General features: G+C 64.9%; 106 protein-coding genes, 1 pseudogene and 2 CRISPR repeat arrays (2 of these 109 running past the window's edge). Of the genes and pseudogenes, 60 read left to right on the top strand and 47 right to left on the bottom strand.

What is annotated here, in order from left to right:
- The 14 genes from rpoB to ACZ5BT_RS03910 form a co-directional block, all read left to right on the top strand.
- Positions 1–3,236, top strand: partial view of a DNA-directed RNA polymerase subunit beta gene (gene rpoB, locus ACZ5BT_RS03975; RefSeq protein WP_464885328.1) — the 3' portion only. The gene continues 127 nt to the left of window position 1, outside the view; only the last 3,236 of its 3,363 coding nucleotides appear in the window; its start codon lies off the left edge, out of view; its stop codon occupies positions 3,234–3,236.
- A 9-nt stretch (positions 3,237–3,245) separates the two neighbouring features.
- Entirely contained in the window at positions 3,246–7,811 is a 4,566-nt protein-coding gene (locus ACZ5BT_RS03970; RefSeq protein ID WP_464885327.1) for a DNA-directed RNA polymerase subunit beta', read from the top strand.
- A gap of 54 nt (positions 7,812–7,865) precedes the next feature.
- A complete protein-coding gene (locus ACZ5BT_RS03965; protein ID WP_464885326.1) occupies positions 7,866–8,456 on the top strand; it encodes a class II aldolase/adducin family protein in 591 nt (196 codons plus the stop codon).
- Positions 8,453–8,662 (top strand): hypothetical protein, encoded by a 210-nt coding sequence (locus ACZ5BT_RS03960; protein WP_464885325.1) that lies wholly within the window; start codon positions 8,453–8,455, stop codon positions 8,660–8,662. The genes ACZ5BT_RS03965 and ACZ5BT_RS03960 overlap by 4 nt, the downstream gene beginning before the upstream one ends.
- Complete coding sequence (locus ACZ5BT_RS03955) at positions 8,638–9,501, top strand: alpha/beta fold hydrolase (protein WP_464885324.1); 864 nt, start codon at positions 8,638–8,640, stop codon at positions 9,499–9,501. The genes ACZ5BT_RS03960 and ACZ5BT_RS03955 overlap by 25 nt, the downstream gene beginning before the upstream one ends.
- Positions 9,502–9,610: 109 nt before the next feature.
- Positions 9,611–10,312 (top strand): cytochrome c biogenesis CcdA family protein, encoded by a 702-nt coding sequence (locus ACZ5BT_RS03950; RefSeq protein WP_464885323.1) that lies wholly within the window; start codon positions 9,611–9,613, stop codon positions 10,310–10,312.
- A 13-nt stretch (positions 10,313–10,325) separates the two neighbouring features.
- Positions 10,326–10,931, top strand: coding sequence for an ABC transporter ATP-binding protein (locus ACZ5BT_RS03945; RefSeq protein ID WP_464885322.1), 606 nt, complete (start codon positions 10,326–10,328; stop codon positions 10,929–10,931).
- Positions 10,928–11,593 (top strand): heme exporter protein CcmB, encoded by a 666-nt coding sequence (locus ACZ5BT_RS03940; RefSeq protein WP_464885321.1) that lies wholly within the window; start codon positions 10,928–10,930, stop codon positions 11,591–11,593. Before ACZ5BT_RS03945 ends, ACZ5BT_RS03940 begins: the two co-directional genes overlap by 4 nt.
- Positions 11,594–11,630: 37 nt before the next feature.
- Positions 11,631–12,323: a cytochrome c biogenesis protein CcsA gene (gene ccsA / locus ACZ5BT_RS03935; RefSeq protein ID WP_464885320.1), complete on the top strand. Its 693-nt coding sequence runs from the start codon at positions 11,631–11,633 to the stop codon at positions 12,321–12,323.
- Positions 12,324–12,413: 90 nt separating this feature from the next.
- Positions 12,414–12,842: a cytochrome c maturation protein CcmE gene (gene ccmE / locus ACZ5BT_RS03930; protein WP_464885319.1), complete on the top strand. Its 429-nt coding sequence runs from the start codon at positions 12,414–12,416 to the stop codon at positions 12,840–12,842.
- Entirely contained in the window at positions 12,839–14,791 is a 1,953-nt protein-coding gene (locus ACZ5BT_RS03925; protein WP_464885318.1) for a heme lyase CcmF/NrfE family subunit, read from the top strand. Before ccmE ends, ACZ5BT_RS03925 begins: the two co-directional genes overlap by 4 nt.
- The gene (locus ACZ5BT_RS03920) at positions 14,788–15,315 is read left to right on the top strand and encodes a TlpA family protein disulfide reductase (RefSeq protein ID WP_464885317.1); all 528 of its coding nucleotides are present in this window, start codon (positions 14,788–14,790) and stop codon (positions 15,313–15,315) included. Before ACZ5BT_RS03925 ends, ACZ5BT_RS03920 begins: the two co-directional genes overlap by 4 nt.
- Positions 15,312–15,755: a cytochrome c-type biogenesis protein gene (locus ACZ5BT_RS03915; RefSeq protein ID WP_464885316.1), complete on the top strand. Its 444-nt coding sequence runs from the start codon at positions 15,312–15,314 to the stop codon at positions 15,753–15,755. The genes ACZ5BT_RS03920 and ACZ5BT_RS03915 overlap by 4 nt, the downstream gene beginning before the upstream one ends.
- Complete coding sequence (locus ACZ5BT_RS03910) at positions 15,752–16,747, top strand: c-type cytochrome (RefSeq protein WP_464885315.1); 996 nt, start codon at positions 15,752–15,754, stop codon at positions 16,745–16,747. The genes ACZ5BT_RS03915 and ACZ5BT_RS03910 overlap by 4 nt, the downstream gene beginning before the upstream one ends.
- A 54-nt stretch (positions 16,748–16,801) precedes the next feature.
- On the opposite strand, the gene ACZ5BT_RS03905 is transcribed toward ACZ5BT_RS03910, so the two are convergent.
- The 3 genes from ACZ5BT_RS03905 to ACZ5BT_RS03895 all read right to left on the bottom strand — a co-directional run bounded on the left by ACZ5BT_RS03905 (position 16,802) and on the right by ACZ5BT_RS03895 (position 19,555).
- The gene (locus ACZ5BT_RS03905; protein ID WP_464885314.1) at positions 16,802–17,854 is read right to left on the bottom strand and encodes a glucose-1-phosphate thymidylyltransferase; all 1,053 of its coding nucleotides are present in this window, start codon (positions 17,852–17,854) and stop codon (positions 16,802–16,804) included.
- A 117-nt stretch (positions 17,855–17,971) separates the two neighbouring features.
- Positions 17,972–19,102: an ABC transporter permease gene (locus ACZ5BT_RS03900; RefSeq protein WP_464885313.1), complete on the bottom strand. Its 1,131-nt coding sequence runs from the start codon at positions 19,100–19,102 to the stop codon at positions 17,972–17,974.
- Between the two features lie 12 nt (positions 19,103–19,114).
- Entirely contained in the window at positions 19,115–19,555 is a 441-nt protein-coding gene (locus ACZ5BT_RS03895) for a 3D domain-containing protein (protein WP_464885312.1), read from the bottom strand.
- A 78-nt stretch (positions 19,556–19,633) separates the two neighbouring features.
- On the opposite strand from ACZ5BT_RS03895, the gene ACZ5BT_RS03890 reads away from it, so the two are divergent.
- On the top strand, positions 19,634–20,275 hold the full coding sequence (locus ACZ5BT_RS03890; protein WP_464885311.1) for a hypothetical protein: 642 nt from the start codon (positions 19,634–19,636) through the stop codon (positions 20,273–20,275).
- Here the strand turns inward: ACZ5BT_RS03890 and ACZ5BT_RS03885 are convergent.
- The 5 genes from ACZ5BT_RS03885 to ald all read right to left on the bottom strand — a co-directional run bounded on the left by ACZ5BT_RS03885 (position 20,272) and on the right by ald (position 24,892).
- On the bottom strand, positions 20,272–21,087 hold the full coding sequence (locus ACZ5BT_RS03885; protein WP_464885310.1) for a hypothetical protein: 816 nt from the start codon (positions 21,085–21,087) through the stop codon (positions 20,272–20,274). The two genes, ACZ5BT_RS03890 and ACZ5BT_RS03885, sit on opposite strands and share 4 nt — an antisense overlap.
- Positions 21,088–21,160: 73 nt before the next feature.
- Positions 21,161–22,771: a DAK2 domain-containing protein gene (locus ACZ5BT_RS03880; protein ID WP_464885309.1), complete on the bottom strand. Its 1,611-nt coding sequence runs from the start codon at positions 22,769–22,771 to the stop codon at positions 21,161–21,163.
- Positions 22,768–23,115, bottom strand: coding sequence for an Asp23/Gls24 family envelope stress response protein (locus ACZ5BT_RS03875; RefSeq protein WP_464885308.1), 348 nt, complete (start codon positions 23,113–23,115; stop codon positions 22,768–22,770). The genes ACZ5BT_RS03880 and ACZ5BT_RS03875 overlap by 4 nt, the downstream gene beginning before the upstream one ends.
- A gap of 2 nt (positions 23,116–23,117) precedes the next feature.
- Complete coding sequence (locus ACZ5BT_RS03870) at positions 23,118–23,729, bottom strand: DUF3108 domain-containing protein (protein ID WP_464885307.1); 612 nt, start codon at positions 23,727–23,729, stop codon at positions 23,118–23,120.
- A gap of 56 nt (positions 23,730–23,785) precedes the next feature.
- Positions 23,786–24,892, bottom strand: coding sequence for an alanine dehydrogenase (gene ald, locus ACZ5BT_RS03865; RefSeq protein WP_464885306.1), 1,107 nt, complete (start codon positions 24,890–24,892; stop codon positions 23,786–23,788).
- Positions 24,893–24,997: 105 nt separating this feature from the next.
- Between ald and ACZ5BT_RS03860 the strand changes: the two genes are divergently transcribed.
- Positions 24,998–25,471 (top strand): Lrp/AsnC family transcriptional regulator, encoded by a 474-nt coding sequence (locus ACZ5BT_RS03860; protein ID WP_464885305.1) that lies wholly within the window; start codon positions 24,998–25,000, stop codon positions 25,469–25,471.
- Here ACZ5BT_RS03860 and truB read toward each other — a convergent pair.
- Positions 25,445–26,368, bottom strand: coding sequence for a tRNA pseudouridine(55) synthase TruB (truB, locus tag ACZ5BT_RS03855; RefSeq protein ID WP_464885304.1), 924 nt, complete (start codon positions 26,366–26,368; stop codon positions 25,445–25,447). The genes ACZ5BT_RS03860 and truB overlap by 27 nt on opposite strands.
- 35 nt (positions 26,369–26,403) lie before the next feature.
- Between truB and ACZ5BT_RS03850 the strand changes: the two genes are divergently transcribed.
- On the top strand, positions 26,404–27,117 hold the full coding sequence (locus ACZ5BT_RS03850; protein ID WP_464885303.1) for a pseudouridine synthase: 714 nt from the start codon (positions 26,404–26,406) through the stop codon (positions 27,115–27,117).
- The gene (locus ACZ5BT_RS03845; protein ID WP_464885302.1) at positions 27,114–28,040 is read left to right on the top strand and encodes a calcium/sodium antiporter; all 927 of its coding nucleotides are present in this window, start codon (positions 27,114–27,116) and stop codon (positions 28,038–28,040) included. The genes ACZ5BT_RS03850 and ACZ5BT_RS03845 overlap by 4 nt, the downstream gene beginning before the upstream one ends.
- Before the next feature lie 49 nt (positions 28,041–28,089).
- Here ACZ5BT_RS03845 and ACZ5BT_RS03840 read toward each other — a convergent pair whose 3' ends face one another.
- Both ACZ5BT_RS03840 and ACZ5BT_RS03835 read right to left on the bottom strand, forming a co-directional pair.
- Positions 28,090–28,938 carry an SDH family Clp fold serine proteinase gene (locus ACZ5BT_RS03840; RefSeq protein WP_464885301.1) on the bottom strand — a complete coding sequence of 283 codons (849 nt, stop codon included), beginning with the start codon at positions 28,936–28,938 and terminating at the stop codon, positions 28,090–28,092.
- Between the two features lie 39 nt (positions 28,939–28,977).
- Positions 28,978–29,475, bottom strand: coding sequence for a hypothetical protein (locus ACZ5BT_RS03835; RefSeq protein WP_464885300.1), 498 nt, complete (start codon positions 29,473–29,475; stop codon positions 28,978–28,980).
- 185 nt (positions 29,476–29,660) lie between these two features.
- On the opposite strand from ACZ5BT_RS03835, the gene ACZ5BT_RS03830 reads away from it, so the two are divergent.
- The 5 genes from ACZ5BT_RS03830 to ACZ5BT_RS03810 are packed head-to-tail and all read left to right on the top strand — an operon-like array spanning position 29,661 to position 37,621.
- The gene (locus ACZ5BT_RS03830) at positions 29,661–30,854 is read left to right on the top strand and encodes a sugar ABC transporter substrate-binding protein (RefSeq protein WP_464885299.1); all 1,194 of its coding nucleotides are present in this window, start codon (positions 29,661–29,663) and stop codon (positions 30,852–30,854) included.
- A gap of 42 nt (positions 30,855–30,896) precedes the next feature.
- Positions 30,897–32,258 (top strand): carbohydrate ABC transporter permease, encoded by a 1,362-nt coding sequence (locus tag ACZ5BT_RS03825; protein ID WP_464885298.1) that lies wholly within the window; start codon positions 30,897–30,899, stop codon positions 32,256–32,258.
- Positions 32,255–33,751: a sugar ABC transporter permease gene (locus ACZ5BT_RS03820; RefSeq protein WP_464885297.1), complete on the top strand. Its 1,497-nt coding sequence runs from the start codon at positions 32,255–32,257 to the stop codon at positions 33,749–33,751. The genes ACZ5BT_RS03825 and ACZ5BT_RS03820 overlap by 4 nt, the downstream gene beginning before the upstream one ends.
- 2 nt (positions 33,752–33,753) lie before the next feature.
- Positions 33,754–35,496: a glycoside hydrolase family 13 protein gene (locus ACZ5BT_RS03815; protein ID WP_464885763.1), complete on the top strand. Its 1,743-nt coding sequence runs from the start codon at positions 33,754–33,756 to the stop codon at positions 35,494–35,496.
- Positions 35,489–37,621, top strand: a complete 2,133-nt coding sequence (locus ACZ5BT_RS03810; RefSeq protein ID WP_464885296.1) for an alpha-amylase family glycosyl hydrolase — start codon at positions 35,489–35,491, stop codon at positions 37,619–37,621. Before ACZ5BT_RS03815 ends, ACZ5BT_RS03810 begins: the two co-directional genes overlap by 8 nt.
- A 58-nt stretch (positions 37,622–37,679) precedes the next feature.
- Here ACZ5BT_RS03810 and ACZ5BT_RS03805 read toward each other — a convergent pair whose 3' ends face one another.
- Both ACZ5BT_RS03805 and ACZ5BT_RS03800 read right to left on the bottom strand, forming a co-directional pair.
- The gene (locus ACZ5BT_RS03805) at positions 37,680–38,723 is read right to left on the bottom strand and encodes an alcohol dehydrogenase family protein (RefSeq protein WP_464885295.1); all 1,044 of its coding nucleotides are present in this window, start codon (positions 38,721–38,723) and stop codon (positions 37,680–37,682) included.
- Positions 38,720–39,148, bottom strand: a complete 429-nt coding sequence (locus ACZ5BT_RS03800) for an SCP2 sterol-binding domain-containing protein (protein WP_464885294.1) — start codon at positions 39,146–39,148, stop codon at positions 38,720–38,722. The genes ACZ5BT_RS03805 and ACZ5BT_RS03800 overlap by 4 nt, the downstream gene beginning before the upstream one ends.
- A gap of 284 nt (positions 39,149–39,432) precedes the next feature.
- Here ACZ5BT_RS03800 and ACZ5BT_RS03795 point away from each other — a divergent pair, with 284 nt between their 5' ends.
- The gene (locus ACZ5BT_RS03795; RefSeq protein WP_464885293.1) at positions 39,433–39,765 is read left to right on the top strand and encodes a transposase; all 333 of its coding nucleotides are present in this window, start codon (positions 39,433–39,435) and stop codon (positions 39,763–39,765) included.
- Positions 39,766–40,160: 395 nt separating this feature from the next.
- Here the strand turns inward: ACZ5BT_RS03795 and cas6 are convergent, their stop codons facing one another.
- The 8 genes from cas6 to cas1 form a co-directional block, all read right to left on the bottom strand.
- Complete coding sequence (gene cas6 / locus ACZ5BT_RS03790; RefSeq protein ID WP_464885292.1) at positions 40,161–40,949, bottom strand: CRISPR-associated endoribonuclease Cas6; 789 nt, start codon at positions 40,947–40,949, stop codon at positions 40,161–40,163.
- Positions 40,949–43,450 carry a CRISPR-associated helicase Cas3' gene (gene cas3, locus ACZ5BT_RS03785; RefSeq protein ID WP_464885291.1) on the bottom strand — a complete coding sequence of 834 codons (2,502 nt, stop codon included), beginning with the start codon at positions 43,448–43,450 and terminating at the stop codon, positions 40,949–40,951. Before cas3 (ACZ5BT_RS03785) ends, cas6 begins: the two co-directional genes overlap by 1 nt.
- A complete protein-coding gene (locus ACZ5BT_RS03780) occupies positions 43,443–44,216 on the bottom strand; it encodes a hypothetical protein (RefSeq protein WP_464885290.1) in 774 nt (257 codons plus the stop codon). Before ACZ5BT_RS03780 ends, cas3 (ACZ5BT_RS03785) begins: the two co-directional genes overlap by 8 nt.
- A gap of 3 nt (positions 44,217–44,219) precedes the next feature.
- Complete coding sequence (locus tag ACZ5BT_RS03775; RefSeq protein WP_464885289.1) at positions 44,220–45,113, bottom strand: hypothetical protein; 894 nt, start codon at positions 45,111–45,113, stop codon at positions 44,220–44,222.
- 3 nt (positions 45,114–45,116) lie between these two features.
- Positions 45,117–47,405 carry a hypothetical protein gene (locus ACZ5BT_RS03770; RefSeq protein WP_464885288.1) on the bottom strand — a complete coding sequence of 763 codons (2,289 nt, stop codon included), beginning with the start codon at positions 47,403–47,405 and terminating at the stop codon, positions 45,117–45,119.
- Complete coding sequence (locus ACZ5BT_RS03765; protein WP_464885287.1) at positions 47,398–48,375, bottom strand: helix-turn-helix transcriptional regulator; 978 nt, start codon at positions 48,373–48,375, stop codon at positions 47,398–47,400. Before ACZ5BT_RS03765 ends, ACZ5BT_RS03770 begins: the two co-directional genes overlap by 8 nt.
- Positions 48,376–49,525: 1,150 nt before the next feature.
- A CRISPR array of direct repeats spans positions 49,526–49,848; the repeat unit is 30 nt; unit sequence AAGCCCGTCAGCCCCGTAGGGGATTGAAAC.
- 205 nt (positions 49,849–50,053) lie between these two features.
- The gene (gene cas2, locus ACZ5BT_RS03760) at positions 50,054–50,338 is read right to left on the bottom strand and encodes a CRISPR-associated endonuclease Cas2 (protein ID WP_464885286.1); all 285 of its coding nucleotides are present in this window, start codon (positions 50,336–50,338) and stop codon (positions 50,054–50,056) included.
- 6 nt (positions 50,339–50,344) lie between these two features.
- A complete protein-coding gene (gene cas1, locus ACZ5BT_RS03755) occupies positions 50,345–51,067 on the bottom strand; it encodes a CRISPR-associated endonuclease Cas1 (protein WP_464885285.1) in 723 nt (240 codons plus the stop codon).
- Positions 51,068–51,147: 80 nt separating this feature from the next.
- Between cas1 and ACZ5BT_RS03750 the strand changes: the two genes are divergently transcribed.
- Positions 51,148–52,320, top strand: coding sequence for an IS256 family transposase (locus tag ACZ5BT_RS03750; protein WP_464883689.1), 1,173 nt, complete (start codon positions 51,148–51,150; stop codon positions 52,318–52,320).
- Here the strand turns inward: ACZ5BT_RS03750 and ACZ5BT_RS03745 are convergent.
- Entirely contained in the window at positions 52,274–52,585 is a 312-nt protein-coding gene (locus ACZ5BT_RS03745) for a CRISPR-associated endonuclease Cas1 (protein WP_464885284.1), read from the bottom strand. The two genes, ACZ5BT_RS03750 and ACZ5BT_RS03745, sit on opposite strands and share 47 nt — an antisense overlap.
- Positions 52,576–53,151 (bottom strand): CRISPR-associated protein Cas4, encoded by a 576-nt coding sequence (gene cas4 / locus ACZ5BT_RS03740; RefSeq protein ID WP_464885283.1) that lies wholly within the window; start codon positions 53,149–53,151, stop codon positions 52,576–52,578. The genes ACZ5BT_RS03745 and cas4 (ACZ5BT_RS03740) overlap by 10 nt, the downstream gene beginning before the upstream one ends.
- Positions 53,152–53,401: 250 nt before the next feature.
- Between cas4 (ACZ5BT_RS03740) and ACZ5BT_RS03735 the strand changes: the two genes are divergently transcribed.
- Positions 53,402–53,797, top strand: a complete 396-nt coding sequence (locus ACZ5BT_RS03735) for a type II toxin-antitoxin system VapC family toxin (protein WP_464885282.1) — start codon at positions 53,402–53,404, stop codon at positions 53,795–53,797.
- Between the two features lie 110 nt (positions 53,798–53,907).
- Here the strand turns inward: ACZ5BT_RS03735 and darG are convergent, their stop codons facing one another.
- The 4 genes from darG to ACZ5BT_RS03715 all read right to left on the bottom strand — a co-directional run bounded on the left by darG (position 53,908) and on the right by ACZ5BT_RS03715 (position 59,388).
- The gene (darG, locus tag ACZ5BT_RS03730; protein ID WP_464885281.1) at positions 53,908–54,990 is read right to left on the bottom strand and encodes a type II toxin-antitoxin system antitoxin DNA ADP-ribosyl glycohydrolase DarG; all 1,083 of its coding nucleotides are present in this window, start codon (positions 54,988–54,990) and stop codon (positions 53,908–53,910) included.
- A 14-nt stretch (positions 54,991–55,004) separates the two neighbouring features.
- Positions 55,005–55,628, bottom strand: a complete 624-nt coding sequence (gene darT / locus ACZ5BT_RS03725; RefSeq protein ID WP_464885280.1) for a type II toxin-antitoxin system toxin DNA ADP-ribosyl transferase DarT — start codon at positions 55,626–55,628, stop codon at positions 55,005–55,007.
- 325 nt (positions 55,629–55,953) lie between these two features.
- Entirely contained in the window at positions 55,954–58,218 is a 2,265-nt protein-coding gene (locus ACZ5BT_RS03720; protein WP_464885279.1) for a glycoside hydrolase family 31 protein, read from the bottom strand.
- A 9-nt stretch (positions 58,219–58,227) separates the two neighbouring features.
- On the bottom strand, positions 58,228–59,388 hold the full coding sequence (locus tag ACZ5BT_RS03715; RefSeq protein WP_464885278.1) for a class I SAM-dependent rRNA methyltransferase: 1,161 nt from the start codon (positions 59,386–59,388) through the stop codon (positions 58,228–58,230).
- Positions 59,389–59,497: 109 nt separating this feature from the next.
- On the opposite strand from ACZ5BT_RS03715, the gene ACZ5BT_RS03710 reads away from it, so the two are divergent.
- The 15 genes from ACZ5BT_RS03710 to ACZ5BT_RS03640 all read left to right on the top strand — a co-directional run bounded on the left by ACZ5BT_RS03710 (position 59,498) and on the right by ACZ5BT_RS03640 (position 73,779).
- On the top strand, positions 59,498–59,764 hold the full coding sequence (locus ACZ5BT_RS03710; protein ID WP_464885277.1) for a hypothetical protein: 267 nt from the start codon (positions 59,498–59,500) through the stop codon (positions 59,762–59,764).
- A gap of 137 nt (positions 59,765–59,901) precedes the next feature.
- The gene (locus ACZ5BT_RS03705; protein ID WP_464885276.1) at positions 59,902–60,261 is read left to right on the top strand and encodes an NADH-quinone oxidoreductase subunit A; all 360 of its coding nucleotides are present in this window, start codon (positions 59,902–59,904) and stop codon (positions 60,259–60,261) included.
- On the top strand, positions 60,252–60,794 hold the full coding sequence (gene nuoB, locus ACZ5BT_RS03700) for an NADH-quinone oxidoreductase subunit NuoB (protein ID WP_464885275.1): 543 nt from the start codon (positions 60,252–60,254) through the stop codon (positions 60,792–60,794). The genes ACZ5BT_RS03705 and nuoB overlap by 10 nt, the downstream gene beginning before the upstream one ends.
- Positions 60,795–61,379 (top strand): NADH-quinone oxidoreductase subunit C, encoded by a 585-nt coding sequence (locus ACZ5BT_RS03695; protein WP_464885274.1) that lies wholly within the window; start codon positions 60,795–60,797, stop codon positions 61,377–61,379. It begins immediately after the preceding gene.
- Positions 61,380–61,411: 32 nt separating this feature from the next.
- Positions 61,412–62,566 (top strand): NADH dehydrogenase (quinone) subunit D, encoded by a 1,155-nt coding sequence (nuoD, locus tag ACZ5BT_RS03690; RefSeq protein WP_464885762.1) that lies wholly within the window; start codon positions 61,412–61,414, stop codon positions 62,564–62,566.
- A gap of 5 nt (positions 62,567–62,571) precedes the next feature.
- On the top strand, positions 62,572–63,120 hold the full coding sequence (gene nuoE / locus ACZ5BT_RS03685) for an NADH-quinone oxidoreductase subunit NuoE (RefSeq protein WP_464885273.1): 549 nt from the start codon (positions 62,572–62,574) through the stop codon (positions 63,118–63,120).
- Positions 63,117–64,439, top strand: a complete 1,323-nt coding sequence (gene nuoF, locus ACZ5BT_RS03680; RefSeq protein WP_464885272.1) for an NADH-quinone oxidoreductase subunit NuoF — start codon at positions 63,117–63,119, stop codon at positions 64,437–64,439. Before nuoE ends, nuoF begins: the two co-directional genes overlap by 4 nt.
- Before the next feature lie 3 nt (positions 64,440–64,442).
- The gene (locus ACZ5BT_RS03675; protein WP_464885271.1) at positions 64,443–66,860 is read left to right on the top strand and encodes an NADH-quinone oxidoreductase subunit G; all 2,418 of its coding nucleotides are present in this window, start codon (positions 64,443–64,445) and stop codon (positions 66,858–66,860) included.
- Complete coding sequence (nuoH, locus tag ACZ5BT_RS03670) at positions 66,857–67,828, top strand: NADH-quinone oxidoreductase subunit NuoH (RefSeq protein WP_464885270.1); 972 nt, start codon at positions 66,857–66,859, stop codon at positions 67,826–67,828. Before ACZ5BT_RS03675 ends, nuoH begins: the two co-directional genes overlap by 4 nt.
- Entirely contained in the window at positions 67,825–68,355 is a 531-nt protein-coding gene (gene nuoI, locus ACZ5BT_RS03665) for an NADH-quinone oxidoreductase subunit NuoI (RefSeq protein WP_464885269.1), read from the top strand. Before nuoH ends, nuoI begins: the two co-directional genes overlap by 4 nt.
- Positions 68,352–68,897 carry an NADH-quinone oxidoreductase subunit J family protein gene (locus tag ACZ5BT_RS03660; RefSeq protein ID WP_464885268.1) on the top strand — a complete coding sequence of 182 codons (546 nt, stop codon included), beginning with the start codon at positions 68,352–68,354 and terminating at the stop codon, positions 68,895–68,897. The genes nuoI and ACZ5BT_RS03660 overlap by 4 nt, the downstream gene beginning before the upstream one ends.
- Positions 68,894–69,187, top strand: a complete 294-nt coding sequence (gene nuoK / locus ACZ5BT_RS03655) for an NADH-quinone oxidoreductase subunit NuoK (RefSeq protein WP_464885267.1) — start codon at positions 68,894–68,896, stop codon at positions 69,185–69,187. Before ACZ5BT_RS03660 ends, nuoK begins: the two co-directional genes overlap by 4 nt.
- Entirely contained in the window at positions 69,162–71,012 is a 1,851-nt protein-coding gene (nuoL, locus tag ACZ5BT_RS03650) for an NADH-quinone oxidoreductase subunit L (RefSeq protein WP_464885266.1), read from the top strand. The genes nuoK and nuoL overlap by 26 nt, the downstream gene beginning before the upstream one ends.
- Positions 71,009–72,427 carry a complex I subunit 4 family protein gene (locus ACZ5BT_RS03645; RefSeq protein ID WP_464885265.1) on the top strand — a complete coding sequence of 473 codons (1,419 nt, stop codon included), beginning with the start codon at positions 71,009–71,011 and terminating at the stop codon, positions 72,425–72,427. The genes nuoL and ACZ5BT_RS03645 overlap by 4 nt, the downstream gene beginning before the upstream one ends.
- A complete protein-coding gene (locus ACZ5BT_RS03640; protein WP_464885264.1) occupies positions 72,424–73,779 on the top strand; it encodes an NADH-quinone oxidoreductase subunit N in 1,356 nt (451 codons plus the stop codon). Before ACZ5BT_RS03645 ends, ACZ5BT_RS03640 begins: the two co-directional genes overlap by 4 nt.
- Before the next feature lie 150 nt (positions 73,780–73,929).
- On the opposite strand, the gene ACZ5BT_RS03635 is transcribed toward ACZ5BT_RS03640, so the two are convergent.
- Positions 73,930–75,003 carry a TIGR04053 family radical SAM/SPASM domain-containing protein gene (locus tag ACZ5BT_RS03635; RefSeq protein WP_464885263.1) on the bottom strand — a complete coding sequence of 358 codons (1,074 nt, stop codon included), beginning with the start codon at positions 75,001–75,003 and terminating at the stop codon, positions 73,930–73,932.
- Between the two features lie 109 nt (positions 75,004–75,112).
- Positions 75,113–77,692, bottom strand: coding sequence for an ATP-dependent chaperone ClpB (clpB, locus tag ACZ5BT_RS03630; RefSeq protein WP_464885262.1), 2,580 nt, complete (start codon positions 77,690–77,692; stop codon positions 75,113–75,115).
- A 108-nt stretch (positions 77,693–77,800) separates the two neighbouring features.
- Here clpB and ACZ5BT_RS03625 point away from each other — a divergent pair, with 108 nt between their 5' ends.
- The 5 genes from ACZ5BT_RS03625 (at position 77,801) to ACZ5BT_RS03605 (ending at position 82,862) form a co-directional block, all read left to right on the top strand.
- Positions 77,801–78,376, top strand: a complete 576-nt coding sequence (locus tag ACZ5BT_RS03625; protein ID WP_464885261.1) for a DUF6062 family protein — start codon at positions 77,801–77,803, stop codon at positions 78,374–78,376.
- Between the two features lie 16 nt (positions 78,377–78,392).
- Positions 78,393–78,956, top strand: coding sequence for a hypothetical protein (locus ACZ5BT_RS03620; RefSeq protein ID WP_464885260.1), 564 nt, complete (start codon positions 78,393–78,395; stop codon positions 78,954–78,956).
- A gap of 4 nt (positions 78,957–78,960) precedes the next feature.
- Positions 78,961–79,335: an acyl-CoA thioesterase gene (locus ACZ5BT_RS03615; protein WP_464885259.1), complete on the top strand. Its 375-nt coding sequence runs from the start codon at positions 78,961–78,963 to the stop codon at positions 79,333–79,335.
- A gap of 106 nt (positions 79,336–79,441) precedes the next feature.
- A complete protein-coding gene (gene coxB, locus ACZ5BT_RS03610; protein WP_464885258.1) occupies positions 79,442–80,482 on the top strand; it encodes a cytochrome c oxidase subunit II in 1,041 nt (346 codons plus the stop codon).
- Positions 80,483–80,495: 13 nt separating this feature from the next.
- On the top strand, positions 80,496–82,862 hold the full coding sequence (locus ACZ5BT_RS03605; protein WP_464885257.1) for a cbb3-type cytochrome c oxidase subunit I: 2,367 nt from the start codon (positions 80,496–80,498) through the stop codon (positions 82,860–82,862).
- Between the two features lie 252 nt (positions 82,863–83,114).
- On the opposite strand, the gene ACZ5BT_RS03600 is transcribed toward ACZ5BT_RS03605, so the two are convergent.
- Complete coding sequence (locus tag ACZ5BT_RS03600) at positions 83,115–83,570, bottom strand: hypothetical protein (RefSeq protein WP_464885256.1); 456 nt, start codon at positions 83,568–83,570, stop codon at positions 83,115–83,117.
- A gap of 557 nt (positions 83,571–84,127) precedes the next feature.
- Here ACZ5BT_RS03600 and ACZ5BT_RS03595 point away from each other — a divergent pair.
- From ACZ5BT_RS03595 to ACZ5BT_RS03585, 3 genes and pseudogenes are all read left to right on the top strand, one after another.
- Positions 84,128–84,322: a hypothetical protein gene (locus ACZ5BT_RS03595; protein ID WP_464885255.1), complete on the top strand. Its 195-nt coding sequence runs from the start codon at positions 84,128–84,130 to the stop codon at positions 84,320–84,322.
- Between the two features lie 191 nt (positions 84,323–84,513).
- Complete coding sequence (locus ACZ5BT_RS03590) at positions 84,514–84,765, top strand: hypothetical protein (protein ID WP_464885254.1); 252 nt, start codon at positions 84,514–84,516, stop codon at positions 84,763–84,765.
- A pseudogene (locus ACZ5BT_RS03585) lies at positions 84,762–84,962 on the top strand (PIN domain-containing protein); the annotation flags it as partial. The gene ACZ5BT_RS03590 and the pseudogene ACZ5BT_RS03585, both read left to right, overlap by 4 nt.
- An 18-nt stretch (positions 84,963–84,980) precedes the next feature.
- Positions 84,981–85,749: a CRISPR direct-repeat array (repeat unit 37 nt; unit sequence GTTTCAATCCTCACCGGCCCTTTCGGGCCGGTGCTGC).
- Between the two features lie 179 nt (positions 85,750–85,928).
- On the opposite strand, the gene cas2 (ACZ5BT_RS03580) reads toward ACZ5BT_RS03585, so the two are convergent.
- Genes cas2 (ACZ5BT_RS03580) through cas3 (ACZ5BT_RS03550) form a run of 7 tightly spaced genes read right to left on the bottom strand, consistent with a single transcriptional unit; the run spans position 85,929 to position 93,469 of the window.
- On the bottom strand, positions 85,929–86,228 hold the full coding sequence (gene cas2, locus ACZ5BT_RS03580) for a CRISPR-associated endonuclease Cas2 (protein ID WP_464885253.1): 300 nt from the start codon (positions 86,226–86,228) through the stop codon (positions 85,929–85,931).
- Positions 86,229–86,230: 2 nt separating this feature from the next.
- Positions 86,231–87,253: a type I-C CRISPR-associated endonuclease Cas1c gene (gene cas1c / locus ACZ5BT_RS03575; protein ID WP_464885252.1), complete on the bottom strand. Its 1,023-nt coding sequence runs from the start codon at positions 87,251–87,253 to the stop codon at positions 86,231–86,233.
- The gene (gene cas4, locus ACZ5BT_RS03570; RefSeq protein ID WP_464885251.1) at positions 87,250–87,828 is read right to left on the bottom strand and encodes a CRISPR-associated protein Cas4; all 579 of its coding nucleotides are present in this window, start codon (positions 87,826–87,828) and stop codon (positions 87,250–87,252) included. The genes cas1c and cas4 (ACZ5BT_RS03570) overlap by 4 nt, the downstream gene beginning before the upstream one ends.
- A gap of 2 nt (positions 87,829–87,830) precedes the next feature.
- Entirely contained in the window at positions 87,831–88,703 is an 873-nt protein-coding gene (gene cas7c / locus ACZ5BT_RS03565) for a type I-C CRISPR-associated protein Cas7/Csd2 (protein ID WP_464885250.1), read from the bottom strand.
- The gene (gene cas8c, locus ACZ5BT_RS03560) at positions 88,696–90,639 is read right to left on the bottom strand and encodes a type I-C CRISPR-associated protein Cas8c/Csd1 (RefSeq protein WP_464885249.1); all 1,944 of its coding nucleotides are present in this window, start codon (positions 90,637–90,639) and stop codon (positions 88,696–88,698) included. Before cas8c ends, cas7c begins: the two co-directional genes overlap by 8 nt.
- Entirely contained in the window at positions 90,632–91,321 is a 690-nt protein-coding gene (gene cas5c, locus ACZ5BT_RS03555) for a type I-C CRISPR-associated protein Cas5c (RefSeq protein ID WP_464885248.1), read from the bottom strand. The genes cas8c and cas5c overlap by 8 nt, the downstream gene beginning before the upstream one ends.
- A gap of 12 nt (positions 91,322–91,333) precedes the next feature.
- On the bottom strand, positions 91,334–93,469 hold the full coding sequence (gene cas3, locus ACZ5BT_RS03550) for a CRISPR-associated helicase Cas3' (RefSeq protein WP_464885247.1): 2,136 nt from the start codon (positions 93,467–93,469) through the stop codon (positions 91,334–91,336).
- A 61-nt stretch (positions 93,470–93,530) separates the two neighbouring features.
- Here cas3 (ACZ5BT_RS03550) and ACZ5BT_RS03545 point away from each other — a divergent pair, with 61 nt between their 5' ends.
- Complete coding sequence (locus ACZ5BT_RS03545; RefSeq protein ID WP_464885761.1) at positions 93,531–94,496, top strand: D-alanine--D-alanine ligase family protein; 966 nt, start codon at positions 93,531–93,533, stop codon at positions 94,494–94,496.
- Positions 94,493–94,963, top strand: a complete 471-nt coding sequence (locus tag ACZ5BT_RS03540; RefSeq protein ID WP_464885246.1) for a hypothetical protein — start codon at positions 94,493–94,495, stop codon at positions 94,961–94,963. The genes ACZ5BT_RS03545 and ACZ5BT_RS03540 overlap by 4 nt, the downstream gene beginning before the upstream one ends.
- Positions 94,964–95,029: 66 nt before the next feature.
- Here ACZ5BT_RS03540 and ACZ5BT_RS03535 read toward each other — a convergent pair whose 3' ends face one another.
- Both ACZ5BT_RS03535 and ACZ5BT_RS03530 read right to left on the bottom strand, forming a co-directional pair.
- Positions 95,030–96,274 carry an Nramp family divalent metal transporter gene (locus ACZ5BT_RS03535; RefSeq protein ID WP_464885245.1) on the bottom strand — a complete coding sequence of 415 codons (1,245 nt, stop codon included), beginning with the start codon at positions 96,272–96,274 and terminating at the stop codon, positions 95,030–95,032.
- The gene (locus ACZ5BT_RS03530) at positions 96,271–96,939 is read right to left on the bottom strand and encodes a metal-dependent transcriptional regulator (protein ID WP_464885244.1); all 669 of its coding nucleotides are present in this window, start codon (positions 96,937–96,939) and stop codon (positions 96,271–96,273) included. Before ACZ5BT_RS03530 ends, ACZ5BT_RS03535 begins: the two co-directional genes overlap by 4 nt.
- Positions 96,940–97,011: 72 nt before the next feature.
- On the opposite strand from ACZ5BT_RS03530, the gene prfA reads away from it, so the two are divergent.
- From prfA to ACZ5BT_RS03500, 6 genes are all read left to right on the top strand, one after another.
- On the top strand, positions 97,012–98,079 hold the full coding sequence (gene prfA / locus ACZ5BT_RS03525) for a peptide chain release factor 1 (RefSeq protein WP_464885760.1): 1,068 nt from the start codon (positions 97,012–97,014) through the stop codon (positions 98,077–98,079).
- A gap of 27 nt (positions 98,080–98,106) precedes the next feature.
- Positions 98,107–98,583, top strand: coding sequence for an NUDIX hydrolase (locus tag ACZ5BT_RS03520; protein ID WP_464885243.1), 477 nt, complete (start codon positions 98,107–98,109; stop codon positions 98,581–98,583).
- A 16-nt stretch (positions 98,584–98,599) separates the two neighbouring features.
- Complete coding sequence (locus tag ACZ5BT_RS03515; protein WP_464885242.1) at positions 98,600–99,274, top strand: tetratricopeptide repeat protein; 675 nt, start codon at positions 98,600–98,602, stop codon at positions 99,272–99,274.
- Positions 99,275–99,283: 9 nt separating this feature from the next.
- The gene (gene thrB / locus ACZ5BT_RS03510) at positions 99,284–100,159 is read left to right on the top strand and encodes a homoserine kinase (protein ID WP_464885241.1); all 876 of its coding nucleotides are present in this window, start codon (positions 99,284–99,286) and stop codon (positions 100,157–100,159) included.
- Positions 100,144–100,866 (top strand): DUF4388 domain-containing protein, encoded by a 723-nt coding sequence (locus tag ACZ5BT_RS03505; RefSeq protein WP_464885240.1) that lies wholly within the window; start codon positions 100,144–100,146, stop codon positions 100,864–100,866. The genes thrB and ACZ5BT_RS03505 overlap by 16 nt, the downstream gene beginning before the upstream one ends.
- A 141-nt stretch (positions 100,867–101,007) precedes the next feature.
- Positions 101,008–101,610, top strand: a complete 603-nt coding sequence (locus ACZ5BT_RS03500) for a TetR/AcrR family transcriptional regulator (protein ID WP_464885239.1) — start codon at positions 101,008–101,010, stop codon at positions 101,608–101,610.
- Positions 101,611–101,707: 97 nt separating this feature from the next.
- On the opposite strand, the gene ruvB is transcribed toward ACZ5BT_RS03500, so the two are convergent.
- Positions 101,708–102,688 carry a Holliday junction branch migration DNA helicase RuvB gene (ruvB, locus tag ACZ5BT_RS03495; protein ID WP_464885238.1) on the bottom strand — a complete coding sequence of 327 codons (981 nt, stop codon included), beginning with the start codon at positions 102,686–102,688 and terminating at the stop codon, positions 101,708–101,710.
- 58 nt (positions 102,689–102,746) lie between these two features.
- Between ruvB and ACZ5BT_RS03490 the strand changes: the two genes are divergently transcribed.
- Genes ACZ5BT_RS03490 through ACZ5BT_RS03480 form a run of 3 tightly spaced genes read left to right on the top strand, consistent with a single transcriptional unit; the run spans position 102,747 to position 105,199 of the window.
- On the top strand, positions 102,747–103,445 hold the full coding sequence (locus ACZ5BT_RS03490) for a hypothetical protein (protein ID WP_464885237.1): 699 nt from the start codon (positions 102,747–102,749) through the stop codon (positions 103,443–103,445).
- Positions 103,442–104,272, top strand: coding sequence for a 3-methyl-2-oxobutanoate hydroxymethyltransferase (gene panB, locus ACZ5BT_RS03485; RefSeq protein WP_464885236.1), 831 nt, complete (start codon positions 103,442–103,444; stop codon positions 104,270–104,272). The genes ACZ5BT_RS03490 and panB overlap by 4 nt, the downstream gene beginning before the upstream one ends.
- A gap of 15 nt (positions 104,273–104,287) precedes the next feature.
- Entirely contained in the window at positions 104,288–105,199 is a 912-nt protein-coding gene (locus ACZ5BT_RS03480) for an RluA family pseudouridine synthase (protein WP_464885759.1), read from the top strand.
- 57 nt (positions 105,200–105,256) lie between these two features.
- Here the strand turns inward: ACZ5BT_RS03480 and ACZ5BT_RS03475 are convergent, their stop codons facing one another.
- From ACZ5BT_RS03475 to dprA, 7 genes are all read right to left on the bottom strand, one after another.
- A complete protein-coding gene (locus ACZ5BT_RS03475; protein ID WP_464885235.1) occupies positions 105,257–106,942 on the bottom strand; it encodes an AMP-binding protein in 1,686 nt (561 codons plus the stop codon).
- Between the two features lie 75 nt (positions 106,943–107,017).
- Positions 107,018–107,266, bottom strand: coding sequence for a hypothetical protein (locus tag ACZ5BT_RS03470; protein WP_464885234.1), 249 nt, complete (start codon positions 107,264–107,266; stop codon positions 107,018–107,020).
- A gap of 27 nt (positions 107,267–107,293) precedes the next feature.
- A complete protein-coding gene (gene dusA, locus ACZ5BT_RS03465) occupies positions 107,294–108,304 on the bottom strand; it encodes a tRNA dihydrouridine(20/20a) synthase DusA (protein WP_464885233.1) in 1,011 nt (336 codons plus the stop codon).
- Positions 108,301–109,302 carry a 4-hydroxy-3-methylbut-2-enyl diphosphate reductase gene (gene ispH / locus ACZ5BT_RS03460; RefSeq protein ID WP_464885232.1) on the bottom strand — a complete coding sequence of 334 codons (1,002 nt, stop codon included), beginning with the start codon at positions 109,300–109,302 and terminating at the stop codon, positions 108,301–108,303. Before ispH ends, dusA begins: the two co-directional genes overlap by 4 nt.
- 51 nt (positions 109,303–109,353) lie before the next feature.
- The gene (locus tag ACZ5BT_RS03455) at positions 109,354–110,070 is read right to left on the bottom strand and encodes a hypothetical protein (protein WP_464885231.1); all 717 of its coding nucleotides are present in this window, start codon (positions 110,068–110,070) and stop codon (positions 109,354–109,356) included.
- Complete coding sequence (locus ACZ5BT_RS03450; RefSeq protein WP_464885230.1) at positions 110,045–110,794, bottom strand: hypothetical protein; 750 nt, start codon at positions 110,792–110,794, stop codon at positions 110,045–110,047. Before ACZ5BT_RS03450 ends, ACZ5BT_RS03455 begins: the two co-directional genes overlap by 26 nt.
- 10 nt (positions 110,795–110,804) lie before the next feature.
- Positions 110,805–111,366: the 3' portion of a DNA-processing protein DprA gene (gene dprA, locus ACZ5BT_RS03445; RefSeq protein ID WP_464885229.1), read on the bottom strand. 455 nt of this gene lie beyond the right edge of the window; only the last 562 of its 1,017 coding nucleotides appear in the window; the start codon falls outside the window, past its right edge — the gene reads right to left on this strand; the stop codon is at positions 110,805–110,807.

Here is a 111,366-nt window from a genome sequence, read left to right as displayed (position 1 = left end):
TCGGGATTCAGGCGGCCTTTAAGGAAGTCTTCCCCATCGAAGAGGGGGGAATGGTCCTCGACTTCCTTGAATACCGTCTGGCCGACCCGCCGTTCCAGCCCGAGGAGTGCCGCGAGAAGGACTTGACCTACCAGGCGCCGCTCTATGCCAAGCTCCAGCTTATCCACAAGGACACCGGGCTGATCAAGGAGGACGAGGTCTTCCTGGGGGACATCCCCCTGATGATCGCCGACGGGTCCTTCATCATCAACGGCGCCGAGCGGGTGGTGGTGAGCCAGATTCACCGCTCCCCGGGCGCGTATTTTACCCCGGATGAGACCCGGCCCGGTCGTTTCGTGGCCTCGATCATCCCCCTGCCCAAACGCGGGCCCTGGATTGACCTCGAGTTCGACAACGCCGGCGCCGTGATCATGCGGGTCAACAAGCGCAAGTTTCCCGTGGTGTTGCTGCTCCGGGTCCTGGGTCACGACGAAAAGAGCCTCAAGCGGGCCATGCGACCGTTTGGTGATGTGGCCAAGGGGCTTTTCGACGAAGAGATCCTTTCCCTACCGCAAGAGAAGGCGCTTTTAAAACTCTTTACCATCCTCCGTCCCGGCGATCCCCCCAAGCGCGACAAGGCCATCGGTTATCTCCACTCGCTCCTCGCCGACCCCCGGCGCTACGACCTCGGCGAGCCGGGCCGGCACAAGGTGGAGAAAAAGCTCGGCGTCAAGATGGCCACGCGCACCCTTTTGGTGTTCGAGGACGGGGCGTTTAAAGACCAGGCGCTCCTGCCCACGCTGCAGTATCTGCTGGGGCTGGCGGCGGGGCTTCCCGACTATGAGCCCGACGACATCGACCACCTGGGCAACCGGCGGGTGCGGACCGTGGGCGAGCTGCTCTCCGATCAGTTCCGGGTTGGGCTCGGGCGCATGGCCCGGGGCGTGCGCGAGCGGATGATCCTGGGCAGCCCCGAGACCGCGACCCCTTCCAAACTGGTCAACAACCGGCCCCTGGCCGCCGCCATCCGGGAGTTTTTCGGCCGGAGCCAGCTGTCGCAATTCAAAGACCAGACCAACCCCCTTTCCGAGCTCCGCCACAAGCGGCGGATTTCGGCCCTGGGCCCGGGCGGGTTGACCCGCGAGCGGGCGGGCTTCGACGTCCGCGACGTCCACCGGACCCACTACGGCCGTATCTGCCCCATCGAGACGCCGGAAGGCGCCAACATCGGCCTCATCAACTCGCTCGCGGCGTATGGGCGGGTCAACGAGCTCGGGTTCATCATGACCCCGTACCGGCGGGTCAGAAACGGCGTGGTGAGCTCCGATCCCAAGGACGTCGTTTACATGACCGCCGACGAGGAGGATAAGTACACCATCGCCCAGGCCAACACCCCGGTGGCCGACGACGGTCGCATCAGCACCGAGCGCGTGGTGGCCCGCCGCCGCGGCGATCCGGTCATCGTTCGACCCGAGGACGTCGAGTTCATGGACGTCAGCCCCAAGCAGGTCTTCTCCGTCAACACCAACCTCATCCCCTTCCTCGAGCACGACGACGCCAACCGGGCCCTTATGGGTTCGAACATGCAGGCCCAGGCGGTGCCGCTGATTGGCGCCAAGGCCCCGGTGGTCTGCACCGGTATCGAGGACCGGGTGGTCCGTGACTCGCTCACCGGCGTCTATTCAGAGATCGATGGCGTGGTGCGCTATGTCGACGGCGAGCGGATCGAGGTTGAGGCCGAAAACGGCAACGTCAAGATCTACGAGCTCCGCCGTTTCGTTCGCTCAAACCAGGGCACCACCCTCGATCAGCGTCCGCGGGTACGCGTGGGTCAAAAGGTCAAGAAGGGCGACCTCCTCGCCGACGGACCGGCTTCCGACCAGGGGCGGTTGGCGCTCGGGCAGAACGTGCTCGTGGCCATCATGCCCTTTGACGGCTACAACTTCGAGGACGCGATCATTATCAGCGAAGATTTGGTGCGCCGAGACTACTTCACCTCGATCCACATCGAGCGCTACGAGATCGAGGCCCGCCAGACCAAGCTCGGTCCGGAAAAGATTACCCGCGACATCCCCAACCTCTCCGAGGCCGCGCTCCGAGACCTCGACGAAGATGGCATCGTGCGCGTGGGTGCTGAGGTCAAGCCGGGCGACATCCTGGTGGGCCGCACCAGCTTCAAGGGTGAGACCGAGCCGAGCCCTGAAGAGCGGCTCTTGCGCTCGATTTTCGGGGAAAAAGCCCGGGACGTGAAGGACACCAGTCTGCGCGTGCCGCCCGGTGAAGGCGGGATCGTGCTGCGTACGGTCCGCCTCCGCCGGGGCGACCGGGGCGTGGAGCTGAAGCCCGGCGTCATCGAGATGGTCCGGGTCTACGTGGTGCAAAAGCGCAAGATCCAGGTGGGCGACAAGTTTGCAAACCGCCACGGGAACAAGGGCGTGGTGAGCAAGATTCTGCCCCCCGAGGACATGCCCCACCTGCCCGACGGCACCCCGGTTGACGTGGTGCTCAACCCCCTCGGCGTGCCCAGCCGAATGAACCTGGGACAGATCCTGGAGACCCACCTCGGGCTTGCCGCCCGGGAGCTGAAGATCCGCTTCGTGACCCCGATCTTCGACGGCGCCAAGGAGGAGGAGATCAAGGATCTGCTCGACCAGGCCTTCGAGGTCCGCTGGGCCGAGCGCGAGCGCCTCGGGCAGGGGATCGACAAGCGTGAACGGGAGGTTTTGGAGCGCGTCGCCAAGCTGCGAATCGTCGATGCGAACGCCGAGCCCCGCGAGCAGCTCAAAGAACTCTTCCGCCAGGGGAAGATGGTGCTCTACGACGGGCGCACCGGCGAGCCGATCGAGGGGCCGATCGTGGTGGGGTTGATGTATATCATGAAGCTCTACCACATGGTCGAGGACAAGATGCACGCGCGTTCCACCGGCCCCTACTCGCTCATCACCCAGCAGCCGCTCGGCGGTAAGGCCCAGTTCGGCGGGCAGCGACTCGGTGAGATGGAGGTCTGGGCGCTGGAGGCCTACGGCGCCGCCCACACGCTCCAGGAGATGCTCACCGTCAAGTCGGACGATATCGAGGGGCGCAACGCCGCCTACGAGGCCATCGTCAAGGGGGTCGACATCCCCACCCCGAGCGTTCCCGAGTCCTTCCGGGTGCTGGTCAAAGAGCTCGAGGCCCTCGGGCTCGACATCGAAACCCTGGACGAGAACGGCAAGCCGATCGACATCTTCGAGGGGCTTGCTTCGAAGCGTTCGTAAGGGGAAAGCATGAAGAGAGAAGTCAAAAAGGTCAGGATAGCGCTGGCCAGCCCGGAGAAGATCCGGAGCTGGTCTTACGGCGAGGTCGAAAAGCCCGAGACCATCAACTACCGAACGCTCAAGCCCGAGCGCGACGGTCTCTTCGACGAACGCATCTTTGGCCCCGTCAAGGACTACGAGTGCGCTTGTGGCAAGTATAAGCGCCAGCGCTTCGAGGGCAAGGTCTGCGAGCGCTGCGGGGTCGAGGTGACCCGGTCGGTGGTGCGTCGCTACCGCATGGGCCACATCGAGCTCGCCACCCCGGCGACCCACATCTGGTACGTCAAGGACGTTCCCAGCAAGGTGGGTACGCTTTTGGATTTGAGCGCCAGCGAGCTCGAGCAGGTGCTCTATTTCGCGAAATACATCGTGATCTCCCCTCGGGGGGCGATGCTCGACGGTGAGCCCGTGAAACGCGGCCAGCTCCTTTCCGACGAGGAATACCGCGAGCTCAAGTTCGGGCGCCAGGAGACGTACGCCCTGCCCAAAGGCAGCGACGCCCTGATCAAGGACGGGGCCTACGTCACCAAGGGTCAGGAGCTCGCGCCCGGCATCAAGTCGCGCATCGACGGCGTGGCCTTTTACCGCTTTCCCCGGCAGGTGTTGGTCGAGTACCTCGAACGCGACCGGGCGCACCTGGTCCTGCCCCGAGAGAGCTGGGTCGAGGCCGAGGCCTACCGGGGCGGCGAGGTTCTGGCCGAGCTCGAGGGCCAGCTGGAAGTGAAGGCCGAAGAGGGCGGCGTGGTTGAGGTGGTCGACCTCGAGGGCGGCGCCCTGGTCCGGATCAAGGACCCCGAGTCCGACGAAGTGGCCGCGGTCTACCTGATCCCCGAGGGGGCCACTTTGGAGGTCGGCGAGGGCGAGCTCGTCGAGGCTGGCCAGACCCTGGCCCGGGCCGAGGGCGAGCTCAGATTGCCGCGCCGGGTCGAGGTCAAGGAGCTCGAGGCCGACGAAGAGGGGGAGGCAATCTACCTCTCGATGACCGTGGAGTGGCGCCGCGAGGTGGCCTACGACGTCGACCCCCACATGCACGTGATGGTCTCCGAGGGGGCCCGGGTCGAAAAGGGCGAGAAGATCGTCGGCGCCATCGAGCCCGAAGAGGAGATCCACGCCGAGGCCGAGGGTATCGTCCACCTCCGCCAGCCGGCCTCGATCGTGGTGATGAAGGCCCGGGTCTACCCGTTTGAGGATGACGTCCTGGTGACCACCGGTGACCGGGTCGCCCCGGGCGACGCGCTGGCCGATGGCGGGGCGGTCAAGAGCGAGATCTACGGCCGGGTCGAGGTCGACCTGGTGCGGCAGGTGATCCGGGTCATCGAGTCCTACGACATCGACGCCCGCATGGGCGCCGAGGCGATCAAGGTGCTCCTTTCCGAGCTCGACCTCGACGCTTTGGAGGCCGAGCTCGAGGCCGAGATGAAAAGCCCCTCGCGGGCGAAAAGGGCCAAAGCCAGGAAGCGCCTTGAAGTCATCCGCGCCTTTAAGGACTCGGGCAACAAGCCGGAGTGGATGGTCCTCGAGGTGGTCCCGGTCTTGCCCCCTGACCTCCGGCCCATGGTGCAGGTGGACGGCGGTCGCTTTGCCACCAGCGACCTCAACGACCTCTACCGTCGCTTAATTAACCGCAACAACCGTCTCAAAAAGCTGCTCGCGCAAGGGGCGCCGGAGATGATCATCCGCAACGAAAAGCGGATGCTGCAGGAGGCGGTGGACGCCCTGCTGGATAACGGCCGGCGGGGCAGCCCGGTCACCAACCCGGGTTCCGACCGCGCCCTCCGCTCACTCACCGACATTCTTTCCGGGAAGCAGGGGCGGTTCCGGCAAAACCTCTTGGGCAAGCGCGTCGATTACTCGGGGCGCTCGGTGATCGTGGTCGGGCCTCAGCTCAAGCTCCACCAGGCCGGGTTGCCCAAGCAGATGGCGCTCGAGCTTTTTAAGCCCTACCTCTTAAAGCGCATGGAGGAAAAGGGCATCGCCGCCAACATCAAGGCCGCCCGGCGCATGCTCGAGCGCTCCCGCGACATCAAGGACGAGGTGTGGGACGCCCTCGAGGAGGTCATCCACGGTAAGGTCGTGCTCCTCAACCGCGCCCCCACCTTGCACCGGCTGGGTGTCCAGGCCTTCCACCCGGTCTTGGTCGAGGGGAACTCGATCCAGCTCCACCCCCTGGTGTGCGAGGCCTTCAACGCCGACTTCGACGGCGACCAGATGGCGGTGCACGTCCCGCTCTCGCTGGCGGCCCAGTCGGAGAGCCGCATCCAGATGCTCTCCTCCCACAACCTGCTCTCGCCGGCCTCCGGGGAGCCGGTGGCCAAGCCCAGCCGGGACATCATCCTGGGGCTCTTCTACATCACCCAGATCCGGCGTGAAAAGAAGGGCGCGGGCCGCGAGTTCGAAACCCGCCAGGCGGCCATCGAGGCCTATGAACGCGGCGAGGTGGCCCTCAACGCCCCGATCAAGGTCGCCGGCGAGGAGACCACGGTCGGGCAGCTGAAGTACCGCTTCGCCAACCTCGACGAGGCCTTGCTCGCGGTGGAACAGCGCCTCATCGACCTCCAGGATCTGGTGCAGATCCGTATCGACGGCAAGCTCCGGGGCACCAGCCCGGGCCGGGCGCTCTTTTACCGCATCGTCAAGGAGGCGGTGGCCGAGGCCGGGGGCGAGCTGCCCGAGGGGCTTTTGGATTTCGATCGCCCGCAGGAGAAGAACTCGCTGAAAGAGCTCGTCTACAACGCCTACGTCCAGCTCGGGATCGAGAAGACCGCGCGGCTGCTCGATACCCTGATGCAGGTCGGGTTTTACTTCTCCACCGTTTCCGGGATCACCATCGGCATCGACGACGCGATCATCCCCGAGGAGAAACAGGCACTCCTCGACCGCGCCGACGAAGCGGTGGACCGCATCGAGTGGGCCTACAAGAAAGGCTTCGTCACCTTTGATGAGCGGCGCAAACAGATCATCGACGTGTGGACCGAGACCGTCGACAAGGTGACCGAGGCCCTCTTTAAGAACTTCGAGGAGAACTACCCCTTCAACCCGCTCTACATCATGGCCCAGTCCGGTGCTCGCGGTAACCCGACCCAGATCCGCCAGCTCGCCGGGATGCGGGGGCTGATGGCCAAGCCCTCCGGTGAGGCCATCGAGGTCCCGGTACGGGCGAACTTCCGCGAGGGGCTCACGGTCTTGGAGTACTTCATCTCCACCCACGGCGCCCGAAAGGGCGGGGCCGACACCGCCCTCCGGACCGCGGACTCGGGTTACCTGACCCGCAAGCTCGTCGACGTGGCCCACGAGGTGATCGTCCGCGAGCCCGACTGCGGCACCACCGACTACATCGACATTCCCCTCTTCATCCGCGACGAGGTCAGCGGCGAGCCCAAGCTGCGCAACGTGGGCGACATCGAGCAGGCTCTCTACGGCCGCACCGTGGCCCGGACCTTCGAAGCCGACGGCAAGGTCTTCGAGGAAGGACACCTGCTCTACCACGACGACGTCCGCCGCATCGTGGCCGCGGCGAAAAAGGGTGAGATCGAGGAGGTCCCGGTGTACTCGCCGCTCACCTGCCGCACCCACTACGGCGTGTGCCAGAAGTGCTACGGCATGGACCTCTCGATGGTGCGCCCGGTCTCCATTGGCGAGTCGGTGGGCGTGGTGGCGGCGGAGTCGATCGGCGAGCCCGGTACCCAGCTCACCATGCGGACCTTCCACACCGGTGGCGTGGCCGGGGTGGACATCACCCTCGGCTTGCCCCGGGTGATCGAGCTGTTCGAGGCCAGGAAGCCGAAGCAAAAGGCGGTCATCTCCGAGATCGACGGGACGGTGAGCCTCGAGGAAGGCGAGGACAAGCTGGTCATTGTGGTCGAGGGCGACGGTTTCCGCAAGGAATACAAGGTGGACAAGGCCACCCGCTTGGCGGTCCGCGACGGCCAGTACGTCGAGGCCGGCACCCCGCTGACCCGCGGCGCCGTCGACCCCCACCAGCTCCTCGAGGCCCAGGGGCCGGAGGCGGTGCAACGCTACCTGGTGAACGAGATCCAGCGCGTGTACCGTTCCCAGGGCGTGAAACTCAACGACAAGCACATCGAGATCGTGGTGCGCCAGATGCTGAAGTACGTCGAGATCACCGATCCCGGCGATTCCCGCCTGCTCGAGGGCCAGGTGCTGGAGCGCTGGGACGTCGAGAAGATCAACGACCAGCTCGTGGCCGAGGGCAAGATGCCGGCTTCGTGGCGCCACGTGCTCATGGGCGTGACCAAGAGCGCGCTCTCCACCCGCTCCTGGCTCAGCGCCGCCAGCTTCCAGCACACCACCCACGTGCTGACCGAGGCCAGCATTCAGGGCAAGGTCGACGAGCTCATCGGCCTCAAGGAGAACGTGATCCTCGGCAAGCTGATCCCGGCCGGCACCGGCAACGACCACGTGCGCTTTACCCAGATCGTCGACAACCGCACGCTGGCCCGTTTGCAGGAAGCGCGTCGGCAGACGGAGGCCGCGATCGAGCCCGGCATCCGGCCCGAGGACCGTCCGAGCCTTTAATGCCTGAACCGTCCGGCCCCGCCCCAGGCGGTGGCCGGACCCCCGGGAGGGGTCGTGGACCGAAAACGCCCGGATGCAACGCTGCTGAAGAGTTTTGCCGAGGTTGGGGCCGACCTTTTCGCCCAGCAGCTGATCAGCGCCACGGCGGGCAACTTCTCTGTTCGCGATGGCGACGGTCTTTGGATCACCCGCAGCGGGGTGCGCAAGAACCGTTTGCGCGCCGAGGATGTGATCTGGGTGCCGATGGCGCCGGATGCCGAACTCGACCGGGGGGCCTCGATCGAGCTGATACTCCACCGCGCGGTCTATGCCCGGACCGACGCCCGGGCTTTGGTCCACGCCCATCCCCGCACCGCAGTGGCACTTTCCTTTTTCGAACGCGTGATTCGGCCAGTGGATCTTGAGGGCCGAACCTTCCTGGGGGAAGTGCCGGTGCTCGCGCCCAGATCCGTTTCCGCAAGCCCCGAGGCGGCCGAGGCCTTGGCTGAAGGCCTTCTCCAGGCACCGGTGGTGATCCTGCGCGGGCACGGGGCGTTTGCCCGGGGGGATGACCTGTTCCAGGCCTACGCGCGCTTGACCGTCCTCGAGGAGTCCACGCAAATCTTGCTATCTGCTAAGCTGTACGGAGACAGGAGCGAACCTTGAAGGCCGTGTGGTTGGAAGGCGAGGCGGAGCGCTTGCGCGAACTGGCCAGGGCCTGTCCGCACCCCTACCAGCTCCTTTCGAGCGACGAGGGGCATGCCCTTTTCGTGGTGGCCGTTGACGAGGACTTCCTGGAAAGAGTGCGTCCCTTGGGCGCCCGGGTCTACCTGTTGGAGGAGGAAGGATGCGGGAGGAGATCCATCTCGTAGGCGTCGGTGAAGCCGAGCTGTACGTTGAGGACGTCGGTCCAAAGGACGCGCCGGTCCTGGTCACCGTCCACGGGGGTCCGGGCGGTTCGAGCCACGCCTTCCGCGCCTTCTTGGGTGAGGAGCTCGGGGACTATCGCACCATTTACTTTGACCAGCGCGGTTCCGGGCGTAGCCCCCGGCTCCCCGAGGATCCCCGTCTCTTTACCATCGACGCTTTAGTCGACGACATGGAGCACCTGCGCCAGGCACTTTGCATCGAACGCTGGACCCCCATTGCCCAGGGATTCGGGGCGCTGTTGGCCCTGGAATACGCCCGGCGCTTCCCGGCGTTTACCGCCGGGCTGGTCTTGATCGGGCCCTGGGTGCACTTCCCCTGGCTGGTGACCAGGCTCTGGCGTGCCGCCATGCCCGGCGATCCCCCGGAAGACCCGGCCGAGGCGGCGCGAAGCCTTTTTGAGACCGTCCCCAGCAAGCAGATCTTCGATCGCTTGATGTTCCCGACCTCGCACGGCCGGATGGAACACGAGTGGGTTCAGGACGGGGCCTTGCTCGTCGCCGACGAGACGATGATGCGCATGCTTTCGTTCAATGGTCTCTGGGCCTTTGATTACAGCCCCTACCTGCTCGAGCACCCGGTCCGGCCCTGGGTGATCGTCGGCCGGGAAGACGGCACCAGCTATCCCGAGCAGGCCGAGGTGGTGGCTGACCTCACCGGCGGCGAGCTGGTGGTTCTTGACGGGGCCGGCCATCACCCCTGGGTGGATCAGGGGGAGGCCTTTGTGAAGCGGCTGTATGAGGCGCTCGACGAGATCTACGCCTTTTTGGGAGAAGCCGACTGAAACCCATGTCTGGGCCGTGGTCAGGCGGCGTGCTCGATGGTCGGGCGTGGGGCACTTTTCTAATTGTTTCCTCAAAACGGCAAGGGGTATGGCCGCTTAGAATCGCCTTATGAGCGCCTCCGACCTCACCCTTCTGGCGGCCTTCGTAGGTGGCATGGCCTCGTTCTTGCTCCCCTGTGTCCTTCCCCTGGTGCCCACCTACCTGCTCTACCTCTCCGGCGACAAGGGGCGGCCGTTTTTGAACGCCATCTTCTTCGTACTGGGGTTTTCAGTGGTCTTCGTGCTGGTCTTCGGCCTGCCGGCGACCTTGCTCGGCTCGTTGCTCTATGCTTACAAAGGACCGCTGGTCCAGGTGGGCGGCGTCCTCTTCATCGTCTTTGGCCTGTACATGCTGGGGGTGAAGATGCCCTTTTCCCTGCACGGGATGGGCAGCAATGCCGTCGCCAGTTACCAAGGGGATCCCTCGAGGCCGCTCGGGGCCTTCGGGCTGGGGTTCGTGTTGGCGCTCGGCTGGACTCCGTGCATCGGGCCGGTCTTGAGCGTGATCCTGACCATGGTCTTCAACGAAGGGGGGACGGCGGGCCTCAAATACATGGTCGCCTACACCGCGGGGATGGCCGTGCCCTTTTTGGTCATCGCACTCTTTGCCGATCGCGCGGTTGCCTTTATCCGAAAGAACGCGCGGCTCACCAAGTACGTGGAGTACGCCTCGGGCGTCTTTATGATTGTGGTGGGGATCTTGATGGTGAGCGGGACCTGGAGCTGGCTCAGCGAACGCCTGGCCATCTGGAGCCTCCAGTTCGCCTACTGATGAGAGGACGGCCTTGATCGAGCTCGAGAACGTTTGGAAGCGCTACGGCAGGGAGTGGGTCCTGAGGGATATTTCGCTTATGGTGGAGGCCGGCGAGGTCGTGGCGCTGCTCGGGCCCAACGGGGTGGGGAAGACGACCCTCTTGCGGGTGGCGGCCACGCTGACCCGGCCGCAAAAGGGGACGGTGCGGCTTTTTGGAAAACCCGCCCGCCGGATCGATGCCGAGCGGGGTGAGCTTTTGTACCTCGCCAACCCGCCGGCTTTTTACCGCCATTTGAGCGGCGAGGAAAACCTCGAGAGCAGCCTTTTGCTCATGGGTAGGCCGGTTCTGGACGGTGAGATCGAGGCAGCGATGCGCGCGGTGGGGTTGACGCCGGGTAAGCCGGTGTCGGCCTATTCCAGCGGCATGAAGAAGCGGTTGGCCATGGCCCGGGTTCGCCTCCTGAAACCAAAGGTCCTCTTGCTCGACGAGCCGGAGACCGCGCTCGATGCCGAGGGGCGGGAGATGCTCCTTGCCCTCATCGACGAGGTCAAGCGGGGCGGGGCGGTGTTGCTGGCGACCCACGACCGTGAGTTTGCCCGTGCGGTCGCGGATCGCGAGGTGGTGATGCGACCGTGAAGCGGATCCTGGTGCTGGCGTTGCGCGATCTGAGGATCGAGTTCCGGGGGCGTTCGGGGTTGCTCTCGGCGCTCTTTTTTCTCGGCGTGGTGCTCCTCATCCTCGGTTTTGCCCTCGGCCCCGACGAGAACGACCTGCGACGCGCCGCACCCGGGGTGCTCTGGGTGGCCCTGGCCTTCGCGGGCAGCTTGCTCGCCGGCCGGGTGTGGGCGGTCGAGGTTGAAAACGGCACCCTGGACGATCTGCTCCTCACGCCGGGGAGCCGGGAATGGATTTATTGGGGCAAGTTTCTCTTCCTCTGGGTTCTTCTTCTCCTGGTGGCGCTGGTACTGCTCTTCATGGTCGCGGGGATGTTCTACCTCCCCCTCGATCGGGCCCCCGGTCTTTTCCTCACCCTGATCCTGGGGGCCACTGGCTACGCTGCGGTGGCCACCTTCTACGCCGGGATCGTGGTGCGGCTCTCGACCGCCCAGCTCGTGCTGCCGATCCTGGTCTTCACCGTGGTGGTGCCGGTCATTCTGGCCGCGGTGCGAGCGACGGTGGGGCTGGCCGAGGGGGCGGCCATGGCCGAGGTGGCGAGTTGGTGGAAGTTTCTGGCCGCTTTCGACCTCATCTACCTCACCGCCTGCAGCCTCCTGTTCCCGTTTGTGATCGAGGGCTAAATACTCTTTTCATGGCGCCATGCTAGGCTGAAACCACATGGAACCTCAGCGAGCAAAGCAACGCCTGGACCCCTTCACACAGGGGTTGTTATGGGTAGGCTTTTTGACACTCGCCGCGGGGCTCTTCTTTGCCCTCAAGGCGCCGCCCGACGTGCAGCAGGGCTACCTCGTCCGTATCCTCTACCTCCACGTTGCCGCCGCCTGGACCGGGTATTTGGCGTTCATCGTCGCCGGTGTTTACGCCCTGCTCTACCTGGTGCGCGAGGACCCGCGCTTTGACCGCCTCAGCGCCGCCAGCGCCGAAATCGGACTCTGGCTCTCGCTGCTCATGGTGCTCGGGGGCATGATGTGGGCGCGCCCGACCTGGGGGGTCTACTGGGTCTGGGAGCCGCGGCTCACCTCGGTCGCGGTCATGGTGGCGATCTACGCCGCCTACTTTCTCCTCCGCCAGGCGATCGAGGACCCCGAGATGCGTGCCAAGGCGGCGGCGGGCGTGGCCATCCTGGGTGTGATCAACATCCCCATCACCTACATGTCGGTCTACTGGTGGCGCTCAATACACCAGACGGCGAGTATCGACATCATCAACCGTCGCGTCAACATGGCCCCGGAGATGGTAACGGCGCTTCTTGTGAATTTGCTCGCATTTACCCTGATCTACCTCGGGTTTTTGCGCCTGAAGGGCATGCTGGCCGAAATGGGGGCCAGGGAGGAGGAGCAAAGTGGGTAACGCCATCTTCGTCTGGGTGGTCTACCTGGCCACCTACGCGTTTCTCTTCGGCTATTTGATCTTTCTGCTGGGCCGCTATCGGAGGCAGCAATGAGGTGGAAATACTTCGTCGGGTTTCTGATCATCCTCGGCGCCATCGGCTACCTCGTTTGGGGCGGGCTCGGGAAGAACCTCGTCTACTTCATCACCCCCAGCGAGTACAAAGCCAACGAAGGCAAGTACGCGGGCAAGCGTATCCGGCTCGGCGGGCTGGTCAAGCCGGGGTCGGTCCGCTACGACCCGAACACCCTCGAGTTGCGTTTCGTGATCACCGATGGGCTCGCCGAGGTTCCGGTGTTCCACCGCGGTACGCCGCCGGCGTTGTTTAAGGAGAATCAGGGCGTGGTGGTCGAGGGCAAGTTCCAGGGAGAGACCTTTTACGGCGATAACCTCCTGGTGAAGCACTCGGAAACCTACCAGGCGCCAAAAGAGGGCTATACCCCTGAGGACGTTCGCCGCCTGATCGAGGAGGCCAAATGACACCGGGATTTCTGGGCAACTGGTCGCTCGTTTTCGCCTTCCTTTTCACCGTCATTGGCCTCGGGCTCGCCATCGGGGCTTGGTGGGCCAAGGACGCGCGTTACATCGTTGCCGGGCGGCGGGCGGCAGCGCTGGCCTTCGTCGCGACCCTGGTCGCCTTCGGGGCGCTGGAGTGGGCGCTTTTGACCGACGACTTCTCCATCATCTACACCGCGATGAACCACTCGACCAAGAGCCCGACCTGGGTCAAGTTCGCCACCCTCTGGGCTGCCTTGCAAGGCTCGATCCTGCTTTGGGCCTTGTTCCAGTCGCTCTTCACCTACCTGGCCTCCCGGAAACTCCGCGACTACTGGATGTCGCCTGCGGTGCTCGGCACCCTCTTTCTGATCCAGACCTTCTTCTTCGTGGTGCTCCTTTTCATCACCAACCCCTTCCTGCCGGTGCCGAACCCGCCGGCCGACGGCCCCGGCCCCAACCCCCTCTTGCAGAACCACTGGATGATGGCCGTGCACCCGGTCCTGATGTACCTCGGCTTTGTGGGGATGAGCGTGCCCTTTGCCTACGCGGTTGCGGCCATGATCTCGCGCCGCTACCAGACTTGGGTGGCGACGACCCGCTGGTGGACGCTGACCGCGTGGGGGTTCCTGACCGCGGCTATTCTGGCCGGTGGCTGGTGGAGTTACGAGGTGCTCGGCTGGGGCGGGTACTGGGCCTGGGACCCGGTTGAGAACGCCTCGTTCATCCCCTGGCTTTTGGCCACCGCCTTCGTCCACACCGCGCTGGTCCAGGAACGGCGCGGATTTCTCAAGACCTGGAACTTCGCCTACATCACCCTGGCCTTCGCTGCCACCATTCTCGGCACCTTCCTGACCCGCTCGGGGGTCATCCAGTCGGTGCACGCGTTCTCGGAAGGCGCGGTGGGGCCGACCTTCCTCGGATTCTTGCTCCTCGTGCTCGCTGTGGGCTTTGGACTCTTGGCCCGGGTGGGCAGCGAGATCCGGGATGTGGGTTCGATGGGCCTGGTCTCGCGCGAGGGGCTGCTCCTCGGCTCGTCGGTGGTGTTTGCCACCATGGCCTTCGTCGTCGTGCTCGGGACCCTCTTCCCGCTGGTGGTCGAGGCGGTGAGCGGCGACCAGGTCTCGGTTGGCGCCCCCTTCTTTAACTTCTCGTTTGCGCCGCTTGCGGTGGTGATGTTGCTGTTGATGGGGGCTGGACCCTTGCTCCCTTGGGGCCGCCTCGACGATTACAGCCGCCGGGCGCTGGTGGTGATGCTCGCCGTCCTCGCGGCGGGGACGCTCGCCGGCCTCGTGATCGGCTGGACCTTCGGTGTGTCGCTGACGGTTGGGCTTTTTGCCTACAACGTTGTCGCCCTGTATTACCAGGTCGCCCGCCGGGTGGCGGTGTGGCGAAAAAAGAGCGAGGGCTGGGGCAGCGCTTTTGCCGCCTACCTACAGCATTCCCGTCGCAGTGCCGGCGGGTTGATGGTGCATTTGGGGGTGGTGCTCGCGGCGCTGGCCATCGCCTTTTCGCAGGCCTACCGGGTGGATGCGCAAAAGACGCTGCGGGTAGGCGAGCAGGCCACGATCGCCGGGGTGCCGGTGAAGCTTTTGGACCTCAAGGCCTATGACCAGCGCTACCGCTTCGCCGTGGAAGCCCCGGTCGAGGTCGATGGCGTCGGCGTGGCCCGGCCACAGCTGCGCTACTACCCCACCTCGCGCACGCCACTCGCCGGGCCCTCGGTTCGCTACACCCTCTTTAAGGATTACTACCTCATCCTCCAGGCCTTTGACCGGCAAAACGGGGAGTGGGCGACGATCCGCCTGGTCATAACCCCGATGGTCTTCTGGCTCTGGGTGGCGGGGGTGATCACCTTGGTCGGGGTGCTGATGATCGTTCTCCCCGGTGGACTTCCGAAACCGAAAGAAGCCGAAGTGGGGGTGGTGACGTGAGGCGATGGCTCTACTTTGGGATCGTTGCCGTGCTGGGGGTGCTCTTTTGGTGGGGCTTGCAACGCGACCCTGGCGAGCTCAAGTCGGTGTTGATCAATAAGCCTGCCCCGGACTTCGAACTGCCGGTTTTGCCCCCTTACCGCGAGCAGTGGGGCGAGCGCTTCCGCTTTTCCGACCATATCGGCCAACCGATCCTGGTGAACTTCTGGGCCAGCTGGTGCTACCCAGCGTGTTACGAGGAAGCCCCGATTCTCCAGGCCGCCTGGGAGAAGTTCCAGGGGAAGGTGCTCTTCATCGGCGTTGACACCCAGGACCAGGAGGACAAGGCCCTTGAGTTCATCAACCTCTTCGGCATCACCTACCCGCAGGTCTTCGACCCCCGCGGCCAGGTGGGCATCGATTACGGGACCTACGGCGTCCCCGAGTCCTTCTTCATCGACGCCAAGGGCATCATCCGCTCCCGCTTCGCTGGAGCGATCAGCGCGGAAGAGCTGGAAAAGCGCCTCTTGGAGGTGATGCGATGAGGTGGTTGGTGCTCCTACTCTTCAGCGCGCTGGCGCTGGCGCAGCCGCTGCCAGGAAACGAACCGCCGCCGGACCTCTCGCCACGGGTGTTCGAGATCGCGGGCAAGCTCCGCTGCCCGGTGTGTCAGGGGGAGAGCATCGCCGAGTCGAACGCCGCCATCAGCCAGGAGTCCCGGCGCCAGATCGCCGAGATGCTGGCGGCGGGGAAGAGCGAACAAGAAATTCTCGATTACTTCGTGGCCCGCTATGGCGAGTGGATCCTGTACGCCCCGCCGAAGAAGGGGGTGAACTGGTTGCTTTGGTTTGCGCCCGCGCTCGGGGTGTTGGTCATCGCCCTGGCGCTTTGGCGCTACCTCGTTGAGGCCCGCCGGCGGGAGGCGTTGCTGGGCATAGACGACAAAACGCTTGAGGAAATCGAGCGTCGCTTGGAGGAAGAATGATTCTTGCAGGCCTCATCGTGGGGCTGGCCTTCGTGCTCGGCCTTTATTTCGTCTTCCGCCCCTTAAGGGGCGAGGCCATGCCCTTTCCCAAAAACCCACGCCCGGACGAGCTGCGCGCCGAGCTTTCGGCCCTCAAAGAGGAGGCGAAGTCGCTCCAGGGCCCTGAGCGAACCCGGGTACTCAAGCGGATGGCCTGGATCGAGCGCGAGCTGGGTCAGGTTGCCGACGTCGAGGCGCCGGCGCCCAAGCGGTTTCCCAGGTGGGTCCTCCTGGCCTCATTGGTCGCGTTCGTCGGCGTGAGCGCGGTGCTGATCCGCTACACCTTGCCCCGCTTGCCCGGAAGCACCGTCACCGAGAGCCTTGCGCTTGAACAGGCGTCAAAGCTCAAGGAGCTGCTCGCCAAGGCGGAAAAAAGCGGGAGCGCCGAGGACTGGCTGGCGTATGCCGACTTCGCCTTTGAAAGCGGCGACCTCAACCGCGCGGCCGAGGGGTATTCCAAGGTGATCAAGCTCGATCCCAAAAACATTAAGGCCTACCGCCGTTTCGGGATTTTGCTCTCGGTTTCGGGAAAGACCAAGGAGGCGATCCAGATCCTGAGCGCGGTGGTCGAGCGGGATAGCGACCCTGAGGGCCTTCTCTTCCTTGGAAACGCCTACTTCAAGACCGGCGACTATAACCGGGCCATCGAGGCCTGGCGCGAGTACCTGAAGCGGGGCGGGACATTTCGCGATCAGGTGCTCTCGCTCATGCAGATGGCCCAGGAGCGGGCGACAGCCAAGGACCTGGGCGCGGTGATCTACGCCCAGTCCTGCGCTGCCTGCCACGGGGCCTTGGGTGAGGGTGGGAGCGGGCCTGCGCTTGCGAAGAACCCAATCCTGAACGCGCCCGAGGCGGTGAAGGAGATCGTGCTGAACGGCCGGGGGACGATGCCCCCGATCCTCATGAACGACAAGGATTTCGAGGCCCTGATGGCCTACCTTAAAAAGCTTTGATCGCGACCGGATGTTGCCCGCGGCCGCCACAGGGCGGCCGCGGGCTTAGGTTGACTAGGGGAGTTCGACGGTTGAGAGGTCACCAAGGATGAGCTTTGGGGTTTGGGGTCTTGCGGTATGGCGGATGGCCCTGGCCCCGATGCCCAGGATGGAGCCGTGCAGGCGGACCCCTTCGACCAAGGCCTCGTCCTCGAGGATCGAATCCTCGACCTCGGCGTCGCGGACCACGGCCCCGGGGCCGACCGAGGTGTAGGGCCCGACGTAGGCGTCTTCCACCACCGCGCCGGCGGCGATGAGGGCCGGCCCCAGCACCCGGGCGTTGCGGACCGTGGCCCCGGCTTCGATGCGCACGCCGTTGCCGATTTCGCTGTGGATGACCTCCCCGAAAAGGCCGCTTTCGAGCCCGGCGAGGAGGAGGCGGTTGGCCTCGAGGAGATCGTTCGGTCGCCCGGTGTCCTTCCACCAGCCCTTGACGCTGATGCCGAGGACGGTCTGTCCCCCATCGAGCAGGCCCTGAATGGCGTCGGTGATCTCGTATTCGCCCCGGGCGCTGGGCCTGAGCCCGGCGATGACCGCGTGGATTTCGGGGCCGAAGACGTAGACCCCGGCCACCGCCAGTTTGGAGGGCGGGTCCTTGGGTTTTTCCACCAGGCGAACGATCCGCCCCCCCTCGACCACGGCCACCCCGAACTGCCGCGGGTCCTCGACCTCGACCAGGGCGATGGCTGCCGCCGGTCGCGTTTTTTGGAACTGCCGCACCGGTTCCAGGATTCCTTCTTCGAAGAGGTTATCGCCGAGGTACATCACGAAGGGGTCGTCGCCGAGCCATTCGCGGGCGACCTTCACCGCGTGGGCGAGCCCCTGGGGGTCATCCTGGCGGATGAAGCTGAAGTGGGCCCGGTCTTCGCCGTTGAGCGCGGCCTTCACCGGGGCCTCGGTTTTGGCGGAGACCACGATCCCGATCTCGTGGATGCCGGCCTCGAGGAGGTTTTCGACGGCGTAGGCGATGATCGGCTTTCCGGCGACCCGGATGACCGGTTTGGGTCGGGTGTAGGTGAGGGGTCGCAGCCGCGTGCCGTGCCCCGCGGCGAGGATCAAACCTTTCATACCCCCATTGTAGGGGCCAAGTGACGGGTCCCCGGGTCTTGAGCCCGCCGACACGCTCAGAGCGCTTCGCCTCGCTTTACCGTGGCCCCCGCCGTGGCGAAAGCCACGGCGGAGCAGTCAGTCGCGGAGCGCCTCGGCCGGTTTGAGCCGGAGCGGCCTGAGCAGGGGGAAGACGGAAGCGAGGAGTACGGCGACCAGGGCCACGCCGGACGCGTTCAGGAAATCCCGGCCTTCCAGCGCCACCGGCAGCTCGGTGATGAAGTAGAGCTCGCCGGGGATGGCGATGGGGTGGCTTTGCAGGTAGAGGGCGACCAAAAGGCCGAGCAGGTTGCCGAGGATGATCCCCACCGCGCCCAGGATCAGGCCCTCGAGGGCAAACGCGGCATACACCTGCGGGCTGCTCGCGCCGAGCACCCGCAAAAGGGCGATGTCGGCGCGCTTTTCCCGCACCACCAGCGCCAGAACGTTGGCGATGCCAAGGGCGGCGACGCCCAGGATGAGCGAGAGCACCAAGCCGATGACCCGCTTTTGCAGGGCCAGCTGCTCGAGCAGCGTTCGGTTCAGATCCTGCCAGGTTTGCGCCCAGTAAGGGCCTTTTTCTACCAGGCGCCGGGCGACCTCGCGGGCCCGGGCTGGATCCTTGATCCGGAGGTGCCAGCCGGCGACGGTGCCTTCGGCCCCGAGGAGCGCCTGGGCGTCCTCGAGGGTGATGAAGGCGTAGCCGGCGTCGATGACGTAGTTTCCGGTCTCGAACTGGGCGGCGAGGGAAAGCGACCGTCGCTTCTGGCCCACGGTCAGCGCGTAGAGGGTGTCGCCGGGGACGGCGCCGAGGGCGGCGGCGAGGGCTGACCCCAGGATCACCTTCCCCGGCGCCAGGGCCTCGAGGTTGAGCCCGGGGTAGACCGCGGGCGCGCCCTGGCCCACGCCGATCAAGGTGGCGAAATCGATCCCCGCCTTCCTGCCGGCGCCGGCCCTGCGGGTGAGCAGGACCTTCACCGGGAGAAATGGGGTTTTGGCTGTGATCTCGGGGTCGTTTGGGGGAGGCGCCTCGCGGCCGTCATAGGCCACGAGGACGATGTGGGGGGTGGCCTTGAGCGTTGCCCGGATCAGCTGGTCGGTGAAGCCGTTGGTGAGGGAGAGGGCGATGGTGATGGCGGCCACACCCCCGGCCACGCCGAGCACGGTGGCGGTGCTTTGCCAGCGGCGGTAAAAGATGTGCCGTAGTGCCAGGAACCAGGAAAATCCCACGCGAAAACCCGCTCACTGCGCCCCTGGGCGGCCGTAGCGGACCACGGTGAGGCGGACCCGCCGCACGCCGAACTTGAGCGCCAGGCTCCGGTCGGGGAACCAGATGTCGATTTGCTGGCGCTTTCGCTTGTTCATGGTGTCTTCGACGACGAAGAGGATGTTTTGGAAGAGGGGGTCAAAACGCCCGGCGTCGCTCCCGTCTTTCCAGCGCCCCAGATCCTCGATCTTGACCAGGGAGCCATACGGCAGGGTGTCCTTCAGGAGGTCGCGGCTCACCGCGATGATGCCAAGCCGGGTTCGGGCCCCGGTGGCGGTAATCCACGGCGTCCGGTCGGTTTCCCAGACGCTCGAGGTGTACGCGGTGGCTTTGAGGATGAGGACCCGCGGGGTCTCGGCGAGGGCCATGGCCAAGAGTCCGACGAGGAGTGTGACTGTAAGCCAAGTCCTTCGCACCGGTTTTCATTATACCCAAAGCCAGGGTTGCGGCGTTGGGGCTTGCCTTGGCGGAGGCTTTGGGCGAGCATGTTTTTGATGCAAACCTATCTCGGGCTCTTCCTCTACCTTCTGGGGACGGAATACTTGATCCTGGCCCATCCCCTCTGGCCGGGCTGGGGCTGGGGGCTGGTCCTTGGTTCGGTGCTCGTGTGGGCGTTTTTGCGTACCGGACGGCCGGCGCTGCTCTGGGGCGGCGCCCCGCTTTTGGGATGGGGCATCGGGGCCGCTTTCGCCGATATCTTTGGTATGGAGGCCTTCAAACTCTGGGGCGTCGGTGCGGGGCTCTGGGCGGTGGCCCGCATCTTCGCCGTGAGCGAGGCGGCCTATGTGGGTGCGGCTTTGCTCCTCGTCGGCGGGGTGGTGGGGCTTTTTGAGGCCGGGGTGGCCCCCTGGGTGGCGCTGGTGCTGCTCTTTTTGGGGGGCTGGCTTTTACTGGCGCGTTCGCCAGAAGAGGGTCCGGCCCGCGCCCGCGACTTCGAGGCCCGCTACCGGGCGTTGCTCCGCTGGCGGATCGAGCAAGCCCGGGCCGAAGGTCGGATCGTGACCGAAGTCCTTCCCGACGCCCTGGTGGTGGCCCTGGCCGAAGACCGGCCCGATCCCGAGGAACTTTCGCGCCTCCTCGGGGACCGGGCCCAGGCCTACCTCGATGCGCTGGTGGAGGTGCTCCAGGCGGCTTAAGGGCAGCTCGTTTGATCCTGGTAGAGCGTCAACGTGTAGCGAAGGCTGCCGTCCTCGTCGAACCCGGCGTAGGCGGGGGGATTGCCTCGGGTGTGGACGAGGACGAACTGGCCGTTTGTGACCGGGACGCAGTTGGTGTCTCCAACCGAGAGGGTTTGCTGCTTGGGCGCGCCGGCGGTCTGGGCGCTGTAGACGTCGGCCACCAGGAAGGCCGCGCCGGCGCCGCTCGCCTGCAGGTAGAGGTAGCGGGTGCCGACGAAGTTGCCGACGAGGTAGCTGTCCTGCTCGCCGAGGAGCTCGATGGCCCCGCTGACGCTGGCGCCCGGGGCGATGGTGTCATTGTTGCTCCCGCTGGGGTTCGGGGTCAGCGTCGTGGCGCCCACCTGGATATCGACGGGGACGCCGCTCAGGTTCGTGACCTGCAGGTAGTAGGTCGCGCCGGGGAAGGCGTCGAGGTTGAGGCGGGGCCCGGTGGTGGGCGTGACAATAATCAGCGGCTTGGTGCCCTGGCTGGCGTAAACCAGGTCGGGGAGGCCGAACCAGGTATGCGCCACCGATTTCACCAGCGGCACCTGGTCTCGGTTGAGTACCGTGAGCTCAAGCTGGGCACCGGAGGGGTTCGTGGCCTGGGCCCAGATGGTCACCGGCCCGCTCGCGTTCTCGAGCAGAAAATAGATCGATTCATTCGGGGCCAGGTTGCTGGCGCTGGCGGTGCCGCCGGGGCTCAGCGTGGCCTCGGTGGTGGGAATGAGGCCGCATCCCGCGAGCACGACCAGGGAAAAAAGCCCAAGGAGCAGGCGCGTGCGTTTCAACTGCCCCACCTCCTTCGCCCCCATCTTAGCCTGGCCGGGGTCAAACCATGGCGAGGAAACGCTGAAGCGGCCTTCATTCAACCACGGCGACGAAGTCGTAGAGCTCGGGTCCCCCGCCGTGGTGTTCGATCTCGAGCTCGGGGAAGTAGGCTTCGAGGCGCTCGAGGATGCCCTCGAGTTCCGTTTTGTCCACCGTGCTCTTGCTGAAAAGGGTCAGGATCTCGTAGTCGTGCTCGCCGATCAAGACCAGCTTGAGGAGCTGGACCAGGGCGTCTTCGGGGCTTTCGGCGACGAGTTTGAGCTGGCCGTCGAGCAGCCCGATGACCTGGCCCTCGAGGATCTCGCCCACGCCCTCGACGCTCGCGTCCTTGCTGGCGCGGGTGACCTCGAGCGTCCGCGCCCGCTCGGCGGCCGCTTGCATGTCGGCCACCAGCGTCTCGAGGTCGGCGTTTTCGTCGAAGACCACCGCTGCCGCCAGGCCCGAGCCCAGGGTCTTGGTGGGGAGCACCTGGACTTTTTTCCCGAACGAATCCTCGGCGATCTCGGCCGCTCGCTGGGCGGCCATGATGACGTTTTTGTTGTTGGGCAGGACGACGATGTTCTCGTTGGGCTGGCTGCGAATGGCATCCAGAATGTCCTCGACGCTGGGGTTTTGCGTCTGCCCGCCAGCCACCACCCGGGCGCCTAGGGCGCGAAAGGCCTTGGCCAGCCCCCACCCCGGGGCCACGGCGACCAGCCCCACGGGAGGCGGAGGTTCTTCGGCGGCGCCGACCATGGCCAGGATTTCCGAATGCTGCTCGCTCATGTCCTCGACCTTGGTACGGCGCATGCGGCCGAACCGGGCCACCGCGGCGAGGAGGGCGTCGGGGTCGTTGGTGTGGATGTGGCCCTTGACGAAACCTTCGGCGCCGACCACCAGGAGCGAGTCGCCAAAGCGGGACACCGCTTCGCGGATCTTCTCGATCGGCACCTGCACGTCCTCCATCAGGAACTCGGTGCAGTAGCCAAAGGCTTCTTCTTCGAACGCTTCCTGGGCGTAGCGCTCGATCTTGGGGGGTTCGGGCAGCGGCTTTTTCTCCACGTAGCCGAGGAGCCCCTCGAGGAACCGCACGTACCCCATCCCCCCGGCGTCGACCACGCCGGCGGTCTTGAGCACGGGCAGGAGCTCGGGGGTCTTTTCCAGCGCCTCGCGGGCCTGCTTGAGGGCCGCCTCCAAAACGCCCTCCACGGTATCGATGCCGGCTTCAAAGGCCTGGCGAGCTCCCTCGGCGGCGGCCCGGGCCACGGTGAGGATGGTGCCTTCGACCGGCTTCATCACCGCCCGGTAAGCGGTGCTCGCTCCGTGCTCGAGGACCGCCACCAGCCCTTCGTGGGTGAGGGTGGCGTATTTCTTGAGGACCTCGGCGTAGCCCTTCAGGATCTGGGAGAGGATCACCCCCGAGTTGCCCCGGGCGCCGAGCAGGCTGCCGTAGGCCAGGGCCCGGGCCAGGCTGGCCATGGTCGAGGTGTCGGTCAGGTCGAGTTCGCGCCGGGCCGACTGTAGGGTGAGGTGCATGTTGGTGCCGGTGTCGCCGTCGGGGACGGGGTAGACATTGAGGGCGTTGGTCTCCTCAACGTAGACGGCGAACCAGTCGGTGGCGTAGCGCAGCGCCTCGGCGAGCTCGCTGGGCGAGAGTCGCTTCATGCTTCCCCCCGGCTGATCCCGGTGACGTGGACGGTGATCCTCGAGAGCTTGACTCCGGCGAGCTCCGAGGCCGCCCAGCTGACCCGCTCGCCGACCGACTCCACCACCGCCGGGATGTTGACGCCGTAGACCACCACAATGTAGAGGTCGGCGAGGTAGGCCCCCCCCTGGTCGGGATCGGGCTTGAGGATCACGCCTTCCCGGGCTTCCTGCTTGCCAAGAATTCGGGAGAGCCCTTCGCGAAGGCCGACCGGGCTCATGCCCACGACGCCCGGGACCTCGTGGGCCGCCAGCCCCACGATGGAGGCGAGCGCCTGTTCGGTGACGGTGATGTTTCCCTTCACGGTTACCTCCTCAGCAAGCGCGCTTCCACGCGCTCGTCGCGGTAGCCGAAGACGACGCGCACCGGCAACCGACCTGGCCCCGCGATCCAGAGCTCGAAGTAGGCCTGGGGCGTGTTGAAACGGTATCCCTGGGCGCGAAAACGCCCCGCCGGCACCCGGACGAGCTGGGTGCCGAGGGATTGCAGTCGGCCTTTGACCACACCATAAAGCCCCACGAAGGCCACCTCGGTGGCCTCCGGATTCGCCCGGATATAGTACAACAGCGATAGGTCGTCCCAAACCTGCCTTCGCGCGACGCGGTAAGTTCCCTCCAACCGCCCGTTCCGGAACCGTTTGCCGACCAGGGCCTTTCCGACTTCGGCCACCAGGCGGATCTGGCCGGAAAAGGGCGAGCGGATCTCCTTGACGAAGCGTCGGGTGGTGAGCTCGGAGCCGGTGAGGCTCTCCATCGAGAAGTCAAACCCCACCAGCCGGGCCAGGCTGGTGGGGTTGAGGGTGCCGACGTAGTTCCAGGCGTCGGCCCCGGCTTGGGTCGCGGTCACCGCGTAGGTGCCCACGGCCAGGCCACGGTAGCGCAGGGTGTACACCAGGTGCTCACCCGGCGGCCAGGGCACGGCCGCCAGCCCCATGCCCAGGGTCAGGACCAGGGCAAACGCTGTGAACCACCGAGTTATCCCAACGCCTCCTCAGGAGGAGTATAGGGGAGGCCGAAGGCTTCTGCCACCGCGGGGTGGGTGACCTTGCCGCCGTAGGTGTTGAGCCCTTTCAGGAGGGCGGGGTCGTCCTTCAGGGCCTCGAGCCCGCGCTCGGCCAGCCGCAGCAGGTAGGGGAGGGTCTGGTTGGTGAGCGCGAAGGTACTGGTGCGGGGCACCGCGCCCGGCATGTTGGCGACGCCGTAGTGCACCACCCCGTCCACCACGTAGGTGGGGTCGTCGTGGGTCGTGGGGCGGATGGTCTCAACGCAGCCCCCCTGGTCGACGGCCACGTCGACGATGACCGCCCCTTCCTTCATCTCGGCCAGCATCTCCCGGGTCACGAGCTTGGGGGCTTTCGCGCCCGGGATCAGCACGGCGCCGATCACCAAATCGGCGAAACGGATCGCCTTTTTGATATTGGCCTCGGTCGAGGTCAGGGTGATGAGCCGCCCGCCGAAGACGTCGTCGAGGTACTGGAGCCGCCGGTGGTTGATGTCCAAAACGTAGACCTGGGCCCCGAGGCCGAGGGCGATCTTGGCGGCGTTGGTCCCCACCGTGCCGCCGCCCAGGATCACCACCGCCCCCGGCGCCACCCCGGGCACGCCGCCGAGCAGGATGCCCCGGCCGCCCTGGGGACGCTCGAGGTGGTAAGCCCCGACCTGGGTGGCCATCCGGCCCGCCACCTCGCTCATTGGCGTGAGGAGGGGGAGCGAGCCGTCCTCGAGCTGGACGGTTTCGTAGGCGATTCCAGTCACCCCCGAGCGGATCATGGCCTGGGTGAGGCTTTCGCTGGCCGCCAGGTGGAGGTAGGTGAAGAGCACGAGGTCGCTGCGCAGGTAGCCGTACTCCTCCGGCAGCGGTTCCTTGACCTTGACCACCAGCTCGGCCAACCAGGCCTCCTTGGCGCTGACGATCTCAGCGCCGGCGGCGCGGTACTCGTCGTCGCTGATGCCGCTGCCGAGGCCGGCGCCTTGCTCCACCAGCACCGTGTGGCCGCGCCGGGTCAGGCTCTCCGCCCCGCCGGGGGTCAGGGCCACGCGATTCTCCAGCGTTTTGATCTCCTTGGGTACGCCGACGATCATGGTTTCACCTCGCCCCCTAGCTTAGGCCGTGGTCGCCGGCCCTCGGAAGAGGATTAAAAAGGCCTTCGGGCGAAATACCTTTCGAATCAAAGGTAATATTGGTCTATGGCAAGCGAAGCAAAAGTTCTTTTGGATCCGAAGTCGGTGGCGATTCTGAACGCTTTGCAGCGCGATGCCCGCGTGACGTTCGCCGAGCTGGGGCGCCAGGTGGGGCTTTCGGCCCCGGCGGTCGCCGAGCGGGTGCGCCGCCTGGAAGAGGCGGGGATCATCCGCGGCTACGGGGCGCGGCTCGACCTCGAGGCCCTGGGGTATTCGGTCACCGCGCTCATCGAGGTGGCGGCGCCACCCGGGCGCTACCCCCAGGTGCTGGCCTACGCCGAGGCCCAGCCGGAGGTGCGCGAGTGCTACTTCGTGACCGGCGAGAGCAGCTTCGTCGCCCGGGTGGTGGCCCGTTCGATCGCCCATTTGCACGAGCTGGTGCAGGGCCTTGGCCAGTTCGGGGCCACCCGGACCTCGGTCGTGCTCTCCCGACCGCTGATTAAAGACGTCTTCCTACTTGAAGACCCGACGGATACGTAGCTTGAACCCGTCGCCCTCGGCCACGGCCACCAGCTTCCCCCGCTTGTCGGTCAGGCCCACGAGGCCGGTGACCGGGATGGGTAGGGGAACGCCCTCCAGGACCCGGCGCACCTCGGTGTGCGAGAGTTCGACGGTTGGGAAGGGCAGCGCCGCCGTCTCCGGGATCCGGGCCGCCTCGAGCTCTTCCGGTGGTCTGGCCGCCGCCAGGTCGATCTTGCCCACCCGGGTCCGCACCAGCCCGGAGAGGAAGGCCTCGGTGCCGAGCGCCTTGCCCAGGTCGCGGGCGAAGGCCCGCACGTAGGTCCCGGCGCCGACCACCAGCCGCACCACGGCGGTGGGGAACCGGCCGAGCGGCGGCGGGAGCTCGGCCGGTCGGCCCCGCTCATCGAGCCGCCAGCCCTTCGCTCCCCGCCCGATCTTCTTGGCTTTGGGCTCGGCGTCGAAGGCGAGGAGCTCGACCTCGAGGTAACGGACCGGCCGCGGCGCGAGCTCCAAGGCCTTTCCTTTGCGGGCGGCTTCGTAGGCCCGCATGCCCTTAACCTTGACCGCGGAATAGGCGGGGGGCACCTGGGTTTTGAGGGTCAGAAACGATGCCAGGGCGTGGCGGAGTCGGCTTTGGGAGAAGTTCGCCGGGACGACCGCCTCGATCGGCCCTTCGGCATCGAGGGTCGGCGTGGTGGCGCCGAAGCTAATCCAGGCGATGTACTCTTTTTCCTCGCCGGAAAGAAATGGAATCAGCTTGGTGTGGGGGCCGCTCGCCAGGATGAGCAGTCCGGTGGCCAAGGGGTCCAGGGTACCGGTATGACCGATGCGTCGCTCGCCCAGTTTTTTCCGGGCCAGGTCGACGACGTCGTGGGACGTGAGACCAAGGGGCTTGTTCACGGCGAAGAGGGGCATGCCACGCGGATTTTAACACCCGTAGACTGGGAGGCGTGGAGGGCGTGCGGCTGCAAAAGTACCTGGCGCGCTCGGGCCTGGCCTCCCGGCGCAAGGCCGAGCGGCTGATCGAGGCCGGCCGGGTGACGGTGGACGGCGTCGTGGCCACCCTCGGCACCCGCGTGCGGCCGGGGCAGGAGGTCCGCGTCGACGGTCGCGTCGTGGCCCCGCCAGCGGCCGTGATCGTCCTTCTGCTCCATAAGCCCCAGGGCTACACCACCACCCACTCTGATCCCCACGCTTTGCGGACCGTCTACGAACTGCTGCCCGAGCTGCCAGGGTTGCACGCGGTGGGCCGGCTCGACCGCGATTCCGAGGGGCTCTTGCTCTTCACCAACCACGGCGAACTCACCCAGCGGCTGACCCACCCCCGGTACCGGGTGGCCAGGGTCTACCGGGTTTGGACCAAAAAAGGCGCGATCCCACCCCCGGTGGCCAGGCAGCTCGTGCGCGGGGTGCGGGTGGACGGTGAGCGGCTGAAAGCCCAAAAGGCGCGCCCGGCCCCGGGGGGCGCGGTATTGACCCTAACCGAAGGAAAAAAGCGCGAGGTGCGTCGCATGCTCGCGGCCCTCGGATATCCGGTGGTTCGGTTGCTGCGGGTCAAGATGGGGCCGGTCCGGCTCGGGGGGCTCAAAGCGGGGCAGTGGCGGCGTCTTGATGAGGCCGAGGTCGACGCCCTTTTTCGCAGCGTGGGGTTGGAGAAGCGATGAGCGTCATCCTCATATTGCTCGGAGTGGGGCTGCTCTATTACGGCGGCGAGCTTTTGGTGAAGAACGCTTCCCTCCTTGCCCGCTCGCTCGGACTTTCGCCGCTCGTTGTCGGGCTGACGGTGGTGGCCTTTGGTACCTCGGCCCCCGAGCTCGCGGCGAGCCTGGTGGCGGCGCTGGTGGGCAACCCCGAGCTCGCTTTCGGCAACGTGGTCGGGTCCAACATCGCCAACCTGGGCCTGATTTTGGGCGGGGCGGCGCTGCTCTCGCCGATCCGGGCCCAGGCCCGCTTCCTGCGCCGCGAGCTGCCCTTCATGGTGCTGGTGGCGCTCTTGATGGTGGGCGCGGCCTGGGACGGTCGCGTCACCCGGCTCGAGGGCTCCTTCTTCCTCCTGCTCATGGTCGGCTATCTGGTGGTTTTGATGCGCGAACCCGAGTCGAGCGAGGTTCTGGCCGAGTACGAGGCCGAGTTCGGGTCCAAGCCCGGCTTTGTGGGCCGGCGTCTCCTCTTCGTGCTGCTCGGCACCGCGTTCCTCGCCCTCGGCGCCGCCGCGTTGGTGGAAGGCGCCAGCACCATCGCCCGGGCCCTCGGGGTTCCCGAGCGGGTCATCGGCCTCAGCGTGGTGGCGGTGGGAACGAGCCTCCCCGAGCTCGCGGCCGCCCTGGTGGCGGCGATAAAACGGGAGGGCGACATCCTGCTCGGGAATGTGATCGGTTCCAACGTCTTCAACGTGCTGGGGATTCTGGGCAGCGTGGCCCTGGCCCGGCCGCTCTCGGTGACGCCGGGCCCGACCGTTGATCTCGAGCTCCTGGTCGGCTTCTCCCTCGTGGCTTGGGCCTTCCTGTGGACCGGGCTGCGACTTGGACGCAAGGAGGGCGTGGCGCTCCTCCTCTTCTACGGGTTCTATCTCGCGGCCATTTTCTAAAGCAACCCGCCGGGGCAAACGCCACGGCGGGGGCGAAGGCTGGCAGAGATCAGTTCTTCGATCGCTTCGACGGCGGTGAGACCTCGCGCTGGTGCGGGGTCGGCACGTACTGCACGCTGGGCCGGCCCATCTGGGGTTGGGGGTAGAGCTCCATGAGATCGTAGACCTCTTTCGGCATCTCGGTCGAGACGGGGAGCCCGAGCTTTTTCGCGTCCTCGGCAAAGATGGGGTAGTCGTGGGTCCAGGTGCCCTGGCTGAGCACGTCGGCCACCTGGCCCGCCTTGTCTTCGGGCAGCTTGTCCTTCAAGAGGTCGAAGACGAAGTCTCGAACCTGCTTCAGCGCTTTTCTTGAGATGTCGGCGTAGATGAGGGTCTGGTCGTCGACCTTGGACGCGCCCTTTTCCTCCACCGCTTTGAGGACCGAGGCCGCCGGGTACTGCCCGAGCTGGGGATCGACGGGCCCCAGCACCGCGTGCTCGTCCATCACGATCTCATCGGCGCCGAGGGCGATGAGGGTGCCGCCGGACATGGCGTAGTGGGGCACGAAAACGGTGACTTTCGCCGGGTGCTTCTTGAGGGCGCGGGCGATCTGCTCGGCAGCGAGCACCAGACCGCCGGGGGTGTGAATGACGAGGTCGATCGGGGTTTGGTCGTCGGTCATGCGGATGGCCCGGAGCACGTGCTCGGAGTCGTCGACGGTGATGAAGCGGGAAAGGGGAACCCCGAGGAAACTGATCGCCTCCTGACGGTGGATGAGGGTGATGACGCGGGATTTGCGCTTGCGCTCCATTTCGGCGATCTTCCGGGTGCGCGCTGAGACCAGGGTTTGCTGCTGCATGTAAGGGGTGAGCATCGAGAAGATGATGAAGAGCCAAAAGACAATGCTGATGGGATCCATTTTCCCTCCTTCGGGCACTTCGGAGCTTACCAAAAAGGCTTACACACGGTAGGTCAAAACGAAGGCCTCGGGGAAGTTGAAGACGAAGCGGTCTCGGTTCGACGCCGCACCCTCGGCCAGGCTGGCGTAGCCTGCGGCCTGGAGGCCCTCCAGAATCTCCTCGGCCACCTTGCGGTCAACCCCGAGGCGGCCGCCGATGAAGGTCAGGGCTTCCTCCCGGGGATCGGCGTCGCCCTCGCCGACGAACTCGTGGTATTCCTCGTCGAGCATGCGCATCAGGGTGCGCAGCGAGACCGGCTCCGAGGTGAAGATCCAGCGCGGGCTCTGCCCGGGCAGGTGATGGGCGTGGCCGCTGGCCTCGAGGGCTTCGGCGATCTCGACCGCTTTGGGGTGGGAAAGCCCCACCTCGTTGGTCAAAAACGTCACCATCGCCTCGCGCTCGCCGAGCAAACCGCGCGGGAAGCGTTTTGCCAGGGCCGAGGCGAGCCCGGCGAGGTCACCGAGCTGGGAGAGTCGCTTGAGAAGATCGATGCCCATCGCGAACCTCCTTTCGTGCCGGCGTCGGCGTTCCTTGAACCTAAGCCAAGTTTAGTTTACGGATCTAACTACGGAATGTCAATTTAGGTGAGTATACGCCATCAATTTGCCGGTCTTGTTTGCCGGAGCCGGGGAAAACGCAATGTGTTGTGTATCATGATGTCGAACAAGGAGGTGTCACAAGGATGAAGCGATATCTGGTTGGGTTATTGATGCTGGCGGGCTTCGCCTTCGCCGCGGGGAAAGTGACGGTTTGGACGCACTTCGGCGGTCCCGAGCTCGAATGGCTCAAGGCGCAGGCGGCGAGCTTTGAGCGGGCGACCGGGACCAAGGTCGAGATCGTCGAGGTGCCCTTTGGCGATATCAAACAGAAATTTATTCTCGGCGCCCCTCAGGGCGAGGCGGCCGACCTGGTGGTCACCGTGCCCCACGACTGGGTGGGCGAGATGGCGGCCTCGGGGGCGCTCGAGCCGGTGGGCAAGTTCGCCACCAAGGACTACCTCTCCGATCTCATGCCGGTGGCCCTCGATGCCTTTAGCTACCAGGGCAAGCTCTTCGGCCTGCCCATGAACGCCGAGTCGGTGGCGCTCATCTACAACAAGAAGCTGGTGAAAAACCCGCCACAGACTTGGGATGAGTTCATCGCCCTGGCCCAGAAGTACACCACCGGGGATACCTTCGGCTTCCTCTACGACCTCGGCAACCCCTACTTCAACTACGGTTGGTTCAAGGCCTACGGCGCCTACGTTTTCGGTAAGCGCGCCGACGGCGGCCTGAACCCCAGCGACTTCGGGCTCGGTGGCGAGGCCGGCTATAAGGCCGGGCAGTTCATCAAGGACCTGCGCTATAAGTACGGCCTCATCCCCGAGGGCGTGGACTACGGCGTGGCTGACGGCGCCTTCAAGGACGGCGTCTTGGCCATGATTCTGAACGGCCCCTGGGCGCTCGGCGACTACAAGAAGGCCGGGCTCGACATTGGCATTGCCCCCCTTCCGGCGCCGCCCGGTGGTAAGGCCTGGGGCCCCTTCGTCGGCGTGCAGGGCATCGTGCTCAACGCCTACTCGAAGAACAAGGTGGCGGCCATCAACTTCGCCAAGCTTTTGGTGCGCCCCGACGCGCAGATCAGCTTCAACCGCGCCGGCGGTCGCATTCCGGTTTCCCAGGGCGCGCTTTCGCAGCTGAAGGATGACCCGGTGGTCAAGGGCTTTTCCACCACCATCGCCATGGGTGACCCCATGCCCAACATCCCCGAGATGGGCAAGGTCTGGGGTCCCTGGGGCAATGCCCTCAGCCTGATCATCCAAAAGCCCGACTCCGACGTGAAGAAGATCATCGACCAGATGGTCGAGGAGATCCAAAAAGGCATTCAGGGCGAGTAACCGTTGCCATTGGGCGGGCCTTCGGCCCGCCCCTTCTTGCCTATGTACAAACATCCTCCCGGACTCCGTGGTTTTCTCGTCGCCATCGGCCTGCTGGGCGCAGCGATCCTGGCGGCGTTTTCGATTGGTCTTTTCGCTTACTGGGCGCTTGAGCGCCTGGCCACGAGCGCCAGCAACCCCGAGGGGGTGCCAAACTACACCCTGCTCATCACCTCGGCGCTGGCGTTGATCCCGATCCTGATCTTGCTGGCCCGGCGCTTTCCTTACCTCACCGACTGGTACTACCTGCTCCCGGCGATGCTCTTTTTGCTCGCCTTCACCGTTTACCCAATCGTGCTCACCGTCTACCTGGCGTTCACCAACTACTCGGGGCTGCACAACGGCAAACCCGACCGCGCCAGCGAGACCCGGGTGGTGGCCCTCGAGGGTCGAACCCTGATCCTCGAGGGCCCGGCCGAGACCTCGCTCCGTTGCCGGAATGCCGGGTGCGCGGAAGAGCTCGTGGAGCTGGTCGGTGCCGGGCGGCGGGTGTACGACCGCATCGAGCGGGCCGAGGGCGACCGCCTCGTTCTCTCCCGGGCGCCGGACTTCGAGCCGCGCTACGTCTACCGGGTCAACACCTTCAGCTACGTGGGGCTCAAGAACTTCGTCTTTATCTTCGCGAACGCGTCCCGCGCCCTGATCCCGGTGTTTTTGTGGAACGTGGTCTTCGCCTTCGCCTCGGTGCTCTCAACGGCATTTTTGGGCCTCATCCTGGGCATCGTGCTCAACAACCGGCGCCTGCCCCTCCGGAACACCTACCGCACCCTGCTGGTGATCTCCTGGGCCCTGCCCGGGGTCATCACCATCCAGATGTGGGTGGCCCTGCTCAACAAGCAGTTCGGGGCCATCAACCGGCTTTTGGGGCTTCTCGGCGTCTACCCCATCCCCTGGCTGCTCGACCCCCTTTGGGCCAAGGTCTCGGTGCTGCTCGTGAATTTGTGGCTCGGCTTTCCCTATATGATGACCGCCACCCTGGGGGCGCTCTCCACCATTCCCGACGAGCTCTACGAGGCGGCCAGGGTGGACGGGGCGAGTTCGTGGCAGAGCTTTCGGCGGATCACCCTTCCGCTTTTGCGCGCGCCGTTCATTCCCATTCTCCTTTCCTCGTTCGCTTATAACTTCAACAACTTCAACATCATCTACCTCCTCACCGGCGGCGGTCCTTCATCGGAGGGGCGGCTTTCCACGGCACAGGCCACCGACATCCTGATCTCCTGGGCTTATAAGACCGCTTTCCGCGCCGAGGGCCAGTCGGCCTACGGCCTCGGGGCGGCGATCAGCCTGGTCATCTTCGCCATCACCGTGGGCATCAGCCTGGTGAACTTCAAGTTCACGGGGGCGCTGAAGGAGGAGCGGAAATGAGACGGGTGGTCTTCGGTGCGCTCGTGGCCGCGATCTACGTGGTGGTACGCCAGGTCGTGTTCGGCCTTGGCGGCAGCAACGCCTGGCTGGTTTTGGCTTATGAGCGCGGGGATGCGACGCTTGCGCTCTCCCTGCTCGCCGGGGTGCTGTTCCTCGGCCTGATCGCGGCCCGGTTCGGTTCTTCCTGGCGGGACGTGCTCGCGGTGGTGGCGGGCCTCGAGGCCGCCACCTATCTGCTGACCATCGGCCAGGCCCTGGCCGCGTCGGTGCGGCCGCGCCCAGCCTTCGGTTCGGTGTTCATCCCCGGGGGCTGGCGCTACGTGCTTGCCGGTTACCTGGGGATTGCCCTTTTGCTCCTCGTCTATAGCGCCGTCTACATCGGAATCAAAAACCGACTCACCCGCCGCAAGCAGAGCGTGTGGACCTTTTTCGGCTACGCCCTGATCCACCTTTTCCTCGTCAGCCTGGTGGTGCTGGTCTTCTACCCGGTGATCCAGGTGGTGGCCGCCTCCTTCGACCCCACCAACAACCTCTTCTCCTTCCGGCGGGTGGACAGCCCCTTCTTGCTCGTGCGGGCCAAGGTGCTGCCCGACTTTTCCCGGATCAGCTTCGAAAATTACCAGCGCCTGGTCGAGGGGGTGGTGATCTACGGTTACCAGTGGGCCTTGCTCGCAGCGGCGGCGCTGGCCCTCTTCCTCGCCCTTTGGTCGGGGTACAAGCTCAAGCGCCTGGGGCCGGTTGAGCCCTGGGCCAGCTTGCAGGGGCGGGCGCTTTTCGTCTTCGCCCTGCTCGCCTTTTTGCTGGTGGTCCTGGTCAGCCCCTCGCAGTTCGGCGGCCGGAGCACCGAGAGCAAGTTCCTGCTCTGGGTGCGGAACACCCTGCTCCTCTCCAGCGCCACCGGTTTCCTGGCCGTGGCGCTCACCGCCACCGCGGGGTACGCCTTTGCCCGTTTTCGCTTCCCCGGGCGCTATCCCCTCTTGCTCACCTTCATCTTCGTCCAGATGTTCCCCGGATTCCTGGCCCTGATCGCGATTTATTACCTGCTTTCCGCGCTCGATCTGCTCAACACCTTCACCGGGCTTTTGCTCGCCTATTCCGGGGGGATCATCAGCTTCGGCAGCTGGGTGTACAAGGGCTACATCGAGTCGCTCGGCCACAGCCTCGAGGAGGCGGCCTACATCGACGGCGCGAGCCGCTGGCAGGCCTTTTTGCGCATCATCCTCCCGCTTTCGGCCCCGATCTTCGTGTTCATCTTCCTCCTGCAGTTCGTGGGGACCTACTCCGAGTTCATCCTGGCCAACCTGGTGCTGACCGGGGTCGAGAAGTGGACCGTGGGCATCGGGCTCTATTCGTTCACCACCGGGCAGTTTTCCACCAAGTGGGGGGTGTTCGCGGCGGCGAGCGTTTTGGGTTCGCTCCCCATCCTGATGGTCTTCTACGGCTTCCAGCAGTACTTCGTTTCCGGCTACACCGCTGGGGCGGTGAAAGAGTGAGTTTGGCCTACCACGACTGGGAACCCGAATGCATTGACCCCCTCGTTCCCGAGCTCGGGGATACGGTTCGGCTTTTCGTGCGCACGAAGGCCCGCTCGGGCCAGGTGATTTACCTCTCCCACGGTGAGCTTTTGCGCGCGCCCCTCGAGGCCGCCCCCGGCGGCCTGGTGGGCCGCGTTCCCGTCAGCGCCCCAGTGCTCCGCTACGTGTTCTTTCTGGATGGTCGCTACTTCGGGGCCTTCGGCGAGGAGGCTTCGCTGCCGCGTTACGACCGCTTCTTTCACCTGCTCGCCGCGCCCGGCGTGCCCGAGTGGGCGGTGGGGCGGGTGTGGTATCAGATCTTTCCCGACCGCTTTAAAAACGCCCGCCCCGAGTGCAGCCCGCGCTCCGGCGAGTGGACCTACCAGGGAAGGCCGATCGTGGCCAAAGACTGGGACGCCCCGCCGGATCCGACCCAGGGAGCCCTCGAGTTTTACGGGGGCGACCTCTGGGGGGTTTTGGACGCGCTCGACCACCTCGAGTCGCTGGGGGTGGAGGGCGTTTACCTGACCCCGATCTTCAAGAGCCCCTCGAGCCACCGCTACGACACCGAGGACTACTACGCCGTCGATCCCCACCTGGGGGGTGACGCGGCTTTTGAGGCCCTGGTCGAGGGCCTTCACCGGCGGGGGATGAAGCTCATCCTCGACGGCGTCTTCAACCACACCGGCGACCGCTTCGCTGGGTTTTTGGCCGCGCGAACCCAGCCGAACGCCCCCTGGCGCGAGGTCTACACCTTCTTGCCCGGTGGCGACTACGTCGCCTTTTACGGCGTCCCCACCCTGCCCAAGGTGGATTACCAAAGCGAGCTGGCCTGGCGCTACTTCATCACCGGCCCGCAGGCCGTGGTGCGCCACTGGATCCGCCGGGGGGCCGATGGCTGGCGGCTCGACGTGGCCCACCAGATCGGCGAGAGGGGAACCGACCGGGGCAACGCCCGCGTTCTCCGCGCGATCCGCGAGGCGGCCCGCGGGGAGAATCCGGATGCGTACGTGTTCGGGGAGCTCTCCTTCGACACCGTCCCCTACCTCCGGGGCCACACCCTGGATGGGGCCATGCACTACGCCGGTTTCGCCAACCCCTTGCTCGAATGGCTGAGCGGACGCGATCTTTTTGGCCACCCCGTCCGCCTGAGCGCCGAAGAGGTCTGGCGCATCCTCTTTGACCACTACGCGGCTTTGCCCCTGGGGGTGCGGCAGACGATGTACACCCTGATCGGGTCGCACGACATCCCCCGGCCGCTGTGGCGGGTGCGCGGCGACGTGGAAAGGCTGAGGCTCCTCTTTGGCATCCTGCTCACCTTCCCCGGGGCCCCGGGCATCTACTACGGCGACGAGATCGGCCTCGACCAGGCCAACGCCTACGACGATTGGCGCGGCGACCCCATGAACCGGGGCACCTTTCCCTGGGATGAATCCCGGTGGAACCGCGATGTCCTCGAGTGGGTGAAGCGGCTCGTGGCCTTAAGGCGCGAACACGCGCCGCTTCGCCGCGGCGGGCTCTTGCCCCTGGCGGCGCCGCGCGGGGTCCTGGCCTACCGGCGGCGCTATGGCGGGCGCGAGATCTGGGTGATGGCCGCCCCCGAACCGGTGGAGGTGCGTTTGCCCCCGGCGCGGGACCTGCTCTTGGGAACCGTCCTTTCCGGTCGGCACACGGTGGAAGGCCTTTTGGTGATCGAACCCTTGGAAGGAGCGAGCGATGCGTAGATGGATGGCGATCGTTTTGGCGATGGTGGTCTCGGCTTTGGCCCTGGCGGTGCCGGTGACCTTTACCTACCAGCCCCCCGAGGGCCTCGAGGTGCGCTCGGTCTCCCTGCGGGGGAGCTTCAACAGCTGGGGCGAAACCCCGATGAAGCAAAACCCGGATGGCAGCTGGTCGGTTACCCTGGACCTCGACCCCGGCGAGTACGCCTACAAGTTCTTCATCAACGGCCAGTGGCCCAAAGACATGTGCAACGACGAGACCTTCGGTCGCCCCATGGTTGACCCCAAAGCCGACGGTTGCATCGACGATGGGTTTGGGGGCCAGAACGCGGTGCGCATCGTGGCCGCCCCGGTGGTGCGGACGTCGGGGCCGGTTGAACTCGGCTTCAAGCACGACGCGGCCAGGGCCACCTTCGTTTCCGAGGCCGGGGGCCGGGTCTCGATCCGTTTTTGGGCCAACGAGGGTTCGGTGGCCAAGGCCTCGGTGATCGTGGGGGAGACCGCCTACCCCATGCACCGCCAGCTCGTCTTCCGCGGCACCGAGGTTTGGCGGGCGAGCGTTCCCAGCGGGGCTTTTTCGTACCGCTTCGAGGTGGAGAAAGCAAATGGCGAGACCAAGCGTTTCGGCCCCTACCGCTACGACGGTAACGGGTTCCGGGCCATCCCCTGGGTTGCCGGGCGCGCTGGCTATCAGATCTTCCCCGAGCGCTTTTGGAACGGGGATCCCAGTAACGACCGGGCGGCGCTTTTGAACGACGAGTACAACTTCAACCAGGTGTGGCGGGAAAAAGACCCCAACTTCCGCCCCCAGCTCTCCCCGTGGAATGGTCCCATCACCCCGCAGCTTTGCTGCCACGAGTATTTTGGCGGCGACCTCGCCGGCATCGAGCAAAAGATCCCTTACCTCAAAGCCCAGGGCGTTGGCCTCGTCTACTTAAACCCCATCTTCGAGTCGGGCTCGGCCCACGGCTACGACACCCACGACTACATGAAGGTCTCGGCCAAGTTCGGGGACAAGGCCACGCTCAGGCGTTTGATCGAGAAACTGCATGCCGCCGGCATTCGGGTGATCTTCGACTTCGTCCCCAACCACACCGGACTTGGCTTTTGGGCCTTCCGCGACGTGGTGGAAAAGGGGCCGAACTCGCCCTACTGGAACTGGTACTTCATCAAGAAGTGGCCGTTTAAGCCCGGGGATGCGAGCGCTTACGAGGCGTGGTGGGGCGTGCCCTCCTTGCCTAAGCTCAACACCGGCAACCCGGCGGTCAGGCGCTATCTGATCGAGGTGGCCAAGTACTGGGTGGGGTTTGGTTTCGACGGCGTGCGCGTGGACGTGCCCACAGAGCTGATCGCGGCCAAGGACTTCTTCAAAGCGCTCAAAACCGAACTCAGGAAGGTCAAGCCCGACGTGTACCTGGTGGGCGAGATCTGGGACTTGCGGCCCGACTGGGTGGGAAGCGACGGTTTTGATTCGCTGATGAACTACGCCCTCGGCCGCAAAGTGCTCCTCACCTACGCCAAGGGTAAACCCCAGGCCTTTGCCAACGGCAAACGGGCCCTCCTCGGCATCTCCGAGTTCTACGCCAAGATGCCCGAGGCCTCGGCGGCCATGGGCTTTAACCTGATCGCTTCCCACGACACCTCGAGGCTGCTCACCGATCTGGGCGGCGGAAAGTTCGGGGACTCGCCAGGGGCGGAAGCGAAAAAGCGCGAAGCCCTGGCCTTTGCCCTGCTCTTTTCCATGCCCGGGGTGCCGGTGGTCTGGCAGGGGGACGAGTGCGCGTTCCTCGGCGAAAAAGACCCCTACGACAAGCAGCGCTACCCCATCCAGTGGCAAGCCTGCGACCAGGCGATGGCGGGGACCTACCGCTTGCTGGCCAACTTGCGGCGCGATCTGAAGGCGCTCTCTTCGCCGGTGATCCGGAGCTACTACGGCAAAGGGCCTTTGCTCGCCTTCTTCCGCGGCGAGCCGGGGCCGGACGAGGTGCTGGTCGTCTTCAACAACGCCGAAAAGGAAGCGGTGATGCCATTGCCGCCGGGCGGCTGGCAGGATGTCCTCGAAGTTCGCACCTTCCGCAAGGAGGTCAAGATGCCGCCGCTTTCCTGGCGGTATCTCAGAAAGCGCTAGTGGTTTTTCGCCGCCGCCGCGGCCGTGGCCGCGGCGGCGCTTTGTCGGCCGGTCAGGGTCAGCCGGGGATGAGCACCACCTTGGTCGCTTTTCGCTCGGCGAAGAGGCGGTAGCCCTTTGGGGCGTCCTCGAGGGGCAGGCGGTGGCTGATGACTGCGGTGGGGTCGATTCGCCCCGCCGCCACCAGGGCCAGGGTGGCGTCGATGTCGCGGTGGATGTTGGCCACGCCGAGGTGGAAGTGAATGGCCTTGGTGAAGCTGCTCATCAAGGGGAAGGCGAAGGTTTCCTCCGAGCTCACCCCGACCGCCGAAACCCGCCCTCCACCGCGCACCAGGTCGAAGGCGAGTTTAAGCGTTTGGCTCCCGCCCACCGCTTCGATCACCACGTCGGCCCCCTCGCCGCCGGTCTCGGCCATCACCCGGGAGACGGGGTTCGACCGGCTGGCGTCGATGGGGATGGCGCCGAGGCGCTCGGCAAGCGCGAGCCGCTTTTCGACGAGATCGATGGCCAGCGTTTTGGCCGCCCCGAAGACCCGGGCGCTCTGGACGGCGAAGATCCCGACCGGACCGCAGCCGATCACCGCGCAACTCTCCCCGGGCGTGAGCCAGGCGTCCTTCACGGCGCCGAAGGCGGTGGTCAGAATGTCGCCGGCGAAGATGGCGGCTTCGTCGCTGACGCCCTCCGGGATAGGGCGCAGGTTCACGTCGGCGTAGGGGATACGGACGAACTCGGCCTGGGCCCCGGGAAGGTTGCCGAAGGCGAGGCCGTAGCCCAGCACCCCGCCGCGCTCGCACTGATGGTAATCCCCGCGGCGGCAGGCCCGGCAGTGGCCGCAGGCGATGTGGAACGTCCCCACCACCCGGTCGCCCTTTTTAAAGGCGTGGACCGCCGGGCCCGCTTCCACCACTACCCCCACGAACTCGTGCCCCAGCACGCTTCCGGGGGGCATGCCGGGAATTTCGTCGTGGTAGAGGTGGAGGTCGGAGCCGCAGATCGCCGCCAGCGTGACCCGCACGATGGCGTCGGCGGGCTCGGTGACCTTTGGTTCGGGGACGTCCTCCACCCGGACGTCATGCTTCCCGTGCCAGGTGACCGCTTTCATGCCCAACCTTCCGGAAAGCTGGCCTCCACTTGCGTGGCCGCGGCCACCAGCTCCCGGGCCGCGAGCACGAACGGCGCCAGCGAAGCGACGCTCCCCTTGGTCAGCTTGAGCTTGCCGCGCATGATGCCCGAGATCGGCTCGAGCTGGCCCTCGAGGACCTGTTTCCAGCTGTAGGGGTCGGCGGTGATGACGTAGGCCGCGTCCTCGAAGTCCTCGGGGGTCGCGGCCCGGGCATCCCGGCACGCCCCGTGCCAGAGGTCGAGATACACCGCCCGGTCTTCGTGAATGCCAAGCGATGGATCAGCCTCGACCACGAGAATCAGCGCCCCCTCCCACCTCGCCGCGGCCTTTTGGTAGGCCTCGCTGCCATTCAGCCTTTCGCACCACGCCTTGGCCCATGCATCGGAGAAAACTTCTGCTGCCACGTTCCCCTCCTTGAAGCTCGGTGTTTTCTCCTTGTTTATACCCCTGGGCGCATCAGAGCCCTGTGAGCGGTGAGAGCTTCGTTCCGCGTCGCCCGTTTTCTGCATTACGCGGTGGGGTTCGAGAGCGTAATCTTTCTTGTGACGGATTTTGTGTAAGAAGAGGGGGTACCGCCAGTCGGCGAAAGGAGGTACCCCGTGGACCAGGATACGCTCAAGGCACTGCTGAAGGAAGCAATGGCCGAGGTGGTGGAGGAAAAGCTGCAGGCGCTCTTGGAGCTGGACCGATGGGTCTTCTTGCAAGAGCACGGCGGTCGGAGGGCGGCCACTACGCTCGTAAGCTGGAGACCGCCTTTGGCGAAGTCAAGCTGCGGATCCCCCGAGACCGAGAAGGGAAGTATTACCCCAGCCTCCTCACTAAGCATCAGAGGCGCACGGCGGACCTTTCCGACCTGGTACTGGCGCTCTACGCCAGTGGAGTCTCGGACCGCAAGGTGGCGGAGATCGTGGGGCTTTTGTTCGGGTACAAGTGCAGCCACGAGACGATCAGCAACCTGACCGAGCTGGTGCAAGAGGAGGTGGAGGCCTTCCGCCACAGGCCCCTGCCCCGGCGGCTCTAAAAAGCTACGCTTCGCGTGAGTGCGGCCTACCTGGACGCCCTGTTCCTTAACTGAGATCTTGCACTTATACAGCCCCTTGAAAAAGGGCGCAGGGAAGCCCTTGATTAAGGGCGACCATGAAACCCCACGCCCCGGCTTTATTCTCCCGCGTGCTGGCGATCTTTTCCACCGCTCACCAACGCCGGAACTAGAACGTGTTTGCTTCGCAAAGCAACGAGGCTCTTCTCCGGCTCTTCCTGAGGGGTGAGATCTTGCACTTATACAGGACTTAAAAAAAGGCGTGGGGGATGCCCTTGATAAAGGGCCAGGATGAAGCCCCACACCCAGACTTTATTCCCGCGCCTGCGCGCGATCTTTACCACCGCCCATCAACGAAGGGACTTCTGGTCAGAACGCTACCGTTCGCCTGCCAAAAGCTCAGGTTGAACGAGCCCCATGCCATAAGGGGTCTTCGCGCCGACCCCGCTGAAAAAAGCCAGCCTTTCCAGGCGGCCGAAGGCTTCTTTGGCCTCGAGGCTGTCGCTGAAAAGTTTGAGGCCCACGACTCCGGTAAAGCCCGGGAAAAAGCTTTTCCCTGCCTGGACCCGGTGAAAGCGCAGTCCACGAAAAAACGCGATTTCCGTGTCGAGCTCGAAGGCGTTTTTCAGGGCGGCCAGCGCTTTGGGGCCGTAGGCCAGGGGGCCCTGCTGCCACTTTTCCAAAAGCGAGTTCAGGATAAGCCGCGGGTCGGGCAGGGGGGTGTAGCGGGTTCGCCCGCCGGACTTTGAGGTCACGAAGACCGTGGGGGTAAGGAAGCGGAGGCGGATCTCACGCCTGGCCGGTGCTCCCTTGAGCGCCTCCCAGGTCATGGTCCCCGCCAGCGGGTGACCCTCGGGGGTGGCCAGGACCCGCTTGAGGACGAACCGGTCTTCCCCGAGCACCAGGCCCTCCGGGGCGGCGGCCAGGAGGGCCTCGAGGAAGGGCTTGAAGAGCGCGTCATCGAGGAAGGCAAAACGTAGGAAAATCCCCCTGTTTCGCCCGGAAAGAGGAGAGAGCGTGAAGGGCTTGCGTGGCGCCTCGTGGAGCTCTCCAGCCAGATCCGGATCCAGCGTGGCCAAAAGCTCGAAGAAGAGGCCGTGAGCGTAGCGCCCGAGGTGGCGGGGGCGCTTTTCCCCGGCAAGCTCCAGGACCACCGCCTGGGGCATTAGGCCTCCTCCGTCTCCGGATCGGTGTCTGGTGATTTGATTTGCGCCGAATCGGCGAGGTACCAGAGCACGGCTTTGTGACGATCTCCGGAGAGCCGGTCAGTGTCGACGATCGCCCCATTGCTTTCCGCTGCAAACGTCGTTTTCGGGGCGTCGTAGAGGAGTCGGACGTGCTGGGGGTCGGGATGGAAGAGGGGCTGGAAAACTTTGGGAACTTCCACGAACCCTTCCTCAGGGTCGTAGGGAAAGGGGTAGTCGACCACCACGTGTTTCCGGTAAAGCTCCCCGGATCGCAAGGGCACTTCCACCTGCTCCCGGCCCCGCTCTCGGTTCGGGTAAAGCCGTTCTTTGACGGAAGCCGTGACCCGGTTGTCTTTGCCACCGATGAGAAGTCCCACCGGCACTTCCACGGCATCCTCGCCCGAGCGGAGGATGACCGTCGGCTCCCAGCCCCGGGTGGCGATGAAGCCGCGCCGCCACAGAGGTTCGCTGAGAAGCTCGGCCTGGTAGACGTATTCGTGGAGCATTTCAAAGAGGGTCTCGGCGCGGGGGTCGGTCCAGGCGGGCCGAGCAATGGTTCGTTTGAGTATTGCCTCATCCGATTCCCCGAGGGCCTTGCCGTGAAGGGTTTTGAGGACGCTCCCGTATCCGTCGGGGAGCGGTGCGAGCCATTCCGGATATTCTTCAGGTCTGCCCACCACGTAGATTTCCCCCTTGGCCGAGCCCCGACGGTTGACCCGGCCCATACGCTGCAGGAGGTTTTCCGGCGGGCAGAGCTCGGTGATGAGGACCTCGGCGTCCAGGTCGACGCCTACTTCGATCGCGCGGGTGGTGATGAGGAGGTAGGGCAGAGCTTTCTCATCACGGGCTTTGACCTCGGTAAAAACCCGTCGTCGAACGGATTCCGCCTGGCGCCCGTGGTAGAGGAAGACGCCGTTCCCAGCTTCCTTCTTCAGAGCCCGGTAGATCTCCGCCGCCCGACGCACCTGCTCCACAACGACCAAGACCCGTTTGCCGCGATGCTGGCGGGCGAGCGTCAGGAGGTCTCCATCGGGGAGATAACGGAAGGTCCTGTACGGGCGATTGACCTTCGGATGGGCCAGCACGCCCTCGAGGAAGGGGTCGAGCGCCTTCCGGTAGGCCTCGGGCATGGTCGCGGTCATGATGAGGTAGGCGATTCCTGCCTGGTGGAGGGCGGCCACCAGTCGCCTGAAGTTGGCCCAGGCGGTCGCTTCGTAAACGTGGGCCTCGTCAAATATGAAGAGGGATTTTTGGTCGTGGATCCGCCGGGGGAAGACGTACCCTTTGGTCCCATCCGCATAGCCGAAGTAGCGGTAGAGGAGCTTATCGAGGGTGGTGAGAATCACATCCGCCTTGTAGAGGTGGCGGGTTTTGAGGACGTCTTCTTTGCCGTCGGGATGGAATGCGCGGCGGACCTGGCGGTGACCGGTGTCCACCAACAGGCGGTAGGTTCGTCCGCTGTGGCTGGCCAGGTACTGGAGATAGCGGGCGAAGCGGTCCTCGAGGTCATCCACCAGACTCCTGGCGGGGAGGGCGAAGACCAGGCGCATTCCCAGGGCCAGGGCGGGGAAGGCTGCGGCTTCAGTCTTGCCCGTTCCGGTCGGGGCCAGGAGAAGGTGGGCGGGGTGGCCGGAGGCCACCGCTTCCCAGACCGCCTGCTGGAATTCCGTGGGCTTCATGGGCCCTCCGTCACGGCCGGGGAAGAGCGCGTAGAAGGCCTCTGGAGTTTTGGGCAGGGCTTTGTCCGCTTCCTCCCGCCGGGGCATGAGCCTGACCCGGCGGGTCTCGAGGCGGAACCCCCCGGGCACCCGGCCCTCGGCCAGGGCTTCGGCCAGCGCTTTGCCCCAGCCCTCGACTTCGGCCGCGCCCTCGCCCCGGTAGGGGTGGAAGTAGGCTTTGAATTCCAGCTCCAGCGCCTCTTCCTGGAAGGGCCAGGGGTCGAGCCGGAACGCCTCGGCTTCGCGTTCTTCTCCCGGATCTTCCAGCTCGAACTCCACGAAGGGGCGGACTTCCCCGGCCTTGCCCTCGAAGATCCGGACCGCGACCTCGGCTTCCAGCTGGTCGGCCATCATGAGGAGGTAGAGATCCTCGGCGAACCGCGTGCCCTTGGCTTCCGAAAACTCGGAGGCGGCGTTCACCACGCTGTCGGTCGCGTAGTCGTGGTGCTGCCGGATCAAGGCCCGGGCGTAGGGGTCGTGGACCTCCGGGGCGATGTCGAACCGGTGTCCCCGGAAGCTGTAGGTGAGCTTGTTGCTCTGCTCGTCTTTAACGATGCGAAAGCGAAGGCGTTTTCCGTCGTCATGCCAGCGCGCGGCGAGGAGCAAAGGCGCCCGGGTGGGTTCCCACACCTTCAGGGGGGCTTCTTTTTCCCCCGCTTGCCAGGACGCGAGGATCTTCAAGACCAGCGCCTGGTGATTCGTCAGGGGCTGGAAGCCCACTTCGTTGGCTCTGAAGAAAACCCGTCCGATGCCCTCACGCATCTTGCCACCACTCCACAAGGTTCCAGGGCCAAAGGGTCTCTCCGAGTCTGAAGCCTTTCACCCGTCCTTCCCCGCTGGGCTGGACCAGGTATGCGCCCTGGTAGCCCCTGACCGGGCTCGGGGCAAGGCTCCCCGGCTCGGGGTCTGTGCCTTCATCCCAGGCGAAGCGGTAAATTTGATAGGCCCCCGCGACCGCGCCTTCCCAGGCCGAGGGCTCGAGCAACCCGAGGGGTCGGCCCTTGATCGCTTCGGGTTCTACCCGGACGGGGCCTTCGACGGCCTCGAGGTAGGCAAATCCTTCCTTGCCCAGCTTGAAGCCTAGGCCCACCATTTTCTGAATCGGCTGGAGGTCTTCTTCCCGCGGCGCGAGCAGGGCTCCGAGAAAGCGCTCCGCCACGAGGTATTCCCAGGTGTGGAGTTGAAGATCGCTGTTTTTCGGCCCCTTCCCCGCCCGGCGCAGCCGGGAAAACTCTTGGTGGGAGAATGCTCTGGGCCCGTGCCGGAAGGTGCGGTGGATCCGGTACTCCCCAGCTGGATAGGCGCCGAGAGGGATGTAGCGTCGGGGGAGGACGTAATAGCTGGGACTGTTCCCTTCCTTAAGCCCCGGCACCTCCCCCGTTTCGTTTAGGATCCAAAGTCGTCTGAGCCAACCGGAAAGGGTCGTGGGGGGGACGAAGGGGTAGGTGGCGATGTCCAGGATGGACCCCGGGAGAATACGGAAGGTGAGGGCGGAGGTGGGCCGTATGGAGAGGGCCAGGGCGTACACCGCTTACCCCCAGTAGCGCTCGAGGGAGGCCATGAAGGTGTCGGCCATTGCCTGGAGTTTCTGTAAGGCCGCTTCGCCATGCCACCTCGTGAAGCGGGGATGGTCGTGGGGGAATTCGACACTCAAAGCACGGAACTCGCGCTTGACCCGTTCGAGATGGCGGGAGGGATCTTCGTGTTCCCCGTCGTGGGCGAGCGGGTCCACCACCACCCGCTTGCCCATCGGGGAAAGGTACCGGTCCAGGACCAGGTAAGGGCCGTCGGCGTCCTCGAGGAGCGCGAGCCCTTTGGGGTTGCCCGCGCCCAGGCGGGGAAGGCTTTCTAAAAAGGCGTAGGCTACCGCCAGAAACTCCTCTTCGCTGGCGGCCAGGACGTGGTTGTAAACGGGGAAGACGAGCCCCGGGGCTCCATACTCGCGTTTGAAGGGTTGGGGCTCGTGCTCCCCGCCCCGGCGTAGATCCGAGGGGTGCATCGCCCGCTGCTTCTCTGAGGGGCCAAGGGCGGGGATCCCCACCCCACCCCCGTGGGTCAGGCGGCCGATGAAGGTGGTGCGCTCCTTTCCGCCCTTGGAGTCGGTAATGAGGGCCCCGTAGACCCGGCAGATAGGGCAGTCTTCTTTACCGCAGGTTCCGGGGATACCGCAGTCGAGGAGGTCGGTGAGGAATTTGCTCTCCCCGTTCTTGTGGACGGGGGCGTAAAGGAGGGCGCGGCGTTCGACCCCGCGGCGCTTGGTAGGGGAAAGGTAGACCCGCTCGGTGCCGTCAGGGAGCTCGACTCGCTCGATCAGGCTTAAATTGACCTGGGTTTCGTGGCCAAAAAAGACCTCCTGCGGTGCCACGAAGAGGGCATAGAGGTCCCAGTGGTACTTGGGCTTGGTGTCCGACAATCCGCTCGCCATGCTCTAGTCCTCCTTTTCGCTCCGGATGTACGCAGGGAACCGGCTCGCCAGGGCCAGTCGAACCTCGTAGATGAAGTTCTTCCAGAGCTTTTCGTTCTGACCGTACTTTTCCATGAGGTAGACGTAAGCTTTATCCAGATCGTCCTTCGCCACCAGGAGGTGTTCTGATTCGCTGAATCGGGGGGTGACCCCGGCTTCTGTCAGGAGCCTTTGCGCTTCTGCGTAGATGAAGTGGGTATCCGGCTGCTTGAACAGGGTGGCCTGGGTGGTGTCCAGGGTGTAGGCCGCCACGTAGGTCACGGTGTTGGGACTTTCCAGGTTATCCAGAAGCTTGACGATCTCCCGTTTGGGATTGCCCCCTTGCTTGGCGACCTCCTGCTTCACGTAAGAAGCCCAGGCGTAGAGGAGCCCGGTGAGGCCGGCCACGTCTTTATACCTTTCTGCCAGTTTGCTCATACCCTCCTCCTCAAGCAAGTGCGAATACACGGCCCGGCTTTCTTCCAGCCCGTAAGGCTGGACGACCTTTCGGTAGCGTTTGGCCAGAAGGTATTCCGCATGAAAAGGCATGTCGGCCAGGACGAGGCGCATGGCCTCCCCCAGGTCGCGGTTCGCTTCTCGGTTTTCCGTTAGGCGCGTGCCGAAGGCTTCCTGAAGGGCCCTGGAGAGCCAGAGGGCCCGCCGAGGGAGAAGGATCTCCTGGCTCCCTTCCATGAGGCGGAATTCCATGCGTCGAATGACCGCTGGGTTGACCTCCTGTCCCAGGTAGGCCAGGGCGTAAACCACGCGGCCGAAGGCTTGTGCCAGGGGTTTTCGCTTCTGCCCCTGGCCCACCAGGGGGCTATTGAGCTGGATGTAGCGGCCGGCGGCAATATTGAGCGTCCCGGTAACGAGGAGCCGGGCGAACTGGCGGGCACGTTCCGAGGCATCGAACCCTGCGGGCCCCTTGGGATCGACCCGGACCAGGGCGCTGCCTTCCCCCGGCTTGAGGGGTGAGGCCAGGCTCAGCGCGGCACAGGTCGCGCACACCAACGGTTCTTCCTGGCCGGTACCGCTTTGGAGTCTCTGGCTGGGCGAAGAAAAGATCAGCTTGCTGGCTTTGAAGCCTTCCCCGTTTAAAGGGCGGCCACACCCGTAGCAGAAAGCTCCGCGGTCTCCCGCGGGTTTGGTTCCGGGGTTGCTCGATGAGCGTTCGGAAGCGATCTGCACCAGTGGGGGAATCCGGTTTTTGCTCAGGGGTGTATCCAGAACCCGGAGAAACTCTGTGAGTACCTTGGCAAATTTATTCCCGACCGCGGTCGCCAGCTGTCCTTTGGCGACCGGGCCAAAACCCCGAACGAGCTGAATGATTTCCTGACGCAGGGGTTCGGGCTGGGAGCTTAAGACCTTATCCAGGAGCTGGAACGCGTCCCACCCCCGGCGCAGCGCCCGGTGGACCAAAAGCGCCGTACGGGGTGTGATGGGGGGTGAAGTGGCCTCGAGGTCAGCTTCGATGCGAGGGCGGCTCCTCGGGGTGGCTTTTCTAAGGCGCGCTTTGAGCTTCTTGCGCCTGGCGTGGATCTTGTGGACTTCTTGCAGCAGGTTTTCGAGGGCGGTCTTGAGAGCATCCCGGTACTTTTCCTGCTCTTTTTTCTGGAGTTCTTGCAGTTGCTTTAGCTTGCGCTCGCCCTTGGGGTCTAGAGCAGGGCGCGAACGGAGGTTGTGGATGTTCCTTTCACGGGTTGAGAGGCGCTCTTTGACCGTCAGGAGGTTGGCCAGATACCAAGCGGCGAGGAACCGGCGTACGCCCTCGGTAACGACGGGGACCTTGGGGGCGCTGAATCCCCGCCCGGCCAGGCGGGCCGAGTTCAAAAGGACGCCCAGGGTTTTCTGCAGGTTCTCCGTGCCCAGGTATTCCTCCAGGAAGTCCTGCCACGCCGTTTCTAGATCCAGAGGTTTGGGGGCATACAGCCTGGCGCCGGTGGCGTTTTGGGAGAGCACGACATAGCCCTGCTTTTCCAGGGCTTCGAGGAAACGTTCAACAGCAAGCTCGTAGGCGGCGCGGACCTGGGTTTCGCCAGGCCAGGGGGGAAAAGCGACCTGCATGAGAGCGCCCTGCGGTTCGTGGGGCTCGGGTTTGTTTTGGTAGAGATGCACATGACGGGCGTAGCGGGGAGAAAGCCGGTTGAGGAAGTCCAGGTAAGCCTTCTGATCCGCGGTCCTGGTCGGGAGGGCCTCGAGGGGCGCGAGCCCTGCGTGCACGTCCGCGGCGATGCGTTTGGCGTGGTCCAGGCTCACGGTGTCCACCTTAATCATGACTTGTCACCCCTTCCGGTGACGCATTCACCTCCACCGCACCCTTTGCCCACGCCACCACCCGCTGCCGGAGCGCCTCGGGCTCGAGGACCCTCGCGTGGGGTCCATAGCCCACGATGAAATGCACGAGGTCCTCGCTGAGGGGCACCTCCACCTGCCAGATGACACTTCCGTCCGAGAGTTCTTCCACGGTCTGGGTTGGGTGGCGTTTGGTGCGGCGGATGTAACCGGCTTTCTCGGGGCTGAACCGCACCCGGACCCGGACTGCTGCGCCTTCACCTGAAAAAGCCCGGAACCGGCTTTGGGCGTAGGCCTTGACGTCGAAATGGGGCTTTTGAAACCGGGCGGTGGTGAGCTTGAGGTCCAGGATTTGGTCCAGTCTCAGTTCCTTGATTGGATCGAAGCCGGCTTTCCTCGAGTTGTGGTTCGCACCGACGAGGTAGAGGTGAGGGTCTCGGGCGATGAGCGCATAGGGGTCAAAGAGGTATGTTTTTTCTTCCCCCTTCGCGTTTCGATACGTCACTTCGCAGGTGCGCCGGGCCCGAATGGCCTGCACAACTCGGTCGAAGAGCCCCTCGGGATACTCGTCGGTCAGCGGCGTGTAGACCACGGGTTCCTCGGCCTGGGCCCTGACTTCCCCCCGACCGAGTTTGATGAGCGCCTTTTTCGCGAGGGGGGTAAGGTGCTCCACCCGGGTCACTGCCGCTTTCAGAGCCTCCACCTCTTCCCGGGTCAGGCGGAAGAGAAGCTCTACCTCCTTGGGGTTTTCAAGGCGGAACCACCCTGGGGGGACGCTGGGGTCATCTTGATGGGTGAGGACCCATACACCCAGGCTCTGCGCCTTTTCCCGCAGGCGGTAAACGGTTTGCCGCTTCACTTTGAGATGCGCGGCAATGTCTTTCCAGGGAAGCCCCGAGGGCCTTTCCAAGAGAAGGCTAATGAAGTCGGGCAAAACACTTCCCCGCGACATTGATTCATTGTATGTTCGCCTCTGCCAATGGCTTGGGAGATTCGTCACTCGAGTGCGAAGGGTGTGTGGCGTTCCGGTTTCGGGGCTCGCGCCAAGGTGTTTACCGCCACCCGAGGCTCTGCGAAGCGCGCCGCTTGGGGTTTCTAAAGCATCAAAAGGAGTCATTGCCCGAGTTTGGCGAATTCATGGAAAACATCGAGTGGGCTTCCTGACAAGGTTTGAGTGTCTTCTGGCGTCAGGAGAGACGAGGGTGAAGGTTGCGTGCTTTGTCGGCTTAGCGAGAGGTTCGCGCTTAGGCTCCCAGAACCATACGCAACCAGGAAGTAACTTCCAGTAAAACGGTCTCCGTCGAAGCGACCGTTGATCTGGATATAACCGTTGGCCCCGTCGACTCTCCACGAAGCATCTTGGCCAGAACGATTCCCCTGTACTGAACCGATGTACGTCCATGTTCCGTTGATGAAGGCAAAATGGCTTCCGCTTAGAGCGCCATTTTGGTCCAAGAGTGAAAAACGGACCAGCACGCTGTCGCCAGGAGAACTGCTGTTGGTAGCGTAACCTTGCCAAAGGCCTGTTGCTGTGTAGGGCTGACCTCCGCACGCAGCCAGAACCAGGGCCAGGAAAGAAAATAAGAGAGCCTTCCGCATTGTGATGCCTACCTCCTCTTCTAGGGACGACTACGTTGCTTCTTTTTGTTCCTTCAGCAGTGTGACGTGGGCGTGTCGCCCCAAAAGGAGACATACCGGCAGGGGCGTGGAGTCAGGTGGACGGTTGGGACTGGTGTGGCTTTGCGTTGACGACTGTAGTTTTGTTTGCTTGGGGCCAGGAGGCGGCTCTCTCTCCTCAGATGCTTGAGTAGCTGACGCCAGGGCGTCGCTGAATTGGGTGTGTCGCCGCCCGACGGTTTGCGAGGGCGAAGGCTACCTTATGCAGGATTGGTCGAGTCGGCCCTCGCCAGTGCCGTTGTAGACGTAAAAACCCGGGATGCATCCCTCGTTGAGCTCGCCCGTCGCGTGCGCACCCCTCCAGGACGGCAAAAACCCAATTTTTTCCTTTTCCCCTCCTTGGCTACTTGTGCATAAACGCCTCGCGTGCGAAAATGGATCTAAGGGGCTCCTCGTGATCGGTGTTCGTAGGTCAGTCCGTTGCGAAGCCCGTCAGCCCCGTAGGGGATTGAAACAGGACCTCGAAGAGGGCCTTCGGAACGCGGCCGCGCTGTTGCGAAGCCCGTCAGCCCCGTAGGGGATTGAAACATTTTCTACCGCATCTACGGCCGGGAGGTAGACCGCGGTTGCGAAGCCCGTCAGCCCCGTAGGGGATTGAAACCCGTCGCTTTTGATCACGTAGGCCATGCCGTCACCCCTGTTGCGAAGCCCGTCAGCCCCGTAGGGGATTGAAACCGGACGCTGTTCGGCGTCTTCGGCGGCCCCAGCTCGCGTTGAAAAGCCCGTCAGCCCCGTAGGGGATTGAAACTCTCTCGACGCCGAAAGGCCGGAACTACTTTCACGAGGTTGAAAAGCCTGTTGGCCTCGTAGAGGGTTACAGGTGGAAATACGGGGTTGAATCAAAAAGTGGCGACGGCCCCCTGGAGGGCCTCGCGTCCTGCGCCGGGGTATCGGGAACCCAGGCCCACCCCGGTGGGTTGGCCTTCAGTATAAGGCTGAGCAGGAGGTATGGCTTAACCGAGGATGTCGGGTTCCTCGAGGCGACGAATCCCCTCGTGCCCGATGCGCCAGGTGCGTCCTACGGCTTCTGGGGGAAGGAAGTAGACGGCGAGAACGTCTTCCTGTTTATTGACGATTTGCAAAAGCCGTCCTTTGAGGTGGGCCCACTGCTCGCGCGTAAGCCGGGCTTCAAAGACCGAGTACTGCCGTCGTTCGCCAAAACCCTTGAGGATTTTTGCGATCTTGGCCCTTCGTTTATCTGAGGGCGTGTCATAAGCGATGACCAGGTAGAGACTCATCGCCGTTCACCTCACCGCAAAGGGGACATACTCTGGGAGTTCTCCCAGTAGGTACTTGGCCAGGATGCGAGCCTGGGCGAGAAGAATGCGTCGGTAATTCATGCTCCGCCCGAGCAGTGGGTGGCGCACTCGATCGTTCATCCGCTCTTCCCAGGCCCTGAGGAACTTCGGCCATGCCTCGCGGCGAAGGCGCGGGGTTCCTTCGGCGTCGTCGAAGTCTTCAGGCGTCAGGCGACGGTTGTTAAGCAAGGTCAGGGCCACCGAGTCGGCGATGACGCTACGGAACTCCTCCATCAGATCAAGCGCCAGGGAAGCGCGGCCATAGCGGATCTCGTGCAGATAGCCGACGTAGGGGTCGAAGCCGGCGATCTCCAGGGCGCTTTGGGTTTCCTTGGTCAGGAAGGTGTAGGCGAGTGAGAGGAGGCTGTTCGCCGGATCGCGCGGCGGGCGTTTGGTGCGCTCTGTGAAGGAGAACCCGGGGGGCAAGAGGGAAGCAAGGGCACGGAAGTACGCGTCGGCAGCCAGGCCCTCCACGCCCCGCACTGCGTCTTCGTCGGGGGCACGCTCGAGCTGCCCCAACGCATCACGGAGAACCTCCCATCCGTCGGCGCCGTTCCGTCGCAGGAAGACCAGACCGTTTTTGAGCTTTCCTTGAACGAAGCGTTTGGCGAGCTCGAGCTTGCGTTCCGGGGCGAAGTGCGCCCGGTACTGTGCGATCCGGAGGGGCACGTTTTGAGGGTGTAATCTTTCTTGTGTCGAATTCTGTGTAAGAAGAGGGGGTACCGCCAGTAGGCGAAAGGAGGTACCCCGTGGACCAGGATACGCTCAAGGCGCTGCTGAAGGAAGCAATGGCCGAGGTGGTGGAGGAAAAGCTGCAGGCGCTCTTGGAGCTGGACCGCTGGGCTTTTTTGCAAGAACACGGTGGCCGCGCCAATGGCCATTACCCGCGCAAGTTGGAGACCGCCTTCGGTGCTGTCGAGCTTAAGGTGCCCCGTGATCGCAAAGGCCAATACACCCCGAGCTTTCTTCCCCGCTACGCCCGGCGTACTCCAGACCTGACGGACCTCGTGCTGGCCCTCTACGCCAGCGGGGTCTCGGACCGCAAGGTGGCCCAGATCGTGGGGCTCCTGTTCGGCTACCGCTACAGCCACGAGACGGTCAGCAACCTGACCGAGCTGGTGCAAGAGGAGGTGGAAGCCTTCCGCCACAGGCCCCTGCCCCGGCGGCTCTTTGCGGTCTACCTGGACGCCCTGTTCCTCAAGCTGCAGTACCCCGGCAAGGGCATCGAGAAGCAGGCGCTCTACGCCGCTTTGGGTCTGGCCGAAGACGGCAGGCGCATCCTTCTGGGCTTTTGGCTCTTTCCTAATGAAGGGGCCGTCGTCTGGGAGGAGCTTTTAAAGGAGCTCAGGTCCCGGGGCCTTGTCGAAGTACTCCTCTTCATCACCGACGGTCTTGCGGGGATCGGAGAGGCGATCCATCGGGTCTACCCCCGGGCCGAGTGGCAGTACTCGATCCTGCACAAACTCAGGGCCACCCAGGCCCAGGTCAAACGCCGGGACGCCTCCGCCATACTCGCCGATCTCAAACGGGTTTACCGGGCACCCAATCGAGCCAAGGCCCTGGAAGGGCTCAAACGCTTTACCCAAAGGTGGCAGGATCGTTACCCCCGGGTCACTGCTTCCTGGTGGAACGACTCAGGGGCCTTGCTTCGGTTTTACGACTACCCCGAGCCTTTGTGGCGTTACCTGAGGAGCACCAACCTGATCGAGCAGTTCTTCCGGGAACTACGAAGGAGTACCAAGGTGCGGGACCACAAGTTTCCCAAGCCCGAATCGGTTTACAAGCTCGTCTACCTAGAGGCTGAACGGAGGGAGGGGAGATGGGACCGGAAGCTGCCGGGTTTTGCTGACGTTCAAGAGGAAATCAATGACCTTTTCAACGCGCGGTACCCCGCGACACAGACTTCGACACAAAAAACTTGACGCTCTCCACGTTTTTCGCCGGGGTCCCCGTGAGCCGGGCAATATAGCTCCCGGTTTGCGAAAGGTAGTGCACGCCGATTCCCTCACGCGCACAGTGTTTGAGAAGCTGCGGCGTGAGCACGGCATTCCCCAGGAGGACGATCTCCTCCACGTGGATGAGTGGCTTTGCCAGGAGTACCTCCCGCTTTCTTCTCCGTGTAACTCTGAGCGTTCCGCCGTCAAGCGAGAGGTAGGCATCGTGCTCCAGGACGTAGATCACGCCCATGCCGCCCTCCTCGCATGCCCCTTACGCCAGAGCTCGGGCTGGCAGGCCTCGCGAACGCTGCAACCCCGGCATTTGGCCGCCGGTACCTCGACCCCGGGCGGTCGGGGGCTGGCAAGGAGCCGGCGCATCTCCGCCACCGCGTCGCTCACCGCGCTGAAAAGGGGCGGCGTGAAGGCGACATGGCGGCGCAGGTGGCTCTTGTGGTAATAAACGAACCCCTCCTCGGCCAAAAGGCCCCGGGACTCGCGAAGGGCGAGGGCCTGGGCGGCAAGCTGCACCGCGTCCGAGTGGTGGGCCTCCTCCTTGGCTTTTCCCACCTTGTACTCCACCACCACGGGCCGCCCCTTTCGGTACTCCAAGCGGTCGATCACCCCCACCAGCCCCAGCCGGTCCGACCACACCAGCACCCCGCTCAGTTCGTCGGGTTCCGTGTACGCCGCCTCATGCAGATAATGCCCTTCGATGAGGTGGTGGTTGGCGTGCACCTCGCCGAGGACGTACTCCAGGTAAAAGCGGCGCGGGCAGTAGACCAGAGTGTTGACCTTGGAAATGGGGAGGTATTCCACGCTTTTGGTTTAACCGAGCGCTGTCGCCCCCCGGAGTGACATTGTGTTTGCGGCTTTCCATCGAGGCGAGTCCATTCCGGGAGCGTGACATAGTGTGGTATACCCCCTGCGGGTGACGGTTGATCTCCCCGACGACCTGGCAAGAGAGGTGGAGGCCTACCAGAGGGCCCGCCCCGGCCTTAGCCTTTCCGCCCCTGGTTCGGCAGGCCAAGACCACCGCCCGGACCCGAATGCTTTGATCCCGCCAACGGTGAGGCCTCGCGAGCCCGTCCTGGACGCCGGTCCCCTGATCGCCCTTGTTCACGAGGCTGGTCCCGACCACGAGGTCGCAGCAAAGGGCTTTCGGCTCCTGGTCCAGTTCCGTTCTCGCCTCTTCGCACCCATGCCGACCCTCTTCGAGATCTTCAAGTGGCTTCTTCTTGAGGGTGGGCCGCAACACGCGCGGACGGGCCTTGTCAAGGTGGAAGAAGGCGCGGTGATCGTTCCCTTTGGCCTCGAGGACCTGGAAGAAGCGAAGCTCTTACTTGAGCACCTCCCCGACTGGGGCACTACCCTAGAAGACGCCAGCGTAGCCCTTCTCGCCTTCCGCCTCAAAGCCCCCTTTGGCCGTTCAACTACCAGGATCTGTTCGCTTTTGCTGTCTTAGAGTTCTGGACTCCCTCGTCAGATTGACCCCACTTGCCTGGGTTCTTACCAGGGCCGAAGGGCTTTGTTGGGGCATTGGCGAACTGCGCATGACCCCACCATGATGATGGTTCAGGCTGGCTGGGACACGCGCTCGGGGAGCTTAGGCGGATTGTCTTGCCAGGCCCTTTCGGGAAGGGCACCACGTTTCAAAAGGTAGTGCAAGGCCACCCGGATGTGATCTTCCGGGAACCTGGCTTTGCGTGGGCTCCAGCGTTGCAACACCTCGATCAGGCCAGGCCAGTCCTTTGCTCTCTCTTTTTTTACAGCCCAGTGGACCGTAGCCAGGAGCTCGAGGCCGTACGGATTTTCAAACCCCTCGACCCAGGCCGCTGCCCTGGAAACAGCCTCGTCGGCTACGGAGTGGTCGGCCAGGAACAGAACGGCTTCGTTAAAAGCTTCGGGCATCAGACGAATCTCCGACGCTCTGGTCCGGTCGCCGAAGCCCTGGATGTAGTGGCCCTCGAGGCGCTCCAGTACGTGGTTGAGGGCTTCCGCATAAGGACCGTACTTCTGCCGCACAAAAGCCAGGCGCAAGTCCAGGCCGGCCTCCTGGAGGAAGTAAGCGAGCTTCTGTGCCTCCAGGCGGCCCAGGACTTCCCCGAGCCCTCCGTAGAGACCGAAGAGCTTGAGCAAAGCTGCCCGGACCGGGGTCAGCCGGGGCTTTTGGGGCAGGGGGGCAATGGAGCGGGATCGAGGTTCCTCGTTGGGTTCGAAGATCAGAACATCTACTCCTTCGAGGCTGCCCAGTGTAACTTCGATGCGTTTTTTGACCTCCGGCCAGGGCAGGCCCCCGTTTCCTACCCCCAGCGGGGGAAGGGCTACGGAGCGGATGCCCAGCGCCTGGATGACCCGCACCAGGTCTTTGAGCCCCTCCTCCACGTATTCAAGGCGGGAGCGCTGCCGCCAGTGCTTCTTGGTGGGAAAGTTCAAGATATAACGGGGGTGCTCGAGCAGGCCCCGGTCGTGGACAAAGATACGGCCGATTTGCACCTCGCCCCGCTTACAGGCGGCTGCGTAAGCCTGATAGTTGTCGGGGAAAGCCCGCTTGAATTGCAGGGCCACCCCCTTACCCATGACCCCCACTGTATTGACCGTGTTGACCAGGGCTTCGGCCTGGGCCCTTAAAAGGTCGCCCTGGGTGTAGCGGAGCATAGGCATCCCCTCAATTAATAGTACCAGTCTGGCTGGACGAGGATCATGCGGCCCATGTTTTGGGAAAACTTGCCGATAATCTCGAAGACGGCCTTGGCGATTTCTTTGTCGTGGACTCCGATCGACTGGACCAGCTTCCAGGGGAAAAAACCGTAGACCAGGAACTCGGCTTGTTTGCGCTCGCTCAAACTGGGATCGCTCATTGACCTCCACCGCCTGGCTCCGATGGCCGCCCAGTCCAACCGCGCCAAATCGTTCGGATCGTCGTAGAAATTGGCGTAGGCACTGACCGCGTGCCGATCCGTGAGCACGAATGGAAGGCTTGCTTGGACGACAGCCTGGACTGAGCTGACCAGGTGAAGGATGGGCCTTTGGCCGCCGCGGTAGGTCATTTCTGGGCCAGGATGGTGGAGGGCGTAGAGCATGGGAGGGCGGGGAGAAAAATAGAACGGAACGTAGTCGTGGAGCGTTCCCTTTGGTCCCAAAGGTACTCGAATACGAGCTCGGCGTGATTGAAGATGCGGGTAGGCGATGTTCTTGGAGCGGGCTTTCGACTTTTTATTGGGGAGTAGACCCCCAGCCTCCAAAATGCTTTGGAGGTTTTCCAGGTGCGTGATGTGATAGATTTTTGTTCTCATAGCCCGTGAACTTGGTGATGGGAACCGTGATCACTCGATTGATCCTTTATGTGAGTGTTATCGCTTTTCTTCGCGAATTCGCGACTGCTTTTGCCTTTCTGGCGAAGAGGTGATTTTCCTGACCGAAATGGAGTTCGGCTGGGCCTCTTATCTTCTCCACTGCGATCATGGTCTTATTTTCCTGAGTTTTACCAGAGGGGTAAGGCAGATTTGACCGCGTTCCCTACGGCATTCGGATGTGGGCTGGGCCCAGGGAGGAGCTTGCATGCTAATAAGCAAAAAGGGCCAGCGCGGTAGCCGGCCCTTTTGGGGGTTCGCCTGGGGCTCAGTCCTCGAGCGCCGCCTCCACGTGCTCGCCCTTGGTGGTCATGATCTCCACCCGCACCGTGCGCCCTTCGCGGGCACCGCTAAAGCGGGCACGGCCGCCCTCGACCTCGAGGCGGCTGCGCTGGCCCGCAGCCTCGCCGTCGCCCGCGTCTTCGTAGACCTCCCCCTCGCTTTGGCCTTCGGGGAATACGCGGAAGATGAGGGGGTCGAAGACGGCGGTTTCGCTGGGTTTGGGCTCGGTGGTGGGGACGGCGTGGCCTTCGCGCAGGTAGAGGGGAATGCGGTCGGGTCCGGCCTCGGCGACGATCCAGCTCGGCCCTTCGAGGAGTTCGCCGGTCCACCAGTCCTGCCAGCGCCCTTCGGGCAGGTAGACCGCGCGGTGGGTCTTCGCCGGGCGGGTGATCGGGGCCACGAGCAGTGCCGGTCCGAAGAAGAAGGCGTCGTGGATGGTGTAGGCGGTTTCGTCTTCCGGGAATTCGTAGAAGATCGGGCGCATCAGGGGGGCGCCGGTGCGGCTCGCTTCCTCGGCCAGGGTGTAGACGTAGGGGAGGAGCCGGTAGCGGAGGCGGATCGCCGCCCGCATGTACTCGGTCCAGGGCTCGCCGAAGGCGTAGGGCTCCTGGCGGCGGCTGGTCTTGCCCGAGTGGTTGCGCATGAAGGGGTAGAAGGCGCCGAGCCAGGTCCAGCGGACCACCAGCTCGGGGCTTGCGTCCTCGGAAAAGCCCCCGATGTCGGCGCCGGCGAAGGCCACGCCGGAAAGCCCGAGGTTTAAGAGCATGGGGATGCTCATCTCGAGGTGGCCCCAGTGGCTCTTGTTGTCGCCGGTCCAGACCCAGGCGTAGCGCTGGATGCCGGCAAAACCGGCGCGGGTGAGGACGAAGGGCCGCCGGTTCGGGTCAAAGCGTTTTTGGCCTTCGTAGGCGGCCTGGCTCATCAGAAGACCGTAGACGTTGTGCACCTCGGCGTGGGCTTTTTCGCCGTGGCGGGCGCCGAGGGGGAGGGTTTTGCCGAGGGCCTTTTCCTCCATGCCTTCTACGCTGAAGGCCGAGGGCTCGTTCATGTCGTTCCAGATGCCATCGACGCCCTTTTCCAGGTAGAAGCGGTGGAGACCTGCCCACCAGTCTCGAACTTCCTCCCGGGAAAAGTCGGGCCACACCGCGGGTTTGGGCCACACCTCGCCGACGACCTCGTCGCCTCGAGGCGTTTCCACGAACGCCCGCTGGCGCCGCCCTTCTTCGTAGACCGAATAGCCCGCTTCTTTTTTGACGCCTGGATCGACGATGACCACGGTGCGGATGCCCTTGGCCTTCAGTTCGTCAAAAAGCTTTTCCGGTTCGGGGAAGCGCCCTTTGTGGAAGGTGAAGACCTTGTAGCCGTCCATGTAGTCGATGTCGAGCCAGATGGCCGAGAGGGGGATCTCGTGGGCTTCGAAGTTCGCGACTACCTCGCGCACGGTCTCGGCGTCGGGGTAGCCCCAGCGGCACTGGTGGAAGCCAAAGGCCCAGAGCGGGGGCAGGGGCGGCTTGCCGGTGAGGGCGGCAAAGCCCGAGGCCACCTCGCGCACCGTGGGGCCGGGGATCAAATAGAGGTCGAAGGTGGGTCCGGGGGTAAAGAGCGTGCTCACTTCGGGGGAAGTTGCGGCGAGGTCGAAGACGGTCTTCCAGGTCTCGTCGAGGAAGAGCCCGAAGGCCTTGCCGTTTTCGCTCCCGATGACGAAGGGGTGCGACTGGTAGAGGGCGTCGGTGGTCTCCTGGTGGTCGAACTGGTCGGTGTTCCAGTGGGTGTAGCGCCGGCCCTTTTTGTCGAGGAAGCCGGTGCGCTCGCCGAGGCCGAAGTAACGCCGGTTTGGGTTTTCCTTCAGGTGCAGCTCGAAGCCGCCGCCCAGGGGGTGGCCGTCGGCGGGGGCTTCCGGACGGGCCAGGCCCAGCGGGTCGAAGGCTGCGGCTTCGTCGCCGCGCCAGGTGGCGAGCGTATGGGCTAAAAGGCCGTTCGCCGAAAGCCCTTCGAAGGCGAAGGAAAAGGGCGAAAGCGTGAGCGTCAGGAGCGGCAGACCCTCGGCGCTCGCGCTCTGGCCGTCGAAGACGATCGGAAGCCGGCGCTCATCCACCACCGCCCAGCTGCCTTTTTGGGCATCCTGGGGGCGTTGAAAGACGAGGACCCGCCAGGCGTGCGGCAGGGCTTCGATCCTGGCCGAGAAGGTGGGGCCGGTGAGCCAGAGCGCTTGGTCTTCGACTTTCCACTGCGTAAAACCAACCGGGTGCATGCGTCTACTCTACGGCAGCGAGCGTGTTTCAAACACCACGGTCTTGAGGTAGAGGGTCTCGGGGACCTGGAGCGTCCAGGGATGGTCGGGGGGCTGGTGGGTGATGCGCTGGACGAGGAGCCGCCTGCCGGTGTCGGCGCCGGCGCGGCGGGCGACCTCGAGGAGATCCGCCTCCTTCAGGTAATAGCTGCACGAGCTGAGCCAGAGGGTGCTCCCTTCTTCGGTCAGACGCAGCGCCTCGCGAACGAGGTCCACCAGGTGCCGCTTGGCCCGGGCCACGTCGGCCGGCTTCTTGACCAGCGCCGGGGGGTCGAGGAGGACGTGGTGGAAGCGCTCCCCCCGCCCGGCGAGCTCGCGGAGGACGGCGAGGGCGTCCCCGGCGCGGACGTCGACGCTCTGGCGGTGGCGGCGCGCTGCCGCGTCGAGCACCCCCAGGGCCGCGAGGTCTTTGTCCACCGCCAGAGCGCGGGCGCCCCGGCGCGCGGCCCGCAGGGTGAAGCCCCCCACGTAGCTGTAGACGTCGAGGACCCGGTCACCGGGCCGGACGAGGGTTTCGAAAAGGCGCCGGTTCTCCCTTTGATCGAGGTAGTAACCCTTGGTTTGGGCCAGGGCCAGGGGGATTTCGAAGCGAAGGCCGTCTTCCTCGACGACGAGGACCTCGGGTCGCTCACCCCAAAGCGTCCCTCCGGCCACGGGCAGCCCCTCCTTGCGGCGGGCCTCGGTGTCAACGCACACCGCCACCTCGGCGCCGGTCACCGCTTTGAGGGCCGGGGCCCAGCGATCTTTTAAAGCCTCGGCGCTTTTCGTGCGCACCTGGACCAGGAGAACGGGACCGAACCGGTCCACCACCAGGCCGGGGAGCCCGTCGGCCTCGCCGTGCACCAGCCGGTAGGCCTCGCCGAGGCCGAGCTCGAGACGGCGCGCCTGGGCCTTTTGCAAACGGGCGGCGAAAAAGTCCGGATCCAGCGGGCCGTCATCGAAGCGATACACCCGGATGGCGGCCCGGATGCCGGGGGCAAAATAACCCACGCCGAGGGGCTCGCCTTCGGCGGAGCGGACCCGCACCACCCCCGCCGTTTCCGGGGCTTTTGCCAGCTCGTCGGCGTAGATCGTGGGGTAGAAGTTCTTGACCTTCTTCGCCTTGCCCGGCTTTAAAATGGCCTCGCGCACGTCTTCGAGTCTACGGAAAAACCGGTCCTCGAGGCCGGAAACGGTAAGGGGCTCGGCAAGCGTGCCCGGGGTCGCCTTTGCCGGGCGGCCGTCTGGTTAGACTTCTCTCATGAAACTCTATCTGGTCACCAACGAGCTCGAGAGCCAGGGGGCGGGCAGGTTCGAGGCGGTCTACGTCGTCGCCGCGGAGAGCGAGGAAGAGGCGCTGGCCAAGGCCAAAGCCCGGGGGGGCGATGGGATTTTGGCCCAGCGGGTTCGCGCCCTGGCTTTCGAACACGACGGCACCGTGCTGGTGTGGATGGGGCTCCTCGAGGGCCGGACGACCCAGGCGAAGGGGCAGACCACGAAGAGCAGCGGAATGCGCATCGAGCGCTAAAGGGAGTATTTTGAGCCGTTTTGTAGCTTTTTAATCCCTTCCAGCCAGCCCCCCCCGCACTTCGCAGCTGCTAAGATGATGTTGTTTTGCTGGTGGCGCTTGGCGCTCTTAGTGAAGGAATGCACAAGGAGGCCGGTATGAATGCACTCGCGGAGTACATCAACGCCTTGATCTACGTAGGGATCGCCGCCCTGATCGGGGTGGCGATGCTTACGATGTCGCGCCTCATGAGCCCGAAGCGGCCCCACGAAGCCAAGGTCGCCCCGTACGAGTCGGGAAACCCGCCGGCGGGTTATATCAAGCGTTTCCCGGCCCAGTTCTACGTGGTGGGCATGCTCTTCATCATCTTTGACGTGGAGGTGGCCTTTTTGTGGCCCTACGCGTTGAACGCGGGAACGCTGGGCCTGGTGGGATTCGTGGCGGTGACGGTCTTCACCCTCGTGGTCCTGGCCGGATTTGCCTACGAATGGGCGAAGGGGGTCATGAAGTGGGACTAAGCGATCGGTTTGAACAGGACGCCAAGGCGCTGGAAAAGGAGGGCATCCTCTTTTCCACCATGGAGAAGCTGGTGGCCTGGGGGCGCTCGAATTCGCTGTGGCCGGCGACCTTTGGCCTCGCCTGCTGCGCGATCGAGATGATGGCGTCCACCGACGCGCGCAACGACCTGGCCCGCTTCGGGAGCGAGGTCTTTCGCGCCAGTCCCCGGCAAGCCGACGTGATGATCGTCGCCGGCCGGCTCTCCAAGAAGATGGCGCCGGTGATGCGGCGGGTCTACGACCAGATGCCGGACCCCAAATGGGTCATCAGCATGGGCGCCTGTGCGAGTTCCGGCGGCATGTTCAACAACTACGCCATCGTGCAGTCGGTGGAGTCGGTGGTGCCCGTGGACGTCTTCGTTCCCGGCTGCCCGCCGCGGCCGGAAGGGCTGATCTACGCGGTGATGCAGCTGCAAAAGAAAATTCGCGGCCAGGCCTTCGATGGCTCGGGGCAGAAGCTGCCGCCGGTCGAGGCCTGGACGAGGGGGTATTAGATGACCCGGCGTGAACGTGCGATCGCTTACGCTGAGGCGCACGAGCTGGCCTACGAAGAGCGCCACGGCCTTTTGCACATCGTGCTGCCCCTTGAGCGCCTCAAGGCCCACATGGGGGCGTTCAAGGAAATGGGCTTTAACTACCTGGCCAACGTCACGGGCATCGATTACCTCGAGTACCCCGAGCCCAAACCCGAGCGCTTCGCGGTGGTCTACGAGCTGGTGAGCCTGCCGGGGTGGAAAGACGGCGACGGCAGCCGCATCTACCCCCGGGTCTACGTGCCCGAAGATCGCCCCCGTCTCGCCAGCGTGGTCGATCTCTGGCCGAGCGCCAACTGGCCCGAGCGCGAGGTCTTTGATCTTTTGGGCCTGGTTTTCGAGGGGCACCCCGACCTGCGCAAGATCCTGACCCCGGAAGAACTCGAGGCGCACCCCCTGCGCAAGGACTTCCCGCTCGGGGAGACGCCGACGCTTTTTAAGGACGGCCGCTACATCGACCCCGAGGCTTTCCGGGCCGGGCTCAAAGGCAAGGACAAGGGGCTCACCGGCTGGCGCGGTGGTCGCCGAAAGGGGGAGAGAAGGTGAATCCCGAGGCCAAGGAACTGCGGACCGAGGAGATGGTCCTGAACGTGGGGCCGCAACACCCCTCGACCCACGGGGTCTTGCGGCTTTTGGTGACGCTGGCGGGGGAAGAGGTGCTGGAGGTGGCGCCGCACGTCGGCTACCTCCACACCGGCTTCGAGAAGACCATGGAGCACCGCACCTACCACCAAAACATCACCTACACCCCCCGCATGGACTACCTGCACTCTTTCGCCCACGATCTCGCCTATGCCCTTTCGGTGGAAAAGCTCCTCGGCGCCGAGGTGCCCCCGAGGGCCCAGGTGATCCGGGTCATCCTGAACGAGCTCTCGCGTATCGCCAGCCACCTGGTCTTCGTGGGCACCGGGCTTTTGGACCTCGGCGCGTTGACGCCGTTTTTCTACGCCTTCCGCGAGCGGGAGACGGTTCTCGATCTCTTCGAGTGGGTGACGGGTCAGCGTTTCCACCACAACTACATCCGTATCGGCGGCCTTAAAGAGGATCTTCCGGAGGAGTTCGTCCCGGAATTGAAGAAGTTCCTCGACACCTTCGATCACCGGGTCGACGACTACCAGAGCCTCTTCGTGGGCAGCCCCATCTTCGAGGCCCGCGCCCGGGGGGTGGGGGTGATCCCACCCGAGGTGGCCATCGCCTACGGGCTCACCGGTGGTTCGCTCCGGGCCAGCGGGGTGAACTACGACGTGCGCAAGGCCTATCCTTACTCCGGCTACGACACTTACGATTTCGAGGTTCCCCTGGGCACCAACGGCGATACCTGGGACCGCATGGTGGTGCGCCTTTTGGAGATGCGCGAGTCGGCGAAAATTATCCGCCAGGCGATCGAGCGGCTGGAGCCGGGGCCGATTCGCGACCCCAACCCCCACTTCTCGTTCCCGCCCAAAGAGCTGCTCGCCACCTCCATGGAAGCGCTCATCTTCCACTTCAAGCTGGCCACCGAGGGCTTCGAGGTGCCGCCCGGTGAGGCCTACGTGCCCACCGAGAGCGCGCGCGGCGAGCTCGGCTACTACGTCGTTTCCGATGGCGGCAGCATGCCTTACCGGGTGAAGGTGCGCGCGCCCAGCTTCGTGAATCTCCAGTCGCTGCCCGTGGCGGCAAAGGGGCATCAGTTCGCCGATCTGGTGGCGATTCTGGCGAGCTTGGATCCCGTGATGGGAGACGTGGACAGGTGATCGGCATGGGGTTTTTTGACGACAAGAAGGAGTGGCTCGAGGAGGTCTTCCGAAACTACCCCGAAGGCAAAAGGCGGGCGGCGATCATGCCGCTTTTGCGGAGGGTCCAGCAGGAGGAAGGCTACGTCAGCGACGAGCGCCTGCGGGAAATTGCCGAGCTCGTCGGCACCACCGCCACCGAGGTGCGCGGGGTGATGAGCTTTTACTCCTATTACCAGGCGGTGCCGACCGGCAAGTACCACATTCAGGTGTGCGCCACCCTCTCCTGCGCCCTGGCGGGGGCGGAGGAGCTTTGGGACGCGCTCCGCGAGGAGCTCGGCATCGGGCCCGGCGAGGTGACGCCGGACGGCCTTTTCTCGATCCAGAAGGTCGAGTGCCTGGGCTCGTGCCACACCGCGCCGGTGGTGCAGGTGAATGACGAGCCCTACGTCGAGTGCGTGAGCCGGGCGCGGCTGAGGGCGTTGCTCGAGGGCCTTCGCGCCGGTAAGCCGCTTTCCGAGATCGAGCTGCCGGGACCCTGCGGGCTGCACATTCGGGAAGGAGGGGAAGGATGAGCGAGGGGCCGATCGTCTCCGGTCACGACCCGCGCTTTGAGCGCACCCTCTATGCCCGCGTGGGCCAGCCGGGGTCGCACACCCTCGACCACTACCTGGCGCACGGGGGCTACGAGGCGGCAAAAAAAGCGCTCACCCAGATGACCCCGGACGAGGTGATCGAGGAGGTCAAGCGCTCGGGGCTCCGGGGCCGCGGGGGCGCGGGCTTTCCCACCGGGCTCAAGTGGTCGTTCATGCCCAAGGACGACGGCAAGCAGCACTACATCATCATGAACGCCGACGAATCCGAGCCCGGTTCCTTCAAGGACCGATACATCCTCGAGGACGACCCCCACCAAGCGATCGAGGGCATGATCATCGCCGGCTACGCCATCCGCGCCACCAAGGGCTACATCTACATCCGCGGTGAGTACAAAAAGGCCTACGACCGCCTGGTGGCCGCGATCAAGGAGGCCTACGCCAAGGGGTATCTGGGCCAGGACCTCTTCGGTTCGGGCTTCGATTTCGACCTCTACGTCCACCGCGGGGCCGGGGCCTACATCTGCGGCGAGGAGACGGCGCTGATGAACTCCCTCGAGGGCCTGCGGGCCAATCCCCGCTTAAAGCCTCCCTTCCCGGCGCAGGCGGGGCTTTTCGGCATGCCCACCACCATCAACAACGTCGAGACCATCGCCTCGGCGGTCCATATCATCGGGCGGGGGGCGGAGTGGTTTTCCGCCATGGGCACGGAAAAATCCAAGGGGATGAAGCTCTACCAAGTCTCCGGGCCGGCGGTGCGCCCCGGGGTCTACGAACTGCCCATGGGCACCACCTTCCGCGAGCTGATCTTCGACTGGGCGGGCGGGGTGCGCGAGCCGATCAAGGCCTTCATCCCCGGTGGCTCCTCGACCCCGATGCTCCCCTTCACCGACGAGTACCTGGACACCCCCATGGACTACGAGCATTTGGCGGAGAAGGGCTCGATGCTCGGGACCGGCGGGGTGATCCTCATCCCCGAGTCGGTCTGCGTGGTGGACGTGATCTGGAACCTGGTGCGCTTTTACGCCCACGAGTCCTGCGGCAAGTGCACCCCCTGCCGCGAGGGTGTTGCCGGTTGGCTGGTGAAGCTGATCGGACAGATCGAGCGCGGGCGGGGCAAGCCCGGAGACATCGAACTCATGGAGGACCTCCTCGACAACATCGAAGGGAAGTCGTTTTGCCCCCTGGCCGACGCCGCGGTGTGGCCGGTCCGGGGCGCGCTGCGCCACTTCCGCCACGAGTTCGAACACCACCTGGCGCACGGCAGCTGCACCGTGCCCAAGAAAGGTCGCTGGGGGTAGACCATGGTGAGGTTGAAGATCAACGATCGCTGGGTCGAGGTGCCCGAGGGGACGTCGGTGCTGGATGCCATCTTCCACGCCGGTTACGACATGCCCTATTTCTGCTCGGAACGCCACCTCTCGCCCATCGGGGCCTGCCGCATGTGCCTGGTCAAGGTGGGCGCGCCCCGCAAGGATAAAAGCGGCGAGTGGATCAAGGACGAGGACGGAAACCCCAAGATCTTCTGGTTCCCCAAGCTCATGGCCTCGTGCACCCTGGCCGCCACCGAGGGCATGGTGGTGGACACGCTGGCCGACGAGGTCAAAAAGGCGCAGGCGGGGATGGTCGAGTTCACGCTCCTCAACCACCCCCTCGACTGCCCCATCTGCGACAAGGGCGGCGCCTGCGAGCTGCAGGACCGGGCCTACGAGTACGGCCTTTTCGGCAAGTACTATACCGAGACCCAAAACGGCCTTAAGAGCGTGCAGTACACCCGCTTCGAGTTCGACCGCCGCCACGTTGACAAGCACAAAAAGCTCAGCGAGTTCGTGGTGCTCGACCGGGAGCGCTGCATCATCTGCAAGCGCTGCGTGCGCTACTTCGAGGAAGTGCCGGGGCAGGAGGTGCTCGATTTCATCGAGCGCGGCGTGCACACCTTCATCGGCACCGAAGAATACCCGCTGCCCGCCGGGTTTTCCGGCAACATCACCGACATCTGCCCGGTGGGGGCGCTCCTCGACCTCACCGCCCGCTTTCGGGCCCGCAACTGGGAGTTCGAGTCCACGCCGACGGTGGACATGAACGACGCCTCCGGGGCCCTGATCTGGGTGGATGCCCGTTCGGGCCAGATCGAGCGGGTGCGGGCGCGGGAGAACCCCGAGACCAACGAGATCTGGATCTCCGACGCGGCGCGGTTTGGCCACGCCTGGGCCCGGGAAGACCGGCTTCGCGAGCCGCTCGTGCGCAAGAATGGCGTGCTGCAACCGGTGTCGGTGGAAGAGGCCCTCGAGCACCTGAAGTCGCGCTTGAAGGGCGTCAAGGGGGATGAGGTCGGGCTCTACCTCTCCGGCGACGCCACGTTGGAAGAGGCCTACGCCTTCGTCGAGGGTGCGAGGGCCTTGAAATCCCCTCACCTCGACTTCGAGGGGCGCACCGCGGTGGCGGCCGGGAGCTTTGCGCCCGCCACCTACCGCGACCTGCTCGAGGCCGACTTCGCGCTGGTGATCGGCGATCCCACCGAGGAGATGCCGATTTTGCACCTGCGGTTGCAGGAGTTTTTGAAGGGGATCAAGCCGGCGCCGCGCTTTTTCCACGGCACCCCCATCGCCGATTTGCAGATCAAGGAGCGCATGCCGCGCAACAAGGAAAAACTCGCCGCCTTCGCCCCTTACCGCACCGCGGTGATGGAATGGGCCGCTTGGCAGGGCGTCTACGCCCCGGGTTCGGCGGCGGCGATGCTGGCGGCCCTCGAGGCCCACATGAACGGCAAGCGCCCGTCCGAGGTCCCGGGGGTGCCCGCCGAGACGCTTCGCGCGGTGGCCACGCGCTTTTTGGAGGCCAAAAAACGCATCCTCATCCTCGGCGCCGAGGTGCTCGATGATCCCGAGGCCGCCGAGGCCGCGCTGCGAATCGCCCGGGGCAAGGGCGCGTTGGTCTTCGCCATGACCCCGGCCGCGGGGGCGCGCGGGTTCGAGGCGGTCGGTCTGTGGCCCGAAAAGGACGGGGCCGCCTTCGACGAGGCCGGCCCGGCGGTGATCTTCGCCTCGGGGACCACCCCGGCGGCCGAGGTGTTGGAGAAGGCGAAGGTTTCGGTGCTCCACCTTTCGCGTCTCGACCCCGTCGCCGAGCGCTTTGCCGACGTGGTCTTCCCGGCCAAGACCTTCTACGAAAAGCCGGGGCTCACGGTCAACGCCGAAGGCCGCCTCCTCGAGCTGGCTCCGGTCCCGGTGGCGCCGCTCGGGGCGCTGGATGGCATCGAGACGCTGGCGCTGGTGCTTGAAGCCCTGGGCAAAAAGCCCCCGGTGCGCCAGTTCGGCCAGGCGCACGAGCGGCTGGTCGAACGCTACGGCTTGCCGAAGTCGATCGACCCCTTTGGCTGGCTGTGGCAGCCCAAGCTGCGCCTGCCGGTCCGGGGGCGCGCGGGGGCGGACGGGGGGCTTTATCTGAGGCCCTCGATGTGGAAGCACCGGCAGCTCGCCGATGCCCGGGTGCGGGCGGCGCTGGGTGCGGCCCGGCTCTCGGCCCACCCCAAGACGGCCGCCGAACACGGGCTCGTCGAGGGGGCCACGGTGGCGGTCGAGACGCCTTACGGCACCGTCGAGGCTTCGGTGGCGCTGGACGCCGGCTTGCCGGAAGGATTCCTCTACCTCCCCGCCTTCGGGCGGGGCACCGGGCGGAGGGTGCCCTTCCGGTTGCTGGTGCCTGCGGGGGGTGAGGCATGACGTTTTTGATCGTGGCCATCAAGGCGCTGGTATTGATCGGCGTGTTGCTCGGGGTGACCGCCTACATCACCTGGGTGATGCGCCGCGGGCTCGCCCGGTTCCAGGTGCGCTACGGGCCGAACCGCGTGGGTCCCTTTGGCCTGCTGCAGCCGCTGGCCGACGCGATCAAGATGATGTTCAAGGAGAGCATCGAGGTGGTGACCGCCGACCGGCTGGTCTACTGGATCGCGCCGGTCATCGCCTTCACCTTTGCCCTGGCCGCCTTCGCGGTGATTCCCCTGGGGCAGGGTGGATGGGTGGTCGCCAACCTCGACATGGGCGTGCTCTACGTCTTCGCCGCCAGCGAGCTCGCGGTCTACGGCATCTTCCTCGCCGGTTGGGCCTCGGGCTCCAAGTACCCCCTCCTGGGCGGGATGCGCAGCGTGGCCGCGCTCATCGGTTACGAGCTCGCGCTGGGGCTGGCGCTGCTCGGCCCGGTCATGGTGGTGGGCTCTTTGAACCTCCAGGACATCGTCGAGTGGCAGCGGCAAAACGGCTGGCTCATCTGGTGGCAGCTCCCGGCGTTTCTGGTCTACTTCGTGGCTGCCCTGGCCGAGATGAGCCGCACCCCCTTCGATTTTGCCGAGGCCGAACAGGAGCTCGTGGGCGGATTCCACACCGAGTACACCGGCATGGCGTTTGGGGTTTTCTTCATGGCCGAGCTGCTGCACTGGATCACCGGCTCCGCCCTCATGGCCACCCTCTTCCTCGGCGGGTGGGCGGCGCCGTTTGGCCTGCCCGAGGTGCCGGTGCTGTGGTTCTTCCTTAAGTGGGCCATCTTCATCTTCCTGGTGCTTTGGATCTGGGCCAGCTGGTTCAGGACCCGCTACGACCAGATGATGCGCTTTGCCTGGGGCGTGCTCTTCCCCGTGGCCGTGGTCTGGTTCCTGGTCACCGCCTACTTCGTTTCGAAGGGAGGGACGCTATGAGCGTGATGGCCTTGGCGAAGGCCCTGGGGATTACCCTGCGCCACTTTTTCTCAAAGCCGGTGACGATTCCCTACCCCGACGCACCGGTTCCCCTAAAGCCGCGCTTCCACGGGCGGCACGTCCTCACCCGCCACCCCGACGGACTGGAAAAGTGCATCGGCTGCAGTTTGTGCGCCGCGGCCTGTCCGGCTTATGCCATCTACGTCGAGCCGGCGGAGAACGACCCGGAAAACCCGGTTTCTCCCGGCGAGCGCTACGCGAAGGTCTACGAGATCAACATGCTGCGCTGCATCTTCTGCGGCAATTGTGAGGAGGCCTGCCCCACCGGCGCGATCGTGATGGGCTATGAGTTCGAGCTGGCCGACTACCGTTACGCCGACTTCGTCTACACCAAGGAAGACCTCCTGGTCGACACCGTGGGTTCGAAGCCGCAGCGGCGCGAGGCCGAGCGGTTGGGCAAGCCGGTCAAGCTCGGCTTCGAGGTTCCCTACGTGCGCGAGGCGCTGGAGGGGGTGAGGTACGAGTGAACGCCTTCGACTTCATTGCCACCGTCCTGCTCCTTTTCACCGGGTTCATCGCCGTGCGCTCGCAAAACGCGGTGCACGCGGCGCTCGGACTCGCCGCCAACTTCGTGGTCCTGGGGACGGTTTACATGAGCCTGGACGCCCGCTTTTTGGGGTGGGTCCAGATCATCGTCTACGCCGGGGCGATCATGGTGCTCTTCATCTTCGTGGTCATGCTGCTCTTTGCCGCCCGGGCCGAGGTTGGCGTCGACGCGTTGCCCTGGCTCAAGAACTGGGGGGCGGCGGTGGCCGCGGTGTTCTTCGCCGCGCTGACCTATGCCCTGAGCGCGGCCCGGGCGCCGCTTTCCGGAACCACGGCGGCGGCGCTTTTGGATGGTGGAACCGCCAAGGCGGTGGGCTCGGTGCTCTGGGGCACCTGGCTCTATGCGGTGCTGCTCGTGGCGGCGCTTTTGCTCGTGGCCACCGTGGCCGCGGTGGTCTTGGTGCACCCGGACCAGGGGAAAAGCCGGGCCGAGCGTGAGGCGAGCCGGGGAGGGAAGGCATGAGCGACTTTCTGTTCGTTTCGGCGGCGCTGTTTTCCCTGGGGGTTTACGGCGTCCTGACGAGACGGAGCGCGATTTTGATCTTTATGTCGGTGGAGCTGATGCTGGGGGCCGCCAATTTGGCGCTGGTGGCCTTCGCCCGCGCCTACGGCAGCCTCGAGGCCCAGACCGTGGGGCTCTTGGTCATCGCGCTGGCCGCGGCCGAGGTCGCCGTGGGGCTTGGGCTCGTGGTCGCGGTGTTCCGGATGCGTTCGTCCACCGCCGTGGATGACCTGTCGGAGTTGCGGGGGTGATGCCGTGCTGCTGGCCATGATTCTCCTGCCCCTGTTGGGCTTTTTGCTGCTCGGCCTGTGGGGGCGTTCCTTCAAGGGCCAAAGTGCCGGGGTGCTGGCCTCGCTGATGGTCCTGGGCTCGTTCGTCCTCACCCTGGTGTTGCTGTTTGAGGGCGGCGCCAGCTTCGAGGTCAAGGACTGGCTGCCTGGAATCCCCTTCGCCCTGCTCTTTGACAACCTGGCCGGGTACATGGCGCTCATCGTCACCGGGATCGGGTTTTTGATCCACGTCTACGCCATCGGCTACATGGCCGACGACCCGGGGAAATCGAGGTTTTTCGCCTACTTCAACTTCTTCATCGCCATGATGCTCACCCTGGTTTTGGCCGATGCCTACCCGGTGATGTTCATCGGGTGGGAAGGGGTGGGGCTGGCGTCGTTCCTGTTGATCGGCTTTTGGTTCGAGGACCAAAAGAACGCCGACAGCGCCCGCAAGGCCTTCATCGTCAACCGCATCGGTGACCTGGGCTTTTTGCTCGGGATGGCGCTTTTGTACTCGCTCTTTGGCACCCTCCAGATCTCCGAGCTCAGGGAGATCATGGAAAAGTCGCTGGTTCTGCCCGCCGGGCTTGGGCTGGCCGGGCTCTTGCTCTTCATCGGCGCCATCGGCAAGAGCGCCCAGCTCCCGCTCATGGTGTGGTTGCCCGACGCCATGGCTGGCCCGACGCCGGTCTCGGCCCTCATCCACGCGGCCACCATGGTCACCGCCGGGGTCTACCTGCTCGCCCGCTCGAGCTTCCTCTACGCCAACCTCCCCGACGTCTCCTACTGGATCGCGCTGGTGGGTCTCCTCACCGCGCTCTACGGGGCGCTTTCGGCGCTCGGCCAGTGGGATATCAAGCGCATCGTCGCTTACTCGACGATCAGCCAGCTCGGTTACATGTTCCTCGCCGCCGGGGTCGGCGCGTACTGGATCGCCCTCTTCCACGTCATGACCCACGCCTTTTACAAAGCGCTCCTTTTCCTCTCCTCGGGCAGCGTGATCCATGCGCTCGGGGGTGAGCAGGACGTGCGCAAGATGGGCGGGTTGAAAAAATACCTGCCCCAGACCCACATCCACGGCCTCATCGGGGCGCTCTCGCTCGCGGGCTTCCCCCTGTTCGCCGGCTTTTGGTCGAAGGACGCGATTTTGGCCTCGACCCTGAACTACCCCTTTGGCGGGTATGGGTTCTACCTGGTGGGGCTCTTCACCGCCTTCCTCACCGCCCTCTACGCCATGCGCTGGTACGTGCTGGTCTTCCTCGGGGACTTTAAGGGCCAGGGGCACCCCCACGAGGCGCCGCCGGTCATGGCCTGGCCCAACCACCTGCTGGCGGTGGGGGCGGCGCTGGCAGGGTTTTTGGCCCTCCCCGAGCCGTTTTGGAACCTGCTCGAGCGCTTCCTCGCGCCCTCGCTGTGGCACCTCGAGGTCGAGCCCCTGGGAGCGACCACCGAGTGGGGGCTGCTCTCGCTCTCGGCGGTGGTGGCCATCGTGGGACTCTATGTGGGCTATCGCCTCTTCCTGGGCCGGCTGCCAAAAGCCTACCTCGCCTTCCAACGAGCGGCGGAGAACGCCTTTTACGTCGACTGGCTCTACAACACCCTGATCGTGGGGCCGCTCAAAGCGCTGGCCTTCGGGCTCGGCCTTGCCGACCGCGGGCTTGATCAGGGTTACGTGCGCCTCGGTGGCGGCGTGGGCCTCTTGGGTCGGCTGTTGGCCCGGCTCCAGGGGGGCTACGTTCGGGTCTACGCCTTCTTCGTGGTCGTCGCGGCCACGGTGTTCGTGCTTTGGGGGGTGGTCCGGTGATTCACGTGCTCATCTTCCTGCCCGCGCTCGCCGGTTTGGTGGCGCTCGTCTCCCCGAAGTGGGCGCGGAGCCTCGGCTTGCTGGCCACGGCGGTGAGCACCGTTTTGGGCTTCGGTCTTCTCCTCGAGGCCGGCGCCCGCGTGGCGGCTTACGTCGAGATCCCGCTGCTCAAAGAAGCCGGGGTTTATTACGCGGTCGGTGCCGACGGCGTCGGCGCGGTCTTCGCGGTGGTCATTCCCCTGGTCGTTTTCATGGCCCTGCTCGCGGTGCGCGAGGTGCCGGGCCGGATGATCGGCCTGGCCCTGCTGATGACCACCGGCCTCCTCGGCATCTTCCTGAGCCTGGACCTGGTGCTCTTTTACGTCTTCTACGAGGCGACGCTGATTCCAAGCCTGCTCCTGCTCGGCGTCTATGGCGGCAGGGACCGCGTCCGAGCCCTGATGAAGTTCGCCCTCTTTACCCTGAGCGGAAGCCTTTTGATGCTGGCGGCGATCCTCGCGGCTCGCTTTGTTGGTGGGGCCGAGAGCTTTTTGCTCCGCGATCTCCTCGCCGCTCGGATCGGCGGCGCGGCAGCGCTTTGGGCCTTTGCCGCCTTTGCCTTGGCGTTTGCCATCAAGACCCCGATCTTCCCCCTTCACGTGTGGCTGCCCGATTTCCACGCCCAAAATCACCCTTCGGGGCTTGCCGACGTGATGGGGACGCTCTACAAGGTGGGCGTCTTTGGCTTTTTCCGCTGGGCCATTCCCCTGTTCCCCGAGGCCTTCGCGACCTTTCAGCCCTATTTGCTCTTCCTCGCCGCGTTCACGGCGCTTTGGGCGGCCTGGATCGCGTATGCCCAGAACGACTGGAAGCGCATGCTGGCCTATGGCGCCCTTTCGCACATGGGCGTGGCCGCGCTCGGGGTATTCTCCGGCACTCAGATCGGGGCCGTCGGTGCGCTCTTCTTGCTGGCGGCGAGCGCCATCTACACCGGCGGGCTTTTCCTCTACGCCGGCTGGATGCACACCCGCTTTGGAAGCTTTGAACTCGGGCCTACCTCGGGCCTGGCCCGCCACGCCCCGGCGCTGGCCGCGTTCGGGCTCATCCTCTTCTTGGCCATGGTGGGCCTGCCCGGGCTGGCAGGCTTTCCGGGCGAGTTCCTGTCGCTGCTCGGGATCTGGCAGGCCTCGCCCTGGCTGGCGCTTTTGGGCTTTTTCGCGGTGATCGCCGCCGCGGCCTACGTTCTCGGGGCCTACCAGCGGCTCTTCCACGGCCCGCCGGGCAAAATCGTGGCCGAGCTTGGGGGCCCGGAATGGGGGTTCGCCGCCCTCGCCACGGTGGTGATCGTGGTACTCGGTGTGTATCCGGCGCTCTTTACCGCGCCGATTGCTGAAGCGGCGAAGGCCTTCGTGTCGGTGCTTGGAGGTGGGCAATGATCCCGACCGCGATCCTCTTCCTCACCGGGCTCCTCGCGACCCTCCTCGGTGTCGAGGCTCCGGTCCGCTGGGTTCGCTGGGTGGTCCGGGCCGGTCTGGCTCTGGCCCTGGGCGCGGCGCTCTTTTTCGGCGCCGAGGGGCAGGCTTTCGGCGGGCTCTTCCTCTACGACGGCTTTGCCCGGGTGGCGGGCGTGGTGGGGATGGTGGCCGGCCTTTTTGCCTCCCTGGTGGGAGCGCGCTACCTGGAACGCGCGGGAATGGAGCGCTTTGAATACCACGCGCTCCTCGCCTATTCGGTCTTCGGCGTTCAGGTGATGGCCGCGAGCGCCAATTTGGTGGTCATTCTGATCGGGCTTGAGATCCTCTCGCTGCCGCTTTACGCCCTCGCGGCGCTCCGCTACGACGCGAAAAGCGAGGAAGCGGGCCTCAAATACTTCTTGCTCGGCGCCGTGGCCTCGGCGGTCATGCTCTACGGCATCGTGCTCCTCTACGGCGCCACCGGCAGCTTCGCGGTCTCGGCGGTGGGGCAGGGACCGCTGTACCTGGCGGGGCTTTTGCTCGTTTTAGCCGGGCTCTTCTTCAAAGCTTCGCTGGTTCCCTTCCACTGGTGGGCGCCCGACGTCTACCAGGGGGCCCCGACACCGGTCACGCTCTACATGGCCACCGGGGTCAAGGCGGCGGCGTTTGCCGCCCTCGCCCGGGTGGTGGTCGGCGCCGGCGTTGGCGGGCTGGCTGGCGCGGTGGTGGCGCTGGTGGTGGTGCTCACCGTGTTCTACGGCAACCTGGGGGCCCTGGCCCAGAGCGAGGCCAAGCGATTGCTCGCCTACTCCTCGGTGGCGCACGCCGGCTACATCGCGCTGGCGGTCTTCGGGCCGAACCCGGCGCCGGCGATGGGCTTTTACCTCTTCGTCTACGCGCTTTCGACCGGACTGGCTTTTGCTGTGCTCAGCCAGCTCGATGCGGGGGCAGGGGTGCCCTTTGCTGACCTCAAGGGATTGATCAAGAAAAGCCCGATGCTCGCCGGGGTTTTGGCCATCTCGCTCTTTTCGCTGGCCGGGATGCCGCCCTTTGCCGGGTTTTGGGGCAAGTACCTGGTCTTTGTCGAGGCCGCGCGCGGCGGGCAGTACGCGCTGGTGGCCTTTGCCCTGCTGACCGCGGTGGTGGCGGCGTATTACTACATGAAGCTCTTGGCCCTCGCCTTCTTTGCCCCGGCGGATGAAGGCGGGGAGGTCCCCGAGGTCCCTGCCCTGGCCGCGGTGACTCTGGGCCTGGTTGGCTTTTTGGTGGTGGCGCTCGGCGTTTTCCCGGGGCTGGTCTACGGGTTCTTCAACGTCGGGGGCATCATCCCTTAGGCAGATAGGCGGCGGGGCCGGCCACGTGGCCGGCCCCGCCATCCTTTCGCGGTTCAGTGCCGCCCGCGAGCTTTTTGAATTCGGCGATGCAACATTGGCGCTCGCGCTCTTTGCCGGGCCCCGCCGTGGCTTTTTGCCACGGCGGGGTACTTAGACGGCCTCCGCCGCTTCCTGCCAGGCTTTTGGTACGTAGGCGCAGCGGGGCTCGGAGGCAAAGGGATCGCCGAGCTCGGCCCAGGCCCTGGCCCGGCTTCCCCAGCAGACGTTACCGAACTCGCAGACCCGGCACTTGCCCTTGAGGCTTTCGCGATCGCGGAGTTTGCGGAAGAGCTCGGCGTTTTGGTAGATCTCAAGCAGCGGCTTTTCCTTGACGTTGCCGGCACTCATGGCCAGAAAGCCCGAGGGGTAGACGTCGCCGGTCGCGCTCACGAAGACGAAGCCGTAACCGTCGTGCATGTGCACGCCGCGCTTGTTTTGCACCAGGGCGTGGTCAGCCTCGCCGCTCTTTTCCCGCTCCTGGATCACCACCCGCCGGAAGTGGGGGGCCTCGGTGGTGCGGATGTGCAGCTTGTGGGTCTTTGAGACCTGGTAGAGCCAGCGCAGGGTCTCCTCGTACTCGTCGGCAGTGAGCTGGTTGAGGAGCGCGCCCCGTCCTACCGGCACCAGGAAGAAGACCTCCCAGGCAGCGATGCCGAGGTCGCGACCCAAGTCGGCGATGCCCGGGAGTTCGGGCCGGGTCTGTTTGGTGACGGTGGTGTTGATCTGGGTGGGAAGGCCGATCTCCCTGGCGTAGGCCAGGGCGTCGACCGCGAGGTCGAAGGTGCCGGGGACGCCCCGGAAGGTGTCGTGGGTCTCCGGGCTTGCGCCGTCGAGGCTCACCGCCATCATGTGTACGCCGAGCTCTTTGAAGCGATCGATGACCTCGTGGGTGAGGAGCGGGGTCACCGCGGGGGTGATGCCCACCTTGATGCCGAGGTCTTTGGCCTTTTCCAGGATGGCCCAGAGGTCGTGGCGTTTTAAGGGGTCGCCGCCGGTGGGGAGGAGGATCGGTTTGGGGGTGTAGGTGGCGAGCTCCTCGAGGAGCCGCATGGCGTCCTCGGTGGTGAGCTCGCCGGGGAGAGGGTCGGGTTCGGCGCTCGCCCGGCAGTGTTTGCACGCCAGATCGCAGGCGTGGGTCATTTCCCACGCCACGAGCAGCGGGAACTTATCGAAGTTCGGACGCATGGCTCTAGCCTACCCGGGGCGGGAGGGGTGCGCCGCGGACGTTTGTCCCTATCGGGCCCTACAAGACAGGGCCCCGGATTGGCATCCGGGGCCTCCGGGGGCGGTGAGCTCAGGCTTCGGCCGCCTGGGGTGCCGGGCTTTCTGCCTCGAAGACGAGCCCCCGGGCGTCGGCCCTGACCGTGACCCGATCGCCGTCTTTGATCTCGCCGGCCAGGATCTTTTTCGAAAGCGGGGTCTCGAGTTCGCGCTGGATCACCCGGCGCAAGGGTCGGGCGCCGAAGACCGGGTCATAGCCGCGTTCGGCCAGCCAGTTCTTGGCCTCGTCGCTGAGCACGAGTTCGATCTTGCGTTCTTTGAGCCGCTCGGCCACCCGCGCCACCATCAGCTCAACGATCTCGACGATCTGGGCCTTGGAGAGCGGTTTGAAGACCACGATCTCGTCGAGGCGGTTTAAGAACTCGGGGCGGAAGTTCTTTTGCAGCACGTCGAAGACCCGCGCCTGGATGCCCTCGTAGGGCAGGCCTTCCTTCATGCCCTCGAGGATCAGCTGGCTGCCCAGGTTCGAGGTCATGATGATGACCGTGTTCTTGAAGTCGACGGTCCGGCCGTGGGCGTCGGTCAGGCGGCCATCGTCGAGGATCTGGAGCAGCACGTTGAAGACGTCGGGGTGGGCCTTTTCGATTTCGTCGAAGAGGATCACGCTGTAGGGTTTCCGGCGAACCGCCTCGGTGAGCTGGCCGCCCTCTTCGAAGCCGACGTAGCCCGGCGGGGCGCCGATCAGCCTGGCGACCGAGTGTTTTTCCATGTACTCGGTCATATCGATGCGGATCATCGCCTCCTCGGTGTCAAAAAGCGTTTCCGCCAGCGCCTTGGCCAGCTCGGTCTTGCCCACGCCGGTGGGGCCGAGGAAGAGGAACGAGCCGATGGGCCGGTTCGGGTCCTTGAGCCCCGCGCGCGCGCGCCGGATGGCGTCGGCCACCGCCTCGATCGCCTCGTCCTGCCCCACGACCCGGCGGTGGAGGGCTTCCTCCAGGCGAAGCAGCTTTTCCCGCTCGCCCTCGAGCAGCTTGGAAACCGGGATGCCGGTCCAGCGGGAGACCACATCGGCGATGTCTTCCGCGGTGACCTCGAGCCGTACGTATTTCGCGTTCTTAAGCTTTTCCGACAGCGCCTCGACCTTCTTTTCCAGTTCTGGCAGCCGGCCGTAACGGAGCTCGGCGGCCTTGTTGAGGTCGTAGTTGCGCTCGGCGAGCTCGATCTCCCGCCGCACCTCGTCGAGCGCCTGCTGGGCCTGGCGCAGCTCTTTCAGGATCTCGACCTCGGCCAGCCATTCGGCCTTCATGGCCTCGATCTTCTCAGTGATCTCGCCGATCTGGCGCTCGATCTCCTCGAGGCGGGCCTTGGAGTCGGGGTCGGTCTCCTTTTTCAGGGCCTCGCGCTCGATCTCGAGCTGGAGCTTTTTGCGCTCGAGCTGGTCGATCTCCTCGGGTTGGCTCTCCAGCTGCATCCGGAGTCTGGCCGCCGCTTCGTCGATGAGGTCGATGGCCTTATCCGGCAGGTGGCGGTCGGTGATGTAGCGGTGGCTGAGGGTGGCGGCGGCGATGATGGCCGGGTCGGAGATGCGCACCCCGTGGTGGACCTCGTACTTCTCCTTAATGCCGCGCAGGATGGTAATCGTGTCCTCGACGCTGGGCTCTTCCACCAGCACCGGCTGGAAGCGGCGTTCCAGCGCCGGGTCTTTTTCGATCTCGCGGTACTCGTCGAGGGTGGTGGCGCCGATCAACCGCAGCTCGCCCCGGGCGAGGGCGGGTTTGAGCATGTTGCCGGCATCTACCGCCCCCTCGGCCTTGCCAGCGCCGACGATGGTGTGCAACTCGTCGATGAAGAGGATGATCCGGCCCTCGCTGGCCACGGTTTCCTGGATCACCGCCTTCAGCCGTTCCTCAAACTCGCCCCGGTACTTGGCGCCGGCCAGCAGTGAGCCCATCTGGAGCGCGATGATGCGTTTGTCCTTGAGCCCCTCGGGGACGTCGCCTTTGACGATTCGCTGGGCGAGCCCCTCCACGATCGCGGTCTTACCCACGCCCGGCTCACCGATGAGCACCGGGTTGTTCTTGGTCCGGCGAAGGAGAATTTGAATCGTGCGCCGGATCTCCTCGTCGCGACCGATCACCGGGTCGAGCTTGCCCTCCCCGGCGAGCTTGGTCAGATCGATGCCATAGCGCTCGAGCGCTTCAAATGTGCTTTCGCTGTGTTCGCTTTCCACTTTTCGACCTCCTCGGATTTTTTGAATCACGGCCTTTAGGGCCTCATCCCCGGGCAGCCCGGGGTAGCCCGCCCTGGCCATGGCCAGGAGCAAAACGTCCTGGGCCACGAAGCGGTCTCCCCAGGCCTGGGCGGTTTTCTCCGCTTCCTCGATGACCTGGTGCATCCGGGCCGAGAGGTGCGTTCCGCCGGCGACGCCATCCACGCGGGGCTTTTGCCCGAGTTCACGATGCACCTGGGCGGAAAGCGCCTCGACATCGGCGCCGGCTTCGCTGAGGATCCGGGCGGCGAGGCCGTCCGGATCGCGGAGCATGACCGCCAGCATGTGGGGGAGATCGATCTCCTGATGCTTCATCTCCCGGGCCAGCACCTGGGCCTGGGCCAGGGTCTGGCGGGCGGATTCGGTCCACTGTTCCAGGTTCATGCTCCCACCTCGCTCGTTAATATCATAAAGGTTGATATTGGTCATGTCAACTTCTTGGCCCCCTCGAGACTTTCACCGACCTTCACCTTTCGGGCGTAGGCTTGGGGTATGCACCTGAGCGGGCACGAGGTCTTGGAAGCCCTCGAGGCGCCCCACTGCCCGGTGTGCCGGCTCTCCCGCCTGGCGGCCCGGGCCTACCTCGCTGGCGTGATCGAGGGGGGCATCAACGACGCCGCCCTCCGGGCCGAGTGGCGGCAGCGGGGCGGTCTTTGTGCGCGGCACTGGCGCGAGGCTCGGGACCTTGAGGCCCCGGCCTTTCCCCTCGCCATCCTCAGCGAGGACCTGCTGGCGGACGGGCTGGCCCGCGGCGTGAAGCCGCCCCGCTGTCCGGCCTGCGAAGTAGAAACCGAGGCCGAGGCCCGTTATTTCCACGCCCTGCTCGCCCTGCCTCTGGCCGATCTGGAGCGGGCGCTGGCGGAGGGGCGGGGCTTTTTGTGCCTTCGCCACTGGGCGCGTTTGCCCCAGGGCCCGTTGCGCCAGCGTTTTCGCGAGCGGCTGGAGGGGATTTTGGAAGATCTGGCCGAGTTTCAGCGCAAGTACGACTACCGCCACAGCGACGAGCCTATGGGCGAGGCCCGCGACGCCTGGTTGCGGGCGGTGCGGGCCCTCGGCGGGGCGGTGTGATTGAAGGGGGAAGCGCATGTTCCGACGAAGGCAACGGCAGGAGGCGGAAAGGCTCGTGGCCCTCGAGGCCGAACTGGCACGCCTGCGCGAAGCGGTGGCGCTTATGGAGCGGCAGAACGCGCGTCTGGCCCGTGACTGTGCCCCGGCGCTCAAGGAAAACGCCACCCTCCGCTACCAGCTCGCCCAGTGCCAGCGCGACCGGCAGGTGCTGGAGATGCACGTGGGCGGGGCCCGGGCCGAGATGCAGGCCGCCCTCAACCTCCTGGCCGAGCTCGAGGGCCAGCCCCTCTCGGTGCGCCTGGGCCAGGCCGTCTTCCTCTTCGCTCAGGAGGGCCGTGCCCTCGGGGCCCGCGGGCCGTGGGACGAGCTTTTGGCCCTGGCCCGCGAGCTGATAGGCGCATCCCCCGACCTGGACCTCGAGGCCTGGGTGCGCCGAAGGGCCTTCGCCCTGCTGGCCCTCGCCGAACGCGAGTTTTCGGGCGAGCTGCAATCCCTGGCCCACCCCGCCGCGGGGCTGGGCCAGCAGAGGGCGCTCGATGCCCTTCTTACGCGGCTTAAGCAGCTGGCCGGGGTAGCCTAGAGGTATGGAGGGAGAAGCGCGGACCCTCGAACTGGTGTTTCCCGAGCACGCAAACCCCATGGGGAACGCTTTTGGTGGTTTCGTCGTTGGGCTGATGGACAAAGTTGGGTCGTACGCCGCGGTGCGGCGGGCGAAAAAGCCGGTGGTGACGGTGGCGGTTGGCCGGGTCGAGTTCAAGGTGCCGATCAAGGTCGGGGACCTGCTCGAGGTCATCGCCCGGGTGGAAAAGGTCGGGCGCACCTCGCTCACCGTCGGGGTGGAAGTCTATAAGGAGCAGCTGCTCCAGGGCGAGCCGAGCCGGGTGCTGGCCACCCGGGGGCAGCTGGTCTACGTGGCCGTAGACGAAAAGGGCGCCCCGACGCCGGTTGACGCCGGGTAAAGCTGGCCGATTGCGTTCTTCGGGGGCCTTTCATTCTGGCCCCCCTTGCTTTAACGTGTGACCTGGGATATATGTCCCTATATGGGCATGAACTACAGGAGGGCCTATGAATAGAATTGCACTCGCGTGGCTACTGGCGTTGCTCGGGCTGGCGCTGGCCCACAACGTCGCCATCGTCAGCGACGCGCCCACCAACCGGGAGGTCTCTTACCTCCTTCGCTGGGTACTCGGATTCGCGGTGGTGATTTTTGCAGTCGTGGCCGGCGCGCTCGCCTATACGATCTGGAAATTCCGGGCCCGACCGGGGGAAGCGGGGCCGGGTGAGGCAGGGGAGACGCTCCCCCCGCAGTTCGAGGAGAACGGTCGCCTCGAGCTGAGCTGGACGGTGATTCCGCTGGTCATCGTGCTCATCCTCTTCGTGCTCACCGCCCAAGCCCTGGTCAAGATTACGCGGCCGATCGCCGGCGCGATGCCGGTGGAGGTGACGGCGCGCCAGTTCTGGTGGGACTTCCGCTATCCCGACCTTGGCCTTCGTACCTCGAACGAGCTCATCATTCCCGTGGGGCGACCCATCGAGGTCAAGCTCACCTCCGGCGACGTGATCCACTCGTTCTGGGTCCCAAGCCTCAACGGTAAAACCGATGCGGTCCCGGGTCAGACCACCTACAACCGCTTCATGGCCACCGAGCCCGGGGATTACTACGGCTACTGCGCCGAATTCTGCGGGGCCTCCCACGCCAACATGCGGCTCAGGGTCATCGCCCTTGACCAGCAGACCTTCGAGCGTTTCGCCGAGGCCTATAAGAAATACCGTGCGCCCGAGCCGAAGACAGCGAGCCAGCGCCGGGGTCTTGAGGTCTTCCAGGCCAACTGCGCCGCCTGCCACAGCGTCAAGGGCACCGCGGCCAAAGGGGTGCTCGGTCCCGATCTATCGCTGTTCGGAAACCGGCTCACCCTGGGGAGTGGGATCCTCGAGAACACCCGCGAAAACCTCATTCGCTGGTTGACGGACCCGGGTGCGGTGAAACCGGGGGCCAAGATGCCCTCGTTTGCCAGGCTTGGCCAGGAGGACCTCTCGGCCCTGGCCGACTATCTGGAGAGCTTGAAGCTTGAGGGCTTCGACTTCTCGAAGCTGCCGCAGTTCTAAGAGGGGGAAGACGATGGCAACGATCACCGCGAGCCGCAAGGGTTTCCTGCCCACCTTGTGGGAGTGGCTCACCACCGTGGACCACAAGCGAATTGGACTGCTCTACACGGTTACCGCTTTCGCCACCTTCGGGCTTTCCGGGGTGCTGGCGTTTTTGATCCGGGTGCAGCTGGCAAACCCCACCGGCGACTTTTTGATCGGCGAGGCCTACAACCGGGTCATGACCCTTCACGGGGCCTCGATGCTCTTTTTCTTCATCATCCAGGCCGGGCTGACCGGCTTTGGTAACTTCCTCCTCCCGCTCATGCTCGGGGCGCGCGACGTGGCCCTCCCCCGAGTCAACGCCTTTTCCTACTGGGCCTTCCTCTTCGCCATCTTGCTGATCGTCGCCAGTGCCCTTTTCGGCGACCTGCCGGGGGCGGGATGGACCTTTTATTACCCGATCTCGACCTCGCAGGGTTCGGCCTTCTACTTCGCCTCGATCCTGCTCCTGGGTCTTTCCTCGTTGCTCGGTAACGCGAACTTCATCGCCACCATCTATAACCTCCGCGCCAAGGGCATGGGCCTTTGGCGCATGCCGATCTACGTGTGGTCGGTCTTCGCCGCCAGTATTCTGAACCTCTTCTCGCTCGCTGGACTGACCGCGGCCACGCTGGTCACCCTGCTCGACGTCAAGCTCGGGCTTTCGCTTTTTAACCCCGCCATCGGCGGCGACCCCATCCTCTTCCAGCAGTTCTTCTGGTTCTATTCCCACCCCACCGTGTACGTGATGCTGCTGCCCTACCTCGGGGTGCTGGTGGAGGTGGCTTCCACCTTCGCCCGCAAGCCGCCCTTTGGCTATCGGGCCATGGTGATGGCCCAGATGGGCATCGTGCTTCTGGGCATGCTGGTGTGGGCTCACCACATGTTTACCGTGGGTGAGTCGCTGATCTTCGAGCTCGCTTTCTCCTTCTTCACCGCCTTGGTGGCGGTGCCCACCGGCGTCAAGCTCTTTAACATCCTGGCCACGCTCTGGGGCGGCAAGCTGCAGATGAAGACCCCGCTCTACTGGGTTTTGGGCTTCATCTTTAACTTCCTGATCGGTGGGATCACCGGGGTCATGCTCTCGATGGTCCCCTTCGACTACCAGGCCCACGACTCCTACTTCGTGGTCGCCCACTTCCACAACGTCTTGATGGCGGGTTCGGGCTTTGGCGCCTTCGCCGGGCTTTATTATTGGTGGCCCAAATTCACCGGCCGCATGTACAACGAGCGGCTCGGACGGCTGCACTTTTGGTTTTTCCTCTTCGGCTACCTCTTCACCTTCCTGCCCCAGTACGTGATGGGCTTTCTCGGCATGCCGCGCCGCTACTACACCTACCCCACCGAGGTGAACGGGCTCTTGACGTTGAACCAGATCTCGACCTTCGGCGCCTTCCTCTTCCTCATCGGCGGGTTGATCTGGGTGTGGAACATGTACACCAGCTGGCGCTCCGGTCCCAAGGCTCCGGCCAACCCCTGGGGTGGTTGGACCCTGGAATGGCTCACCAGCTCGCCGCCTCCGGCTCATAACTTCGACGTCAAGCTGCCCGAGAAGTTCGAAAGCCCGCGGCCGCTTTTCGACTGGGAGCGGAAAGGCGAAAAGCTCGAGGCCGAGGACCCGGGTCACATCCACCTGCCGCGGCCCTCATTCTGGCCCTTTTTGACCGCGGTCTCGCTCTTTGTCATGTTCATCGGGCTGGCTGGGTATGCCTGGCCCAACCCGGTGATGATCCTCGGGGCCCTCCTGACGGTCGGCGGCCTCGTGGGGTGGGCCCTCGAGGACGAGTACGACCACCCCGTCGAGCACCACACCCTCTCTGGAAAATCGAACGCCTTCATGGGCATGGTGTGGTTCCTCTCGTCGGAGATCGGCCTCTTTGCGGTGTTGATCGCCGGCTACGTTTACCTCCGCGTCTCGGGTCACGCCCTGCCGCCCGAGGGCCGGCCCGAGCTCTGGCTCGCCGCCATCAACACCTTCTTCCTGGTCTCTTCGTCGTTCATCGTTCACTACGCGGCCCACGACCTGCGCCGGGGTCGGTTTTCCAGCTTCCAGCTCGGGCTCCTCGTGACCATCCTCTTCGGCGTGATCTTCCTTGGCATCCAGACCTACGAGTTCATCAACGCCTACCAGCACCTGACCTGGCGGGAGGACCTCTGGATGGCGGCCTTCTTCCTGGTGGTCGGGCTCCACGGGTTGCACGTGCTCATCGGGGCCACGGGGCTGACGCTCGCTTACTTGCAGTCGCGTTTTGGCAAGCTCACCGCGAAGGCGCACGGGACGCTTGAGTCCTCGAGCCTGTACTGGCACCTGGTCGACGGCGTGTGGCTGGTGATTCTGGCGCTGTTTTACATCTGGTAGCCGCGTGCCCAGCCTCCAAAAAAGGGCCGGCCCTTTGGGCCGGCCCTTGAATTTCACCGCCGCGGGTGTCGGTGGACCTGGTGCGGCACCCCGGCCGCTCTTTCCGCCGCGCGACCCGATCGGTGTGGATGGGTTTTGGGGGCGGCGGCTCGGCCAACGCGGAGATGCCTGAGATTGGGTACGGGTGTGCGCTTTGGAAAAGGGCCCGCCGTGGCCAACGCTGACCACGGCGGGCGGCACGGACGAGCAGGGCTAGAAGTAGCCGGTAACGGCGATGCCGAGCAAGAAGCCGTTCGCGGAGTGGTAACCGATGCGTACTTCTGCAGACGGCTTCAGCCCTTCGATACCAAACGGGCCGGAGATCGAAGCGCCGGTATTGATATCCGCTCCGAGTGCGACGTAGGTATAAAGGTTTGCATCAAGATTGCCGAGGAGGAGCAGGCTTGCCTCTGCGCCTACACCGGCATAAGGGCTGAGCTCCTTCGTCTGTTCCCCGATGGGAATCAGGTAGGCTGCGCCGGCTTCAACACCAAAGGGAAGGAAGTAAACGCCCGATAATCCCGTGTTAAAGCGGACATTGCCAGTTTTGTAGGACACGCCGTAACCGGTGATCACGCCGAGAAGAGCGCTTGAATAAAATCCGTAACCATTCTGTGCAACACCGAGGCCGGTAAGAGCGAGGATGACTGCCATCAGGAATCGCTTCATGCTTCACCTCCAAAAGCGTGGTCGAGCGTGCGACCAAGGAGGAATTCTATAGAACGAAACCAAGAACGTTCGTTCATATGACCATGCCTGGCCTCGACCATTCTGCGCCCCAACCTTTTTCTCCGCCTGCTCACCGGTGATCCCCCGGAGCTGGCGGCCCGGGCCCTCGAGGTCTTTCGCGCTGCCGAGGAAGGTGGCTACGCCCTGACCTCGTTTGACCAGGTCGAACGCACCGAGGCGGCCGGAGCCATCCTCAACCTGCTCGACCGCGACGGGATCCAGCTCGAGGACGAAGGGGATCTCCGGCCAGCCCTGGAAGCCGTCGGGATCGGCGAGCTCGCCACCTTCGATAAGGGATTGCGGAGATGTGCCAAGTTCACCCTTCTTCCGACCCCAGGCTGAGGCTGGGCGGCACGGCTCCGACCTGAAGGGGGTGGGCGGTGGTGATCCTCGAGGGCCCTTCAGGTCACGGGGGGACAGCGCCCCATGACAAAATGCGTAGGTTTGGAGCGCGAAAGATCCGCAAAGGCCGCGATGGGGTACTTACAATGAACGTGATGCCGAAATCCACGAACTTGCGCGGCAAGAAGCGAAAGGTCATTACCAGACCCGAGGACATCCCAAGGAGCTTCGCTTCACGGGCCGAGGAAGCGGACTTTTGGGCGTCCCACGACTTTGCCCCGGACGTATTGGACGACCGGCCCGAGGTCGAAAAAGAGCTCGATCAAGCCATCCGTAGAGAGGGTGATTAGCCCGCTTTAGGCCTCACCGGCCCGAGAGGGCCGGTGAGGCCTCTTCGGGCTCTACAGCGCCGCTGTGGTTTACTGGGAGCTCACACCTACGCGCCGATGGTGTTGGGGACGGTGCTCGCGGCCTTGGGAGCGTGCGAGGCGGGTGAGGCAGCTTGGTGTGTTGGAAATGGGGAGCCCGTATAATGGAGGCGGTGAAGCTGCTCGAAGTGCCCGACGATCTTTTTGAGGACCTCGAAGTCTTACGCAGCGGCACGCGAAAGTCGCGGGTCGAAGTCCTCCGCGAGCTCCTTCGGCGGGAGCGGGCCCGTCTTGAATTCCTGCGCTACGCGAAGAAGCAAGGGCGAGGACCAGACTCCATGAGCAACGAGGAGATCATGGGTCTCGCAAGCCAAGAGACGCGGATGGTGCGGCGGCTTCACGCCACCAAGCGGCGCGAAACTTGAGGGTCGTCCCTGATACCAACGTTGTCGTTAGCGGCTTGATAAGGCCCGTTGGTAGCCCGCCAGGCGAGCTTTTAGACCTTTGGTTCACGAGGGGCTATGATCTCGTGACCTCCGCCGCATTGCTGGCGGAGTACCGCGAAGTGTTGAACCGCCCCCGTATCCGTAGGTTGATACGCGACCATCAAGCCCTGCTACGTTTTCTCGACCTGCTTGGGGTTTCAATCCTCACCGGCCCTTTCGGGCCGGTGCTGCATCAGGGCCGTGGGATTCGGTTCCGTGGACGCCGACGTTTCAATCCTCACCGGCCCTTTCGGGCCGGTGCTGCCGGTGGGTTCCGATTCCTGGTCACCAGCTTTATCAGTTTCAATCCTCACCGGCCCTTTCGGGCCGGTGCTGCGTACGACCATACGATGCCAGTGTACCTGGTCTTCGCGTTTCAATCCTCACCGGCCCTTTCGGGCCGGTGCTGCCGTACGCGCCCGTCATCGGCGGGCCATGAGCGGCTGATGTTTCAATCCTCACCGGCCCTTTCGGGCCGGTGCTGCTCGGCCGGGTTCGGCGCGGCCTGCGAGATCGTCGCAAGTTTCAATCCTCACCGGCCCTTTCGGGCCGGTGCTGCTCGGCCGGGTTCGGCGCGGCCTGCGAGATCGTCGCAAGTTTCAATCCTCACCGGCCCTTTCGGGCCGGTGCTGCCGCCAGCAGCTGCGCGGGATCGCGGGCCTGCACGTGTTTCAATCCTCACCGGCCCTTTCGGGCCGGTGCTGCTACTCGGCTGGATGCCGAGCTTAAGGCCAGGCGCGAAGTTTCAATCCTCACCGGCCCTTTCGGGCCGGTGCTGCTAGTAAGTTCCGATCAGATCGCCCGGCACCAGGGCGTTTCAATCCTCACCGGCCCTTTCGGGCCGGTGCTGCTGGTTCAGCTCACCAGCTCATGCCTCCCATCAACGCGTTTCAATCCTCACCGGCCCTTTCGGGCCGGTGCTGCGGCGTCTATTATATTCCCCGTTCGCATGGGGGTTGCCGCGATCCAGAGCGCGAACGGCGCCGGCAGCTTCCCGAGCGACCTGCTTGCGCAGCATCCTGCTTCCTGATTTTCATGGTCCTCGCGAGGAAAACCTCGCACCGCGAAAGTAGCGGGGTTTTGGTGGCCGCTTGGGGTTCGCGCTAGACGATGAGCGGATCGTCGAAGTCCCGGTAGCGGTCTAGACCGTGGTGGCGGAGGCTTTTTTCTCGGCCCCCGTGAAGGACGTAGATACGCAGGCTGTCTTTTTCGGGGTCGATGATTTCCAGGAGCCTGGTCTCGAACGCCTCGAGCTGGCCTTTAGTAACGCGGAGTTCGAAGACGGAGTACTGGACACGTTGGCCATAGTTCTTGCAAACTTGCGCAACTTTCCTAAGACGGGTGCGGCCGGCGTCTGTCGTGGTCTCGACGTCATAAACAACGAGAACATCAAGGCGCTTCATGATCACCTCGGCGTAAAGGCGACGTAGGCATCGAGGTCGCCACGTATGCGACGGGCGAGGAGGCGTGCCTGGACGTGCCATGTGAGCCCAACCGGGAGTTTTTGCTTGAAGAGGGGGTGGGAAAGCTCCTCCTGCTTGCGCTTTTGGTACGCCACGATGACCTTCTTCCTGCCATGCTCGTTGAGCATGACCGCGCCGCCAGGGCGGAAATCGAAGTCCTTACGGTCGAGCTGCCGGCGGTTGATGAGGCTGAGCGCGAGCCTGTCGGCAAACCAGGGGCGAAACTCCTCCATCAAGTCGAGGGCGAGCGCCAGCCGCCCAGGGCGGAGGGCGTGGAGGAAACCGATTTGCGGGTCCAGCCCCACGCCCTCGAGGGCCGAGGCCACGTCGTTCATGAGCAGGGCGTAGAGGAATGAGAGCAATGCATTGACGGGATCGCGCGGTGGACGGCGGTTCCGCCCTGAAAACGAAAATTCTGGCGCGCGAACGAGATGGGTAAGCCCCCGGAAGTAGTTCGCGGCGGCCATTCCTTCCACACCCCGGAGCTCGTCGAGAGACGGGGCTCGGTGGGAGGCTTCTTGCTGGTAGGAGAGCTCACGAATGTGGGGATCGAGCCTGGCGCTGAGGCCGGGGTCATCGCGCCGGGCTCGAAGGAGTACGGATTTGGCGTTTTTGATCTTACCCACGACGAATTCGCGAGCCAGGTCCCTGGTTTCCTTTGGGTTGTCGAGAGCGCGGTGCTGGGCCCTTCGTAGCAGGACGTTTCCGCCCGTCGGACCCTGCATCCGGGCCCGGAAACGCCCGTTTTGGGTGTAGTAGACGAGTTCTTTGCCCTCTTCCGCCAGTTTGTGAACGAGGAACGGGCTGACGACCACTTGCCCGAAGACCGCCACACCGCCGAGGTGATGCAGCGGGACTTGAAGGCGGGTTTCTCCTTCCACCTTGACCTTGAGCGTTTCGTGATCAAGGTGAAGGTAGGCCCCCTGGGTCTGGACGTAAAGGGTGTTGAGGAACACCCGGTTCACGCGAGCTCCCGAATGAGGCTCTGTGCCCGGGGCATGCAAGCATCTGCCAGCGAACAGTCCCTGCACCGGGCGTCGTTTGCAGGTGGCGGAAGGGCCTCGGTTATGAGCAGCTTGCGGATTGCCCGAACAGCCTCTTCGACTTCGGCGCGGAGCTCGGGGGTGAAGGCGACCTCGCGCCGACGTTTGCTCTTCCTGTAGAAGAGCGCCCCTTTGGGCACCGAAATGCTGAACATTTCTTCCAGACAGATCGCCTGGGCGGTCAGCTGGAGCTCGTCGGCGCGACGGTACTTTCGCGGGCCAACTTTGTGCTCCACAGGGTAGGGAGTGCCAGCGGGGAACTCGACCACGTCCGCTTGCCCCACGAGTCCAAGCCGGTCGGACCAAAGGGGAAGCCCGTATTCCACCCGTACCCCCTCGCGCACCAGGCCTTCGGGTAGGTGTACCCGGGCATGCGCCCGGTGCCCGCGCAAGGTGTAGAGGTTGTCTTCCCAGATCTGCTCGAGGTGAATTAAGGCGTACTGCCGCGGGCAGTAGGCGTAGTGCTGGATGGCCGAGATGGGTACGGGCTCGTCCACGGCTAGGCTTCTCGCGGATCCACCAGGCAGGAGAGCGTTACGCCCACGGGTGGGTTGCCGATTTCCACTGCGTAATCGCTGTAGTTGCGTGGAGTTTCAACCCCTGCCTTCTTGTTTACCCGGATGAGACCGAAGAGTTTGTGGGCGGGGGCGTTCCCTTTTTTGTTTTCGTGGGTGAAGACACAGAGCCCGCGCACGTTCATTTCTCCCCGGGCCGCCGACCGGTCGAAGTCGAAGAGGTGGGCCAGGGCGTCCCAAAAGAGCTCGAGGTCTTCCCGGGAAACCCCCGCGGCTTCGGCGAGGAAAGGGTTGAAAAAGCCGTGGGCCCGGTAGAGGCCGTAGGGCACCAGTGGCTTTTTGCCCATTTCAGTCTGCCCCGTTTCCATGCGCTCTTCGGTGGTACGTGCCTGGCGGGTGATGGTGAGCTCGAGGGGAAGGACCGGGTCAAGGGATCGGGCGAAAGTCAGCTGGGCCGGACCTCGCACCTGGCCGGCATTGTAATCGCCGGTTGTGAGCACCGCGCCGAACATGCGAATGTCGTAGTAGCGCTTGAGCATTTCGGCCCGAAGGTCTTTGTTGGCGCGTTTGTTGTTTTTCTCTACGCCCAGTTCTTGAGCGGCTTCTTCAATCAGCGCGTTCAGAGCCGCTTCGCTCTGGATGAAGATTTTGAAGCCGTCGGTGTTTTGTTTGACCAGGGTTACGTAGTCGCGAATCTTGCGTTTGAGGGCGACGTCGGTGACGAGCCCCTGCATCGTTTCTGGGTCCACGCGGGGCATGTTTCCGGCGTCGGGGTCGCCGTTGGGGTTGCCGTCCTTGACGTCGAAGAGCAAAACGAACTCGTGCCTTTTGCCGGGATCTAGGTACACCTCACTCATGGTTCACCTCCGCCTTTTCTGCCTGCTTTGCCTTGCTCCTTGCCCGGAAGTCGGCCCGCTGGTGGTAAAAGCCAAGGGCGAACTCGGCCTGCTCCTCGAGGGTCAGGGTTTTGGGAAACTTCCTGATGCTCGAAGCAATGCGCTCGAGCTCCTTCTCGGCATTTACTGCGAACCCTGCTTGTTTGTTGTCATGCGACTTCTTTAGCTTGGGAAGGTGTGCGATTGTTGCGGTCTTGAGCAATTGCCCAAACGCGAGGGCGGGCGCGGATGAGGCAATGCCAAAGTGGGTTTGTGCGATTGTTCGCTCAAGGGTCCTGCCCGAGGCCTCCCATTGGATGCGTTCGAGCCAAGCAAGCAGCCTGCCCAGTAAATATGGAGCGCTCCCTCTACTTTCATCCAGCCGTTCCATTTCCTTCACTCCCTTCCGAAAGAAGAGCCAAAGCTTGATGATGGAGGCTAGACTCCATAGCATCTCTCGGGCTGTTTGGCGTGATTCTCTTGATTTTTCATCGCGAGAATCAGCAAGTTCAAATAGTTTCGGGTTCTTGAAGTTGTAAAGCGCTTTCGCGAGAATCTCAACTGAAGGGACTGTTCCAGCGTACGCTGTGCGGTAAAGGGTACGAGCATGCGTTGGGTTTTGACTTAGTTTCCGTGATCCAGGTCTAAAGGACAAGGCTTTTGTCAGTGTGATCAGGCTTGGAATGCGTTGGTGGCCGAAATAATCTACGATCTCACTGGCCTGGAGCCAACGTTCGACTTGCTCGAGAATTAGGCTCACCGGTTGGCTAATGTGGTCTCGGAGAACGAACCTTTGTTTATTCGCAGCCACGAGCATCAAGTGGAAATCTGTTTGGGCTGTCAGTGGAGCGGGCTTGTAGGGGGCCGTTAGGGAACGTTTGATGGTGTCCAAGGTGGCTTTAATCGCGGGTGGAGATTCGCTGGCCGTGATTTTGCCGAGCAATTCCTCCAAGCTATCAAAACTGAGGCCGCTCATGTTAAGTTCGCGCGGCTCAACCTCGATGCTCTGTGAGGTCCAAAATACTGCGGTGGTCCTATCCAAACTGCTAGCGGCGTCTTTGTCCCCGACTACGTTGTAGCTATGTCGACTTCGCGGGTTCAGGAGATATCTAAGCGTGTCAACGGCCTTGGTGGCACATTCGAAGCAGATGCTTGCGTTCGGTGTTTGGCTTTTTCCGAAAGAGTCAAAAGCCTTTTTGTTAAACGAGGTGATTTTGCAATTTTGCCCTTGAATCGTCACTTCCCCAGGAATGAGGCGGACGATGTCGTTTTCCTCACCGCAGATGCTACATTGGCTCCGCGCAATCACAAGCTCGTCCTTCAAGTGCTCGGCCCAAAAGCGCTGAACTGCAGGTAAACGCACCAGGTAAGCGCCTTCAACACTGAAGGTAATCAATTCGTCTTTACTTTTCCCCCATAGCTCGTCGAATGTTTCCTTCCAATCTTTGTGCCCTCGCCTACTTCTTTCCTTGGCTTTCGCTTCCAACACGGCCTTCCGTTTGGATATGAAGTCACGCTTGAGTTCGTTTACGAGAGGCGAATATAGAAAATCGACAACTTCTGCAAGGAGGGGTTCCTTTGTGCTGTCGGCGGCAGAGGAAAGAAGGTCTAAGTAGCCCGTGTGCATCAGTTCAACTTCAGAGTCTTCATCCCCTGCGAAGTTAAGGCCCAAAGTGTAACGTGGGTCGTCAAAAAGAAGCTTGGGCTTTAAGTTGCCTCCGGCAACCTTGCCGGAGCGCTGACGATCGGGTGCCGGCAGTGGGGCATGCTCTTCCCGACCGTAAGGGCCTTTGATGAAGTAGCGGTTATTCTCGTCAAGCTCGATTACCCAAGTGGGTACCCTCCACTTGTGAGCTGTGGGGAGGAAGAGTTCATCTCCTTTAAATCTTGAATATGCCTGAACCAAAGCCCTAAACATCTTCCCCCTCCAACCTTCGCAGCTTCAGGTAGAGATCCTGGGGCACCCAAAGCCAGCCGTTTTCAAGCCGGGCTTCGAAGAAGAGCGGTTGGGCGTAGCCTTTGACCGGCCTGGCTTTGCCAGGACGTTTGAAGCCCAGCTCTTTTCGCTTTTTGTCCTCGACGAAGGCGATGTCAAAGAGCATGGTGCCGATTTCAAGATCGAGCGGGTGCGGGGTTTCTCCGCCCGGCGGGGCGAAGAACGCGGCGAACTCTCGGGTGCCGAGGTAGGGGGTGTGGTGGTACTGGCCGCGCTCCACCCGGCGGCGGAACTGGTCGGTGTACTTGAAGACGGGCTCGGTGGCGTGCGGCCGGAGGTGGATTTCAGCCTCGATGAGGTAGGCAACGTCTCTCAAAATCAGGCTTGTGCGCTGCTGGCGGTCGTGCTCGACCGTGATGGGGTTTCGCCCCTGGCGGGAGCCGATCTCGTTGCGGAGAATGGCCGTCTGCTTGCCCGGCTTCAGTACGCCGATGCGCCGGATCTGGTAGCGCATCTCGGGTTTCCAGAAGATGGCCTCGAGCACCCCGCGGGCGGCGCTCGGCGTGATCACGGGGTAGCTCACCCGCTCGACCTTGAACTCGGGGCGGGAAAAGAGCGCGTATTCGCCCCATACCTTGACCTGAACTCTGCCTAACCTTTCCACATACCCCACCTCCTAGATCACCAGATCGGCCGGATCGGCAAAGGCCTCGCTCACGCCCCGAACCCGGTCGTACCCGCAAGTCCATTCATAGAGATTTTCGCTCACCTGCCTGAGGCAGGCCCGCTTTTTCGTCACATCGTGCCGGTAAAGGTTCACCAGGTAAGGTTGCAGACGCTGCCAGGTGTGGCGGCTGGGGCTGGCGAGGAACTTACTCAGACGCTCTGGACCTTCATCGTAAGGGACGACCACGGGCACGGTGTCTTCTTCGATGAGGCGGTACCGGGCGGCCACCTCCGGGTAGTTGAATTCCTGGCGCAGGCGCTGGATTTGCTTTTGGTCCAGGTCGACGATCTCGAAAAGGCGCTGGAAGTAAGCGCGGAAGATTTGGGGCTCGTGCAGGGCCTCGGGGCCAAAGCGCTCGAGGAGCACCTGCGCCTCGCCAAGGCCGCTTCGGTAAGCCCCGCCCGGGGTTTTGCCTTCGGCGGGGTTAAAGATCACCACCCGGCCCCTTTTCGGCAGCAGACCCTCGCGGTTACACCGCCCCGCCGCCTGCACGATGCGGTCGAGCGGGCCCACCGCCCGCCAAACTTCGGGGAAGTCGATATCCACGCCCGCTTCCACCACCTGGGTGCTGACGAGGCGCACGGGCTTCCCTGCCTGGAGACGTTCTTTTACCTCGGTGAGCACCTCTCGCCGGTGGGCCCCACAGAGCAGGGTGGAAAGGTGAAACGCCGCCGGGTCGTCCCCGGGCGCGTCGAGGAGCGCCAGCGCGTCCTTTCGCGTGTTCAGCACCACCATGACCTGGGGCTCGGCCCGGATCTCCTCGGCGATCTCCGTCCACGAGAGCGGGTCCTTGACGTACGCGTAGCTCACCCGTTGGAGGGCGGCGAAGTGACGCGGGTAGTCGGGGATGATTTCCCTGATCTCGACGCCTTTAAACTCGGGCACCCGTTCTGAGAGTTCGAACGTGGGCTGGGTGGCGGTGGCGAAGACGACCGTTGCGCCGTAACGCTCGACCAGCTGGCGGAGCACATCAAGCGTGGGGCGGAGAAGATGAGGGGGCAGGGTCTGGACTTCGTCGATGAGGATGACCGAGCGGGCCAGGTTGTGGAGCTTGCGAGCCCGGGAGGGGTTGTTGGTAAACAGGCTTTCGAAAAGCTGCACGGTGGTGGTGACGACGAGGGGGTGATCCCAGTTTTCGCTCGCAAGCCGGAGCTTGAGGCGCCCCTCGTCGGTCTCCTCGTCGTCGGGCACTTCCAGAGCCGAGTGATGCTCGAGGACCGCCCCCTCCCCGAGGATTTTTCGGTATTCGCTCGCCGTTTGGTCGATGATCGAGGTGTAGGGAATGGCGACGATCACTCTGCGGAGTCCGTGGGTCAGGGCGTGTTTCAGCGCGAACCCGAGCCCGGTTCGGGTTTTGCCCCCGCCCGTGGGCACCGTGAGCCGGAAAAAGCCCCGGGGAAGGGAGGCGGCCTTGAGCGCCTGGTGGTAGACCTCGCGGCGAACACGGTTGACCGGCGTATCTTTGGCCTCGGCGAGCAGTTCCTCCTGGTTCACCTCGAAGGTTTTCCAAAGCGCGCCCAGGTCCGGGCGTGCGGTTCGCAACCTCGCCCGTTCGGGTTCAAAATGGGCCTCGGTGTCGAGCCGGTCGGCGTCCACCAGGGCCGAGAAGATGAGACGTAGGAAGAGCTCGAGGGCAAGGTTTGAAGAGCTGGATAACCGGACCCCGGGGAGATCGGGCTTCAAGGCCCGAAGCGCCTGAATGACTTCTTCGCGTTCCGGGGCCTCGTAAACCGATTGGTATTCGATGGCGGCTTCGCCTGGGCTCTTGAGCCCTGCGTGGTGGCCGAGCACTGGCAATGAGAGTAGGGGGAAACTGCACTCTTTGCGCAGTTGACAAAAAAGCAGCGCGCCCCAGATGGCGTGGGGGGTTTTGGTCGCCGGGTCACCCCGTTCTCTGGCCAGAAGATAGCGCTGGAACGCCTGCCGGGCCTTGCCCAGGTCGTGGAAGTAACCGAGCCAGTAAGCGAGCTCTGCTGCGCCCGGCCCCAACGCTTCGGCGAAGGACCGGGCCAGTCTGGCCACCGCCTCGAGGTGTGCCTTGAGGTCGTGGCGCTCGTCACGCGCATTCTTGCTGTGCGCCCACATGCGTTTTCAGTTTATGGCCCGCACCGAAGGCCCCTGGGTTATCCTGGGCGGGATGCAGACGGTGCGCATGCTCCTGGTTGCCGGAGGGCGCTCGGCGGAACACGAGGTTTCGCTGATGTCGGCTGCGGGGGTCCTCGAGGCCAGCCCCTTTCCCACCGACCTGGCGGTGATCGCCAAGGACGGACGCTGGCTCCTCGGAGAGGCGGCGGCCCGGGCCCTCGAGGCCGGCACCGCCGAGAGCGGAAATGAACCCTTCCCGCCCCCGGTTCGCTGGCACGACTACGACGTGGTTTTCCCGGTTTTGCACGGTCCCTGGGGTGAGGACGGCACCATTCAGGGGTTTTTCGAGATGCTGGGGCTTCCATACGTCGGGGCCGGCGTTGCGGCGAGCGCGGCGTGCATGGACAAGGACTTCACCAAGCGCCTGCTGGCGGCGGCGGGGCTTCCCGTGGTCCCCTGGCGGGTGATTCGACGGGGAGAAGAGGCCACGGTTCCATTCGACCCGCCGTTTTTCGTCAAACCCGCGAATACCGGCAGTTCGGTTGGGATCAGCCGGGTTGAGCGGGCGAGCGACCTGGACCGCGCCCTGGCGGAGGCCTTCCGTTTCGATGCCAAGGCCGTGGTGGAGCCGGCGATCGAGGGGGTGCGCGAACTCGAGGTCGGCGTTTTGGGCAACGACGATCCCAGGGCCTCGGTGGTGGGGGAGATCCGCTACCAGGCGGCCTTCTACGACTACGAGACCAAGTACACCGCCGGTCGGGCCGAACTCGTGATTCCCGCCCCCCTGGATCCGGGCACCCGGGCCTCGGTTCAGGAGTTCGCGGTGCGGGCCTATCGCTCGCTCGGCGTACGCGGGATGGCCCGGGTCGATTTCTTCCTCGCCGGGAACGGCGAGATCTACCTGAACGAGCTCAACACCATCCCCGGCTTTACCCCGACGAGCATGTTCCCGCGGCTTTGGGCCGCGGCCGGTCTCGGCTACCCCGAGCTCATCGAGGCGCTGGTGCGCTATGCCTTAGAGCCATGAAGGCCGGCTGGTTCTTCGCGCTCAAGCCCACCCTTTACGGCCTGGCCTTTTACGGGGTGGACCGCTTTTTGGTCATGGGGTGGGAAGGCCTTGTGGCGCCGTTTTCCCTGGTTTTGCGGGCGCTGCCGGCGTTGGTGCTCTTTTGGCGCTGGCCGCGCGAGGCGCTCGGCGATGACGGCGTCTTTCTTTTCTACGGTGCCTATGCCGGGGCGGTTTTGGAGCCGAGCGGCTGGCTGGGGGCGCTTTGGGGGTTGCTCTTGGCCGCTTTCGCCCGCATCCTGGCCAAAACCGTCAAGCCGCGGCTTTCGGGCGACTTGGCGAGGCTCTTCCTGACCTTGGCCTACGTCGCGGTGGCGGTGGCCGTGACGACGGTGGCACTTTTGTGGTTCGGCTGGCCGAGCGGCTGGCTCTTGCCCCTCGTGCTTCTGCTCTCGGAGGATCTCGGCCCGGTCGGGTTCCGCGCTTAAGCGGGCGCCTGGCGGCCGTTCGCGATTTTTGGGGGCCCCGCCGTGGCAAGTGCCACGGCGGGGTGCTTAGATCGAGCCGAAGGCGAAGGCGAGGAGCAGAAGGTTCAGGATCACGATGATGGTCGCTGCCGTCCAGGCCAGGACCTTGATCAGCGGCGGGTTTGCCAGCTCCCCCATGAGCTTGGGATCCGAGGTGAAGCGCACCAGCGGGATGATGGAAAAGGGCAGCTGCATCGAGAGAATGACCTGACTGAGCACCAGCAGGCTGAGCGGCCGGGCGGCGAGCAGGATCGCCACCGCCGCCGGCAGCATGGTCGCCAGCCGCAAAATCAGGCGGATCCGGACCGGGTTGACGCGTCTGAGCCCCATGAACCCCTCGAAAACCACCTGCCCGGCGAGGGTGCCGGTGGTGGAGCTGGAGATGCCCGAGGCCAGGAGGGCCACGCCAAAGGTCAGCGCGGCCGCCTTGCCGAGCAAGGGCGTGAGCGTGAGGTAGGCCTGGTCGATGTCGGTCACCAAGAGGCCCCGATTGTGAAACACCGCCGAGGCCATGATGAGGATCGCCGAGTTCACGAGCCAGGCCGCTCCCAGGGCGCTCACGGTGTCGACCACGCTCCAGTAGTAGATGCGCTCGCGGCGTTCGTGGTTGTTGACCAGTCGGGTTTTCACCCGCGCCGAGTGGAGGTAGAGGTTGTGGGGCATCACCGTAGCGCCGAGGATGCCGATGGCGATGAAGAGGGCGGTGGCGTCGAAGATGGTGGCGTTGGGGACGAAAGCGTTGTAGATCACGGCGCCGATGGCGGGTTTGGCCAGGAAGATTTCCACCACGTAGGCGAGGCCGATGATGGCCACGAAACCGAGGATGGTGAGCTCGACCCAGCGGAAGCCGAAACGCTCGAGCCAGAGGATGAAGAGGACGTCGAAGATGGTGAGGAACAGGGCGATAACGAGCGGGATGCCAAAGAGCAGGTTGAGGGCCAGGGCCACGCCGAGGAACTCGGCCAGGTCGGTGGCCATCATGGCCAGGATGGCGGTGAGGAAGAGGAAGCGCGCGGTTCGGCGCGGGTAGCGCTCGCGCATGAGCTGGGCCAGGTCGCGCCCGGTGGCGATCCCGAGCTTGGCGGCGAGCATCTGCATGAGCACGGCGATGGCCGAGGAGAGCGTGACCACCCAAAGGAGCGCATAGCCATAGCGACTTCCGGCTTCGAGGCTGGTGGCCCAGTTGCCCGGGTCCATGTAGCCCACCGAGACCAAAAAGGCCGGGCCCAAGTAGAACCAGAAGGGTTTCTTGAACGAGACGCGTTCGGTCATAAGGCCTCCACCTCGAGGCGATCGGCGAGTTCTCCCGGCAGGAGGTAGCGGGCGTTCCCGATTTGAATGCGGTGACCGAGGGCGTTCTTTTCCAGCACCACCACCTCCGCCTCCGGTGTCAGCCCCAGGCGGGCAAAGAGCGCCAGCGCGTCCGGGTCCTGGGCCAAAACCCGGATCAGGCGCGCGGGCGTGCCCGCCGGGACCTCGCTGAGCCGCATGCCCGGGGCGTGGGGCAGCTCGAGGTCGGGGGTGGGGATGGGGTCGCCGTGTGGGTCGCGTTCGGGATGGCCGAGGCGCTCGGCGATCTTGGCCTCGAAGGCCTCGGAGATGTGATGTTCGAGGCGGTCGGCCTCGTCGTGGACCTCGTCCCAGCGGAAGCCGAGCTCGCGGGTGAGGAAGGCTTCGAGCAGCCGGTGGTGGCGGATGATCTCCAGCGCCACCCGGGTGCCCGACGGGGTGAGGACCAGTGCCTTATAAGGCTGGTATTCGATGAGTCCGAGATGGGCCAGTTTGCGTAGCATCCCGGTGACCGACGCCGGCCGCACCCCAAGCCTCCGGGCGAGCGCTTGGGGCGTGACCGCCCCTTCCTCGCTGAGGATGTAGATCTGCTTGAGGTAATCCTCCTGGGCCTGGGTGAGCGGCGTTTTCGCGCGGTCTAATTCCATCTGGCAATATTATTTAGGCTAACCTAAAAATGGTCAAGCCCGCCGGTGGTATCCTGGGAATACGGTATGGGCATCTTCGAGAAACTGTCCGCATTAGAAGAAGAACACCGCCGCCTCGAGGCCGAACTCTCGCGTCCCGACGTGGCCTCGGATCCGGCCGAGTTCCGCCGGATCTCGCGGCGCTACGCCGAGCTCGGCGAGGTCATGGAGGCCTTCCAGGCCTACAAGAAGGTGCTCTCGGAGCTCGAGGAGGCCAAAGAGATGCTCTCCGACCCCGAGCTCGGGGAGCTCGCAGCGAGCGAGGTCGAGGCGCTGGAGTCAAAACGGGAGGCCCTCGAGGTCAGGCTCAAAAAACTCCTCCTTCCCAGGGACCCCTCCGACGACAGGAACGCCATCGTCGAGATTCGCGCCGGTACCGGTGGCGAGGAAGCGGCGCTTTTTGCCCGCGACCTCTTCGAGATGTACCGGCGCTACGCCGAACGCCTCGGGTACCGTCTGGAGGTGATGGACTCCCACCCCACCGACCTGGGCGGGTTTTCCAAGATCGCGTTTCGCCTCGAGGGCCCTGGCGCCTACGGGGTTTTTAAATACGAATCGGGGGTGCACCGGGTTCAGCGGGTTCCGGAGACCGAGACCCAGGGGCGCATTCACACCTCGACTGCCACGGTGGCGGTGTTGCCCGAGGCCGAGCCGGAGGACCTGGAGATCAAGCCCGACGAAATCCGCATCGACGTCATGCGGGCGAGCGGCCCCGGGGGTCAGGGGGTGAACACCACCGACAGCGCGGTGCGCGTGGTGCACCTGCCCACCGGGATCATCGTGACCTGTCAGGACTCGCGGAGCCAGATCAAAAACCGCGAGCGGGCGCTGACCATCCTCCGCAGCCGGCTTTTGGAGATGAAACGCGCCGAGGAGGAGAAAAAGCTCCGCGAGGCGCGCCTGGCGCAGATCGGCACCGGGGAGCGCAGCGAGAAGATCCGCACCTACAACTTCCCCCAGTCCCGGGTGACCGATCACCGCATCCACTACACCACCCGCAACCTCGAGGCCGTGCTCTCGGGCGAGCTCGAACCGCTCCACGCGGCCCTGCGTGAGGCCGAGCAGGAGCGAATGCTGGCGGCCATGGCCGGGGGAGCTTAGGGTGATTGGTCGGGCCGGGGGGTGGTGATGGGCCTCAGACGCGAGCTCCTGGTCGCCGCGGGGGTTTTGGTGGATACCCGCGGGCGCGTCCTGCTGGTGGCCAACGACTGGGGCCGGAGGGGCCGGGTGCGCTACACCCTCCCCGGCGGCATGGTTGAGCCGGGCGAGACCGCGATCAAGGCGGTGGTGCGCGAGGTTCGGGAGGAGACCGGGCTCAGGGTCGTCGAGGTCGAGCACCTGGCCTATGTGGTCCAGGTCGAGGACCGGCGAAAAAGGGAGCGCACCATCGCCATGGCCTTCAAGGCACGCTGGGAAGGTCTTTTGAACCCCCACGACCCCGACGGGCACGTGGTCGAGGCCCGGTTTTTCACGGTGGAGGAGCTCAAAGAGCGGCTCGGCTCGCACCTGCCGTTGCTCGAGCCCCTGCTTTACTACCTCGAGCGCGGGGAGCCGGGGCGCTACCATGCCTATACCGGGTGGAACGTGGCCGGGGAGCGCATCTAGGCGCGAGGGGTGAGCGATGGACGAGATCGCATCGTTGCTGGCAGAGGGCAAGCTCGAGGCCGCCTACGCCCGGGCGATTGCCCAAGGGGATCCGCGAAGCGGGGCGATCCAGGCCCTCATGGATGTGCGGCGTGCCATCTACCGCAAGGATTACCGGGGGGTGATCGCCTACCTCGAACGGCCGCTCGAGGTGGCCCCGCCCGACCTCCTCGAGGGCGTGAAGGATTTGGACGCCGGGCGCTACGAGCCGTGGCTCGACCATCCTTTCCTCGGGGCCGAGGCCTGGGTGCAAAAGGGCGTCGAGGCGGCGATGGCCGGGGATAAGGAGGCGGCGGCTGCCGCCTTTGCCGAGGCGCTGCGTCGCGACCCCAAGCACCCCCGGGCCTGGGTGAACCAGGCTAACCTCCACCTCGAGGCCGGCGATGTGGAGCGCGCGATCGAAGCGTATAAGAAAGCCCTCGAGATCGACCCCGAGCTCGCCGACGCTCACTACAACCTGGCGGCGGCCTACAAGAAAAAGGGCGACCTCGACCGCATGGTCCGCCACCTCAAGCGCTCCCAGCGCCTGAAACTCTACCCCCCCCGGCTGGGGCAGTCGGGCCCGGCGGGGCGGCCGCCCGTCTACCTCCGCTTTTGGTTCTGGGCGGCGCTGGTCATCGTTATCTACTTGCTCACCAAAGGCGCATTTTAAGATGGGCCCATGTGGCGGGTCTACGTGCCGGCCAGCGTGGCCAACCTGGGCAGCGGCTTCGACGCGCTGGGCCTTGGCCTTTCGCTCTACCTCGAGCTCGAGGGCGGGCCGGCGGAGGAAGACGGTTTTCTCTATTTCGGCGAGGGTGAGGTCGATTCCGGCGCCGACAGTCTGGTGCACCGGGCCTGGCGACGGGCCTGGGAGGACGAGCTGGGCCAGGCGGCGCCGCCGCTTTTTGTGCGGGTCTTCAACCCCATTCCCCTTTCCAAGGGCCTCGGTTCCAGCGCCGCCGCCGCGGTCGGGGGCGCGGCGCTCGCCGATCTGGCGAGCGGTGGCGGGCTCGGCCGCGAAGGGGTGTTCCGCGTCGCCGCCGGCCTCGAGGGCCATCCCGACAACGCCGGCGCCTCGACCTTTGGCGGTCTGGTGGCCGGGGTGATGGACCCGCCGCGGGCGGTGTCGCTGGCGGTGTCGGCCGAGCTTCGGGTGGTCGTGGCCGTCCCCGAGCGGGCGCTGCCCACCCAAGAGGCACGGGCCGCGCTGCCGGAAACGGTCGACCGGGCCGATGCCGTCTTCAACCTTTCCCGGGCGGCGCTCTGGCCGGCGGCGCTCGCAGCCGGACGCCTCGACCTCTTGCGGGAGGCGGCGCGGGACCGGCTCCACCAGGCGCAAAGGGCCCACCTCATGCCGGGGGCGGAGGCGGCCATGGCGCTCGCCTACCGTGCGGGGGCGCTCGCCGCGTTCATCGCCGGCGCCGGGCCGGCGGTGGCGGCCCTGGTTGAAGAGGGCCGGGCGACGCCGGTGGCGGAGGCGCTTTCCAGGTATGCTGAGGGTGGCCAAATCTACGTACTGTCCATCTCGGAGGGCTACCGGTGGAAGGCGATCTGAGCACCGTTCCTTTAATGGATACCCTGGAGCTTTTGCACGGTGAGGCCAAGAGCGGCCGCCTTTTGATCCGCGCCGATGTGCCCCTTTTCCTCAGGTTCCGCCGTGGCGAGATCGTCGGTGGCGGCATTTTGGACTGGGAGGGCTTCGAGGCCATCGCCACCTTCGACCTGGCGTCGCGGGAGGGCCGTTTTCGTTTCGTCGCCGGTGAGGAAGAGGGCACGCCGCTCTTCCCCTTTCGCACCCTGGTGGCCGAGTGGGCCCGGCTCAGTGACGAGTGGCGTCGTTTCCGGACCCAGGTAGACGCGCCGAGCCGGGTTTTGGAGGCCCCCAGGGCCAGCGGCACCTACGCGGTCTTTTCGCCGCGGCTCTCGGTGCGGGGGGCGGCGAAGCGCTGGGGAGTGCCGCTGATCATCGCCATGGAGCGGGTGTGGCGCGGGGTTTTGGAGGGCGAGCTGGTGCCGCTGGCCTTCTACCGCTGGTTCACGATGAAGGTCCGGCATCCCCTGGCCGGCCGCCGGCGCTTGCGGCACCCGTTCGCCGACGTGGTGAGCCGGCTCGACGGTCGCCGCACGCTGGGTGAGCTGATTCAAGACGGTCTCCCGCTCGATCGCGTCCGGGCGTTCTTGATCGAGGAGATCCGGGCCGGAAAGCTCAAGCCCCCCGGACGCGGGGCCCTGCTCCGCGACTTGACCTGGGAAAACGGTTGAGCCTCGACTCAAAACGTATAACTACTGGCCGCTCGGGCTGTGTTCCGCAAGATATTGCAAAGGGCGCCGCTGGGTTCGGGGCACCTCCGGGGCGGGGCACGTGAGCTGGCTTTCTAAGTTTATTCGGTATAATCACGGAGTATGGCAGGGCTCCGCGAACGCCAGAAGCAGCGCAGGAAGGAACGCATCTACCGCTCGGCGATCGAACTCTTTAAGGCCCAGGGGTTTGAGGCTACCACCGCGAGCGACATCGCGAAAAAAAGCCACGTGTCGCGGGGGACCTTTTTTAATTACTACCCCTACAAGGAGGCGGTGCTCCTCGATTACGGGGCCGAGCTCATGGACGTGGCCTGGCAAAAGGCCGGGGAAGCCCTAGCCAAAGGCCAGCCGCCCCTCGAGGTCCTGCGCGGCTTTTGGCGGCGTTTGGCGGAGCTCTCCGAGGCCGAGCTCGGGGCTGAGCTCCTCTCCCACCTGGCCTACGAGCTCGTCAACCCCGACCCCGAGCGGGCCCAGCGGGCCTACCGGGCCCTGCCCCTGGCCGAGCGGGTGGCGGTGATCCTGAAGCCTCTGGTCGAGGAAGGCCGGATCCGCGCCGATATGAGCCTGGAGCGGGTGGCGGCCTCGATCGCCGACACCTTTCTCCTGGCGGCGCTGCGCTGGGCGGCCTACGGCGTTGGGGGCAGCCTCAGGGAGGAGACCGAGAAGTTCCTCACCGTGGCGCTCGAAGGGGTCCTCGCCCGCTGATTGGCGAGGGCGGGGTTTGAACATGCCGACGCAAGATCGGCACTGGTTTGCCTTTGCCTTCGGGACCCTCGCCGTGGCGAAAGCCACGGTGAGCGGCTCAGTCAAAGAGCCCGGTTGAAGCTTCGGGGGCGGGGAGACCCATGTGCGTCCAGGCCGCCTTGGTGGCCATCCGGCCCCGGGGGGTGCGCTTGATCAGGCCTTGCTGAATGAGGAAGGGCTCGACCACCTCTTCCAGGGTCAGGCTATCCTCGGCCATGGCCGTGGCCAGGGTGTCGAGGCCGACCGGCCCCCCGGCGAATTTGCTGAGCAGGACCTCGAGGTACTCGCGATCCTTGGGATCGAGGCCCAGGGTATCGAGGCCCAGCGCGTCGAGGGCGGCTTCGGCCCGGGCCCGGGTGATGTGATCCTCGCCCGCGACCTGGGCGAAGTCGCGGACCCGGCGGAAGAGCCTTTTCGCGATGCGCATCGTCCCCCGGCTGCGCTTGCCGATGGCGAGGGCCGCCTCGGGGTCGATGCCCACCCCGAGGAGCTGCGCGTCGCGGGTGATGCCTTGCGCGAGCTCTTCGGGGCTGTAGAACTCGAGGTGCTCGGTGATGCCAAACCGACTCCTCAAAGGGCCGGAGAGCAGGCCCGGCCGGGTGGTGGCCCCGATCAGGGTAAACCGCGGCAGGTCGAGCCGGATGGTGCGTGCCGCCGGCCCCTGGCCGAGGACGATGTCGATCTTGAAATCCTCCATCGCCGGGTAGAGGTGTTCCTCGGCGGTTTTGGAGAGCCGGTGGATCTCGTCGATGAAGAGGATGTCGCCCTCCTCGAGGCTGTTGGTGAGGATGGCGGCCAGATCGCCCGGTTTTTCGATCGCCGGCCCCGAGGTCACCCGGATGTTGACCCCGAGCTCGTAAGCGATGACGTGGGCCAGGGTGGTCTTGCCGAGCCCGGGCGGGCCGGCGAGCAGGAGGTGGTCCAGCGGCTCGCCCCGCTCCATGGCCGCCTTGAGGTAGACCTGGAGCTTCTTCTTGAGGCGTACCTGGCCGACGTAGTCGGAAAGCCGCTTGGGCCGCAGACCGGGTTCGTCCAACACGGGGGTATTCTAACGCCAAGCGGTGACTCTTTTGGCGCGCCGCGTCGCTTTTGGAGCCGTGAGATTGCGACTCGTCTACCTCGACCAGAACTACGCCTCGAGGATATCGAAGTTCCTCCTCGGCCTGCCGCACAACGGGGCCTTTGGCGTGTTGTGGGCGGCGCTCCAGGAAGCGGCCGACCGAGGGGCGTGGCTGGCGCCGCCCTCGCCGTTTCACGTCCTGGAACTGCACGGCGGCTACCTGCTGCCCACCTTCAAGGCGATCTTTTCCCGCCTGTCCGGGGGCTTTTGGGTTCGCCCCTGGCAGGACGTGGTGCGGCGCCAGGCCGAACGGGGAGGGGTGGCCCTGGAGGACTTCCTGACCGATCGCGGCCACTGGGACCGGCCGGCCGACCTCTGGCCGCTTTGGGACCTTTTGGACCTCGAGCTTGAGGGGTCGTTTTACCGGCGGGCGGAGCTCGTGGCCGGGTTCGTCTCCGACCGGCTCGGCCTGGGGGAGAGGGGCGTGTCGCTGCCGTTCGTGCGAATTCTCTCGCGGCTTTTGGCCTTTCGCTCGCTGGAGCGCACCCGGCACGAGCGCCTGAGCGATCTGGTCGATGTGCTGATGGCGGCGACGACGTGGCCATATGTGGACATCCTGGCCACCGACCGCTACCTCAAGGAGGCGCTGCGCCGGGTCGGATATGGCGAGGGGGTGTTCTCGGGCCGGTCGCGAGACGTGCTCGATCTGGCCGAGAAGCTTAGGATGGAGTCGTGAAGCGTTTGACTGTGAAAGCGTTCCGAGCAAAAAAGGGCGAGCGGATCGTAATGGTGACGGCCTACGACTACGTGGGGGCCAAGCTCGCCGAGCAGGCTGGGGTTGACGCGATTTTGGTTGGGGATTCCCTGGGGACCGTGGTCCTCGGCTACGGCGAGACGGTGCCGGTGACCCTTGAAGAGGTGGTTCACCACGCGAAGGCGGTGCGCCGGGGCGCTCCGGAGACCTTCGTGATCGGCGACCTGCCCTTTTTGAGCTACGCGACGCCCGAACGCGCGCTCGCGGCCGCCGAACGGCTGATGAAAGAGGCCCGGGTCGACGCGGTCAAGCTCGAGGGCGGCGAGGAGGTCCTCGAGGTGGTCCGCACCCTGGTGCGCGCCGGGGTGCCGGTCATGGGCCACCTGGGGCTCACGCCCCAGACCGCGAGCCAAAAGGGCGGCTACAAAGCTCAGGGCAAGACGCTGGAAGAAGCGAGGAAGATGCTTTTGGATGCCAGCGCCCTGGTGGAGGCCGGCATTTTTGCCCTGGTTCTGGAAATGGTCCCCTCGGCCCTCGCCGGGCTCGTGACCGAGCGGGTTCCGGTGCCCACGATCGGCATCGGGTCCGGCGCCGGCACCGACGGCCAGGTGCTGGTCTTCCACGACCTCCTCGGCCTTTTTGAGGACTTCAAGCCCCGCTTCGTCAAGCGCTACCTCGAGGGCGCCGAGCTCTTCCGCGCCGCGCTGAAAAGCTACGCCGAGGACGTGCGATCGGGGCGTTTCCCGGGTGAGGAGCACGCCTACAGCGTGAAGCCCGAGGTTATCGAAAAGCTCAAGGAAACGCTATAATCGGGGATTGTGGCGCTGAAGTTTACCGCCGACGGTCTTCGCCTTGACCAAGCGGTGGCCCGGTATGCCGAGGTCTCGCGCACCAAGGCCCGCGACTGGATCGAGGGCGGCTTTGTCAGCGTGGCCGGGGAAGTGGTGAAAAAGCCCTCCTACCGGCTGCGGGGCGAGGTGGTCCTGGTCGAGCGCCCGCCCGAACCGCCGCCGCAGGTGACGCCCGAGCCTTTGGGGCTTGAGGTCCTCTACGAGGACGAGGACCTGATCGTGGTCAACAAGCCCGCCGGCATGCTCACCCACCCGGCGCCCGGCGAGAGCCACGGCACCCTGGTGGGGGCTCTCCTGGCCTATTTTGGCCACGGTCCCCTCGAGGCCCCGCGCCCCGAACTCGCCCGGCCCGGCATCGTGCACCGGCTCGACCGGGAGACCTCCGGCGCCATCGTGGTGGCCAAGAACGAGGCCGCCCAGCGCCACCTCTCGGCGGCGTTTAAAAACCGCTTCGTCTACAAACGCTACCTGGCGATCACCCAGGGCGTGCCCCGGGAGATGACGCTCATCGCCCCGATCGGGCGCCACCCCACGTTGCGCCACAAGATGCACGTCGGGGGGGTGAATCCGCGCTACGCCGAGACCGACTTCACCGTCCTCGCCCGCAGCGGGGGTTTTGCCCTGGTCGAGGCCAGGCCCCACACCGGCCGCACCCACCAGATCCGGGTGCACCTCAAGCACCTGGGGGCCCCGATCCTCTCGGACGAGCTCTATGGCAGGCGGCACCCGAGCCTTTCCCGCCAGGCCCTCCACGCCTACGAGCTCCGACTGCCCCACCCCCGCTCGGGGCTCTTCCTGACCTTCGTCGCCCCGGTCCCGAGCGACATGCGCCGGGCCTGGGAAGCGCTCGGCGGCGTTTGGCCGGAGGGGCTCCGGCTGGCATAAAAACCCCTCCGGCTGAGGGCCCGGCTCAAATCCGCATGCTGCCGGAGGGGTGCCGATTCAGGCCTTCTTGAGTTCGGGGAAGTCCTCCTCGAAGAATTCGAGCGGGGCCTTTTCCCGCTTTTCCTTTTCCCGGATCCGCAGCTGCACCCGGCGGATCTTCCCCGAGATGGTCTTGGGGAGCTCGGCGAACTCCAGGCGGCGGATGCGCTTGTAGGGCGCCACCCGCTGGCGGACGTAGGCGAAGATGGAACGCGCCACCTCACGGCTGGGTTCAAACCCAGGGGCCAGCACCACGTAGGCCTTGGGCACGCTCAGCCGGATGGGGTCGGGCGATGGGACCACCGCCGCCTCGGCCACCGCTTCGTGCTCGATGAGGACGCTCTCGAGCTCGAAGGGGCTGATGCGGTAGTCGGAGCTCTTAAACACGTCGTCGGCCCGGCCGATGTACCAGAAATAGCCGTCCTCGTCGCGCCGGGCCACGTCGCCTGTGCGGTAGTAGCCGCCCGACATCACCGCCTGGGTGCGCTCGGGGTCGTCGAGGTAGCCGCGCATGAGCCCGGCCGGTCGGGCCTCGAGCTTGATCGCGATCTCGCCCTCATCGGCTTCCCGGCCGTCGGGATCGAGGAGGACCACCTGGTAGCCGGGGAGCGGCCGTCCCATGGAGCCGGGTTTGATGGGTTGGCCGGGAGTGTTCCCCACTTGGGCCGTGGTCTCGGTCTGGCCGTAGCCGTCGCGGATGGTGAGCCCCCAGGCCTCCTCGACCGCGGCGATGACCTCGGGGTTTAAGGGCTCGCCGGCGCTCACCAGCTCGCGAAGCTGGGTCTTGTAGGCCTTGAGGTCTTCCAGTACGAACATGCGCCACACCGTGGGCGGGGCGCAGAGGGTATTGACCCCGTGTTTTTCGATCGCCCTCAGGACCGAGGCGGCGTCAAAGCGCTGGTAGCGGTAGATGAAGACCGTGGCCTCGGCGTTCCAGGGGGCGAAGAAGTTGCTCCAGGCGTGCTTGGCCCAGCCCGGGGAGCTGATGTTGAGGTGCACGTCGCCGGGCCTGAGCCCGAGCCAGTACATCGTCGAGAGGTGGCCCACCGGGTAGCTGGTGTGGGTGTGGGCCACCAGCTTGGGTTTGGAGGTGGTGCCGGAAGTGAAGTAGAGCAGCAAGAGGTCGTCGGCGCGGGTTTCGCCCTCGGGGGTGAAGTCGGCCTCGGCCCCGAAGGCTTCGTCGAACGCGGTCCAGCCCGGGTGGGCGCCGCCGACCGAGATCTTGACCGCTCCTTCGGCCAAACCGGAAAAGCGCTCGGTGAGCGCGTGTTCGGTGACCACCGCCTTGACCTTCCCCCGTTCCAGGCGGTCCTTGAGGTCGTCGCCGGTGAGCAGGGTCGTGGCCGGGATCACCACCGCGCCGAGCTTCATCGCCGCCAGCATGGTTTCCCAGAGCTCGGGAACGTTGCCCAGCATGAGCAGGATCCGGTCGCCCCGCCCGATCCCCCGGGCGCGGAGGAAGTTCGCCACCTGGTTCGATCGCGCCTTGAGTTCGGAAAAACTGCGTTTTTCTTCCCGGCCGTCCTCGTCAACGATCCAAAGGGCGGTGCGGTCGTTGCCCTCGGCGATGCGGTCGAAGTAATCGAGGGCCCAGTTAAAGGTCTCAAATTGGGGCCAGGCAAATCCTTCCCTGGCCGCTCGGTAATCTTCCCGTTTTTCGATCAAAAAGTCCCTTGCCTCTACGAACGCACTGAAACGATCCATCGTCACCTCCTCAGCTCGGTTTGGCAACACGAGCCTACGCCTTCGGGCTTTGGGACATTTGCCCCAGGTTCGATGTTATTCGGCGCTTTGCAGGAGGGCGGTGACGTATGCGTAGACCACGATGTAGAAGAGGAAGAGGGCACCCGTGCCGGCGAGGAGCAGGCCGCGATCGCGTTCCTCGCTGAGAGCGATCCGTTCGGCTTCATCGCGGCAGCGCCGGAGTTTCCTCTGGCATTCTCCAATAATGCGGAGCCCGCTGGCAAAAAGCCACAGCGACAGTCCCAAGAGCCCGGCGCCGAGAGCGGCGAAGAGCACCCGGAGCATGGTTTTGATCATAGGACATTTGTCCCGTTAGCGTTGTGCCGTATGGGGCATTGGGGGTTCGAGGCGGATCTCGGGGGGGATGGCCTTGAGGGCTGCGAGGAGCCCCTCGGGCGTGGTGACGGTTTCGGTCAGGGCCCGCCGCCAGCGACGGGCGCCAGGGACGCCGCGAAAGAGGGGGATGAGGTGGCGCAGGACGGCCGCCGCGGGGGCGCCGTCGGCGAGGGCGTTTTCCAGGTAGGCGGCCATGGCCTCGACCACCCCCTGCCGGGTGGGTCTTCGGGGAAGGCCGAAGATTTGGGCGTCGACGGCGGCGAAACGCCAGGGGTCCTCGGTGGCGGCGCGCCCCACCATGACCCCGTCCACGGCCTCGAGGTGCCAAGCGACCGCCTCGAGGTCCTGGATGCCCCCGTTGGTCAGAATGGTGAGCTCGGGATGCTCGCGCTTGAGGCGGTGGACCAAGTCGTGGCGGAGCGGCGGGACCTCGCGGTTTTTCCGGGTATCGAGCGAGAGCAGCGCCTTGCGGGCGTGGACGATGAAGGTGGTCACCACCCCATCACCGGCCACCGTTTCCACAAAGCGGGCCAGCGGCGCGTACCCCTCGTCGGTATCGAGGCCCAGCCGGTGTTTCACCGAGATCCGGACCCCGGTCTCTTCATAGACGGCCCGGGCGATTTCCGCCACCCGTTCCGGCGTTCGCATCAAGACCGCGCCGATCCCGGCGTTCTGACTTTTCTCCGAGGGGCAACCGACGTTGAGGTTGACTTCGTCAAAGGTGTAGGCCAGTGCTTTCTTGACCGCCCTGGCGGCGCGCGCGGGGTCGGATGAGGCGATCTGCAGCGCCAGCGGGTGTTCCCCGTCGCGGTGGCCGAGCAGTGTTTCGGCGTCGCCGTGGAGGATGGCGAGGTCGAAGACCATCTCGGTGTAGAGCAACGCCCCGGCGCTGATCTGGCGGAAGAAATAGCGAAAATGCCGATCGGTTCGCTCCAGCATCGGCGCCACGGCGAAGGCGTGGCTGGGGATCTTCGGGTGCTTTTTCATCGGGTTTGCAGGATTTCCTCGGGCCGGGTGGGGGTGGGTTCCCGGAAGGCGATCTGCTCCCACTCGCCCTCCTCGATGACCTCGAGGTCCGGCCAGCGCTCGCGCAGCCAGGCGATCGTCCCCTGGACCAGGTCCTCGGGGGTGCTGGCCGCGGAGGTGATGCCCACGCGCCTGACCCCTTCGAACCAGGCCTCGCGAAGATCGGTTGGTGCGTCGATTCGCACGGCCCGGGTGAGGCTGGAGGCGAGCTCATAAAGGCGCAGGCCGTTGGAGGAGTGGCGGCTTGAGAGCACGAGGAAGAGATCGACCATGGGGGCGATGCGCTTGACCTCGTCCTGGCGGTTCTTGGTGGCGTAACAGAGGTCGGACCGGGGCGGGGTGACGAGCTTTGGAAAGCGCTTTTTGAGGATGGCGATGGTTTTATCCGTGTCGTCGACGCTGAGGGTGGTCTGGGTGAGTACCACGACCTTTTCCGGATCGGGAACTTCGACGGTGTGGGGGTCGGCGAGGCGGGGATCCTTGCCCACCTGGGTGTGCACCGCCACCAGGATGGTGTGCTCGGGGGCCTCGCCGAGGGTCCCCCTGACCTCCTGGTGGTCGGCCGAGTCACCGATCAAGAGAATGGTGTAGCCCATCCGGGCGTAGCGGCGCGCCTCGGTGTGGACCTTGGTCACCAGGGGGCAGGTGGCGTCGATCTGCACCAGGCCCATCCTGGCGGCCTTTTCCCGGACGGCGGGGGGAATGCCGTGGGCGGAAAAAACGATGGTGCCGGCGAGCCGGTGCCGCTTTTTTAGAGCCTCGATCTCATCGAGGTCCTCGACGAAGTGGACGCGGTGCGTCTTTTCCAGCCGCTCGACCACCGTTTCGTTGTGGACGATCTGGTGGTAGATGACGAGGTCACCGTCGAAAGTCTTCGCGGCCTTTTCGACCGCCCGGATCGCCATGACCACTCCGGCGCAAAAGCCCCGGGGCTTTGCCAGGTAGACGCGCTCGACCACGGGCAGAGCATACCAGCTCGGGGCGGGGGGAGAATGTGCCGGTGGCGGGGATCAGGGCGGGGGTTCGATCGTGAGCTCGTGTCGAATCGCCGCCAGCGCCCAGCCGCTGCCGAGCCCGCCGCTGATGGCACCGCTGGCGATTGCGGAGAGCGACTCGTAGCCGAGCCGGTCGGCCAGAATGCCGACCGCGACGCCGAGCACGATGGCGGCGAAGAGCCGGAGCCCCGCCCTCGCCCACCCCGAGCTCTGGACCCGGACCGAACTCGGGAGGGCGATGCTGGTGTTGGCCCGGTTCATGAGGGCTCTGAGCACCTCCGGATCTTCCCGCCAGTCGGCGAGCCCGGCTTCCGGAAGAGCCTGGCGAAGGGCTTCCCACACCCTTTCCCAGCCCCCAAGGCGGAACGAGAGCCACCAGCGTTCGTCGCCGAAATCGAGCTCGAGGCCCAGCTCGCGGTAGCTGGGGAAAAGGCGCGGGGCGCGCCAGCGAAGCCGGAGGCTTTGGATCTCGCCGAGGGGGCGGCGGCGCTCGCCGAGGAACACCCGCCCGTCCTCGAGGCCATAGGGCCGGGCCCAGCGGAAGGCCTCGAGCCAGCCGAGCAGCGCCGCTGTGAAAAAGAGCGTGCCCAGGATGCCCCAGATCCGGTCGCCGTCGGTCTCGGCGCTCACGAGCAGCCAGAGGCTGCCCCCCAAAAAGGCGAGGAAGAGGAGGACGATCAGAACATCGGTTGGTTTCCAGGCCCGGTTATCGCTGCGGATGGCGGTCGGCATGGTCAGGCTCCTTGAGTCGGGCGAGGCTTTGGAAGTCGTAAACGAGGCGGCTTAGGGTGAGGACGAGGATGAGCACCCCGACGCCGGCCCAGTCGGGGAGGTTTCGCATGGGGAGGATTGCGCGCGTGACGGCGAAGTAAACTGCCGCGCCGGTGCCGAGTCCGATGAGGAGGCCCCGGAGCGGTCTTTGGGGCCGTTCGATGATTTCGGGGGGCGTGCGGACGCCGAGTCGCATCCCCCAGGCCAGGGCCCGGCGGAGGGTGCGGTGGCGCCGCCAGTCGCCGAGGCCGAGGTCGGGGCGGGCCCGGTCGAGGCCGTCCCAGACCGTCTCCCAGTTGCGCAGACTGAACGGCATCCACCAGCGCGTATCGCCAAAGTCGAGCAGGAGTCCCAGGAAGGGACCTATTTGGAATGAGAAGTAGACGGTTTTGAGCTCTGCGCGTTTGATCTCGGCGAGGGGGCGGCAGTCGCCGTCCCGGCAGAGCCGGGTTTCGGTGAGGCGGTAGGTGCGCTCTTGGCTCAGCAGGCGGGCGGTTCCGATCAGGAAGTCGGCGATGAGGATGGCCGCGAGACCGATGATGAGGGCGAGATCCCAGGCCCCGCGCAGGAGCGTGATCCCCAGGCCCAGAGCGATGGCCAGGATGGCGCCGAGGGTCGTCCTTCGGTGCAGGCGAATCCTTTGCCGTCGCTTTTCGGGCTCGGCTCTGGCGATGTCCCGCGACATCGGGATCATTCTAGAGCGCCTGGTAGCGCCCGCCGGGTGCGGATGCCACCATGTCGAGCAGTTCGAGCTGGGTGAGCAGGCCGAGCACCTTATCCGGGGGGAACCCGGTGGCGGCGGCGAGGTCGTCGGGGAGCGCGCCTCCGCGTTCTTTGAGTGCGGCGTAGATCCGGGCGAGGTCGCCCTCGAGGGCCACCTCTTTCTTTTGACGCCGGAGCGCGAGCGCGTCGAGCAGGTCTTCGGGGGAGAGCAGGGGCGGGGCTCCGTCCTTAATCAGCAGGTTGGCACCGCGCGAGGCTATGTCGGTCGGGCGTCCGGGCACCGCGAACACCTCGCGCCCGAGCTCGAGGGCGTGACGGGCGGTGATGAGGGCGCCCGAGCGTTCGGGGGCCTCGACCACCACCACCGCGCGGGCCAGGGCGGCGATGAGGCGGTTGCGGCGGGGGAAGTACTCGGGCCTTGGACCCTCGCCGGGCGGGAACTCGCTCACCAGCACGCTCTTTTCGGCCAGGGGGCGGTGTTCGGGCGGGTAGATGCGGTCGATCGCGCTCCCGAGCACCGCCACCGAGCGGCCG

It is taken from the genome of Vulcanithermus mediatlanticus (assembly GCF_055385885.1).
This window is presented reverse-complemented; position numbering and strand designations above follow the sequence as displayed.

Coding starts and splice junctions, on each gene's coding strand:
- ACZ5BT_RS03970 (WP_464885327.1), top strand. CDS start 3,246: ATGAAGAGAGAAGTCAAAAAGGTCAGGATAGCGCTGGCCAGCCCGGAG.
- ACZ5BT_RS03955 (WP_464885324.1), top strand. CDS start 8,638: ATGCGGGAGGAGATCCATCTCGTAGGCGTCGGTGAAGCCGAGCTGTAC.
- ACZ5BT_RS03950 (WP_464885323.1), top strand. CDS start 9,611: ATGAGCGCCTCCGACCTCACCCTTCTGGCGGCCTTCGTAGGTGGCATG.
- ccsA (WP_464885320.1), top strand. CDS start 11,631: ATGGAACCTCAGCGAGCAAAGCAACGCCTGGACCCCTTCACACAGGGG.
- ccmE (WP_464885319.1), top strand. CDS start 12,414: ATGAGGTGGAAATACTTCGTCGGGTTTCTGATCATCCTCGGCGCCATC.
- ACZ5BT_RS03925 (WP_464885318.1), top strand. CDS start 12,839: ATGACACCGGGATTTCTGGGCAACTGGTCGCTCGTTTTCGCCTTCCTT.
- ACZ5BT_RS03915 (WP_464885316.1), top strand. CDS start 15,312: ATGAGGTGGTTGGTGCTCCTACTCTTCAGCGCGCTGGCGCTGGCGCAG.
- ACZ5BT_RS03910 (WP_464885315.1), top strand. CDS start 15,752: ATGATTCTTGCAGGCCTCATCGTGGGGCTGGCCTTCGTGCTCGGCCTT.
- ACZ5BT_RS03905 (WP_464885314.1), bottom strand. CDS start 17,854: ATGAAAGGTTTGATCCTCGCCGCGGGGCACGGCACGCGGCTGCGACCC.
- ACZ5BT_RS03890 (WP_464885311.1), top strand. CDS start 19,634: ATGCAAACCTATCTCGGGCTCTTCCTCTACCTTCTGGGGACGGAATAC.
- ACZ5BT_RS03880 (WP_464885309.1), bottom strand. CDS start 22,771: ATGAAGCGACTCTCGCCCAGCGAGCTCGCCGAGGCGCTGCGCTACGCC.
- ald (WP_464885306.1), bottom strand. CDS start 24,892: ATGATCGTCGGCGTACCCAAGGAGATCAAAACGCTGGAGAATCGCGTG.
- ACZ5BT_RS03860 (WP_464885305.1), top strand. CDS start 24,998: ATGGCAAGCGAAGCAAAAGTTCTTTTGGATCCGAAGTCGGTGGCGATT.
- truB (WP_464885304.1), bottom strand. CDS start 26,368: ATGCCCCTCTTCGCCGTGAACAAGCCCCTTGGTCTCACGTCCCACGAC.
- ACZ5BT_RS03845 (WP_464885302.1), top strand. CDS start 27,114: ATGAGCGTCATCCTCATATTGCTCGGAGTGGGGCTGCTCTATTACGGC.
- ACZ5BT_RS03840 (WP_464885301.1), bottom strand. CDS start 28,938: ATGGATCCCATCAGCATTGTCTTTTGGCTCTTCATCATCTTCTCGATG.
- ACZ5BT_RS03835 (WP_464885300.1), bottom strand. CDS start 29,475: ATGGGCATCGATCTTCTCAAGCGACTCTCCCAGCTCGGTGACCTCGCC.
- ACZ5BT_RS03830 (WP_464885299.1), top strand. CDS start 29,661: ATGAAGCGATATCTGGTTGGGTTATTGATGCTGGCGGGCTTCGCCTTC.
- ACZ5BT_RS03825 (WP_464885298.1), top strand. CDS start 30,897: ATGTACAAACATCCTCCCGGACTCCGTGGTTTTCTCGTCGCCATCGGC.
- ACZ5BT_RS03820 (WP_464885297.1), top strand. CDS start 32,255: ATGAGACGGGTGGTCTTCGGTGCGCTCGTGGCCGCGATCTACGTGGTG.
- ACZ5BT_RS03810 (WP_464885296.1), top strand. CDS start 35,489: ATGCGTAGATGGATGGCGATCGTTTTGGCGATGGTGGTCTCGGCTTTG.
- ACZ5BT_RS03805 (WP_464885295.1), bottom strand. CDS start 38,723: ATGAAAGCGGTCACCTGGCACGGGAAGCATGACGTCCGGGTGGAGGAC.
- ACZ5BT_RS03795 (WP_464885293.1), top strand. CDS start 39,433: ATGGGTCTTCTTGCAAGAGCACGGCGGTCGGAGGGCGGCCACTACGCT.
- cas6 (WP_464885292.1), bottom strand. CDS start 40,949: ATGCCCCAGGCGGTGGTCCTGGAGCTTGCCGGGGAAAAGCGCCCCCGC.
- cas3 (WP_464885291.1), bottom strand. CDS start 43,450: ATGCGTGAGGGCATCGGACGGGTTTTCTTCAGAGCCAACGAAGTGGGC.
- ACZ5BT_RS03775 (WP_464885289.1), bottom strand. CDS start 45,113: ATGGCGAGCGGATTGTCGGACACCAAGCCCAAGTACCACTGGGACCTC.
- ACZ5BT_RS03770 (WP_464885288.1), bottom strand. CDS start 47,405: ATGATTAAGGTGGACACCGTGAGCCTGGACCACGCCAAACGCATCGCC.
- ACZ5BT_RS03765 (WP_464885287.1), bottom strand. CDS start 48,375: ATGTCGCGGGGAAGTGTTTTGCCCGACTTCATTAGCCTTCTCTTGGAA.
- cas2 (WP_464885286.1), bottom strand. CDS start 50,338: ATGAGTCTCTACCTGGTCATCGCTTATGACACGCCCTCAGATAAACGA.
- ACZ5BT_RS03745 (WP_464885284.1), bottom strand. CDS start 52,585: ATGGGCGTGATCTACGTCCTGGAGCACGATGCCTACCTCTCGCTTGAC.
- darG (WP_464885281.1), bottom strand. CDS start 54,990: ATGCTCCGCTACACCCAGGGCGACCTTTTAAGGGCCCAGGCCGAAGCC.
- darT (WP_464885280.1), bottom strand. CDS start 55,628: ATGAGAACAAAAATCTATCACATCACGCACCTGGAAAACCTCCAAAGC.
- ACZ5BT_RS03720 (WP_464885279.1), bottom strand. CDS start 58,218: ATGCACCCGGTTGGTTTTACGCAGTGGAAAGTCGAAGACCAAGCGCTC.
- ACZ5BT_RS03710 (WP_464885277.1), top strand. CDS start 59,498: ATGAAACTCTATCTGGTCACCAACGAGCTCGAGAGCCAGGGGGCGGGC.
- ACZ5BT_RS03705 (WP_464885276.1), top strand. CDS start 59,902: ATGAATGCACTCGCGGAGTACATCAACGCCTTGATCTACGTAGGGATC.
- ACZ5BT_RS03695 (WP_464885274.1), top strand. CDS start 60,795: ATGACCCGGCGTGAACGTGCGATCGCTTACGCTGAGGCGCACGAGCTG.
- nuoD (WP_464885762.1), top strand. CDS start 61,412: ATGGTCCTGAACGTGGGGCCGCAACACCCCTCGACCCACGGGGTCTTG.
- nuoE (WP_464885273.1), top strand. CDS start 62,572: ATGGGGTTTTTTGACGACAAGAAGGAGTGGCTCGAGGAGGTCTTCCGA.
- nuoF (WP_464885272.1), top strand. CDS start 63,117: ATGAGCGAGGGGCCGATCGTCTCCGGTCACGACCCGCGCTTTGAGCGC.
- ACZ5BT_RS03675 (WP_464885271.1), top strand. CDS start 64,443: ATGGTGAGGTTGAAGATCAACGATCGCTGGGTCGAGGTGCCCGAGGGG.
- nuoH (WP_464885270.1), top strand. CDS start 66,857: ATGACGTTTTTGATCGTGGCCATCAAGGCGCTGGTATTGATCGGCGTG.
- nuoI (WP_464885269.1), top strand. CDS start 67,825: ATGAGCGTGATGGCCTTGGCGAAGGCCCTGGGGATTACCCTGCGCCAC.
- nuoK (WP_464885267.1), top strand. CDS start 68,894: ATGAGCGACTTTCTGTTCGTTTCGGCGGCGCTGTTTTCCCTGGGGGTT.
- nuoL (WP_464885266.1), top strand. CDS start 69,162: ATGACCTGTCGGAGTTGCGGGGGTGATGCCGTGCTGCTGGCCATGATT.
- ACZ5BT_RS03640 (WP_464885264.1), top strand. CDS start 72,424: ATGATCCCGACCGCGATCCTCTTCCTCACCGGGCTCCTCGCGACCCTC.
- ACZ5BT_RS03635 (WP_464885263.1), bottom strand. CDS start 75,003: ATGCGTCCGAACTTCGATAAGTTCCCGCTGCTCGTGGCGTGGGAAATG.
- clpB (WP_464885262.1), bottom strand. CDS start 77,692: ATGAACCTGGAACAGTGGACCGAATCCGCCCGCCAGACCCTGGCCCAG.
- ACZ5BT_RS03625 (WP_464885261.1), top strand. CDS start 77,801: ATGCACCTGAGCGGGCACGAGGTCTTGGAAGCCCTCGAGGCGCCCCAC.
- ACZ5BT_RS03620 (WP_464885260.1), top strand. CDS start 78,393: ATGTTCCGACGAAGGCAACGGCAGGAGGCGGAAAGGCTCGTGGCCCTC.
- ACZ5BT_RS03615 (WP_464885259.1), top strand. CDS start 78,961: ATGGAGGGAGAAGCGCGGACCCTCGAACTGGTGTTTCCCGAGCACGCA.
- coxB (WP_464885258.1), top strand. CDS start 79,442: ATGAATAGAATTGCACTCGCGTGGCTACTGGCGTTGCTCGGGCTGGCG.
- ACZ5BT_RS03605 (WP_464885257.1), top strand. CDS start 80,496: ATGGCAACGATCACCGCGAGCCGCAAGGGTTTCCTGCCCACCTTGTGG.
- ACZ5BT_RS03600 (WP_464885256.1), bottom strand. CDS start 83,570: ATGAAGCGATTCCTGATGGCAGTCATCCTCGCTCTTACCGGCCTCGGT.
- ACZ5BT_RS03595 (WP_464885255.1), top strand. CDS start 84,128: ATGCCGAAATCCACGAACTTGCGCGGCAAGAAGCGAAAGGTCATTACC.
- cas2 (WP_464885253.1), bottom strand. CDS start 86,228: ATGAAGCGCCTTGATGTTCTCGTTGTTTATGACGTCGAGACCACGACA.
- cas7c (WP_464885250.1), bottom strand. CDS start 88,703: ATGAGTGAGGTGTACCTAGATCCCGGCAAAAGGCACGAGTTCGTTTTG.
- cas8c (WP_464885249.1), bottom strand. CDS start 90,639: ATGTTTAGGGCTTTGGTTCAGGCATATTCAAGATTTAAAGGAGATGAA.
- cas3 (WP_464885247.1), bottom strand. CDS start 93,469: ATGTGGGCGCACAGCAAGAATGCGCGTGACGAGCGCCACGACCTCAAG.
- ACZ5BT_RS03540 (WP_464885246.1), top strand. CDS start 94,493: ATGAAGGCCGGCTGGTTCTTCGCGCTCAAGCCCACCCTTTACGGCCTG.
- ACZ5BT_RS03535 (WP_464885245.1), bottom strand. CDS start 96,274: ATGACCGAACGCGTCTCGTTCAAGAAACCCTTCTGGTTCTACTTGGGC.
- ACZ5BT_RS03530 (WP_464885244.1), bottom strand. CDS start 96,939: ATGGAATTAGACCGCGCGAAAACGCCGCTCACCCAGGCCCAGGAGGAT.
- ACZ5BT_RS03520 (WP_464885243.1), top strand. CDS start 98,107: ATGGGCCTCAGACGCGAGCTCCTGGTCGCCGCGGGGGTTTTGGTGGAT.
- ACZ5BT_RS03515 (WP_464885242.1), top strand. CDS start 98,600: ATGGACGAGATCGCATCGTTGCTGGCAGAGGGCAAGCTCGAGGCCGCC.
- thrB (WP_464885241.1), top strand. CDS start 99,284: ATGTGGCGGGTCTACGTGCCGGCCAGCGTGGCCAACCTGGGCAGCGGC.
- ACZ5BT_RS03500 (WP_464885239.1), top strand. CDS start 101,008: ATGGCAGGGCTCCGCGAACGCCAGAAGCAGCGCAGGAAGGAACGCATC.
- ACZ5BT_RS03475 (WP_464885235.1), bottom strand. CDS start 106,942: ATGGATCGTTTCAGTGCGTTCGTAGAGGCAAGGGACTTTTTGATCGAA.
- ACZ5BT_RS03470 (WP_464885234.1), bottom strand. CDS start 107,266: ATGCTCCGGGTGCTCTTCGCCGCTCTCGGCGCCGGGCTCTTGGGACTG.
- dusA (WP_464885233.1), bottom strand. CDS start 108,304: ATGAAAAAGCACCCGAAGATCCCCAGCCACGCCTTCGCCGTGGCGCCG.
- ACZ5BT_RS03455 (WP_464885231.1), bottom strand. CDS start 110,070: ATGCCGACCGCCATCCGCAGCGATAACCGGGCCTGGAAACCAACCGAT.
- ACZ5BT_RS03450 (WP_464885230.1), bottom strand. CDS start 110,794: ATGTCGCGGGACATCGCCAGAGCCGAGCCCGAAAAGCGACGGCAAAGG.